The organism is Peribacillus sp. NPDC097198 (genome assembly GCF_044762055.1).
In the GTDB taxonomy this organism is placed as follows: domain Bacteria; phylum Bacillota; class Bacilli; order Bacillales; family DSM-1321; genus Peribacillus.
In genome coordinates, this window is the sequence record NZ_JBIWDO010000003.1 from 115,343 (window position 1) to 230,685 (window position 115,343).

Annotated in this window: 113 protein-coding genes and 1 other annotated feature (2 of these 114 running past the window's edge); of the genes, 98 read left to right on the forward strand and 15 right to left on the reverse strand. The window is 41.8% G+C overall.

Translation table 11 applies throughout. The annotated features are described in order from the left end of the window. Positions 1-322: the 3' portion of an inositol monophosphatase family protein gene (locus ACIQXQ_RS06035; RefSeq protein ID WP_402956497.1), read on the forward strand. The gene continues 482 nt to the left of window position 1, outside the view; 322 of the gene's 804 nt are visible here — the last part of the coding sequence; its start codon lies beyond the left edge, outside the window; the stop codon is at positions 320-322. Positions 323-418: 96 nt separating this feature from the next. On the opposite strand, the gene ACIQXQ_RS06040 is transcribed toward ACIQXQ_RS06035, so the two are convergent. Next, positions 419-601 (reverse strand): YlaF family protein, encoded by a 183-nt coding sequence (locus ACIQXQ_RS06040; RefSeq protein WP_402868097.1) that lies wholly within the window; start codon positions 599-601, stop codon positions 419-421. Between the two features lie 125 nt (positions 602-726). Here ACIQXQ_RS06040 and typA point away from each other — a divergent pair, with 125 nt between their 5' ends. The 3 genes from typA to ACIQXQ_RS06055 are packed head-to-tail and all read left to right on the forward strand — an operon-like array spanning position 727 to position 3,197. Further along, positions 727-2,574 (forward strand): translational GTPase TypA, encoded by a 1,848-nt coding sequence (typA, locus tag ACIQXQ_RS06045; protein WP_402868099.1) that lies wholly within the window; start codon positions 727-729, stop codon positions 2,572-2,574. A gap of 22 nt (positions 2,575-2,596) precedes the next feature. After that, entirely contained in the window at positions 2,597-2,905 is a 309-nt protein-coding gene (locus tag ACIQXQ_RS06050) for a YlaH-like family protein (RefSeq protein ID WP_402868100.1), read from the forward strand. Between the two features lie 7 nt (positions 2,906-2,912). Next, positions 2,913-3,197, forward strand: coding sequence for a hypothetical protein (locus ACIQXQ_RS06055; protein WP_402868101.1), 285 nt, complete (start codon positions 2,913-2,915; stop codon positions 3,195-3,197). Between the two features lie 31 nt (positions 3,198-3,228). Here ACIQXQ_RS06055 and ACIQXQ_RS06060 read toward each other — a convergent pair whose 3' ends face one another. From ACIQXQ_RS06060 to ACIQXQ_RS06070, 3 genes are all read right to left on the reverse strand, one after another. Continuing rightward, the gene (locus ACIQXQ_RS06060) at positions 3,229-3,651 is read right to left on the reverse strand and encodes a hypothetical protein (RefSeq protein WP_402956163.1); all 423 of its coding nucleotides are present in this window, start codon (positions 3,649-3,651) and stop codon (positions 3,229-3,231) included. Next, complete coding sequence (locus ACIQXQ_RS06065; RefSeq protein WP_402868104.1) at positions 3,641-3,841, reverse strand: YlaI family protein; 201 nt, start codon at positions 3,839-3,841, stop codon at positions 3,641-3,643. The genes ACIQXQ_RS06060 and ACIQXQ_RS06065 overlap by 11 nt, the downstream gene beginning before the upstream one ends. A gap of 147 nt (positions 3,842-3,988) precedes the next feature. Beyond that, the gene (locus ACIQXQ_RS06070) at positions 3,989-4,588 is read right to left on the reverse strand and encodes a YhcN/YlaJ family sporulation lipoprotein (protein ID WP_402868105.1); all 600 of its coding nucleotides are present in this window, start codon (positions 4,586-4,588) and stop codon (positions 3,989-3,991) included. Positions 4,589-4,799: 211 nt separating this feature from the next. On the opposite strand from ACIQXQ_RS06070, the gene ACIQXQ_RS06075 reads away from it, so the two are divergent. Next, positions 4,800-6,128 carry a PhoH family protein gene (locus tag ACIQXQ_RS06075; protein WP_402868106.1) on the forward strand — a complete coding sequence of 443 codons (1,329 nt, stop codon included), beginning with the start codon at positions 4,800-4,802 and terminating at the stop codon, positions 6,126-6,128. 60 nt (positions 6,129-6,188) lie between these two features. Here the strand turns inward: ACIQXQ_RS06075 and ACIQXQ_RS06080 are convergent, their stop codons facing one another. Then, the gene (locus ACIQXQ_RS06080) at positions 6,189-6,692 is read right to left on the reverse strand and encodes a molybdopterin-binding protein (protein WP_402956166.1); all 504 of its coding nucleotides are present in this window, start codon (positions 6,690-6,692) and stop codon (positions 6,189-6,191) included. Between the two features lie 199 nt (positions 6,693-6,891). Here ACIQXQ_RS06080 and ACIQXQ_RS06085 point away from each other — a divergent pair, with 199 nt between their 5' ends. Together ACIQXQ_RS06085 and pyc are read left to right on the forward strand one after the other, a co-directional pair. Beyond that, on the forward strand, positions 6,892-7,173 hold the full coding sequence (locus ACIQXQ_RS06085; protein ID WP_402868108.1) for an Fpa/YlaN family protein: 282 nt from the start codon (positions 6,892-6,894) through the stop codon (positions 7,171-7,173). Positions 7,174-7,706: 533 nt separating this feature from the next. Next, positions 7,707-11,144: a pyruvate carboxylase gene (pyc, locus tag ACIQXQ_RS06090; RefSeq protein ID WP_402956168.1), complete on the forward strand. Its 3,438-nt coding sequence runs from the start codon at positions 7,707-7,709 to the stop codon at positions 11,142-11,144. A gap of 157 nt (positions 11,145-11,301) precedes the next feature. Here the strand turns inward: pyc and ACIQXQ_RS06095 are convergent, their stop codons facing one another. Then, on the reverse strand, positions 11,302-12,285 hold the full coding sequence (locus ACIQXQ_RS06095) for a COX15/CtaA family protein (RefSeq protein ID WP_402868112.1): 984 nt from the start codon (positions 12,283-12,285) through the stop codon (positions 11,302-11,304). A 636-nt stretch (positions 12,286-12,921) separates the two neighbouring features. On the opposite strand from ACIQXQ_RS06095, the gene cyoE reads away from it, so the two are divergent. The 7 genes from cyoE (at position 12,922) to ACIQXQ_RS06130 (ending at position 19,819) form a co-directional block, all read left to right on the forward strand. Next, positions 12,922-13,860 (forward strand): heme o synthase, encoded by a 939-nt coding sequence (gene cyoE, locus ACIQXQ_RS06100; protein ID WP_402956170.1) that lies wholly within the window; start codon positions 12,922-12,924, stop codon positions 13,858-13,860. A 259-nt stretch (positions 13,861-14,119) separates the two neighbouring features. Beyond that, positions 14,120-15,202 carry a cytochrome c oxidase subunit II gene (gene coxB / locus ACIQXQ_RS06105; RefSeq protein ID WP_402868114.1) on the forward strand — a complete coding sequence of 361 codons (1,083 nt, stop codon included), beginning with the start codon at positions 14,120-14,122 and terminating at the stop codon, positions 15,200-15,202. Between the two features lie 24 nt (positions 15,203-15,226). Continuing rightward, positions 15,227-17,098, forward strand: coding sequence for a cytochrome c oxidase subunit I (gene ctaD, locus ACIQXQ_RS06110; protein ID WP_402956172.1), 1,872 nt, complete (start codon positions 15,227-15,229; stop codon positions 17,096-17,098). After that, positions 17,098-17,727 (forward strand): cytochrome (ubi)quinol oxidase subunit III, encoded by a 630-nt coding sequence (locus ACIQXQ_RS06115; protein WP_402868118.1) that lies wholly within the window; start codon positions 17,098-17,100, stop codon positions 17,725-17,727. Before ctaD ends, ACIQXQ_RS06115 begins: the two co-directional genes overlap by 1 nt. 3 nt (positions 17,728-17,730) lie before the next feature. Continuing rightward, positions 17,731-18,066: a cytochrome c oxidase subunit IVB gene (gene ctaF / locus ACIQXQ_RS06120; protein ID WP_402868119.1), complete on the forward strand. Its 336-nt coding sequence runs from the start codon at positions 17,731-17,733 to the stop codon at positions 18,064-18,066. Between the two features lie 149 nt (positions 18,067-18,215). Further along, on the forward strand, positions 18,216-19,118 hold the full coding sequence (gene ctaG, locus ACIQXQ_RS06125) for a cytochrome c oxidase assembly factor CtaG (protein WP_402956174.1): 903 nt from the start codon (positions 18,216-18,218) through the stop codon (positions 19,116-19,118). A 239-nt stretch (positions 19,119-19,357) separates the two neighbouring features. Next, complete coding sequence (locus tag ACIQXQ_RS06130; protein ID WP_402868122.1) at positions 19,358-19,819, forward strand: DUF420 domain-containing protein; 462 nt, start codon at positions 19,358-19,360, stop codon at positions 19,817-19,819. Between the two features lie 104 nt (positions 19,820-19,923). Here the strand turns inward: ACIQXQ_RS06130 and ACIQXQ_RS06135 are convergent, their stop codons facing one another. After that, positions 19,924-20,286: a YugN family protein gene (locus ACIQXQ_RS06135; RefSeq protein WP_402868123.1), complete on the reverse strand. Its 363-nt coding sequence runs from the start codon at positions 20,284-20,286 to the stop codon at positions 19,924-19,926. 329 nt (positions 20,287-20,615) lie between these two features. Between ACIQXQ_RS06135 and ACIQXQ_RS06140 the strand changes: the two genes are divergently transcribed. Next, positions 20,616-21,656 (forward strand): CAP domain-containing protein, encoded by a 1,041-nt coding sequence (locus ACIQXQ_RS06140; RefSeq protein ID WP_402956176.1) that lies wholly within the window; start codon positions 20,616-20,618, stop codon positions 21,654-21,656. Positions 21,657-21,679: 23 nt separating this feature from the next. On the opposite strand, the gene ACIQXQ_RS06145 is transcribed toward ACIQXQ_RS06140, so the two are convergent. Continuing rightward, a complete protein-coding gene (locus tag ACIQXQ_RS06145) occupies positions 21,680-22,180 on the reverse strand; it encodes a PaaI family thioesterase (protein ID WP_402956178.1) in 501 nt (166 codons plus the stop codon). A 126-nt stretch (positions 22,181-22,306) separates the two neighbouring features. Between ACIQXQ_RS06145 and ACIQXQ_RS06150 the strand changes: the two genes are divergently transcribed. The 5 genes from ACIQXQ_RS06150 to ACIQXQ_RS06170 all read left to right on the forward strand — a co-directional run bounded on the left by ACIQXQ_RS06150 (position 22,307) and on the right by ACIQXQ_RS06170 (position 24,523). Further along, positions 22,307-22,741 (forward strand): YlbD family protein, encoded by a 435-nt coding sequence (locus ACIQXQ_RS06150; protein ID WP_402956180.1) that lies wholly within the window; start codon positions 22,307-22,309, stop codon positions 22,739-22,741. Between the two features lie 24 nt (positions 22,742-22,765). Further along, positions 22,766-23,008 carry a YlbE-like family protein gene (locus ACIQXQ_RS06155; protein ID WP_402868130.1) on the forward strand — a complete coding sequence of 81 codons (243 nt, stop codon included), beginning with the start codon at positions 22,766-22,768 and terminating at the stop codon, positions 23,006-23,008. Positions 23,009-23,068: 60 nt separating this feature from the next. Then, on the forward strand, positions 23,069-23,488 hold the full coding sequence (locus ACIQXQ_RS06160; protein WP_402868132.1) for a hypothetical protein: 420 nt from the start codon (positions 23,069-23,071) through the stop codon (positions 23,486-23,488). A gap of 60 nt (positions 23,489-23,548) precedes the next feature. Next, positions 23,549-23,998 (forward strand): YlbF/YmcA family competence regulator, encoded by a 450-nt coding sequence (locus ACIQXQ_RS06165; RefSeq protein ID WP_402868134.1) that lies wholly within the window; start codon positions 23,549-23,551, stop codon positions 23,996-23,998. A gap of 249 nt (positions 23,999-24,247) precedes the next feature. After that, a complete protein-coding gene (locus tag ACIQXQ_RS06170; RefSeq protein WP_402868136.1) occupies positions 24,248-24,523 on the forward strand; it encodes a YlbG family protein in 276 nt (91 codons plus the stop codon). Between the two features lie 40 nt (positions 24,524-24,563). Here ACIQXQ_RS06170 and ACIQXQ_RS06175 read toward each other — a convergent pair whose 3' ends face one another. Next, entirely contained in the window at positions 24,564-24,953 is a 390-nt protein-coding gene (locus tag ACIQXQ_RS06175; protein WP_402868138.1) for a DUF7147 family protein, read from the reverse strand. Between the two features lie 467 nt (positions 24,954-25,420). Here ACIQXQ_RS06175 and rsmD point away from each other — a divergent pair, with 467 nt between their 5' ends. Both rsmD and coaD read left to right on the forward strand, forming a co-directional pair. Continuing rightward, positions 25,421-25,984 (forward strand): 16S rRNA (guanine(966)-N(2))-methyltransferase RsmD, encoded by a 564-nt coding sequence (gene rsmD / locus ACIQXQ_RS06180; RefSeq protein WP_402868565.1) that lies wholly within the window; start codon positions 25,421-25,423, stop codon positions 25,982-25,984. A 12-nt stretch (positions 25,985-25,996) separates the two neighbouring features. Continuing rightward, a complete protein-coding gene (gene coaD / locus ACIQXQ_RS06185; RefSeq protein ID WP_402868140.1) occupies positions 25,997-26,488 on the forward strand; it encodes a pantetheine-phosphate adenylyltransferase in 492 nt (163 codons plus the stop codon). A 39-nt stretch (positions 26,489-26,527) separates the two neighbouring features. Here the strand turns inward: coaD and ylbJ are convergent, their stop codons facing one another. Next, positions 26,528-27,757, reverse strand: a complete 1,230-nt coding sequence (ylbJ, locus tag ACIQXQ_RS06190; protein ID WP_402956182.1) for a sporulation integral membrane protein YlbJ — start codon at positions 27,755-27,757, stop codon at positions 26,528-26,530. A 243-nt stretch (positions 27,758-28,000) separates the two neighbouring features. On the opposite strand from ylbJ, the gene ACIQXQ_RS06195 reads away from it, so the two are divergent. Together ACIQXQ_RS06195 and ACIQXQ_RS06200 are read left to right on the forward strand one after the other, a co-directional pair. Then, entirely contained in the window at positions 28,001-28,798 is a 798-nt protein-coding gene (locus ACIQXQ_RS06195) for a patatin-like phospholipase family protein (protein ID WP_402956184.1), read from the forward strand. After that, a complete protein-coding gene (locus ACIQXQ_RS06200) occupies positions 28,788-29,813 on the forward strand; it encodes a SepM family pheromone-processing serine protease (protein ID WP_402868146.1) in 1,026 nt (341 codons plus the stop codon). Before ACIQXQ_RS06195 ends, ACIQXQ_RS06200 begins: the two co-directional genes overlap by 11 nt. 63 nt (positions 29,814-29,876) lie before the next feature. Here the strand turns inward: ACIQXQ_RS06200 and ACIQXQ_RS06205 are convergent, their stop codons facing one another. Then, positions 29,877-31,100, reverse strand: a complete 1,224-nt coding sequence (locus ACIQXQ_RS06205; RefSeq protein ID WP_402956186.1) for a nucleotidyltransferase — start codon at positions 31,098-31,100, stop codon at positions 29,877-29,879. A 217-nt stretch (positions 31,101-31,317) separates the two neighbouring features. Here ACIQXQ_RS06205 and ACIQXQ_RS06210 point away from each other — a divergent pair, with 217 nt between their 5' ends. From ACIQXQ_RS06210 to ACIQXQ_RS06225, 4 genes are all read left to right on the forward strand, one after another. Next, on the forward strand, positions 31,318-31,839 hold the full coding sequence (locus tag ACIQXQ_RS06210; RefSeq protein ID WP_402868149.1) for a YceD family protein: 522 nt from the start codon (positions 31,318-31,320) through the stop codon (positions 31,837-31,839). A gap of 65 nt (positions 31,840-31,904) precedes the next feature. Then, positions 31,905-32,078, forward strand: coding sequence for a 50S ribosomal protein L32 (rpmF, locus tag ACIQXQ_RS06215; protein ID WP_402868151.1), 174 nt, complete (start codon positions 31,905-31,907; stop codon positions 32,076-32,078). A gap of 140 nt (positions 32,079-32,218) precedes the next feature. Continuing rightward, positions 32,219-32,977: an enoyl-CoA hydratase/isomerase family protein gene (locus tag ACIQXQ_RS06220; RefSeq protein ID WP_402956188.1), complete on the forward strand. Its 759-nt coding sequence runs from the start codon at positions 32,219-32,221 to the stop codon at positions 32,975-32,977. A gap of 79 nt (positions 32,978-33,056) precedes the next feature. Continuing rightward, entirely contained in the window at positions 33,057-33,689 is a 633-nt protein-coding gene (locus ACIQXQ_RS06225) for an RsfA family transcriptional regulator (protein WP_402868155.1), read from the forward strand. Positions 33,690-33,726: 37 nt separating this feature from the next. Here ACIQXQ_RS06225 and ACIQXQ_RS06230 read toward each other — a convergent pair whose 3' ends face one another. Further along, entirely contained in the window at positions 33,727-34,212 is a 486-nt protein-coding gene (locus tag ACIQXQ_RS06230) for an N-acetyltransferase (RefSeq protein WP_402868156.1), read from the reverse strand. A gap of 453 nt (positions 34,213-34,665) precedes the next feature. On the opposite strand from ACIQXQ_RS06230, the gene ACIQXQ_RS06235 reads away from it, so the two are divergent. The 40 genes from ACIQXQ_RS06235 to pyrE all read left to right on the forward strand — a co-directional run bounded on the left by ACIQXQ_RS06235 (position 34,666) and on the right by pyrE (position 78,900). Next, on the forward strand, positions 34,666-35,547 hold the full coding sequence (locus ACIQXQ_RS06235) for a 2-dehydropantoate 2-reductase (RefSeq protein ID WP_402956190.1): 882 nt from the start codon (positions 34,666-34,668) through the stop codon (positions 35,545-35,547). A gap of 4 nt (positions 35,548-35,551) precedes the next feature. Further along, on the forward strand, positions 35,552-35,944 hold the full coding sequence (locus tag ACIQXQ_RS06240; RefSeq protein ID WP_402868159.1) for a DUF3397 domain-containing protein: 393 nt from the start codon (positions 35,552-35,554) through the stop codon (positions 35,942-35,944). Between the two features lie 109 nt (positions 35,945-36,053). Then, a complete protein-coding gene (gene bshC / locus ACIQXQ_RS06245) occupies positions 36,054-37,682 on the forward strand; it encodes a bacillithiol biosynthesis cysteine-adding enzyme BshC (RefSeq protein ID WP_402956192.1) in 1,629 nt (542 codons plus the stop codon). A 277-nt stretch (positions 37,683-37,959) separates the two neighbouring features. Beyond that, the gene (mraZ, locus tag ACIQXQ_RS06250; RefSeq protein WP_402868162.1) at positions 37,960-38,391 is read left to right on the forward strand and encodes a division/cell wall cluster transcriptional repressor MraZ; all 432 of its coding nucleotides are present in this window, start codon (positions 37,960-37,962) and stop codon (positions 38,389-38,391) included. A 50-nt stretch (positions 38,392-38,441) separates the two neighbouring features. Continuing rightward, the gene (gene rsmH, locus ACIQXQ_RS06255) at positions 38,442-39,374 is read left to right on the forward strand and encodes a 16S rRNA (cytosine(1402)-N(4))-methyltransferase RsmH (RefSeq protein ID WP_402956194.1); all 933 of its coding nucleotides are present in this window, start codon (positions 38,442-38,444) and stop codon (positions 39,372-39,374) included. Between the two features lie 32 nt (positions 39,375-39,406). Further along, the gene (ftsL, locus tag ACIQXQ_RS06260) at positions 39,407-39,763 is read left to right on the forward strand and encodes a cell division protein FtsL (RefSeq protein ID WP_402868166.1); all 357 of its coding nucleotides are present in this window, start codon (positions 39,407-39,409) and stop codon (positions 39,761-39,763) included. Then, entirely contained in the window at positions 39,763-41,922 is a 2,160-nt protein-coding gene (locus ACIQXQ_RS06265; RefSeq protein ID WP_402956196.1) for a penicillin-binding protein, read from the forward strand. Before ftsL ends, ACIQXQ_RS06265 begins: the two co-directional genes overlap by 1 nt. 120 nt (positions 41,923-42,042) lie before the next feature. Continuing rightward, the gene (locus ACIQXQ_RS06270) at positions 42,043-43,965 is read left to right on the forward strand and encodes a stage V sporulation protein D (protein ID WP_402868170.1); all 1,923 of its coding nucleotides are present in this window, start codon (positions 42,043-42,045) and stop codon (positions 43,963-43,965) included. Positions 43,966-44,118: 153 nt separating this feature from the next. Continuing rightward, the gene (locus ACIQXQ_RS06275) at positions 44,119-45,591 is read left to right on the forward strand and encodes a UDP-N-acetylmuramoyl-L-alanyl-D-glutamate--2,6-diaminopimelate ligase (RefSeq protein ID WP_402956198.1); all 1,473 of its coding nucleotides are present in this window, start codon (positions 44,119-44,121) and stop codon (positions 45,589-45,591) included. A gap of 75 nt (positions 45,592-45,666) precedes the next feature. Further along, a complete protein-coding gene (gene mraY, locus ACIQXQ_RS06280; protein WP_402868174.1) occupies positions 45,667-46,644 on the forward strand; it encodes a phospho-N-acetylmuramoyl-pentapeptide-transferase in 978 nt (325 codons plus the stop codon). A gap of 1 nt (position 46,645) precedes the next feature. Next, a complete protein-coding gene (gene murD / locus ACIQXQ_RS06285; RefSeq protein ID WP_402956200.1) occupies positions 46,646-47,998 on the forward strand; it encodes a UDP-N-acetylmuramoyl-L-alanine--D-glutamate ligase in 1,353 nt (450 codons plus the stop codon). Positions 47,999-48,161: 163 nt separating this feature from the next. Next, positions 48,162-49,268, forward strand: a complete 1,107-nt coding sequence (gene spoVE / locus ACIQXQ_RS06290; protein WP_402956202.1) for a stage V sporulation protein E — start codon at positions 48,162-48,164, stop codon at positions 49,266-49,268. Between the two features lie 363 nt (positions 49,269-49,631). Further along, entirely contained in the window at positions 49,632-50,543 is a 912-nt protein-coding gene (gene murB / locus ACIQXQ_RS06295) for a UDP-N-acetylmuramate dehydrogenase (protein WP_402956204.1), read from the forward strand. A 113-nt stretch (positions 50,544-50,656) separates the two neighbouring features. Next, positions 50,657-51,433 (forward strand): cell division protein FtsQ/DivIB, encoded by a 777-nt coding sequence (locus ACIQXQ_RS06300; protein WP_402956206.1) that lies wholly within the window; start codon positions 50,657-50,659, stop codon positions 51,431-51,433. 376 nt (positions 51,434-51,809) lie between these two features. Then, positions 51,810-52,043 carry a DUF1290 domain-containing protein gene (locus tag ACIQXQ_RS06305; RefSeq protein ID WP_402868183.1) on the forward strand — a complete coding sequence of 78 codons (234 nt, stop codon included), beginning with the start codon at positions 51,810-51,812 and terminating at the stop codon, positions 52,041-52,043. Between the two features lie 225 nt (positions 52,044-52,268). After that, complete coding sequence (ftsA, locus tag ACIQXQ_RS06310; protein ID WP_402868185.1) at positions 52,269-53,567, forward strand: cell division protein FtsA; 1,299 nt, start codon at positions 52,269-52,271, stop codon at positions 53,565-53,567. Positions 53,568-53,608: 41 nt separating this feature from the next. Then, on the forward strand, positions 53,609-54,772 hold the full coding sequence (gene ftsZ / locus ACIQXQ_RS06315) for a cell division protein FtsZ (RefSeq protein WP_402868187.1): 1,164 nt from the start codon (positions 53,609-53,611) through the stop codon (positions 54,770-54,772). A 491-nt stretch (positions 54,773-55,263) separates the two neighbouring features. Further along, on the forward strand, positions 55,264-56,190 hold the full coding sequence (spoIIGA, locus tag ACIQXQ_RS06320; protein WP_402956208.1) for a sigma-E processing peptidase SpoIIGA: 927 nt from the start codon (positions 55,264-55,266) through the stop codon (positions 56,188-56,190). Between the two features lie 58 nt (positions 56,191-56,248). Beyond that, positions 56,249-56,968, forward strand: coding sequence for an RNA polymerase sporulation sigma factor SigE (sigE, locus tag ACIQXQ_RS06325; RefSeq protein ID WP_230158218.1), 720 nt, complete (start codon positions 56,249-56,251; stop codon positions 56,966-56,968). A gap of 109 nt (positions 56,969-57,077) precedes the next feature. After that, positions 57,078-57,899 carry an RNA polymerase sporulation sigma factor SigG gene (sigG, locus tag ACIQXQ_RS06330; RefSeq protein ID WP_402868568.1) on the forward strand — a complete coding sequence of 274 codons (822 nt, stop codon included), beginning with the start codon at positions 57,078-57,080 and terminating at the stop codon, positions 57,897-57,899. A gap of 216 nt (positions 57,900-58,115) precedes the next feature. After that, positions 58,116-58,385 carry a YlmC/YmxH family sporulation protein gene (locus tag ACIQXQ_RS06335; RefSeq protein WP_402868193.1) on the forward strand — a complete coding sequence of 90 codons (270 nt, stop codon included), beginning with the start codon at positions 58,116-58,118 and terminating at the stop codon, positions 58,383-58,385. Between the two features lie 69 nt (positions 58,386-58,454). Beyond that, on the forward strand, positions 58,455-59,288 hold the full coding sequence (gene pgeF / locus ACIQXQ_RS06340; RefSeq protein WP_402956210.1) for a peptidoglycan editing factor PgeF: 834 nt from the start codon (positions 58,455-58,457) through the stop codon (positions 59,286-59,288). Further along, entirely contained in the window at positions 59,285-59,962 is a 678-nt protein-coding gene (locus ACIQXQ_RS06345) for a YggS family pyridoxal phosphate-dependent enzyme (protein WP_402868195.1), read from the forward strand. Before pgeF ends, ACIQXQ_RS06345 begins: the two co-directional genes overlap by 4 nt. A 15-nt stretch (positions 59,963-59,977) precedes the next feature. Next, positions 59,978-60,445, forward strand: a complete 468-nt coding sequence (locus tag ACIQXQ_RS06350) for a cell division protein SepF (RefSeq protein WP_402956212.1) — start codon at positions 59,978-59,980, stop codon at positions 60,443-60,445. Between the two features lie 6 nt (positions 60,446-60,451). Next, positions 60,452-60,718, forward strand: coding sequence for a YggT family protein (locus ACIQXQ_RS06355; RefSeq protein WP_402868199.1), 267 nt, complete (start codon positions 60,452-60,454; stop codon positions 60,716-60,718). Between the two features lie 152 nt (positions 60,719-60,870). Then, the gene (locus tag ACIQXQ_RS06360; protein WP_402956214.1) at positions 60,871-61,644 is read left to right on the forward strand and encodes a YlmH family RNA-binding protein; all 774 of its coding nucleotides are present in this window, start codon (positions 60,871-60,873) and stop codon (positions 61,642-61,644) included. 85 nt (positions 61,645-61,729) lie between these two features. Next, positions 61,730-62,245: a DivIVA domain-containing protein gene (locus ACIQXQ_RS06365; RefSeq protein ID WP_402868201.1), complete on the forward strand. Its 516-nt coding sequence runs from the start codon at positions 61,730-61,732 to the stop codon at positions 62,243-62,245. 63 nt (positions 62,246-62,308) lie between these two features. Then, positions 62,309-62,556, forward strand: a binding site (T-box leader). Between the two features lie 89 nt (positions 62,557-62,645). Beyond that, positions 62,646-65,411 (forward strand): isoleucine--tRNA ligase, encoded by a 2,766-nt coding sequence (ileS, locus tag ACIQXQ_RS06370; protein WP_402868203.1) that lies wholly within the window; start codon positions 62,646-62,648, stop codon positions 65,409-65,411. Positions 65,412-65,619: 208 nt separating this feature from the next. Continuing rightward, the gene (lspA, locus tag ACIQXQ_RS06375) at positions 65,620-66,090 is read left to right on the forward strand and encodes a signal peptidase II (protein WP_402868205.1); all 471 of its coding nucleotides are present in this window, start codon (positions 65,620-65,622) and stop codon (positions 66,088-66,090) included. Next, positions 66,083-67,000, forward strand: coding sequence for an RluA family pseudouridine synthase (locus tag ACIQXQ_RS06380; RefSeq protein ID WP_402868207.1), 918 nt, complete (start codon positions 66,083-66,085; stop codon positions 66,998-67,000). Before lspA ends, ACIQXQ_RS06380 begins: the two co-directional genes overlap by 8 nt. Before the next feature lie 195 nt (positions 67,001-67,195). Then, on the forward strand, positions 67,196-67,738 hold the full coding sequence (pyrR, locus tag ACIQXQ_RS06385; RefSeq protein ID WP_402868570.1) for a bifunctional pyr operon transcriptional regulator/uracil phosphoribosyltransferase PyrR: 543 nt from the start codon (positions 67,196-67,198) through the stop codon (positions 67,736-67,738). A gap of 176 nt (positions 67,739-67,914) precedes the next feature. Then, a complete protein-coding gene (locus ACIQXQ_RS06390) occupies positions 67,915-69,204 on the forward strand; it encodes a solute carrier family 23 protein (RefSeq protein ID WP_402956217.1) in 1,290 nt (429 codons plus the stop codon). Between the two features lie 192 nt (positions 69,205-69,396). Next, positions 69,397-70,332 (forward strand): aspartate carbamoyltransferase catalytic subunit, encoded by a 936-nt coding sequence (locus ACIQXQ_RS06395; RefSeq protein ID WP_402956219.1) that lies wholly within the window; start codon positions 69,397-69,399, stop codon positions 70,330-70,332. Continuing rightward, positions 70,295-71,581 (forward strand): dihydroorotase, encoded by a 1,287-nt coding sequence (locus ACIQXQ_RS06400; protein ID WP_402956221.1) that lies wholly within the window; start codon positions 70,295-70,297, stop codon positions 71,579-71,581. Before ACIQXQ_RS06395 ends, ACIQXQ_RS06400 begins: the two co-directional genes overlap by 38 nt. Next, a complete protein-coding gene (locus tag ACIQXQ_RS06405; RefSeq protein ID WP_402956223.1) occupies positions 71,578-72,684 on the forward strand; it encodes a carbamoyl phosphate synthase small subunit in 1,107 nt (368 codons plus the stop codon). Before ACIQXQ_RS06400 ends, ACIQXQ_RS06405 begins: the two co-directional genes overlap by 4 nt. Continuing rightward, positions 72,663-75,869 (forward strand): carbamoyl-phosphate synthase large subunit, encoded by a 3,207-nt coding sequence (gene carB / locus ACIQXQ_RS06410; RefSeq protein ID WP_402956225.1) that lies wholly within the window; start codon positions 72,663-72,665, stop codon positions 75,867-75,869. The genes ACIQXQ_RS06405 and carB overlap by 22 nt, the downstream gene beginning before the upstream one ends. After that, positions 75,866-76,645, forward strand: coding sequence for a dihydroorotate dehydrogenase electron transfer subunit (locus tag ACIQXQ_RS06415; RefSeq protein WP_402956228.1), 780 nt, complete (start codon positions 75,866-75,868; stop codon positions 76,643-76,645). Before carB ends, ACIQXQ_RS06415 begins: the two co-directional genes overlap by 4 nt. Next, positions 76,642-77,583 (forward strand): dihydroorotate dehydrogenase, encoded by a 942-nt coding sequence (locus ACIQXQ_RS06420; protein ID WP_402956231.1) that lies wholly within the window; start codon positions 76,642-76,644, stop codon positions 77,581-77,583. The genes ACIQXQ_RS06415 and ACIQXQ_RS06420 overlap by 4 nt, the downstream gene beginning before the upstream one ends. Beyond that, the gene (gene pyrF / locus ACIQXQ_RS06425) at positions 77,555-78,271 is read left to right on the forward strand and encodes an orotidine-5'-phosphate decarboxylase (RefSeq protein ID WP_402868220.1); all 717 of its coding nucleotides are present in this window, start codon (positions 77,555-77,557) and stop codon (positions 78,269-78,271) included. Before ACIQXQ_RS06420 ends, pyrF begins: the two co-directional genes overlap by 29 nt. Next, positions 78,265-78,900, forward strand: coding sequence for an orotate phosphoribosyltransferase (gene pyrE / locus ACIQXQ_RS06430; protein WP_402868221.1), 636 nt, complete (start codon positions 78,265-78,267; stop codon positions 78,898-78,900). Before pyrF ends, pyrE begins: the two co-directional genes overlap by 7 nt. Before the next feature lie 265 nt (positions 78,901-79,165). On the opposite strand, the gene ACIQXQ_RS06435 is transcribed toward pyrE, so the two are convergent. Beyond that, complete coding sequence (locus ACIQXQ_RS06435) at positions 79,166-79,915, reverse strand: FxLYD domain-containing protein (RefSeq protein ID WP_402956233.1); 750 nt, start codon at positions 79,913-79,915, stop codon at positions 79,166-79,168. Between the two features lie 385 nt (positions 79,916-80,300). Beyond that, complete coding sequence (locus ACIQXQ_RS06440) at positions 80,301-82,028, reverse strand: Rqc2 family fibronectin-binding protein (protein ID WP_402956235.1); 1,728 nt, start codon at positions 82,026-82,028, stop codon at positions 80,301-80,303. Positions 82,029-82,351: 323 nt separating this feature from the next. Between ACIQXQ_RS06440 and ACIQXQ_RS06445 the strand changes: the two genes are divergently transcribed. From ACIQXQ_RS06445 to spoVM, 17 genes are all read left to right on the forward strand, one after another. Beyond that, entirely contained in the window at positions 82,352-85,030 is a 2,679-nt protein-coding gene (locus tag ACIQXQ_RS06445; protein ID WP_402956237.1) for a calcium-translocating P-type ATPase, SERCA-type, read from the forward strand. A gap of 152 nt (positions 85,031-85,182) precedes the next feature. Then, complete coding sequence (locus tag ACIQXQ_RS06450) at positions 85,183-86,058, forward strand: YicC/YloC family endoribonuclease (protein WP_402956239.1); 876 nt, start codon at positions 85,183-85,185, stop codon at positions 86,056-86,058. A 54-nt stretch (positions 86,059-86,112) separates the two neighbouring features. Continuing rightward, a complete protein-coding gene (gene remA, locus ACIQXQ_RS06455) occupies positions 86,113-86,376 on the forward strand; it encodes an extracellular matrix/biofilm regulator RemA (protein WP_034313813.1) in 264 nt (87 codons plus the stop codon). Positions 86,377-86,386: 10 nt separating this feature from the next. Next, positions 86,387-87,001, forward strand: a complete 615-nt coding sequence (gmk, locus tag ACIQXQ_RS06460) for a guanylate kinase (protein ID WP_402868230.1) — start codon at positions 86,387-86,389, stop codon at positions 86,999-87,001. A 3-nt stretch (positions 87,002-87,004) separates the two neighbouring features. Continuing rightward, positions 87,005-87,211, forward strand: coding sequence for a DNA-directed RNA polymerase subunit omega (rpoZ, locus tag ACIQXQ_RS06465; protein ID WP_402868232.1), 207 nt, complete (start codon positions 87,005-87,007; stop codon positions 87,209-87,211). A 264-nt stretch (positions 87,212-87,475) separates the two neighbouring features. Next, positions 87,476-88,678: a bifunctional phosphopantothenoylcysteine decarboxylase/phosphopantothenate--cysteine ligase CoaBC gene (gene coaBC / locus ACIQXQ_RS06470; RefSeq protein ID WP_402868234.1), complete on the forward strand. Its 1,203-nt coding sequence runs from the start codon at positions 87,476-87,478 to the stop codon at positions 88,676-88,678. A 6-nt stretch (positions 88,679-88,684) separates the two neighbouring features. Beyond that, the gene (gene priA / locus ACIQXQ_RS06475; RefSeq protein WP_402956241.1) at positions 88,685-91,096 is read left to right on the forward strand and encodes a primosomal protein N'; all 2,412 of its coding nucleotides are present in this window, start codon (positions 88,685-88,687) and stop codon (positions 91,094-91,096) included. Positions 91,097-91,178: 82 nt separating this feature from the next. Beyond that, positions 91,179-91,664: a peptide deformylase gene (gene def, locus ACIQXQ_RS06480; RefSeq protein ID WP_402868238.1), complete on the forward strand. Its 486-nt coding sequence runs from the start codon at positions 91,179-91,181 to the stop codon at positions 91,662-91,664. Next, positions 91,661-92,620, forward strand: a complete 960-nt coding sequence (fmt, locus tag ACIQXQ_RS06485) for a methionyl-tRNA formyltransferase (protein ID WP_402956243.1) — start codon at positions 91,661-91,663, stop codon at positions 92,618-92,620. The genes def and fmt overlap by 4 nt, the downstream gene beginning before the upstream one ends. Further along, entirely contained in the window at positions 92,607-93,959 is a 1,353-nt protein-coding gene (gene rsmB / locus ACIQXQ_RS06490) for a 16S rRNA (cytosine(967)-C(5))-methyltransferase RsmB (protein ID WP_402868242.1), read from the forward strand. The genes fmt and rsmB overlap by 14 nt, the downstream gene beginning before the upstream one ends. Then, entirely contained in the window at positions 93,959-95,053 is a 1,095-nt protein-coding gene (gene rlmN / locus ACIQXQ_RS06495; protein WP_402868244.1) for a dual-specificity RNA methyltransferase RlmN, read from the forward strand. Before rsmB ends, rlmN begins: the two co-directional genes overlap by 1 nt. A gap of 4 nt (positions 95,054-95,057) precedes the next feature. Beyond that, positions 95,058-95,807, forward strand: coding sequence for a Stp1/IreP family PP2C-type Ser/Thr phosphatase (locus tag ACIQXQ_RS06500; protein WP_402956245.1), 750 nt, complete (start codon positions 95,058-95,060; stop codon positions 95,805-95,807). Positions 95,808-95,812: 5 nt separating this feature from the next. Beyond that, on the forward strand, positions 95,813-97,831 hold the full coding sequence (gene pknB / locus ACIQXQ_RS06505) for a Stk1 family PASTA domain-containing Ser/Thr kinase (protein WP_402956247.1): 2,019 nt from the start codon (positions 95,813-95,815) through the stop codon (positions 97,829-97,831). 25 nt (positions 97,832-97,856) lie between these two features. Further along, on the forward strand, positions 97,857-98,738 hold the full coding sequence (gene rsgA, locus ACIQXQ_RS06510) for a ribosome small subunit-dependent GTPase A (protein ID WP_402956249.1): 882 nt from the start codon (positions 97,857-97,859) through the stop codon (positions 98,736-98,738). A gap of 1 nt (position 98,739) precedes the next feature. Further along, a complete protein-coding gene (gene rpe, locus ACIQXQ_RS06515; protein WP_402956252.1) occupies positions 98,740-99,387 on the forward strand; it encodes a ribulose-phosphate 3-epimerase in 648 nt (215 codons plus the stop codon). A 101-nt stretch (positions 99,388-99,488) separates the two neighbouring features. After that, positions 99,489-100,142, forward strand: a complete 654-nt coding sequence (locus ACIQXQ_RS06520; protein ID WP_402956255.1) for a thiamine diphosphokinase — start codon at positions 99,489-99,491, stop codon at positions 100,140-100,142. A 120-nt stretch (positions 100,143-100,262) separates the two neighbouring features. Further along, positions 100,263-100,343, forward strand: coding sequence for a stage V sporulation protein SpoVM (gene spoVM, locus ACIQXQ_RS06525; RefSeq protein WP_034313769.1), 81 nt, complete (start codon positions 100,263-100,265; stop codon positions 100,341-100,343). 201 nt (positions 100,344-100,544) lie between these two features. Here the strand turns inward: spoVM and rpmB are convergent, their stop codons facing one another. Further along, entirely contained in the window at positions 100,545-100,733 is a 189-nt protein-coding gene (rpmB, locus tag ACIQXQ_RS06530) for a 50S ribosomal protein L28 (protein ID WP_402868250.1), read from the reverse strand. 251 nt (positions 100,734-100,984) lie between these two features. On the opposite strand from rpmB, the gene ACIQXQ_RS06535 reads away from it, so the two are divergent. The 13 genes from ACIQXQ_RS06535 to ftsY form a co-directional block, all read left to right on the forward strand. After that, positions 100,985-101,347 (forward strand): Asp23/Gls24 family envelope stress response protein, encoded by a 363-nt coding sequence (locus tag ACIQXQ_RS06535; RefSeq protein WP_402868253.1) that lies wholly within the window; start codon positions 100,985-100,987, stop codon positions 101,345-101,347. 18 nt (positions 101,348-101,365) lie between these two features. After that, positions 101,366-103,036: a DAK2 domain-containing protein gene (locus ACIQXQ_RS06540; RefSeq protein ID WP_402868254.1), complete on the forward strand. Its 1,671-nt coding sequence runs from the start codon at positions 101,366-101,368 to the stop codon at positions 103,034-103,036. Positions 103,037-103,274: 238 nt separating this feature from the next. Next, the gene (gene sdaAB / locus ACIQXQ_RS06545; RefSeq protein ID WP_402868255.1) at positions 103,275-103,937 is read left to right on the forward strand and encodes an L-serine ammonia-lyase, iron-sulfur-dependent subunit beta; all 663 of its coding nucleotides are present in this window, start codon (positions 103,275-103,277) and stop codon (positions 103,935-103,937) included. A 42-nt stretch (positions 103,938-103,979) separates the two neighbouring features. After that, positions 103,980-104,864 (forward strand): L-serine ammonia-lyase, iron-sulfur-dependent, subunit alpha, encoded by an 885-nt coding sequence (gene sdaAA, locus ACIQXQ_RS06550; RefSeq protein ID WP_402956257.1) that lies wholly within the window; start codon positions 103,980-103,982, stop codon positions 104,862-104,864. Next, a complete protein-coding gene (recG, locus tag ACIQXQ_RS06555; RefSeq protein WP_402956259.1) occupies positions 104,861-106,912 on the forward strand; it encodes an ATP-dependent DNA helicase RecG in 2,052 nt (683 codons plus the stop codon). Before sdaAA ends, recG begins: the two co-directional genes overlap by 4 nt. A 125-nt stretch (positions 106,913-107,037) precedes the next feature. Next, positions 107,038-107,595 (forward strand): transcription factor FapR, encoded by a 558-nt coding sequence (gene fapR, locus ACIQXQ_RS06560; RefSeq protein ID WP_402868260.1) that lies wholly within the window; start codon positions 107,038-107,040, stop codon positions 107,593-107,595. 25 nt (positions 107,596-107,620) lie between these two features. Next, positions 107,621-108,610, forward strand: coding sequence for a phosphate acyltransferase PlsX (plsX, locus tag ACIQXQ_RS06565; RefSeq protein WP_402956261.1), 990 nt, complete (start codon positions 107,621-107,623; stop codon positions 108,608-108,610). 23 nt (positions 108,611-108,633) lie between these two features. Continuing rightward, positions 108,634-109,581, forward strand: a complete 948-nt coding sequence (gene fabD / locus ACIQXQ_RS06570; RefSeq protein ID WP_402956263.1) for an ACP S-malonyltransferase — start codon at positions 108,634-108,636, stop codon at positions 109,579-109,581. Continuing rightward, positions 109,578-110,321 carry a 3-oxoacyl-[acyl-carrier-protein] reductase gene (gene fabG / locus ACIQXQ_RS06575; RefSeq protein ID WP_402868264.1) on the forward strand — a complete coding sequence of 248 codons (744 nt, stop codon included), beginning with the start codon at positions 109,578-109,580 and terminating at the stop codon, positions 110,319-110,321. Before fabD ends, fabG begins: the two co-directional genes overlap by 4 nt. A 58-nt stretch (positions 110,322-110,379) precedes the next feature. Continuing rightward, positions 110,380-110,613, forward strand: coding sequence for an acyl carrier protein (locus tag ACIQXQ_RS06580; protein WP_053345291.1), 234 nt, complete (start codon positions 110,380-110,382; stop codon positions 110,611-110,613). Positions 110,614-110,875: 262 nt separating this feature from the next. Then, a complete protein-coding gene (rnc, locus tag ACIQXQ_RS06585) occupies positions 110,876-111,619 on the forward strand; it encodes a ribonuclease III (protein ID WP_402868266.1) in 744 nt (247 codons plus the stop codon). A gap of 20 nt (positions 111,620-111,639) precedes the next feature. Beyond that, positions 111,640-115,203 (forward strand): chromosome segregation protein SMC, encoded by a 3,564-nt coding sequence (gene smc / locus ACIQXQ_RS06590; RefSeq protein WP_402956265.1) that lies wholly within the window; start codon positions 111,640-111,642, stop codon positions 115,201-115,203. Positions 115,204-115,229: 26 nt separating this feature from the next. Beyond that, a protein-coding gene (ftsY, locus tag ACIQXQ_RS06595) for a signal recognition particle-docking protein FtsY (RefSeq protein WP_402868269.1) crosses the window boundary here: on the forward strand, positions 115,230-115,343 show its 5' end (the start). Its footprint extends 939 nt past the window's final position; the window shows 114 of its 1,053 coding nt (coding positions 1-114); the start codon lies at positions 115,230-115,232; its stop codon lies beyond the right edge, outside the window.

Here is a 115,343-nt window from a genome sequence, read left to right on the forward strand (position 1 = left end):
TTGGGTAACGGAAAACCGCCGAATCGATCCAAACATCCTTTCCCCGCTTGTCCGTGATGTCAGGGGAACACGATCATACGGATCAGCTGCACTGGAACTTGCTTTCGTAGCTGCTGGACGCCTGGATGCTTATATAACGATGCGCCTTATGCCATGGGACTTTGCTGGAGGGGCGTTACTTATTGAAGAGGTTGGTGGGGAAGTGACCAACATTAAAGGGGAGGAATTGAACTTCCTATCAGGAGATTCTCTTTTTGTTTCTAAACCTGGTCTACATAAGGAAGTGTTCGAACGATACTTGTCGGATAATTCAAGAAAGTAGTGAACGATATGCAGGAAAAACCTTTAATGGAAAATAAATTTTCGGAGTATAAAGTAATAAATAAAAAAACTCGCTATCAGCAGCGAGTTTTTTTATTTATAACTTTCCTGCTTCACGCAGTTTTTTCTTTTGAGAGAAGCCATACCCCATTATTCCGCATAGCACAACGATTGCAGCTACTATTCCGAGTATGCTCTTTATCGCGATAAAGATGCCAATGGAGCCAATACTTGCTGTAGCCAGTATCGCTAAAATTAAGAAATTCCATTTAATATTCATTAAAATCACCCCTAATAATTCTATTGTACATAATTTCGTTATTTGTTTCTACCATGTTTGTGATATAATATGTAAGTTAATACTAGTGATACGTTAAACACCAAATTTTTTTAGGAGTGAATTTTTTGAAATTAAGAGAAAATATTCGTAATATAGCCATCATTGCCCACGTCGATCATGGTAAAACAACTTTAGTGGATCAGTTGCTTAAGCAATCTGGTACTTTCCGTGAAAACGAACACGTTGAAGAACGTGCGATGGATTCTAATGCTATTGAAAAAGAACGCGGAATTACGATTCTTGCGAAAAATACAGCAGTTCAATATCAAGACACAAGAATTAATATCTTGGATACACCTGGTCATGCTGACTTTGGTGGTGAAGTAGAACGGATCATGAAAATGGTCGATGGCGTTTTACTTGTTGTCGATGCTTATGAAGGTTGTATGCCTCAAACACGTTTCGTGTTGAAAAAAGCTTTGGAACAAAAAATCACGCCTATCGTTGTCGTGAATAAAATTGATAAAGACTCTGCTCGTCCAGATGAAGTTGTCGACGAAGTTATCGACTTGTTCATCGAACTTGGCGCTGAAGAAGAACAATTAGACTTCCCAGTAGTCTTCACTTCAGGTATTGCTGGAACAGCAAGCTTGGATTCAGATCCTACTAAACAAGAAAAAGACATGACTCCATTATTCGAAACAATTATCGAAACGATTCCTGCTCCAGTCGATAACTCAGAAGAACCACTGCAATTCCAAGTGGCTTTACTTGATTACAACGACTATGTAGGACGTATCGGTGTTGGTCGTGTATTCCGCGGAAAAATGCACGTAGGACAACAAGTTTCATTGATGAAGCTTGATGGATCAGTTAAGCAATTCCGTGTAACGAAAATCTTTGGTTATATCGGCTTGAAAAAAGTTGAAATCCAGGAAGCTGTTGCTGGTGACCTAATCGCCGTTTCCGGTATGGAAGATATCAACGTCGGTGAAACGGTTTGCCCAGTAGAGCATCCTGATGCGCTTCCAATCCTACGTATCGATGAGCCAACATTACAAATGACTTTCCTTGTAAACAACAGCCCATTCGCAGGACGTGAAGGTAAATTCGTAACGGCTCGTAAAATCGAAGAGCGTTTGAAAAGCCAATTGCAAACAGATGTAAGCTTAAGAGTAGAAAATACTGATTCTCCGGACGTATGGATTGTTTCTGGTCGTGGAGAGCTTCACCTTTCTATCCTGATTGAAAACATGAGACGTGAAGGCTATGAGCTTCAAGTTTCGAAACCGGAAGTTATCGTTCGTCTTATTGATGGCGTACGTTGCGAGCCAGTTGAACGTGTTCAAATCGATGTTCCAGAAGAGCATACTGGTGCTATCATGGAATCCATGGGTGCACGTAAAGGCGAATTGTTAGACATGGTCAATAGCGGAAGCGGTCAAGTTCGTTTACTATTCACGATTCCAGCCCGTGGACTTATCGGTTATTCTACTGAGTTCTTAACAATCACTCGTGGTTACGGTATCATGAACCATTCATTTGACAGCTACCAACCAATGGCACAAGGCCAAGTTGGCGGAAGACGTCAAGGTGTATTAGTATCTATGGAATCAGGAAAAACAACACAATACGGTACTATGCAAGTAGAAGACCGTGGTGTCATTTTTGTTGAACCAGGTACTGACATTTATGAAGGTATGATTGTCGGCGAACATAATCGTGATGCAGATTTAACGGTTAATATCGTTAAAGCAAAACAAATGACAAACATGCGTTCAGCAAATAAGGATCAAACTTCTTCAATGAAGAAACCAAGAATCATGTCTCTTGAAGAAGCACTTGAATATTTGAACGATGATGAGTATTGTGAGGTAACTCCTGAATCAATCCGTCTTCGTAAGAAAATTCTTGATAAAAACGAACGTGAAAGAGCAGCTAAAAGAAAAAAAGTGGCTGTTGAAGAAAAATAATTAGCTAGAGGAGGAGTAAAGATTGGATATCCAAGAGCGATTATCATTTTTTGCAGCGTTGTACAGAGTGGATGAGAACCCTGAAGCGGGAATGTGGTATTTGTATTTAACAATCTTTGGATTATGCATCCTTGTCTATCAGCTAGGTTTCGCCAAAAAGCTACCTTTGCTCAAAAATGTGATTATCTATGCGGTAATGGCACTTGGATGTACCCTTCTTTCTTTCTTCGCTGTGTTTCTCCCAATGGGGGAAGCGTTAGTCATAGCATCTCTTGTCCTTGGAATTTATAAGATTCGTCTTCATAATTCGAAAAAAGAAGAACAGGCTTGAGTGAGCTATGAAATCATTACAAGATGCTTTATACAATTGGCTGACGATAAGAGTTGTTTGTGATGAAAGGCCCGATGATACAGCCGCACGAGAAACAGAAATGTTTTTTATGCAGATGCTTCAGAACGACCACCAGGTGAGGATTGATTCCGTTACAAAAACAGAACCTTTTTATTTTGTTGAATATAAAGTAGGAGACGAAATGAAAAAGCAACGTTTCCCGATTGAATTAATTGATATCATGTTGGATCAGATACAACTTGAGCCAGATAAGTATAAAAATATCGAGTAATACAAAAATGACCGTGCGGTTTTCCGCACGGTTATTTTTGTATGGACAATGGAAGGAACAGAGAATAAATAAAATGTGCAAGTGCCCACAATAAGAATGTGAACAAGTCAAAAGAAGGAATAACCATGGCTTTAGAAAGGAAAGCCAATGGAAAATAAAGCAGGATGGCAGGAATGATGAATAAATTAGCAAAGGCAAATCGCTTCACAATCTTTCTTTTTTGAATCATATAGGCATAGCCATAAGTAAGGAAGATTGATATAAATAAATGAAAAGAAAATAGCCATGCTTCATTCCAAGGGATTTCCCCAAAAATAGGAATGAAATCCACGTTCAATAAAAGCTGATACACTTTTATTCCTGAGGACACTTCAATCCATTTCGTTATAAAGCCAAGTAATAATCCATTGAACAGACCAATCAGGAGTATCCGATTGAACGATTTACCATTCATCTTCTTTTTTTATCGTGCGGTAGAGATGGAAATTGCCTGTGGCAATCCGTTCATTCGTACGTTCTTCAATGCGTTGTTTACATATATCGCACATGTAGGTATGTATAGGACGGTTACGTAGCTTCTTAGCTTCTGGACTATCATCTGGTATGTCTTCGATTTGATCGCATATTACGCATTTTACCTTCATAATTATTGAACCTCACTTCGATTTCAGTATGTGTTTAAGTATACCAATAATTTCATGCCAAAACGAGGATAAAGTACAAGTCTCCCGTGTGGGATTTGCAATTGTACATAAGAAAAAACCCGAAGAAGATTCGACGGGGTGAAAAGGTTAATCTTTATGATGATTGGACTGTTCGTTTTGTTCTTTTTCTAATTGTTTTCTGTCATCTTGATTATGGGGCGAGTTCCCTTGATCATCCGTAACCTTTGCAGGGGTAGGTGTCAAGGTGTCACCAGGTACCTCAGGTATGACTCTGCTTGTGATATCTGCCAACTCATTTAATATCCCCCTTACTGGTTCGCCATTTTTAATGTCTGCTGCAACTTCTTTGATTCGTGCATTTAAATCTGGATCGGCTACGACAATCGCATAGGCACCATGAGGATCATTCTTTAATGTCTCTCCAACCGAGTATTTAACGGTTCCGACTTGTGAGCGTTCGATGTCCGCGTCGATATCAATCCCCACCAGGGCGTATTTCCCAATTACAACTGCGGTGGCATCATTCACTTCAGGTACTGATTGAGCCAGATTCGTTAGCCTTTTGGATGTTTCTTGTCCGGTCCTGCGATCGCTTTCCTGAATGGTCGAGTTATGAACTTGGGTTAAGCCGTTTTTAGCCTGGTCTTTTGAATCGTCACTTGCATGATCCGTCGAACAACCTGACATCAGTAAGAGTGCAGCCAATGAAAAAATTTGTTTGCGCAAGAGTTCCGTCTCCTTTTTTCTCGTAGAATTCATTGATCATATTGTGTATTTGGCATCTTTATATCAAGGAAGATTTCTTTATAGTCTGTAATTGTTCTTCTATCTTTATACAAAGGGACATATATTTTATCAACAGTCTCGTCCGCTACATAACTGCTAAGAGCAGTCATTGTTAGGTATATCCGATAAAGAGCAGGCAGGAGGCGTCATATTGGACAAAATCTATGTTTTAGATACGAATGTCCTGTTGCAGGATCCGTATTCCATTTATTCATTCGGGGTTAATGAAATCGTCATTCCAGCAGTTGTATTAGAAGAATTGGATTCTAAGAAAAGGTATATGGATGAAATCGGAAGGAATGCAAGGCAGGTTTCGAAATTAATTGATCATTTTCGGGAAAAAGGGAAACTACACCAGAGTATCCCGCTTCATAATGGAGGAAGTTTACGAATAGAACTTAATCATCGTTCTTTTCATGAACTACAGGAAATTTTTGTCGAGAAAACAAATGATAATCGAATATTGGCGGTTGCTAAAAATTTGTCATTGGAAGAAGAGACGAAGGAAGAGGGAAAGACGGTCATCCTCGTTAGCAAAGATACACTAGTGCGTGTAAAGGCAGATGCTATCGGACTTGAGGCAGAAGACTTTTTAAATGACCGTGTCGTTGAATTGGACCATGTCTATGGTGGATATAAAGAGATATTTGTTTCAATTGACAACCTAAATAAATTTTATGAAAAAAGTTATCTAGAACTTGAAGAGTTGTCAGAAGATCAATACTATCCCAATCAATTTCTCCTCATGAAGGATACATTAGGAAGCTCAGCCTCGGCGATTGGGATCATCAATGAAAACTGTAAGACTGTTAAGAAGTTGATGTATGAAGGGGAACATATTTGGGGAATTAAGCCTAGGAATGTTCAACAAACGATGGCTTTGGATTTGTTGCTTCGTTCAGATGTACAGCTTGTGACACTAATTGGTAAGGCGGGCACTGGGAAAACGTTGCTTGCTTTGGCAACAGGCTTGTTGCAAACAGAGGATTTAGCCCATTATAAGAAGCTTCTTGTCGCAAGGCCAATTGTACCGGTCGGTAAAGATATTGGTTATCTGCCTGGAGAAAAGGAAGAAAAATTGAAGCCGTGGATGCAGCCTATATTCGATAATCTGCAATACTTGTTCAATACCAAGAAACCAGGAGAATTGGATGCCATTCTAGCAGGGATGAGTTCGATTGAAGTAGAAGCCCTGACGTATATCAGGGGAAGGAGCATACCGGATCAATTCATCATCATTGATGAAGCACAGAATCTGACGAAACATGAGGTAAAGACTATCTTAACAAGGGTAGGGGAACGAAGCAAAATCGTGTTGATGGGAGATCCAGAACAAATTGATCATCCATATTTAGATGAATATAATAATGGCTTGACGTATGTAGTCGAAAAATTCAAGACGGAGCGGATTGCTGGGCATGTCAAGCTGATAAAAGGGGAAAGATCTACATTGGCACAGCTTGCTGCAACGCTTTTATAAATAAAAAAATGGCACGGGGAAAATCCCCTGCCATTTTCTGGAGTATCGCTATTGGCGAGCTTATTTGACTGTAAAAGACGTGACATACTTGATTGGATTGTCGATATTACTTCCATCACCAAAATAAATTTCCATGGGACCACCTTCAGACACTTTAAGTGGTTGTCCATCCTTTGAAAACCCGATGAAAAATTTCATGGCATCTTCTAGCGGAAACGCCAATTCTTTGCCTTCTGAAGTAACGATAACTTCGGTTGCATCATCAGCGGGTTCGGCATTTTTTAAAAAAGGTTCAAACAGAATGCCAAAAGAACCTTCAAGCAATCGTTGTTTCTCGAATTTCCGTTCTGTTTTTATTGTAGGGGGTAGAACCGCTCCCTCTTGAATTTCTTTTTGCCAATGTCTAGAAGCTTTCTTAGTATAATCTTCTAGTTCATTGATCTGTACTCTTTCTTCACTGAAATATGTATCAATCTCAATTTTACGGTCATCGAAGATCCATACTCCAGGGTCTATTGTAAGAGGATATTTCACATTTCCGTTAATAAACACGATGGATTCCAAATATCTCATTCCTTCCTTTGCTCACATACATGTACAATTATAATCAATTACAGGAGAATTGTCACATTATCGAGCATGCATCGGCACAATTCTTCCAGGTTTCGTTATTCATTTAGTTTGTCAATATCCTTGCTTTTTAAGACAACTAAAGGTAGAATTTAAAGATAAGATTTAATCGCTCTGAGCGGGGGGATTTAACATGGCATCTGAAATGCTTGTCAATCATCGAGAAAAAGCTTTTGCTTTATTAAAGGCAGATGCTGACAAGATTCTAAAATTGATAAAAGTTCAAATGGAGAATCTCACTATGCCTCAATGTCCTTTATATGAAGAGGTACTGGATACTCAAATGTTTGGTCTATCACGGGAAATTGATTTTGCTGTACGATTAGACCTAATAGAGGAATTGGAAGGCAAATCTCTTTTAGAGACACTCGAAAGAGAATTGTCAGTATTACATGAAGCATCATTAAAAAAATAATATATAGCACATACTAACTCAAACAAATCTCGATGATTGTTTGAGTTTTTTATTTGTATACATAATCAAATGAATAGGTTATACTTATTTTGAAAGTGTTATACTAATAGGACGGAACATTCTTTGTTTATTCCTTTTTATGTTTTTATATTAGTAATGATGTATCAAATTCATTCACAACATTTAATATTATACAAAACTTGAATACGGTTGCTGATCCAATGGCACTAAGACAAAAAGTGGATTGAAAAACACTTTTAAATATAAACGAAAGAATTTTTTATTTTTTTATTGTATTCAGTTTATTTTAGTATTATGGTTATATTAATTACTTATTAAAGTGAAAAGTACGAAAAGTTGGTATATCATAATAATAGTAATTATTTAAAAATTTCGCTTTATTCTTTTTCATTATTCACTTAATGAAATGGACGTTTAAGTTATCTCTATTAATGGAGAATGAAAAGTTGTGATATCTCTCACACTTTTTTTCTATATATTTATAAAAATACATATTGATTAGGGTGGTAGCAATGGTTAAACGTATAGAAAAGGTACTTGCGGCAAATCGCGGGGAAATTGCGATTCGAATTTTTCGGGCATGTACGGAATTAGACATTTGTACAGTTGCAATCTATTCCAAGGAAGATTACGGATCCTATCACCGCTATAAGGCTGATGAAGCATATCTGGTTGGTGAAGGTAAAAAGCCAATCGATGCATATTTGGATATTGAAGGGATTATTGCGATTGCCAAAATGAGTGGAGTTGACGCTATTCATCCTGGTTATGGCTTCCTTTCAGAAAATATAGATTTTGCTAAACGTTGCGAAGAAGAGGGAATTATCTTCATCGGACCTGAATCAAGGCATTTAGATATGTTTGGGGACAAGGTAAAAGCTAGAACACAAGCTGAACTGGCTGGTATTCCGGTCATTCCAGGCAGTGATGGACCAGTAACAAGCGTGGAAGAAGTAAAAGAATTCGGTAAGAAGTATGGCTTCCCCATTATTATAAAAGCCTCACTTGGTGGAGGCGGACGCGGCATGCGTATTGTCGAAAAACTTGAAGAAACCGAAGAAGCATACAATCGCTGTAAATCTGAAGCGAAAGCAGCCTTTGGGAATGATGAAGTATACGTAGAGAGATACATTAAAAATCCAAAGCATATCGAAGTTCAAATCTTGGCAGATTCTCATGGTAATACCGTTCATTTATATGAACGTGACTGCTCGGTGCAAAGACGTCATCAAAAAGTCGTTGAAGTTGCTCCTTCAGTTTCGCTTCCGGAGAGCCTTAGAGAAGAGATTTGCGAGGCTGCAGTCAAATTGGCCAAAAATATTGACTATGTCAATGCTGGGACAGTGGAGTTCCTTGTGGCAAATGGTGAATTTTATTTCATTGAAGTCAATCCAAGGGTTCAGGTAGAGCATACAATTACCGAAATGATTACAGGAATCGATATTGTTCAATCGCAAATCATGATTGCCGAAGGCCATGAACTACATGGTAAAAAGATCGCCATTCCAGAACAAGCGGGCATTAAAACAAATGGGTATGCAATCCAATCAAGGGTGACAACCGAAGATCCGTTGAATAATTTTATGCCTGACACTGGAAAAATGATGGTTTACCGTTCGGGTGGAGGATTTGGCGTACGTTTGGATGCAGGTAATGGATTCCAAGGTGCAGTGATTACCCCATATTATGATTCCTTGCTAGTCAAGCTTTCAACACATGCACTATCATTTGAGCAGGCTGCTTCCAAAATGGTGCGTAACCTGAAGGAATTTAGGATTCGAGGAATTAAAACAAACATCCCATTCCTTGAGAATGTTGTCAAACATAAGAATTTCATTACGGGCGAGTACGATACTTCATTTATCGATTCAACGCCTGAATTGTTTAACTTCCCAGTCAGAAAAGACCGTGGAACAAAAATGCTTTCATATATCGGCAATGTAACGGTGAATGGTTTTCCAGGTGTGGAAACGAAGAAAAAACCGGTCTTTGACCCAGCACCGATTCCAGATGTCAAGAATCTGCCGCTTACTCCAGGTACGAAGAATATTCTAGACGAACGAGGAGCAGAAGGCCTGGTTAACTGGATTAAGGAACAGAAAGAAGTATTAATTACGGATACGACTTTCCGTGATGCACATCAATCATTATTGGCTACAAGAATTAGATCAAAGGATATACTGGACATTGCAGAGCCTACGGCAAAATTACTTCCAAACCTATTTTCCATGGAAATGTGGGGCGGGGCAACGTTTGATGTAGCCTATCGCTTCTTGAAAGAAGATCCATGGGAGCGTTTGTTAAGTTTCAGGAAAAAAGCGCCTAATGTCCTGTTACAAATGCTTTTAAGAGCTTCCAATGCAGTGGGTTATAAAAACTATCCCGACAATGTCATACAGGAATTCGTTGAGAAATCAGCGGCGGCGGGTATTGATGTCTTCCGGATCTTCGACAGCTTAAACTGGGTAAAAGGGATGGAAGTGGCTATTGATGCTGTCCGCCAATCTGGTAAAATTGCCGAAGCGGCCATTTGTTACACAGGTGATTTGAATGATTCATCGCGCAGCAAATATAATATAGAATACTATAAAAACATGGCGAAGGAATTGGAGCATGCAGGTGCTCATATTCTAGCTATCAAAGATATGGCAGGTCTTTTGAAACCGGATGCGGCTTACCGTCTTGTATCGGAATTGAAGGAAACGACTTCTCTACCTATTCATTTGCATTCGCATGATACGAGCGGAAATGGTATCTTTACGTACTCAAAAGCCATTGAAGCAGGAGTGGATATTGTGGATACGGCGATTGGCTCGCTTGCAGGCTTAACTTCGCAGCCAAGTATTCAAACCCTTCATTATGCACTGGAGGGATCGGGTAGACAGCCTAAACTTGAAGTGGATTCACTTGAACGTCTAGGAGAGTATTGGGGAGAGGTACGGAAGTTCTATAAAGACTTCGAAAGTGGCATGAATGCACCCCACACGGAAGTTTATAAGCATGAAATGCCAGGTGGACAGTATAGTAATCTACAACAGCAGGCTAAAGCAGTAGGTCTTGGAGATCGTTGGCATGAAGTGAAGGAAATGTATCGACGCGTCAATGTCATGTTCGGAGATATCGTTAAAGTGACACCATCTTCAAAAGTTGTAGGCGACATGGCCTTATTCATGGTACAAAATAGCCTTTCGGAAGAGGATGTCCTTACAAAGGGTCAAGCCATTGATTTTCCTGATTCCGTTATTGAATTATTCGAGGGGTACTTGGGACAACCAACGGGAGGTTTTCCAAAGGAACTTCAGGAAGTTATCCTGAAAGGGAAAAAACCGATTACAGTTAGACCAGGTGAACTACTGGAAGCTGTAGATTTTGATGCATTAAGAGAAGAGTTGTTCCGAGAAGTGGGACGTCCTGTCACAGACTTCGATGTGCTTGCATATGCCCTATATCCTAAAGTATTCTTGGATTATAATAAAACGAAAGAGTTATTCGGCGATGTATCCAACCTAGACACAGCCACTTTCTTATATGGCATGAGATTAGGAGAAGAAATCGAAGTCGAAATAGAAAAGGGGAAAACCCTTATCGTTAAATTAGTGTCAATTGGACAGCCATTGCCTGATGGCACACGGGTTGTGTATTTTGAATTGAATGGTCAATCTCGTGAAGTCATCATCAAGGATGAGAATATTAAATCGTCCGTGCAAACCAAAATCAAGGCTGACACCAAAAATAAAGAACATATTGGGGCTACGATGCCTGGTACGGTCATCCGCGTTGTCGTCGAAAAAGGCGATCAAGTCAAGCAGGGTGATCACCTGATCATTACAGAAGCCATGAAAATGGAAACAACTGTACAAGCACCTTTCTCTGGTACAATTAAAGACATTTATGTTAAAGACGGAGAAGCCATCAGTACAGGTGATCTATTGATTGAAATAACTAAGTAACTCTAAGAGAGTCAGAGACTAGCTTTGAAAGAGGGCGCACGGATGGGATAACATCTGGAGTGCCCTCTTTCAGGCTATCCTTTTAACAGGTATACAAAAAGCCATCATTTTGAATGATGGCTTTTTGTATACCTGTTATTGTTTGAAAAGTCAGACGTCATCTGGCAGGAATGGTCGGTGATACAATTCCCTCATCTCGTTCATTAATAGAAGAAACTTGATTCTCCTTTTCAATAAGTAATGCGTTTTTCTTGCTTCTTGTAGTGAGAAGAAGCAAATAGCTCATCACCCCGAAAAAACAGGCTATAAATAAAGCATGTGCCAATGCAATGTATAGATTTTGTTTAGAAAAGATAATGAAAGCTCCGGCGGTTACTTGTAAAAAGACTAAAATGAATGCTGCATTCCAACCACCATATATGACCCGTTGATGTTTATAGTGTTTATGTGCCAAAAAGGTAGCGTAGGAAACCCATAAGAAAATCATCCCTGCTATCGCCCTATGACCCATTTGTATCCATTCATAGGTGTTAGTAGGTAGGAAGGTTCCATTCCCACATAGAGGCCAATCTTTACATATAAGACTAGATTCAGTATGTCTTACGAGAGCACCGGTATATACGACCAGTAAACAAAAAATCAAAATGCCGGTAATGTGAAATCCCATTCTTTTGTCAACAATCAGTTTATCAGCCTCAAACTTCTTGTCCACTTCGAAAATCAATAGGGTTAATAAAAATACGGAAGCAAAGGATATAAGGGAAATACCAAAGTGGAGAGCCAAAACAAAATCAGATTGAGACCAAAGAACTGCAGCAGCTCCTATTAATCCTTGAAGAACTAGGAAGCCGAATGAAAGAATCGATAGAAAGCGGGCTTCGCGAATATGACCTATTTTTCGCCAAGACATAACTGATAAAAGCAGGACCATGAATCCGCCTACACCTGAGACAACCCGATGGGAGAGTTCAATAACCAATGCGAACGTAATTTTTTCGGGGATTAATTGACCATTACATAATGGCCATGATCTACCACAGCCCATGCCGGAATCGGTCTTTGTGACTAAGGCTCCCCCTATTAAGATAAAGAGCATTACAATCGTAGTTAAAACAGCAAACCATTTAAGTGACGATTTCACCAGTAGTCCCACCTTTTTCTTGGAGTCATATTAGTTAGTTTTATTAAATCCATACCATATTATCATATCATAATGTAATTGATAAATATTTGTAGAACCTCCTCGATATTACACAAAATAGTATGATTTTACAAGTTCGAAAAAAAGTGCATCCCTAAATGCTACCATCAATATGGATTGAAACTCAGAAGGGAATTTGATAAAAATTGAAGAAGTGGGGATGGTAAAAAAGAGTGAAATGGGGGAATATGTAGGATATTTCCATAATGATCGCCACATGGCGATTTAAGTGAAATTCATGATGTTTACAGTATTTTCATCGAAAAATAACTCGACACAATTTGGTCAAAAATTATTCGAAAAAATTTCACAAAAGCTTCCAAAAATGTGTTTTAATATATTGAAGAAATGATTTTACTAATTTTTACTGTTATGGATGAACACTATATAGTATAGTTGCTTTGAATGGTTTCTTAAATTTTCAATGATATAGGCAAAAAGTAAATTATTTACTTTTTGTTTGCGCTTCCTTGGTTACAAATATAGAAAAGTATGAAATAATGATTTATAGTTATGTACTAAGTGTGCTACCTTTTACTTTTGCATGTTTTTGAGTGATTCAAAGGAGGAAAACAAATGTCAGAAACAAGGGGTATGTCAGAAGCTGTCTTGAAGGACAGTAAAGACACCCTTCAATCGGATATACCAAAAACTACAGCCTGGAAAGACTTTCTGGCACTTATTAAAGTGGGGATTGTCAATTCAAATATAATCACGGCTTTTACTGGGGTGTGGTTAGCGATTCACTTTGCAGGACTTAGCTTTTTTAGTAATCTTGATGTGGTGTTCTATACTCTTGCAGGCTCGGCTCTTATCATGGCTGGATCTTGCAGTTTTAATAATTACTATGATCGGGATATCGATCATTTGATGGAACGAACCAAAAACCGTCCTACTGTAACTGGAAAAGCACAACCTTCCAGGGTGTTGTTCCTAAGTTTTGGACTGATTATTACAGGACTTATTTTACTTGCCTTGACTAATATGACGACGCTATTGATTGGGGCGTTTGGCGTATTCGCCTATGTGGTTCTTTATACGATGATTTTCAAAAGAAGATTTGTTTCGAATACCATAATAGGCAGTATCTCGGGAGCGGTCCCACCCCTGATTGGATGGGCAGCGATCGATCCAAACCTTGATGTGATTGCGTGGGTTTTATTCGCTATCATGTTCCTTTGGCAGCCCCCACATTTTTACGCCCTTGCAATGAGGCGGGTTGAGGAATATCGGGCAGCTGGGGTTCCAATGCTTCCTGTTGTAAAAGGCTTTAAAAGGGCAAAAAAATCAATTATAGTATGGATCATTGCTTTAATGTTCATTCCATTCTTTTTAACTCCCTTAGGCACTCCATTAGTTGTCTTGGCCGCACTATTAAGTACCGGCTGGCTTATTTTGGGATTGAAGGGGTATAAAAAGAAAGATGATATTAAGTGGGCAACTTCCATGTTTGTATATTCGCTTAATTATATGACTATATTATTTGTAGCGATGGTTATCGTTACACTTATTTAAACTTAGTATACATCATAGGGTTGTAGCCCGTTTGTTAATGGGCTGCACCTTACTTGATAATAAATTGGACACTGACCGCTATACATATTATTCAGAAAAACATCATGAGATTCCATCCTTAGAGCGGTTTGATTCACTAGAGTAATCCTTAGTTTAGGGATTCTTTCTTTTAAAGAAATTGACATAGAGAGAATATTCGCAATAGCGCCCATTTTGAATTTTGTGAGAAAATTTTGATGAAAGAGGGGTTTCTGAAGCTATGAAAAAAAGGCTGCACAAATGGCGCCTAATTGCTTTGCTGGGTATAGTAGGACTTGTCCTTTCGGGCTGCGGTGAACCATTCCTATCCACGCTGAAGCCAGCTGGCGATGTTGCGCAAACACAGTTTGATTTACTGGTATTGAGCACATTAATCATGGTACTGGTGATTATTGTAGTAATCATTTTATTCGTTGTAGTTTTATTCCGCTTCCGCCGAAAGAAAGGCGACGAGACAATACCGAAACAAATTGAAGGAAGTCACAAACTCGAAATTATTTGGACTGTTATTCCTATCCTTCTTTTGATTGTTCTGGCTGTTCCGACTGTCGTTACCACTTTTGACTTAGCTGACACTAGTGCAATGGATAAGAAAGATAAAGATGGAAAAACGAAGGATGCTTTGGTGGTCAACGTTAGGGCAAACCTTTATTGGTGGGAATTTGAATATCCAGACCTAGGTGTAATTACCAGTCAGGATTTGGTCGTTCCGACTGATCAGAAAGTTTATTTCAATTTGACAGCTTCAGATGTTAAACATTCATTTTGGATTCCGGCTGCCGGAGGGAAAATGGATACGAACACTGATGGAGTCAATTCATTTTTCTTAGAATTCGATAGCGAAAAGGCAGAAAATTCTAACGATTTATTCTATGGGAAATGTGCTGAGCTTTGCGGGCCATCCCATGCATTGATGGATTTTAAGGTCGTTACGAAATCAAAAGCTGACTTCGAAGCTTGGACTAAAGATATGAAGACTGCAAAAGCACCTGTGGCAAAAGGGGATGTTGCTAAGCAAGGGGAAGAGGTCTTCAATAAAAGCTGTATCGGATGTCATGCGGTTACCCCAAATGACAGTAGACCTGAAGCAGCCCGTCAAGCTCCAAACCTGGCTACATTCGGCGAACGTGAACGAGTGGCGGGAGTATTGGATCACACGGAAGAAAACGTGAAAAAATGGATCAAAAATCCTGAAAAGTATAAACCGGGTAACACAATGACCGGTACTTACGGCGAGCTTTCTGATTCAGAAATTAATGCACTGACAGCTTACCTTTTAGAGCTCAAGGTGGAAGAAAAATAGAACATTGATTAAGGAGGTTAAATCGTGAGTACGCACGCTAATAAAAAAGGTTTTGGCGCTACGATTTGGGATTACCTAACTACGGTAGACCATAAGAAAATCGCCATTTTATATCTAATTGCAGGCGGATTATTCTTTGTGATCGGCGGTTTGGAAGCAATGTTCATCCGTATCCAGCTGGCAATCCCGAATAATGATTTTGTAAGTGCCGGGTTTTATAACGAAATATTGACCATGCACGGCACGACGATGATTTTCCTGGCGGCCATGCCGTTGGTATTTGCGGTAATGAACGCGGTTGTGCCGCTACAAATTGGGGCACGTGATGTTGCGTTCCCATTTTTAAACTCATTAGGTTTCTGGTTGTTTTTCTTCGGGGGTATCTTTTTAAATCTTTCATGGTTTTTAGGTGGAGCCCCTGATGCAGGCTGGACATCTTATGCATCTTTATCCCTTCACTCTGAAGGGCATGGTATTGATTTTTATGTACTGGGACTACAGATTTCCGGTTTGGGAACCTTAATTGCAGGGATTAACTTCCTTGTGACCATAATCAATATGCGTACGCCAGGAATGACCTATATGCGTATGCCACTATTTACATGGTCAACATTTGTTGTTTCTGCATTAATATTATTTGCCTTCCCACCACTTACTGTTGGGCTAGTATTAATGATGTTTGACAGGATGTTCGGAGCCAACTTCTTCGATGTGGCAGCCGGGGGTAATACGATTATTTGGGAGCATTTATTCTGGATATTCGGTCACCCGGAAGTGTATATCTTGATCTTGCCTGCTTTTGGTATATTCTCTGAAATCTTTGCAACTTTTTCGAGAAAAAGATTATTCGGTTATTCATCCATGGTGTTTGCAACCGTCTTAATTGGTTTCTTAGGTTTCATGGTATGGGCACATCATATGTTCACCACTGGTTTAGGACCTATTGCAAATGCAATCTTTGCCGTTGCCACTATGGCAATTGCGGTACCTACCGGTATTAAGATTTTCAACTGGATCTTCACGATGTGGGGCGGAAGTGTGAAATTCACGGTTCCAATGCTTTATGCCGTCGCCTTTATCCCTTCCTTCACAATGGGTGGCGTGACAGGTATCATGAATGCAGCTGCACCAGCTGATTACCAGTTTCATGATAGCTATTTCGTCGTTGCCCATTTCCACTATGTAATCGTCGGTGGGGTTGTATTGGGTTTATTGGCGGGGATTACGTTCTATTGGCCGAAAATGTTTGGAACGATGTTAAATGAAGGCTTAGGGAAAATCACTTTTTGGACTTTCTTGATTGGTTTCCATTTAACATTCTTTATTCAACATTTCCTTGGTCTAATGGGGATGCCACGTCGTGTATTCACATTCTTGGATAACCAAGGACTTAATACAGGAAATATGATTAGTACAGTAGGGGCTTTCCTAATGGCATTTGCTGTCATCGTTTTAGTCATAAATGTTATCATTACGTCTGTTAAAAACGTCAAGGTCGGCAATGATCCTTGGGGAGATGGCCGTACTCTTGAATGGGCCATCCCATCACCGCCGCCATTCTACAATTTCAAGCAACTTCCGCTTGTCCGCGGGTTAGATCCATATTGGGTCGAGAAAATGGAAGGTAAAAAGGAAATGACGCCAGCAGAGCCACTTGGTGATATTCATATGCCTAATAATTCTATCCTTCCTGTAGTAATGTCATTCGGTTTATTTGTAGCCGCATTTGGTGCTTTATATAATATGGATGATAAAAATTGGACCTTGCCTGTAATCATAATCGGGCTTTTGATTACATTTGGTTCCATGTTCATACGTTCTGTCAAAGACGACCATGGATATCATATTCATAAAGAAGACCTTATGGATGATGATGATAAGGAGGTTAAGGCATAATGCAAGCAGATGAAAAATTCACGGATGCTACTTGGCCTGCTTCTCCTGAGAAAGCGACTTTAGAAGGTAAAAATAAATATTTAGGATTCTGGTTGTTTCTTGGTGGAGAGACGGTATTATTCGCTTCACTTTTTGCTACGTATCTTGCATTAAAGGATAAAGTTCCTAATGAAAATGCAGCACTGGCAAAAGATCTATTCGAATTACCTCTTACGTTTGTTGCGACCATGCTTTTGCTGACTAGTTCATTAACAAGCGTGTACGCAATGTATCACATGAAAAATAATCATTTTAAACAAATGCAAGCTTGGATCGTTATCACTGTGGCATTAGGTTTTGGTTTCCTCGGTCTTGAGATTTATGAATTTAACCACTATGTTCATGAATTTAAGCATACTTTTACTAGTAGTGCATTCGGTTCGGCGTTCTATACGTTAGTCGGATTTCATGGAGGACACGTTGCCTTCGGTTTAATGTGGTTCATATCCCTGATGCTCCGAAATGCGAAAAGGGGTTTGAATTTATATAATGCCCCTAAATTTTATGTGGCAAGTCTTTACTGGCATTTCATTGACGTTGTTTGGGTATTTATCTTTACAGTCGTATATTTAATGGGAATGGTGGGATAACTGATGGCGAATGAACAGTCAAATTCAGCAAACCCGAATGTCGATTTAAAATATCGTCGTAAGAAAAATGCTGAAGAGATGAAGCATCAAGTAATTACTTTTAGTCTTATGATTTTCTTAACTTTAGTGGCATTTGCCGCTGTAGGAATAGAAGGTTTTTCACATTGGTTCATTAAGCCAGTCATTTTATTGCTGGCAGTTATACAAGTCATTTTCCAGCTTTATTATTTTATGCATATGAAGCATAAAGGTCATGGCACTATTACATTGTTTCTCTTTTCCGGCCTTGCAGTCGGGTTGATTACAGTGCTAGCTTTTATCACGATTGTCTGGATATGATAGATAGGGACCGGCTATTTTTAAAATAGCCGGTTTTCTTATAATTATCGCCCAGTAAAATCCAGGTTTATCTATATTTGTTACTGCGGTTTATTTTAGGTATAATAGAAGGATAGTAATGGAAAAAAGTTTACGAACGAGGTGATTTTATGTCTATTGATATTTTTGGCTTTCGTGCTTTATGGAGTCCATTTTACTTTGCCGTCCTCGTACTTATTACCATTGGCTATTTTTTGATGGTGACAAAGTACAGGAATAGATTTGAGGATAGTTCACCGGTTCCCTTGAAACAGGTAGTCTATTTCTTAATGGCCATGATTCTTCTTTATGTGGTCAAGGGGTCGCCTATCGATTTGCTCAGTCATATCATGTTCAGTGCACATATGTTTCAAATGGCACTGCTTTACTTGGTGATACCTCCCTTATTTATCATTGCGATACCCACATGGGTGTGGAGATCTTTAATAGATATAAGGGGAATGAAGTCGCTGTTTCGCTTCTTCACGAAGCCTCTCTTTGCACTTATGCTATTTAATGTTCTTTTTTCGCTGTATCATATCCCATTGGTATTCGATTTCATCAAAACTGGCATGTTGGTCCATGCAGGCTATACGGTGATTTTATTTGTGACAGCTGTTTTGATGTGGTTTCCTTTGGTTAATCAGCTTCCTGAATATGAAAGCCTTTCGGGGGTTAAAAAAGTAGCATATATTTTTGGTAGTGGCATTTTAATGACCCCTGCGTGTGCATTGATCATTTTTGCCGATTATCCAATGTATGATACGTTCACTAATGCTGAATCTTGGGCTAGTGCCATGGAACTGTGCGTGCCTGCATCGGCATTGTCAGGCCTGACGCTCAGTGGTCCAGAAATGTTTAATGGGCTGCCTTTGCTTGAAGACCAACAGCTAGGTGGAGTATTGATGAAGGTCATTCAAGAAATCGTTTTAGGATATGTTTTAGGTGTCATTTTCTTTGCTTGGTTCAAGAAGGAGAATGGCGGTGAAAGCGAAATTGACCCTATTCCTACAGATTTCCAGACTGTAGAATGATCATTTCGTGAAAGACTTGTCTACTGAGTGGACAAGTCTTTCATTTGCCTTGTTAGGGGTTTCCGGTATTCTTACTTCAAAATATAGGCTAAACATGAAACCGAAGGAAAGGCTAGTTATTTGACTTGGTTTTTTGATAAAAGTGAGCATTGTGTTAAGTTTGCTTGCTTTTATTGAATTTTATGAATACCTCTTATAGAATAATAGATGATTAATAAATATAGAGAGGACTACATCTTATGTCTTTACCGATTCTTCCAACAATTAGCACAGCTTTCATTGTATTAAGTTCAATCACGGTTGCAATAGGCTGGTACCAAATTAAACAGCGCAGAACAGAGACACATAAAAAGACCATGATAGTGGCCGCGATTTTTGCGATAATTTTCTTCACTATCTACCTTTCTCGTACGATTTTCGTTGGTAATACATCTTTCGGAGGACCGGATGATATTAAAATTTATTACACGATCTTTTTGATTTTCCATATCACACTTGCGACTACCGGGGCAGTACTTGGAATCATTATGCTGACAACAGGTTTAAAAGGTAAGTATGCGATTCATAGAAAAATCGGTCCTACGACTAGCATTATTTGGTTTTTCACTGGAATCACTGGTTTGGCCGTTTATCTTTTACTATATGTCATTTATCACGGTGGAGAGACAACATCACTGATTAAAGCGATTCTTGGATCATAAAACTAAAAAAGGCCTGATGTGTAAAAACATCAGGCCTTTTTGATACAAGAAAAGAGGGGTGTTCAGAGATTCCTCTCTTCTGTTTGTTCAGTTTCCAGTCACTTTTACAGTCCATTAAATTGTGTAAGTTCCTCTTTAACCTGAGCCAGGATTTTTTCACACTGTTTCACTAATGAAGGGGGGAAGAACTCTCCTTCTCCATATTCAATGCCATGTGGATAATAGTGTTTTCCTAAAAGTGGAACCATTAGTTTCATTGTGGCCCTATGAGCCCCCACATCACCTTCGACGGCATAGCCTAGTATACGCAGATAAAAAGTGCCTTCTCTCAATTCGAATTTACGGTCATAACTTACTCTCTCATAGTCCCATTGTTCGGCACGTATTAAACCGTATTCCGGCATTAGGTCATCTAATCGGTTTAAGTCGGCTGTGATGTTCTCAATTCCAAAGCTTTCAAATTTCACGAGTAGTACCTCCTATTTTTGCATTTGGGAATTAAAATGACATACAAGGAAAATATTATGTAGTGAAAGTAACGAAAATTCCCCAAGCATATTTATAATATACCATTTTATCCTATATTTTATAATAGTATGAAATGATGGAAGTTGCAATGAACTCGACATTGTATTTTTATGATTCACAAAAGTTCCATTTTTGCAAAATTAAAAAATGATGTAATCTATCGTTAAATAGAAAATTATGATGGAACAATGTTATAATCAGGAAAGAAAGCTAGTATTAGATACATAAGCATAGAGAGAGGGTGTGTCCTCTGCGCAGGTTCGGAAAGGTGTTGCTGTTAAGTATTGTTTTTTTCATAATCGGCATTTATACGAATATCGGTCTGGAGGAAAAGCTGAATCCTCTCATAGATGGAAACAAAGATGTTAATCCTAACGATACGATAAATGAAAAGAATCCGCATATGGAGAAAGATGAAGTAATGGCTAAAGAAGGATTAGCGATTACAATTGGGAAGAATATAAAAGAGGTCAAAAAGGAATTCGGTGAACCGGATCGAATTGATATGTCCGCATATGGATATGATTGGTGGATATATAATAAAGATTATAATGACTATTTTCAATTGGCCATGGAAAATGGGAAAGTCGTTTCTGCATACGGAATCGGGGACAATGTGAATATTTCCCCTTTTAAAATCGGCCAATCCATTGATGCTATCTATTCTAGCTTATATATAGAACCAACGGTTGATATAGAGGCTGGCGATAGCGTCTACCGTTTCGAATTGTCTGAAGAGGATATGAATATGAGACCATTGATAGAACTTGGGGATATTCATGTTCAGTTGTATTTAGATAAGTTTTCTGGAACCGTTTCGAGTGTCCGGTTTTTGGATGATTCCACTCTTTTAAAACAGCAGCCATATGAGCTGACCTATCATGGTTCGCTAGTGCCTGTTAAGGATCTTTCCGAAGAGGAATGGACTAATGTGAGAGTAGGGAATGAACGGCAAATATTTGATATTGCGAATATCATGCGTAGTAGGTTTGATTTGAAGCCATTAAATTGGAATGATTCAATTGCAAAGATTGCTTACCTTAATAGCCAAGAGATGAAAGGCACTCAGGAAGAAACACAAGTCTCTGAAACCAAAGGGGATTTAGCTGACCGATTAAAAGCGGGGAATATCCAGTATAGTGCGGCAGGCGAAAATATTGCAGCAAATTATGTGGACGCAGCGGCTGTTATGGAAGGCTGGCTGAATAGCGAGGGTCATCGGGAAACGATGTTGAGTGAAGAGTTTACCGATTTAGGTGTAGGGGTTTATAAAAAGTATTACACACAGAACTTTATTGCGAAGAAATAAAACGGATCCTTCTGGGATCCGTTTTATTGTCCTTTCATATTCACGATGAAAAAACTACCAGTGGAAACGGCACAAAGTAATCCGTCATCTCGATAAACCTTTCCTTCAAGAATGATGGTTTTATTGCCTGTATGCATAATGTTACACGTACAAGTCAACTGTTCACCGATAGCAGGTTTTACATATCGTACCTGAATGTCCGTTGTCAAAGTAGCATAACCCTTTGGGACTGTCGAGCCGGCAAGAGTGCCCATTGCTGAGTCAATTAGTGTGGCGATGATTCCTCCGTGAGTGATGTTCAATTCATTATGGGATAAAGGGGTGATAGGCATCACCATCGAAAGAGATGTGCCGTCGTGGCTAACCTGTTTTTTAAGCTTAAGGAGATTGGAGATATAGGAGTATTTTTCATTTTTTCTTTTCTCCTTCAGGCTGGAGATGATTCCTGATAATACGCGTAGATCTGCTTCATCGGCCGTGATTGCCAAGTTCTTGAAATCCTCGACAAGTGCTTCTATACTCATAAAAAACATCCCTTTTTTCCAATATTATACTATATGTAGCCGGATGAATGAATAAGATCCATGCACTTTTTCATACATAGAGGCATATCGTAAAATAGGCGATGTCTTAGTGTGAGGTGAAGAGTAATGGCAAAAAAAAAACGCCCCTCCATTGATGGATTTAGGGAGTTTGTCAAGGTGCATCCATATTTAGTGAATGAAGTGAGAAATAAGCAAGCAACATGGCAGGAGCTTTTTGAAGAATGGTACCTACTCGGTGAAGATCATCCACGCTGGCAGGCTGAGGACAGTGTGCAAGCTTCTGTAGGGAAGAATGAACCGGTGGTAACCGCCACAGAAAAGGGAGAGCAGAGCTCTGAGTTACTGGGTACGGTCATGAGTGCCGTTAAAAACATGGATATCGGACAAATACAACAATATATTTCAAGTGCCAACCAAGCAATTGGAGCCATTCAAGGTGTGCTATCGGCTTTCCAGGGAAATAAATCGGGCGGGGACTCCACTCCTCCGCCAAAAGCACCTGAGCAGAGAAGTAATCCATTTTTATTTAACAAGGATTAAGTAGCGGGAGGGAGGAAGGATTCCATGCGTCAAAATGTGTATGACTTCATCCAGACTAATGAGGATATGAAAAAGTATTTAAGGATTCAGCCTGCTTGGTATAAAAGGTTAATGCGTAATCCCCATGAGTTGGATAAATTTGAAACAGAAGCAAAGTACTTTTTTGAAAAATCAATTCCCCATCGAATCTCTAAATTCTCCGATAGTGTTCAGGTTGCTTCGATGATGCTCCATATGTTTCAAGCGATGAATGTACCAAGCGAATGAAGAAAAAAAGAGTAAATTACTCCTTTTGGCAAATAATATTGACAAAAGGGGGACGATGTCATGAAGAGAATGATTATAGTTCTAACAGTGCTGATGGCAGCAACAGGTTGTGGAAAGAAAATCCCTGAACCCAAAAATGTCTCGGCTGCTAGTGTTTCTGACCTTAAGGCTGCCACCACTGTACAAAGCGCCCAAACGATGGATGAGGATTTTAAAGTGAAGACTTTTGTCAAAGGAAACTCTGTATATGTGGAATGTTACCTGAACGACTATAGTTTTTCAGGAGATACTTCAAAACAGTTGGCCACTGTTTCTGTCCTTTTAGATGATAAAAAGAGAATCAATAAGCATACGGCAGCCTTTATCCTAAAAGATATTCCACATGGCGCGCATAAGATCAGGCTGGAGATATTGAATGACTCGGGTCAAAAAACGGGTCTGAATAAAGAGATCGAAGTACATATCACGTCCACTATGTAATCATAGCAATGGCATATGAAAAGAATAAATGGTAAAATGATGGTGGAGGTGAGCTTATTTATGCTTGCTACTATGGAAATTGTTGATATTTTACAACATGCAGACGGATTAGCAGAAACGATCCTTCATTCTGATATAGGGGAAAATTATCTTCTTAGTTTATATAAATTACAAAGCGATAAAGAGGCGCAAACAAAAATCTCCAAGTTTACTTCTCTAAAGGATCTTTTTGAAGATGTACAAAGGTTCGGTAAGTATCATCCGGACTATAAGCGCATCAATATGGAGACCCGAGAGGCAAAACGGGATATGGATATGCACCCTACCATTGCTGAGTTCAAGATGGCAGAAACGGAATTGCAGAGTATCCTAGATGAAATTAGTGGCTTAATCGGCCATGCTGTTTCGGAACAAGTGAAAACACCTGCAGGAAATCCATTTTTCGTATCTTCAGGCGGCTGCTCGTCAGGAAGTTGCGGAACAGGTGGAAGCTGTGGTTGTTCTGCATAAGATGATGAAAGCCTGGACATTTCACCAGGCTTTTTTTTTCGGCAAATGTTCATTTCACTCACGAGCAAGATACAGTCTGGACAATCATTACTTCTTAGTCACTCAATGGTTTTTATCCCCTTTTACTCATGACCCCGAAATGATTCATAATAGTAAGAGAATTTTGTTTATAATCATTTTTCTTGGTTGAAAGAAAGGATTCTGCTATGCTAAAATTAGTTAAAGCCTTTATAAAAGGGAGTTATTGATATGCTTGGAGCAAGACAAGGAATTATCGTCTATTTACATACATTAAAACAAGCCAAAATGCTTAGGAAGTTTGGAAATATCCATTACGTTTCAAAGAAGCTGAAATATGTCGTCCTTTATACGAACATGGATGAAGTTGAACCATTGGTTGAAAAGCTGAATAATTACTCCTTTGTCAAAAAGGTTGATCTTTCTTATAAACCTTTCCTTAAAATGGAATTCGAAAATTCTAAACCGGATAAGGCTAAGGAATACGATTATAAAATGGGTATCTAAAAAGTGCTGACTCGAGGAGTCAGCACTTTTTTTCATCTCTTCAGCCCAATGGCGGTAGGTATCTATTCATACGCAAAATACCTATCAAGTGCTGATAGTACAATTCTATTTCGGCGAAAAGTTTTGAAGACTTCACATCTATTTCTATAATTGGTCTGTCTAGTTCTTTAGCCAGATCTTCAAATAGTTGATATCGTTTATTGGCGGTAAAATGAGGGTTTGGGATCCCCTCACGGCAAATATATAGAGGTTGGAATTTTCCCGGATCTGTTGGTTGCATGACGATAACCAATGAAGTTACCTTTTTATCATCAAGCGTAGTATGCATGGCCAGCATCCTAGCTACACGGTGTTGCTGATTGCGCCCTACCTCGATCAGTTCATATATATCTGAATAACCTTGTCCAAGTTCTATAAAACGTTGAATCAATTAAACCTCTCCTCACTAACTTATCTTTCATTACTTTATCATTTTATCCCGTAAAAGAGAAGAGCCAACTTAAAGCTGAATCGGTTCTAAAAGCCCATGATAACGGCAGTTTCATAAAAAAAACCCTGCACTTTCATGCAGGGTCCTTCTATGTCTAATTAAGGACCAGAAGGCAAAGGGAGAGGAGAAACCGGAGGAAGACTTATGGGGAAACGTAAGCCTTCTCCGCGGTTGGCAACAACACTTAATAAGTCATGTTGTTATTTTCATTATGACCAAAATCAGCTTATCTATTCAAACTATTAGAGATTTTAATGAGGAGGATATGCCCTTTTTATTTAAAGGGGGAATGTATTTAAATTGTTCTCGCTTAAACGGGTGTATTTGGCTTTTGTTATTGGCTAGTAATTTCTAATATGTTAGGATAGGAAAGTAACAGAAATTTGTCATAAAATGTGGTGAGAATGATGAGGGTCGTTTCCGGAAGTTGCAAAGGAAGACCACTTAAGGCTGTACCGGGTACAGGAACCCGGCCGACTACGGATAAAGTCAAGGAATCCATTTTTAACATGATTGGTCCTTATTTTGAGGGCGGGATTGTTTTAGACTTGTTTGCCGGCAGTGGTGGATTGGGAATCGAGTCCTTGAGCAGGGGGATGGATCGAGCTATCTTTGTAGACCGCGATTTTAAAGCTAACCAAACTGTCAAGGCGAACTTGGAATTATGTAAATTCACGGACTGTGCTGAGGTTTATAAAAATGATTCAGAACGTGCTTTAAAGGCGTTGGTGAAAAGAGAAATGATCTTTGATTTGATTTTTCTTGATCCACCTTATAAAAAGCAAAAGCTCGTGGATTTATTGGAAGAGATACATAAAAACCGCTTGCTCAGCGATATGGGGTATATTGTTTGTGAGCATGGCGATGATGTTTCGTTGCCAGAACAAATTGGCGACTTTACAATCAAGAGAAAAGAAGTATATGGGAGTATTGCGGTAACGATTTATCAGTGGGGGAACGTACACGAATAGGGGGAACGATGAATGTCGAAAATAGCGATTTGTCCGGGAAGTTTTGATCCGATTACTTTTGGCCATCTTGATATCATTCAAAGGGGAGCTAACGTATTTGATGAGGTCTATGTAGTTGTTGTGAACAATTCAGCAAAACATTCACTGTTTACTGTAGAAGAGAGATTGAAGTTAATCACTGAAGCAACGGCTCATATGCCGAATGTTAAGGTGGATTCCTACCAGGGATTGACGGTCGATTATGCTGAAAGCGTTTCCGCCAATGCAATTATCAGGGGCTTGAGGGCGACTTCAGATTTTGAATATGAGATGCAAGGAACCTCGATGAATAGATTTTTGAACAACAATATTGAGTCATTTTTCATCATGACGAAAAATCAATATTCATTCTTAAGTTCCAGTATCGTAAAAGAGGTCGCGAAATATGGTGGGGATATAACAGAATTAGTACCGCCTGTTGTTCAGAAAGCTTTGACACAAAAGTACGAAGAACAAAAAGCATAGGAAAGAGAGCATGGCCCGCTTTGTGGACTGTGCTCTTTTTTATTTATGAAAGTCGCTGATGAGACGTTTAGCGAATAAGATGATGTAAATCATGAGAAAAGCGAGTGTGAGAAGCGGACCAAAATCCAACATGTATTGGTAAAGAGAATGTGCACGTTCTCCTGTAAATCCATTGACCGGGAAATCATTAATTACATTTCCATTGTAATCAGTGCCTCTATAGAAGGGTTCCCAGAGTATAACGGTAAAAATGGCGGCAAAGAAGCCATGTGCAATTCTGGCCAGGAAAAATGGCATAAAACGAATATCGGTCGTTGCGATGATACTGGCCACTTGGGCTTGAATGCTAAATCCATTGAAAGCAAGGATGAAACTAGTCATGATTGTCTGTTGCAGGAGGCTCGCATTTTCTATCTTGCTGGTTAATTTAGATCCAAGAGTCATTTCAAACATGCCTGAGATGAATGGAAGGCTTAAAGAATCGGGAAATTTCATGAGATGCAATATCCCTCCGATTCCTGTCGCAAGCAGGCTGGTTATATTCATATGAAATAAAAGTCGATTGACAACAGAAAATAGGATGATGAATCCACCTATCATAAGGAGCGTTTGAATGGAGGATAGAACGGCATCACCAAGCAACGTTCCAAACGGCCGGGTTTCTTTTAAGCGTGTGCGGTGCATTTGACTAAAGGCTTGTCTGATGGAAGGCAGTTTAGCTGTGCTTTTGGGCTGGAATTTCCCCTTTTCCTCTTTTCTCCGATAAAAGCGCATCAAAATCCCTACACACAGATTGCCTAAATAATGGGCAAGTGCCAGGATGATGCCCAAGTGGGGATTGTGGAAAAATCCTACGGCAACTGCAACGAATAGGAACAGAGGGTTGGATGAATTAGTGAAGCAAACGAGTCTTTCCGCTTCAATTTGGCTGACTTGTTTCTCTTGACGGAGCCTTACCGTGAATTTGGCTCCTGCCGGAAAACCTGATGCAAGCCCCATAGCCCATACAAACCCTCCAACACCGGGTACGCGGAATAAGGGTCGCATGAAAGGTTCGAGTATCACACCGATGAACTTGACTACGCCAAAGCTAATTAATAACTCCGAAAAAATCAAGAAAGGAAGGAGGGAGGGAAAAACAATTTTCCACCACATATTTAATCCACCTTTAGAAGCGTCAAAGGATTCCTGGGGGAAGATGACTAAGCCAACTGCCATCATGGTAACCGTGATGGCTAATACTATTGTTTTAGATTTTGATTTAAGCAAGTTCTGAGCCTCCTCCTAAAAGGGTTACGAATAGCGTAGGGTCTACTGGTAAAACATGATAAAATGTAGATAATAGATACAGTGAAAGGCTATATGCTTCGGTAAGTTATCTGAATCTTCTGTTGTTTGGCTTGTTTTACTGTCAATATAAACAATATGCTTCTATAAAACTGTTTAAGACCATAACTTTGTATGAGTACGATTTTGAAAAGAATTGAACTTTTATAGTGAGGGGAGATTTTTATGCCGCATCCAAAGATCGGGTTAGCACTCGGGTCGGGGGGAGCGAGAGGTTTTGCACATATTGGGGTAATTAAGGTGTTGCAAAAAGAAGGCATTCCAATAGATATGATCGCCGGAAGCAGCATGGGAGCGATGGTGGCTACCTTTTATGGCGCGGGTTCAGATATTGAGAGGCTTTATACACTTTCGCGAGCATTTAAACGTAAATATTACTTGGATTTTACGATACCAAAAATGGGCTTTATTTCAGGTAAACGAACGAAGGATTTAATCCGGGTTTTCACATACGGCAAGAATCTTGAAGATTTGGATATACCGGTGGCTGTTGTTGCCACGGATATCAGGACGGGGGAAAAGGTCGTATTTCGTGAAGGACCGCTAGCCCCTGCGGTAAGAGCCAGTATCTCGGTCCCGGGAATTTTCGTTCCTGAGAAAATTGGAGATCGACTCCTTGTCGATGGAGGGGTAATTGATAGGGTCCCGGTTTCGGTCGTAAAGGAAATGGGAGCGGATATTATCATTGCTGTGGATGTTGCACATGTGAAACAGGACGTAGAAATAAATTCGATATATGACGTTATCATGCAGAGTCTCGACATCTTGCAAATGGAATTGGTCGAAAGTAGAGTAGTTGCCTCGGATGTCATGATCCGACCAAGAGTGGAAAAATACAGTTCAAAGGCATTTACAAATATACAGGAAATAATTAGTATTGGAGAAGATGCTGCTAGGGATAAGGTAGATCAGATTAAGCAAAGTATCAGTGCTTGGAAGGAGTCTTATGTAGATGAATCGTAAAATGTTTGTACGCACTATCCTGGTGGCCGCTATACTCCTTATAGCCTCGGCGCTATATTCTCTCCCATATTATGTGACGAAACCAGGAATGGCTAAAGAATTGGAGCCGATTATTCAAGTATCGGGTGCGGACGAAGAGCAAGGGAGCTTCATGTTGACTACCGTAAGGATGGGGAAGGCGAATATTTACTCCTATTTATTAGCTAAGTGGAGTAAGTACCAGGAAATTTATCCGGAGACCTCGATTCGTAGTCAAGATGAAACAGACGAAGAATATAATGTCAGGCAGTTGCATTTAATGGACGGGTCTAAAAATAACGCAATTAAGATTGCTTATGATAAAGCGGGCAAAGAGGTAGATTATCAATACTTAGGTGTATATGTTCTGGATGTACTCGAAGAAATGCCGGCAGCGAAGGAATTGAAGGCGGGAGATCAGATTATACAAGTCGATCGTGTGAGATTCAAGTCAGCCCAAGAGTTCATGGACTATATCAATGGTAAGAAAGCTGGAGACGAGATTGATTTGGTGTTTAAAAGGGAAGGTGAAGAGAAAAAGGTCACGATTCCTTTAAAAACATTTAAGGATGATTCCAGTAGGGTAGGAATAGGCATCTCCCTTGATGATTATCGTAAGGTTATCACGAAGCCGACCGTTACGATCGATACGGATCAAATTGGTGGGCCCTCAGCTGGATTGATGTTCTCCCTTGAAATTTACAACCAATTAACAGAGGGGGATATTACAAAAGGCTACGATATAGCGGGGACAGGAACCATAACGGATGATGGGACGGTTGGTCCAATCGGCGGAATCCAGCAGAAGATTGTCGCAGCTGATAATTCCGGAGCCGAAATCTTTTTTGCCCCTAATGAAAATGGCGCGTCAGGGTCGAACTATGAAGAGGCGATGATAGCAGCGAAGGACATTAAAACGAAAATGAAAATCATCCCCGTGGATAGTTTTGATGACGCATTAGAGTATTTATCCAAGATCAAGGAAACGAAAAAATGAAAAAAAGCGCAAGCAGTCTAACTGTTTTGCGCTTTTTTGTGTGATAGGGAGAGGATCTGCCTTTCATGTGTCCAACGAATTGGTTTTTATGATTGGAGCTTCAAACTCCCTCTTCATTAGCGCCGTTTGATAAGGTTCGCGTAGCCCCATTGCATATACCTGTGCAGCTCGCATGTCCGTATCGATATGATGATCTTGATAGGCTGAAAGCCTGGATATGAGCGGGACCGGCAACTCTTTTTTTACTTTTCGAAGGTGAGCTTGCCCCCTACGATTCATCCCAAGCAACCTGATATAAGAAGGTTGCTCGGCATGAATCATATCTTCTTTTAACGTATGGGTCAAAATATGGACACACATCCGTTGAATTCGGGTCCAGGTATAGCGTTTTGTTTTCATGGCGGTTATGAAGTCATGAAAGTTCATAGCTTCCTTTGCCATTTCCTTCATCCGATACTCGATTCCTTCCTCTATTTCATAGATGTCGGCCAACTCTGTCAGGGAGGATGCGAGAATCCGATACTTCAATAAAGGCCAATACATATTCCATTCATGTAAAGCATGATAGGTGGCTAGGTAATGTTGAAGCCCATGCAAGGTTGAAGGGGGGATATAAGTCCCCACTGCCTCTAATTCCTGTTTTTGTTCTAGTAGCGCCTTGCGGATCCCTGTTGCGCTCGCGATGGGGCTTGAAGATAGCTGGACATCATGGTAGCCAGCGGCCACCCGTTGTATCGTATAGGGTTCAATCGAGAATCCATTGGATAGGGCCGTACTAACATACTCTTTACCAAGGATATTATTTGGCTTTGTTAAATCCAACATCTCCGTGTTCTTGCTTATCGCTTGGAATGCCTTTGATGCACTTGCAGGGTAACTGTTTCCCTTTTCCATCAAAGATTTAAGAGTTTCGTTATATGTTTCGGCATTTTCAGATAGAATGCCATGGGCCTCGATGAAGGGTTCGATTCGGCCATCTTCACTGCCGAAACAGAAGGAGTCACAGCCCAAATATTCGAGAAGGGATATGGAACCTTTCGCGAATAGTTCCGCTTTTTGGACAGCAAAGGAATAGGGAAGTTCAATGACAAGGTCAATGCCACCCAGTAGGGCCATTTCCGTTCGTGACCACTTACTGACAAGCGCCGGTTCACCTCGCTGTAAAAACGGTCCGCTCATCACAGCAACTACTATATCCGACTCTGTCTTTTGTCTGCTTTCTCTGGCATGGAGTGCATGGCCATTATGAAATGGATTATATTCGACTACTAAACCGCAAGATTTCATTCAATCACCTCAGAGAAAAACTTTGTATTTTTCCAACTTAGTGCTAAAATAGTATTTCAAGTAAGAGAACTAGAATGTTTCGTCCTGATTTTTTGTTTGAAATGATTTTAAACTTGGCAAATCAGTTAGGATGACTACATTATAGTGTAAAGAAAAAATATTGACAAACTTATAATTGAAAGCTATAATTATTTTTGTTGCCTTGAGGTGATTTCATATGAAATGGACAATTAGTCAACTTCAAAAAATTCGGGACAAAAATTTGCAGTTAGATGAATTGGTGGATGTCTTAGACATTAAGGAAAGAGACAAGCAAATACGCGACGTTTCTCCAATTAGAGTAACAGGAAGAGCTGATATCAACTCGACCGAGATTACTTTTCACTTACATCTTACAGGTGAATTAACATTACCTTGTTCCCGTACACTGGTAGACGTGAAATATCCGATTGATATTGATACAAAGGAAACCTTTCTTTTAAAAGCAGATGGCGATCATTTCTACGGAGAAGACGTTACTGTGGTGGAAGGCGATGTTGTAGATCTTATACCGGTAATTAAAGAAAATTTATTGCTAGAAATTCCGATGCAGGTTTTTTGTGAGGATGTCGATCCTAATGAAGCTGCTCCTCAATCCGGGAAAGACTGGGCTGTTATTTCTGAAGAAGAAACTAAACATAAGGTTGATCCTAGATTTGCAAAGCTTGCCGACTTTTTTGACAACAATAAAGAATCTTAATTGGAACGAAAAATCGCTAATCCGATTTTTCCAGCTTTTTTATATTTTTTAAGGAGGTGGGAATAATGGCTGTACCTTTTAGAAGAACGTCGAAAACTGCAAAAAGAAAACGTCGTACGCACTTCAAGCTTCAAGTACCTGGTATGGTAGAATGCCCGAGCTGTGGTGGAATGACTCTTTCACATCACGTGTGTAAAGAATGTGGAACATATAAAGGAAAAGAAGTTGTCGCAAAATAATTTCTTGACCTACTCGAAAGCATTGCTTTCTTGATTATGCAACACGCTAATCAAAGCGCAGAGATAAATCTCTGCGCTTTTTTTACAAATTAATTTAATTGAATATTTAGAATAAATAGAGACATGGAGAAGGTGTTCACGTGTATAACACATTAATCGTTGAAAAGAATGCAAAAGGATACTTGAAGATTTCATTTAATAGACCTGAGAAAAGAAATGCGGTTAATTTTCAGTTGATGGATGAACTAGGAATAGCTTTATCACAAGCGGCTAGTGATAAGGATGTCAAAGTATTACTCTTGACGGGAGAGGGCTCACAGGCTTTCTGCTCGGGGGGCGATTTAAGTGAATTTCAAAATCTTTATACAGAGGAAGAGGCTTTTGCCATGCTATCGAGGATGGGGAAAGTACTGTATGAACTGGCGATCTTTCCGAAACCTACAATTGCCCTACTCAACGGAAGCGCTGTCGGAGGCGGGTGTGAAATTGCCACGGCTTGTGATTTCAGATTGGCGAAAAAGGGGATAAAGTTAGGGTTTGTTCAGGGAACGCTAGGGATAACAACAGGCTGGGGGGCAGCGTCACTCTTGTTTGAAAAACTTCCGGAACAAAAAGCGATGAAGTTACTGCTTGATGCTAAAGTACATAGCTCCGAGGATGCAAAGGAATTTGGTTTCATAGACGAGATAATTGATATGGAAGACTGGGAAAGATTTCCCCAACATTTCCTACGCCATGAACCCGGGGTTTTAATGGCTTATAAAAGAATACTGGTTAAGAAATGGGAAGATGGAGGCCTGAAAGAAAGAATGGATGCGGAAATCCGTGAATGTTCCAAACTATGGGCAACGGAAGCCCATCATGACGCGGTCAGCCGTTTTTTTAATAAAAAAAAATAAATCTTTATCGCTTCTATATTCCGTCTATCTTTCCTATCAAGTGCATATCATGAAGTAAAACTTGCTTGGAGGTAGAGAGATGACGATTGCGAGACAAGATGCATGGACACAGGACGAGGATTTATTGTTGGCTGAAGTGGTGCTAAGGCATATTAGGGAAGGCAGTACGCAACTGAAGGCATTTGAAGAGGTGGGGAAACAGTTAACAAGAACGTCTGCAGCCTGCGGTTTTCGTTGGAATTCTTTTGTCAGAAAGCAATATAAGTCAGGAATTGAGTTGGCTAAAAAGCAGAGAAAAGAACAGGCCATGCGGGATAATGGTTTCGAAGGGGAAGCTGTTGAGAATGAAGAAGTCCCGAACGAACAAGAGGTAGCAGCTGAGTGGAAAAGGGAATTGCCATCATCGCCATCTACTCCTCTCCAAGACGTTATTTCATATTTAACGAAGGTGGATGAAACCTTTAAAATTGATAGGGAAGAAATGGAAAGGAATGCCCGGCATTCTTATAATCTTGAACAGGAAAATGAAAGGCTGCGGGAAGAGAATGAGTTATTACGGGATAATTTAAGAGTAGTGGAAGAAGATTATCGGGCTCTCATGCAAATTATGGAGCGGGCTAGAAAACTCAGTGTCCTAGAAGATGAAAAGTTAAATCCAAAGGTGAGTTTTCAAATGGATAAGAACGGTAACTTGGAAAGGGTAAATAAATGAAAAATGCGGGTGGAAAAAATCCGCCCGCATTTTTCATTTATTCTTGTGTATCTATGATTTCATCTTGTTTTTCAATGGGGGTCCAAATCAAAGGATTTTCTCCGTAGTCACGATCCATTTCATAGGATGCGGGAGAGAAGCCCATCTTTTCCCAGAACGCTTGGGAGTGTACCCTGGAATTCGTTTTGATTGGCATATTAAAGCTTTTGGCGAAGTCGACTAAAGCTTTGCCGTACCCTTTGTTTTGGTAGTTGGGAAGAACTTCGAGCTTCCAGAGGACAAGAAAGTCTTTTGTTTTATCAAAATATCGGTCGAATTTAGCATCTTTTTTGTATAGGCTCATTCTAGCAACCAACATGTCACCATAAAAGATGCCGTAGAAAGGCGATTGACTGTCGTTCTCAATGATATTCCCCTCTAAATCATCGAGCATGGATAATTCTTGCATCCCATATTCCTTGAACTTCTTGAACTCCTCAAGCGTCTTAAAATTCACAAGTAACCGTTCCACCTTGTATTCCATATAAAACTCCCCCTCATTCTGATAAACTACTCCCGTCATGCTTTTAAATCAACAAGTAACCCTAACTACAGTCACCATTAAAACCTTTCCTCACTAAATCGAGTCTAACAAGCCGTTTGATCATTATCCCTTTCCTTTTCTTTATATCGATCATCAAAGAATAAAGATAGGGTATCATTCGTTTGTGTTTAAAAACTTTAAGGAATCCACGACTTTTCATATATAATATACCATTAATTTAGCTCGTGAAGAAGGAGTTATACCCATGGCTGGCGTATTTATACTTCTCTATGTTTTTGTGTTTTTGTGCAATTAGCTGTTGAAAGACGGAAATGGTGATAACGATTTGTTTGTAGCATTTTGTTGGTCCCCCTTGATATGGAAAAAGCAAGGTAGTGAAAAAAGAAAATGTGTTAAAATAGTCAGTATATGAGAAAAGTTAGGAAGGGTAATATGAAAATCGGCGTAATTGGAGGCGGCTCCGTTGGATTGTTATTCGCCTCTTATTTAAGTGAGAGGCACAGTGTAACGATTTATACACGTACAGAGGAACAGGCATCATGTATTAATAGTGAGGGTCTCCGTTGCATCGTGAATGGAGTGACCAGGAAAAGAAATATAACATCCAACGCAATCGAAAGTGGAATAAGGGGAGAAGAGATAATCCTAGTCGCGGTTAAACAGTATCATATACCGCAAGTCCTGCCAGTGATCGAGGGGATGGATGTACCTTTGTTGTTTTTGCAGAACGGCTATGGGCACATTTCTTATTTAAAGGAGTTGAAGTCAGCGACCGTTTGTGTTGGTGTGGTGGAACATGGGGCGTTGAAGCTCGACCCGAATACAGTGGAACATACCGGGTTTGGTATAACCAGAGTTGCGTCTTTCAGGGGGGACTTGAATGTACTTCCATTTCTGGATGCGAACAACGACTACTTTCCATTCCGTAAGTGTGAGGACTACCATGCCATGCTAATGGACAAGTTAATCGTTAACGCTGTAATCAACCCTCTGACCGCGTTATTGGAAGTGGAAAATGGGCGTTTGATCAGTAATCCGTATTATTACCGATTATTCCAGGAACTATTTGCTGAAATATCGTCTGTACTGGAATTACCAGATGCAGAGGAATCTTTTAACCACGTAAAATCCGTGTGTTCGAAGACCTCAGAAAATAGATCTTCCATGCTGAAAGATATTGAACTTGGAAGAAAAACGGAAATCGACGCAATCTTAGGTTATATCATTTCGGAGGCAATACGAAAAGAGAAAAAGGCATGTTTAACGTCTTCTCTTTATGCAATGATCAAAGGAAAAGAGTTCCAAGGGGGATGAGGGTATGCCAAACTTTGTTTCAAGTCTTGCCGCGATTTTCATTACACTTCCATTTATAGGTTATGTCATATTTTTTATTAGTGCCAAGCAATTTACAAGGAACCATAAGCGTTCCGTTCAATTTGCCATGGATATGAGTACTTTGTTTTTTGTATTATCGGTCCATTATTTAATCGTGACAATTTGGGACATACATATTTTTTGGGTGATCATGCTCATCATGATAGCCAATGCATTCGTTGTTGTTCTTGTCCATTATCAAGTTAAAGGAGAAATCATTTTTCAAAAAGTATTGAAAGGATTTTGGAGAGTGAACTTCGCATTCTTTTTTTGCGCGTACCTTCTTTTATTTTCTATAGGATTTATTACGAGAATTACTAGAATCTTTACTGCATAATGAATGGCAAAGCATCAATTTTCTGCTCCTGGGCAACATTTTTTGTTTTCTTAAAACAGAATGTTATACTCTAAAAAGAATTGTAGTTGCAGAGAAAGGGAGAACATACATGGAGATGAAAGATCTCGCGTTACCATCATTAAACCGTTTCGCATCGGACTATTTACAGGGCGAGCTTGAAACGGAAGATTATTTTCACTATGACTTGTCCAACCCGGACATCTATCGCAATAGATATCAAGAGCTGATGAACAGGACTTTTTCACGAGAAGCATTATCGAATTACATACAGACATATATGTCTCGTTTTTCAAGCAGTGAGGCTGTTAATAAAAACATTGAAGAATTACGACGTGATGATTCGGTCGTTGTCGTTGGAGGACAGCAGGCGGGCTTGTTGTCTGGTCCCCTTTATACGATACATAAAGTGATTTCAATCATCAAGCTTGCACTAGAACAAAGGAAGTCACTGGGAAAACCGGTCATTCCTGTGTTTTGGATAGCTGGTGAAGATCATGACCTAGCTGAGGTCAACCATGTGTATGTCATGAAAAATGGTAAACCGGATAAAAAATCTTATCCTTCTTATCAGCCTTTCAAGACCATGATCACAGATATAGAAATCGATGAAAAAAAGATGGAGCAATGGTTCGAAGAAATCATTGAAACATATGGCGAAACCGCCTTTACGAATAAACTCCTTATGGATATGAAGGAAACCGTTAAGCAATCGAATACATTCGTCGACTTTTTTGCTCGTTTGATTCACGAATGGTTCCAAGAATATGGCCTCTTGCTTGTTGACGCAGGAGATCCAGCCCTTAGAAATTTAGAAACAGGCTTTTTTGAGTCGTTGATAGGAAAAAGCGAAAAGATTGCAGAAGAGGTTGGAAAGCAACAAACCTTCATGCAAGAACAAGGTTATTCCAAAATGATTGAAATGGGAGAACAGCCAGCCAATCTGTTTTATTACGATACTGCCAAAAAAGATCGCTGCTTACTTAAACGGTCGGAGGGCAAGTTCACTGCCAGAAATGGTGAGCTCTCTTTCTCGGAGCAGGAACTCTTGCAAATGGCGAAAACCCATCCAGAGCAATTAAGTAATAATGTTGTTACGCGCCCACTCATGCAGGAAATGCTCTTTCCCGTTCTAGCCTTCATTTCTGGACCGGGTGAAATTGCCTATTGGGCAGAATTGAAACGAGCATTTGAACTATTTGCTATGAAGATGCCACCCATCATCCCAAGATTGAATATAACTATCGTTGAGCGGGGTATCCAGACGGACTTGGATGAAACGGAAATAACGTTGAAGACAGTGCTAACCGAAGGGACGGGAAGAACCGTACAGCGTTATCTCGATTCTGTGAAAGATGAAACGGTCGATCACTTATTCCAGACGATGAAATCCCAACTTGAAGAGAACCATCAAAAGTTATCGATGCATGCTGTTTCATTGGATAAGGGGCTTGAACCGATTCTAAATAAAAATATTGAATTCATCCAGAAACAACTAGCATTCATGAACGGTAAGATTGGGGAACGGACGAAAGAACGTCACTCGTTCGTCTTGAAAAAATACGAACGTATCGCCAATTCGCTGTATCCTTTGGAATCTCCCCAAGAGAGAACCTGGAATGTTTTTTATTACTTGAATCAATATGGACCCGATTTTATAAAGGAAATCATGAAACTGGACTATCAGTTTAATAACCAGCATAAACTGATTTACTTGTAAGGTCTCCGCGGTGGAGAAAAGTGGAGGATATAAAGAAGATTAAAGACAGGTGATTCGCCTGTCTTCTTTTTGTTTTCCGAAAACTTTCGACAGGAAAAGAGGAACACTCTCTTAGTTTGTGCCCATTCGAGAAGAAGAGAGGTTTTCGATAAGAATATTGGCTAAATAAACTTCTATGTAAAAGAAGGGGATTTTTACAATAAAGGCGAAAGTAAAAACAAGTGGAGAAAGGTGGGGGAATGTGGTACATTGAGATTAGAATGTGGGGGTAGTGGGTATGTTCATGGGAGAGTACCATCATAACATCGATATAAAAGGCCGTCTGATTGTCCCGGTGAAATTCAGGGACAACCTAGGGGAACAATTTGTGCTTACCCGCGGACTCGATCAATGCCTATTTGGTTATCCTATGAATGAGTGGAAGCTATTGGAAGAGAAGCTGAAAGCCCTGCCCATAACCAAAAAAGACGCTCGTGCCTTTACCCGTTTTTTCTTTTCCGCTGCAACAGAATGCGAAATTGATAAGCAAGGGCGAATTAATATTCCCACGCCGCTTACTTCATATGGCCAATTGGAAAAAGAATGTGTAATTCTTGGTGTTACCAATCGAATTGAGATTTGGAGCAAATCCCTTTGGGAAAACTATTTTTCAGCTTCAGAGGATTCTTTCGCTGAGATAGCAGAAAATATGATTGGCTTTGAAATTTAAGGCTGCCCTCGAATAGAGTGACTCAATTACCGATTGGAAGGATGTCTAACATGTTTCAACATACAACAGTGTTATTAAAAGAGACGGTTGATGGCTTGAACATCAAACCTGATGGAATTTATGTAGATTGTACTTTAGGAGGAGCAGGTCACAGCGAATACTTGCTGTCACAGCTCTCTGACAAAGGCAGATTGTATGCTTTTGATCAGGATGAAACGGCGATTCAGAATGCTAAAGCTAAATTAGAAAGCTATGGGGACCGTGTCGTACTTGTTCCTAATAATTTTAAATATCTTCAAGAAGAGTTGAATGCTCGTGGAGTCAATAAGGTAGATGGGATCCTTTATGATTTAGGTGTGTCCTCTCCACAACTAGATACACCTGAACGTGGATTCAGCTACAATCACGATGCTCCACTGGATATGAGGATGGATCAAAGTGCGGCGACTTCAGCTTATGATGTGGTGAATTCATGGTCTTACCATGACTTGCTCAGGATTTTCTTCCAGTATGGGGAAGAGAAATTCTCCAAGCAAATTGCCCGGAAAATAGAAGCGGCCCGTGAAATAAAACCGATTGAAACGACATTTGAGTTAGTGGAATTAATTAAAGAAGGAATTCCTGCCCCGGCCCGACGTAAAGGTGGACACCCTGCGAAACGAGTATTCCAGGCAATCAGAATCGCTGTAAATGATGAATTGGGCGTATTTGAGGATTCCCTTGAACAAGCGATATCCATGTTGAATCCCGAGGGAAGAATATCTGTCATCACTTTCCATTCATTGGAAGATCGGATATGTAAGACGGTATTTAAAAAAGCCAGCGCCCTACCAGATCTTCCGCATGGCCTACCGATCATCCCTGATGAATTCAAACCGACTCTGAAATTAATTACAAGAAAACCGATTTTACCTTCGGAAGAAGAGCTGGAAGGTAATAACCGATCACGCTCGGCGAAATTAAGGATTGCCGAAAAACAGTAAACTACAGAAAAAAACAGTAAGGGGGAGCATGAATGAGTGCCATAGCAAAAAAAATACAAGAAAAGCAATATGAAGATCAACAGCAACAATCCCAGCAAACTGTTGTCATCCGTAAAGCGAAAATATCGATTGGTGAAGTGTTATTACTATGCGCCATTGCTATCATGATTACCTTTGCGTGTGTGAAGATAGTTTCCAATCAAGCTGCCATTTATGAAACGAATAAAGAAATCCAACAGGTTGAAGCGACCATTGAAGAACAAGGTAAATTGAATGATGATTTAATGGTGCAGGTCGACGAACTTAGTAGATATGAGCGCATTTGGGCAATCGCTGCCAAATTAGGCCTTGGATTGGATGATAATAACGTGAAGGTTGTGCAGAACTGATGCAGAAACAAAAAAATATGAAGCTTGGAGCAGCTGGATTATTCTTCGTATTCAGCCTGCTCTTCTTTGTATTAATCTGCCGCTTTTTATATATTGGTGTGACGGGTACAGCCGGGGGAGAGGTACTTGCTTCAAAAATCGATAAGAAATATGAGAAAGAGCAGGTTATTGAAGCGAAACGTGGCAGTATTCTAGATACTAAGGGAGACGTCATCGCTGTGGATACTTCCTCCTATATCTTACGTGCCATCTTGAGCGAAAAAGAAAGCGAACGGGTGAAAGACCCAGAAATGACCGCGAGTAAGCTTGCTAAATATATAGATATGGATGAACAGGCCATTTATGAACGCCTATCAAAAAAAGGGGCGTATCAAGTGGAGTTTGGGAGTGCTGGAAAAGACTTGACGCAGGACACCAAACAGAAAATCGAAAAATTAGAGTTGCCAGGAATCACGTTTGGAAGAACGAACAAACGCTTCTATCCAAATGGGGTCTTTGCTTCTCATTTGATTGGATATGTAGAAAAGGATGAAGAAACAGAAGAGATGACAGGGAAATTCGGTATCGAAAAGTACCTTAATAAAGAATTGCAGGAAACGGATGGAAAGCTGACCTATGAAAGTGACTTTTGGGGATTGATCTTGCCAGGGGCGGAGGAAAAGGTATCAGCTCCCCATAATGGGAATAATGTTTCGCTCACAATCGATAAGAAAATACAAACATTCCTGGAAGATTCCATGAATAAAGTCCAGGGGAAATATAAACCGGAACAAATCATCGCCATCGTTTCCAATCCTAAAACAGGCGAAATATTGGCGATGGGCCAAAGGCCGACATTCCATCCGACGACGAAGGAAGGGCTTACGGATACTTGGCGCAACCTGGCCATTGAAGAAACCTATGAACCCGGATCCACCTTTAAAACATTTACTCTAGCAGCGGCTGTAGAAGAAGGGGTCTTTAATCCCAACGATAGTTTTACAACAGGTAGATACAAGGCTGCAACAGGTTCCATAGGCGACCATAGCGGGATCGAGCCAGGCAAGACCATGTCCTTTCTTGAAGGGGTTCAACGGTCTTCCAATGTCGCTTTTGCAACCTTAGCCATGGATAAAATAGGTGCGGATACATTCCGCGACTATTTGACGAAGTTTGGCTTTGATAAAAAGACGGGAATAGATCTGCCGAATGAGATTACAGGCAAGATTCAATATAAGTATAAAATGGAAAAAGTCACTACCGCGTTTGGGCAAGGGACAACGGTCACACCAATCCAACAGATACAAGCGGCTTCAGCGGTAGCTAATGACGGAAAGATGATGCAACCCTATGTCATTAAAAGTATTTCCAATCAAGATACCGGAAAAGTGTTGAAAACGACCAAACCGAAAGTGGCGGGGGAACCGATTTCGGCAGAGACGGCAAAACAAGTTCGTGAATATTTAGAAACGGTCGTCTCGGCAAAAAAAGGAACGGGCAAGAAGTACGCGATCGATGGGTATGACGTAGCCGGAAAAACGGGGACTGCGCAGATTCCTGGGCCGACTGGTCGATATCTTGAAGGTAAGGACAACTATTTCTTTTCCTTCTTGGGAATGGCTCCAGCCGATGACCCGCAACTTGTCGTATATGTGGCTGTCAAACAACCGAAATTAGGTGTTTCCTATGTAGGAGCTGATCCTCTTTCTGAAATATTTAACCCGGTCATGCAAAACAGCCTCATGTATTTAAACATAAAGCCATCCGATTTGAAAAAGCAGGAAACTAACAAGATTGAAGACTATACGGATCAACCTATTAATTCGTCCGTTAAAGAACTCGAGGAGTTAGGATATGAAGTGGAAGTAATCGGAACGGGACGGAAAGTTCTCGACCAATCCCCTAAATCGGGTAGTTCCCTTCTTCAAGGGGAAAAAATTATTCTCCGTTCTGAAGGGGCAATGAAGGTTCCGGACATGGCTGGTTGGTCACTGCGTGATGTTATGAAGGTAGCTAGCATTGCCAAGCTTAATCTGAATACGTCAGGCACAGGATATGTGGGTAAACAGAGTCCTAAAGGTGGCACAAAGGTTAAAGAAGGAGACTCTTTCAAAGTCGAATTAAGGCAGCCGGAAAAGCCACCGAAGGATTCGCCAACAAAAGAGACGACTGTAGAGTAAAATAAGCATGCAAGAAAAAGAGTGGCTCATATGGGTCACTCTTTTTCTTGCATGTTTTTATTCTACCACCAAGTAGACAAGCATATATATTGAGCATGTATGAAATGGAGGTGCCTGTTTTTGCGTGTTTCAAATGTTACCGTCCGAAAACGGCTCGCAATCGCATTGGCAATAGGATTAGTCGTCTTTTTTATCATTGACATTCGCCTAGGGATCGTTCAGTTTTATCTAGGAAATGATTTGACAAGCTTAGCTAAGGATTCGTGGAGTAGGAATATCCCCTTTGAAGCCAAACGTGGTGAAATATTGGATCGAAATGGAGTCGAGTTGGCAACGAACATCTCAGCACCGACAGTATATGTCATCCCACGACAAATAGAGAATCCAAGTGAAACCTCTGAACAGCTAGCTTCCATATTGAATATCACGAAGGAGAAAGCCTTTGAATGGTTAACCAAACCGGCGATGAGCGCCAGGATTCCCGAGGGAAGGAAAATTTCTCATGAAAAGGCAAAGGAAATCAAGGCCCTCGGCATAAAAGGTATATATATCGCGGAAGACTCCAAGCGGCATTACCCATTCGGTGAGTACTTATCACATGTACTGGGGTTCACAGGCTCGGATAACCAGGGATTGATGGGAATCGAACTATCGTATGATAAGGAACTTAATGGAGAAAGAGGGTTTGTGAAATTTTATTCGGATGCAAAAGGGAAAAGACTTGAGAATATGGCGGATGATTTCAAGGCTCCAGTAGACGGAGATAATTTGAAACTGACGATTGATAGCCGAATTCAGACCATTGTGGAACGGGAACTGGATAATGCGGAGGCCACTTATGATCCAGATGGACTCATAGCCATTGCAATGGATCCGAAGACGGGCGAAATACTGGCCATGTCAAGCAGGCCCACCTTCGATCCAGCGAAATTCCAAGATGTACCTGCAGAAGTATATAACCGTAACTTGCCGGTATGGAGCATTTATGAGCCAGGTTCAACTTTTAAAATCATCACCCTTGCCGCTGCTCTAGAGGAAGGAAAGGTGAATCTACAAAACGACCATTTTTATGATCCCGGCCATGTGGAGGTTGCAGGTTCTACATTGCATTGCTGGAAAAGCGGAGGTCATGGTGACCAAACTTTTCTGGAAGTCGTAGAAAACTCATGCAACCCGGGTTTCGTTGAGCTAGGGAACCGGCTTGGTAAAGATAAATTGTTCCAATATATAAATGATTTTGGTTTCGGTCAAAAAACGGGCATTGATTTATCTGGGGAAGGTAGGGGGATCATGTTCAATATGGATCGTGTTGGTCCCGTTGAACAGGCAACCACGGCTTTTGGACAAGGTGTTGCCGTCACGCCCATCCAGCAGGTCACGGCTGTATCGGCAGCTGTGAATGGAGGGACACTATATACCCCTTATATTGCAAAAGAATTGGTCGACCCGAAAACGGGGGAAGTGGTCATGCGGAAAACCCCACAGGCAAAAAAAAAGGTGATTTCCGAAGAAACCTCGAAGAAAGTTCGGGAAGCACTTGAATCCGTTGTGGCAAAAGGAAGCGGTAAGGGAGCTTTCGTGGAATCGTATCGGGTCGGGGGGAAAACAGGAACAGCCCAAAAAGCCGAGAACGGGAGATATTTAGACAATAATTATATACTCTCATTTATTGGTGTCGCCCCAGCGGATGATCCCCAAATCGTCGTGTATATCGCTGTGGATAATCCGAAAGGGACCGTTCAATTTGGTGGTGTGGTCGCTGCCCCGATTGTTGGGAACATCATGGAGGATTCACTAAGGGCGATGGGTGTCAAACCGAGGAAAAACCAGATTGAAAAAGAAAAAGTCTGGACCGATCCGGTGATGATCGAGGTACCAAATGTTGTTGGAATGAGCAAAAAAGAGTTACAAACCCAACTTCTGGACCTTAAGATAGACATGGCCGGTAAGGGGGATAAAGTCATAAAACAAGCTCCTGATGCAGGAGTGAAATTAAAAGAAGGTTCAACAATTAGAATTTATCTTGGCGAACAAACAGAATAAGTATAAAATAAGAATAGTGAAAAGCGGCTGAAAAAAATCAGCCGCTTTGTTTACGGAGTCGATTAAACCCCGTATAATAAAAGCTGGTTTCTCGACAAGCCAAAACTAATCACATATAATTAATCCTCAAATTAAGTTGAGAGGGATGGAAAAATGAAGCTTCACGCATTACTAACTTATTTACACTCCTTGGATGCGCATGAAGGAGAAAATCCGGAGATTACCTCCATTGAAAATGATAACCGTAAAGTTAAAGACGGAAGTTTATTCGTTTGCATAAAAGGTTATACAGTGGATGGTCATGATTTTGCCCAATCAGCCGTAGAAAATGGCGCTGCAGCTGTCATTGCTGAACGACAGCTTAACTTAAATGTACCTGTGATTGTTGTCCGTGACTCAAGTAGGGCCATGGCCGTTCTCGCTGATGCATTTTACGGTCACCCAACCCAAAGGATGAACCTGATAGGAATCACCGGTACGAACGGAAAAACGACCACAAGCCATTTGCTTGAAAAGATTTACGAAGATCAAAAGAAAAAAACGGGCTTGATCGGTACGATGTATACAAAAATCGTCGATAAAGTATTTGAAACGAAGAATACGACGCCAGACAGTGTCACGCTTCAGAAGGCTTTTCATGATATGGCTGAAGCTGGTGTCTCAACGGCCATCATGGAGGTCTCTTCGCATGCTCTTGAACTTGGCCGTGTTCATGGATGTGACTATGATATAGCAGTATTCACTAACTTAACGCAAGATCATTTAGATTTCCATAAAACGATGGAGCGATATAAACATGCGAAATCATTGTTATTTTCCCAGCTGGGCAATGCGCAATTGGAAAATCGCCCTAAATATGCAGTCCTAAATGCGGATGATGAAGCAACAGCCGATTTTATTAAGGCGACTGCCGCTACAGTTGTTACATACGGAATTGATAAAGATGCTGACATTAGGGCGAGTGATATACGGATTGGCGCTCAAGGCACGACATTCACTTTAACAGCTGGCAGGGATATACGTAACGTTAAGTTGCAGTTAATTGGGAAATTCAGCGTTTATAACGTCCTTGCTGCCATTGGCGCGGCTTTGTGTGGGGGAATTAATCTAGATGAGACCATAGCATCAATTGAATCAATAAAGGGTGTTACTGGTCGTTTTGAGCTTATTATGGCGAATCAGGATTTCCCCGTCATAGTTGATTATGCGCATACACCAGATAGTCTTGAAAATGTCTTGAAGACCGTAGGGGAGTTTGCAAAAAGTAAAATTTTCGTGATTATAGGTTGTGGTGGGGATCGGGATAAGACAAAACGGCCCATCATGGCAGCGATTGCCTGCAGATTGGCAACTGACCCTATTTTCACTTCCGACAATCCGCGCAGCGAGGATGCATTGCAAATCCTTCGTGATATGGAAGCGGGAGTTGAAGGAGAAGAATATACGGTGATAGTGGACCGAAGAGAAGCGATTGAGTATGCCGTTTCAAAAGCCGAAGCGGGAGACGTCATTTTAATTGCAGGAAAAGGGCATGAAACTTACCAATTGGTCGGAGATGCCATCCTTCACTTTGATGATCGTGAAGAAGCAGAAAAAGCAATTCAAACAAAATTGGGTGCAAATTAATTCACGCCCGCCAAACAAAGAAATAGCAACAAGGATAATGTATATTTGAATTGTGTTAGGAATGAGGGAGTAGGAATGTTGGAACAAGTAATTTTTTATACAATTTTGATGGCATTTTTAGTAACGGTTCTTCTATCACCAATCTTCATACCGTTTTTAAGAAGGCTGAAATTTGGGCAAAGTATCAGGGAGGAAGGCCCACAATCCCATCTAAAGAAGACAGGAACGCCTACTATGGGCGGATTGGTGATTCTATTATCAGTCACCATCGCCACATTAGTTATGACATTTAAATTTTCAGAACCATCCACTGAAACGTACTTATTATTATTCGTTACCTTAGGATTTGGTTTACTAGGGTTCTTGGATGATTTTATCAAAGTCGTCATGAAACGGAACCTAGGCTTGACTTCAAAGCAAAAACTTCTAGGCCAAATCGTGATATCCGTCATTTTTTACTTCGTTTTCAAACAGACTGACGGCTTCAACCCTGAATTGACGATTCCAGGTACTGATTTTTCCATTAATTTTGGTTGGGCGTACCTAATTATCGTGATTTTCTGGTTGGTAGGTTTTTCTAATGCCGTCAATTTGACTGATGGATTGGATGGTCTCGTTTCAGGAACGTCCGCGATTGCTTTCGGTGCTTTTGCCATACTTGCTTGGAGCCAGTCACAATACGACGTGGCGATATTCTCAGTGGCAATCGTCGGCGCAGTCTTAGGCTTTCTAGTCTTTAATGCCCACCCAGCAAAGGTGTTTATGGGGGATACAGGATCGCTAGCCTTAGGGGGAGCGATTGCTACGATTGCTCTATTAACCAAACTTGAATTGCTGTTGGTCATTATTGGTGGAGTCTTCGTCATTGAAACTCTATCCGTCATTTTACAAGTAGGATCGTTTAAGCTTAGAGGTAAGCGTATTTTTAAAATGAGCCCGCTTCATCATCATTATGAGCTTTCTGGCTGGTCTGAATGGCGCGTGGTCGTGACGTTTTGGACAGTTGGATTATTGTGTGCGGTACTCGGAATCTATTTAGAGGTGTGGATATAAATTGAAAGAGACAGAAAAATACTCAGAGAAAAAAGTTTTGGTATTAGGTTTGGCAAAAAGCGGAGTCACGGCAGCTTCGCTTCTACATAAATTAGGTGCGTTCGTAACAGTCAATGATATGAAGCCACTATCGGAAAATCCGGAAGCACAAGGGCTTCTTGAACAAGGGATAAAAGTCATTTGTGGCAGCCACCCGATTGAGCTATTGGATGAGGGATTCGAATTCATTGTGAAGAACCCAGGCATTCCTTATAGCAACCCGCTTGTTAAGGGTGCATTGGAGAAAGGCATTCCGGTCATCACAGAGGTAGAACTCGCTTACCAAATCAGTGAAGCACCATTTTTGGGAATCACGGGTACAAATGGGAAAACGACCACTACTACGTTAATATTCGAAATGATGCAAGCTGGTAAGAAGTCACCACTTATTGCTGGAAATATTGGAACGGTAGCATCCGGTGTTGCTGAAAAGGCAACAGCTGCAGATACGATCGTCATTGAATTGTCATCCTTCCAATTGATGGGAATTGAAGAATTCCGGCCAGAAATCTCAATCGTGACGAATTTGTATGATGCCCATTTGGATTATCATAGTTCCAAACAAGAATATGCTGAGGCAAAAGCGGCGATTGCAAGAAATCAAACGGCTTCTGATTTCATGATTTTCAATGCAGATCAAGTGGATGTTAAAAACATGACCAAGAAGACGAAGGCAGAACTTGTACCATTTTCTACAGAAGTGAAGCATGAGAATGGGGCCTATGTAGAAGACGGAGCGGTGTATTTTCGCGGTGAAAAAGTGATTGCCGTTTCGGATATTGCCCTCCCGGGAATACACAACTTGGAAAATGTGCTGGCTGCTATTTCTGCAGTGAAATTGAAAGGTGTGTCTAATGAGGCCATTCATACCGTTTTGACGACTTTCGGCGGTGTGGAGCACCGTCTGCAATATGTTGCAACGATTGAAAAACGTAAATTCTATAATGATTCCAAAGCGACGAATATCCTTGCAGCATCCAAGGCGCTTACTTCATTCACTGAACCGGTTATTTTGTTGGCTGGCGGATTGGACCGAGGTAATGAATTCGACGAGTTGAAACCGGCTATGAAACACGTCAAAGCGGTCATCACATTTGGTGAAACGGCAGAGAAAATTGAACGGATAGCTAAAGAATTAGGAATAACCCATATAAAACGTGTCGATAATGTAGTAAAGGCCGTACCTGTTGCTTTTGATTTATCGAATGAAGGCGACTGCATCCTCCTCTCTCCTGCTTGTGCAAGCTGGGATCAATATAAAACTTTTGAACAAAGAGGAGACATGTTTATGGAGGCTGTGCATAAACTTAAGTAAGAGCTTTCGCAGAAGGAAGTGAACCTGCTTCTACGTTGACACCTTGAAAAAAAAGCGATAATGAGCCGTTATCGCTTTTTTTTTGACTTAAGTGCCGCTAAAAAAGTGGCATATCAGGTAGTGTTTTATATTCGTACAGGCTCGAAAAACTTCCTAGAGGTGGATGTCCGTGCCATTAAAAAAATCCAATCCTGATCTTATTCTCATTATCGTCACCTTAAGCCTTTTGACAATTGGTTTAGTTATGGTTTACAGCGCCAGTGCAATTTGGGCAGACTATAAATTCGATGACTCCTTTTATTTTGCTAAAAGACAGTTGCTGTTTGCCTGTGTAGGTGTCGTAGCCATGTTTTTTATCATGAATGTCGATTACTGGACATGGCGCACTTGGGCCAAATTGCTAATTATTATCTGCTTCATCTTACTGGTGGCCGTTTTGGTACCAGGTATCGGGATGGCAAGAAACGGGTCCCGGAGTTGGATTGGTGTGGGAGCTTTCTCCGTACAGCCGTCCGAATTCATGAAGTTAGCGATGATTGCTTTTTTAGCTAAGTTCTTATCGGAAAGACAAAAACTGATCACTTCCTTTAAAAAAGGGATGATGCCATCGTTGGGCATTGTATTTTTAGCATTTGGGCTTATCATGTTACAGCCTGATCTCGGTACAGGAACAGTGATGGTGGGAACATGTATCGTGATGATTTTTATTTCAGGTGCGAGAATCAGCCATTTTGTTGGCCTAGCCCTACTCGGAGTAGCTGGTTTTGTCGGCCTTATTTTATCGGCCCCATATAGGATAAAGCGGATTACCTCCTTCCTCGATCCTTGGGAAGACCCGCTCGGAAGTGGATTTCAAATGATCCAATCATTTTATGCAATCGGCCCCGGTGGGTTGTTCGGCCTCGGATTAGGACAAAGTCGTCAAAAGTTTTTCTATTTACCAGAACCGCAAACCGACTTTATATTCGCGATACTATCTGAAGAATTAGGGTTCATTGGAGGTTCACTTGTGATTTTATTATTCGCTCTCATGCTATGGCGTGGGATACGAATCGCCCTTGGTGCGCCAGACTTATATGGTAGCCTGGTAGCGGTCGGGATCATTGCAATGGTAGCTATTCAAGTCATGATCAATATTGGCGTGGTCACTGGTTTAATGCCGGTTACCGGTATCACCTTGCCCCTATTAAGTTATGGTGGCTCCTCCCTGACACTCATGTTGATGGCCATTGGCGTACTGCTGAATATCAGTCGGTATTCAAGGTTTTAAAGCAAGATGATATACATTTCTTAAAGAGGAAGCCCGTCATAAAATCGGGCTTCTTTTTTGGTGGAATGGATGGATTGGAATGGTGGCCGGTGATTTGCAAGGCCCCGTATGAGAAGATTTTGAAAAAAATGAAATGGTGCTTAAATATTACCAAAGAGGAATGTGGGGATATCTACAATAAATATTGGCAATACGGCCTTGTTTAGACTATAGTATAAGAGGGTTCGACCGAAGAGGCGCTTACTCTTGCTCATTTTCAAGTTAAACAAAATAGTGTTTTTGATATTGCATAATTAGAGGCCTCATTACGGTGGGGAAATGAAACTTATAATGTTAAAATCTAGGTGCACAAGGAGGTTAATCATGGATAAAGCGATACAACAATTAACCGACATGCAAATCGGCAAGATATTGGAACATGAGCCACTTGCTAATCATACGACAATGAAAATTGGTGGACCCGCGGATCTATTCATCGAGCCATCCTCCATTGAAAATATTGAAAAAGCGATGAAGGTCATCAAAGATAATAATTTGCCATGGAGAGCAATAGGAAGAGGTTCAAACCTCCTTGTCAGCGATGATGGAATCGAAGGTGTGGTACTGAAGTTAGGTAAAGGTCTGGATCATCTTGAAATCAATGGGACGGAAGTGAAGGCTGGAGCTGGTGTTTCCCTTGTAAGTTTATCAGTGAAGATTAGTAAAAAGGGATATGCCGGGCTGGAGTTTGCCAGTGGAATTCCAGGTTCCGTTGGTGGTGCTGTGTATATGAATGCAGGTGCACACGATTCGGATATGAGTGCCATCCTTAAGCAAGTGCATGTCCTATTTGAAGATGGAACCTTGGCTTGGCTTTCTAAGGAGGAAATGGAGTTTTCGTATCGAACATCTCTCCTTCAAAAGAAAAAACCTGGTATCGTGCTGGAGGCCATCTTTCAATTAGAAGAGGGTAACCGAAGTGAAATCGTCGAGAGAATGCAGAATAACAAAAACTATCGTAAAGATACCCAACCATATAACTTGCCATGTGCTGGAAGTATTTTCAGGAATCCGCTGCCAAGACATGCAGGAAGGTTAGTGGAGGATGCTGGCCTTAAGGGGCATTCGATAGGCGGGGCCCAAATTTCCCCTATGCATGGAAACTTCATCGTCAACACTGGTAATGGAAGTGCGGCAGACGTGGAAGCTCTGATTCAACACGCGAAGGATACGGTATATAGCAAGTATGAAATTGAATTGGAAACAGAAGTAGAAATCATCGGGAGAAAACAATAGGATATTCATTCTTTATATCCAAATATTGTGGTATAATGTGTTACTTGAAAAATTCTATTTCTTATTTTTTGGTGAGTGTCACCAATCATCCATTTTAGGAAGAGGTGAAATAGGTGGAAAAGGGGAAAATCGTTTCCATTGAGGACCGCATTCCTAAGCTAAAGCAAATTAGAAAGAGCAAAGCAAATAGACGACTTGTTCTTTTGCTTTCCCTTTTTTTCATTTTGGTTGCTTGTGTATTATATTTTTTATCCCCGCTAAGCTATGTGAAGTCCATAAAGGTAGAGGGAAACCAGTATATTACTTCTAAGCAAATTATTAAATTAAGTAACATCAAGAAAGACCGAAGCATCTGGAAAGTTGACACGGGAGAGACTGCCGCCAACATAAAAAAAAATCCGGATATAAAAAGTGCCAGTGTTGTACCTGTTTTTCCTAATTCCGTTAAAATAACGGTTTCTGAGCATACTAGAATTGCCTATTTATCCATGAATGGTAAATTCGCTCCGATATTGGAAAATGGTTACATCCTAAAAGAGTTAGAGAGTGGTGAAAATCCAGTATTTGCCCCTGTTTTAATTGGTTTCAAAGAGGGTAAAGCATTAAAGTTACTTTTGGAGGAACTGGACAAGCTTCCTGTGGCCATACAAAATGCTATTTCCGAAATTCACCATGACCCGACTAAAACGGATAAATACCATATTGTTATGTACATGAATGATGGATTTGAAGTTAGTGCGACAAGTCGTACTCTATCTGAGAAAATGATACACTATCCATCCATTATCAGCCAATTGGATCCCGAGGTAAAGGGAGTCATCGATCTAGAGGTCGGTTCCTACTTTAAAGCCTTTGATGAGTCTGAACAAAAGGAAGACGAGTCGGAGTGAATCCGTTGCTTTAACAACAATGATTGAACTAAAGTTAGCGTACATTTTCGGAAAAGAATAAGTGTTTGACCAACATAGAAAAGGCAAGTACAGGATGACCGAATGTAATCCGTTTTTAACTAAAAATGGAAGTGGATAATGTGGGTCTGCAGTGATTTTGCTGATAGTGCCAGTAAAAATGAGACTCCAAGAACTATACATATATGGGGCCTTCTCCGCCTTTAATGGGATAGGGGACCATGCCCCAACTGGTTGATTCTCTTGAGTGCTAAAATCCATGGATTTTAGTTGGACCTGATATTCATTTTGTAGTCTTTGTTGCATGCGGAATTTTTAATGTGGGGAGTTGCGGGGACGTTTCAAACTTCCCGTGAAGATGTGGTATTGGCCGTTGTATTCTTATTTAATAATAGTTTTATCTGCAAGTTTGACTTTTCTAGGTGTACATCTTGGTGTAGACTTGTATTTAGCTGGAATCTTTGTATTTACGTGTGAAACTTTCAAAATACGGGTGAAATTCAAAGGGCACAGTTGGATAAGAGATTTTTTTCTGAAAAAAATGGAAAAAATCTATATTATTAGAGGGAATTGCGGTATAAATGCCGAATAGATTAAGTCAGTATTAAGTTTAGGTAAGACATTTAGATACCAAGAGACGAACGATAACTATTATAAAGATTGTAAACCTACGAGTTTTCTCTTAATAATACGAGATGACACTTTATTATAATATTAGCGAGTTGTAATTAGGTCTGTTATTCTAAAATGAATAGGTCTTTTGATAGGATAATGCTATTCTACTAATATATGTATAAACTGAAGGAGGTGCCATGGAATGAACAGCAATGAAATCTACGTAAGTCTTGACATCGGTACATCCAGTGTAAAAGTAATCATTGGGGAAATGGTCAATGACACATTAAATATCATAGGCGTAGGAAATGTAAAATCAGAAGGGCTAAAGAAAGGCTCCATCGTCGATATAGATGAAACAGTCCAATCCATTCAAAAGGCCGTAGAGCAAGCTGAACGAATGATAGGAATGGAAATCAAAAAAGTGATCGTCGGTATCAGTGGGAACCACGTAACGCTTCAGCCTTGCCATGGGGTAGTAGCCGTATCTAGTGAAAATAAAGAGATTAATGAACACGATGTATTCCGTGTTAGAGAAGCCGCTGAGTTAATTACCATACCATCGGACCGGGAAATTATCGATGTGGTGCCGATTCATTATAAAGTTGATGAGTTGGATGAAATTAGCGATCCAAGGGGCATGATTGGCGTCCGTCTGGAAATGAGAGGCATATTAATAACAGGTCTGCGGACAATTTTACATAATTCCTTGCGGTGTGTGGAACGAGCAGGGTTAGAAATAACGGATATTGCCCTTCAACCATTGGCAGCAGGTGGGCTGGTTTTATCGAAGGATGAAAAGGAACTTGGAGTAGCGCTTGTCGATATTGGGGGAGGTTCTACCACTCTAGCGATTTTCGAGCAAGGCTATCTACAATATACTTCCGTGATTCCAATAGGCGGGGAGACGCTTACAAAGGATCTCTCCATTGTACTAAGGACTACCATGGAGGAAGCTGAAAAAATTAAAATTAAGCATGGCCATGCCTTTTATGATGATGCGTCAGAAGACGAAGTATTCCAGATACCAATCATCGGCAGCGACCAGCAACAACCATGTAACCAGCTGATGCTCTCAGATATAATTGAGGCGAGGTTGACCGAAATTTTCGAGTTAATACAAGATGATTTGAGAAGACTTGGTTTTCAGGAAGTACCGGGAGGGTTCGTATTGACCGGTGGGGCCGTTAAGATGCCAGGAGTACTGGAACTTGCTCAGTATGTATTCCAAAATCGTGTCAGGACAGCCGAACCAAATTATATTGGTGTCAGAGAACCGCAATATACGACAGCTGTCGGTCTAATTAAACATGCGTGCAAGAAAGAGAGAATGCAAAAGAACACCACAAATAAAACTCCTGTACCAGCTGGTCAGGCACAAGAGAATAATGACCAGCGGAGCCAGAAGTCCTCTCAGAAACATAAAGAGAACACGGCTAAAAAACAAGGTGAAAAAGGTGAATCGAAATTCAAAAAAATCTTGGGTTACTTTTTTGAATAAAAACAAAAAATCGGGAATTTCGTCAAAATAGGAGGATTGTCATGTTGGAGTTTGATTCTAATTTAGAACAATTAGCAACGATAAAGGTTATAGGTGTTGGCGGCGGCGGTAACAATGCGGTAAACAGAATGATCGAACATGGTGTACAAGGTGTCGAATTTATTTCTGTCAATACTGATGCGCAGGCACTTAATTTATCAAAAGCAGAAGTTAAAATGCAAATCGGCGGTAAGCTTACTAGAGGATTGGGTGCTGGTGCGAATCCTGAGGTAGGTAAAAAAGCGGCAGAAGAAAGTAAAGAACAAATCGAAGAAGCGCTAAAAGGCGCTGATATGGTTTTCGTAACGGCTGGAATGGGCGGCGGAACTGGTACGGGTGCTGCCCCAGTTATCGCGGGTATTGCTAAAGATCTTGGTGCACTGACAGTTGGTGTCGTTACACGTCCTTTCACGTTTGAAGGACGCAAACGTGCAACCCAGGCGCAAGGTGGCATTGCCTCCATGAAAGAATCGGTCGATACGCTTATCGTCATTCCGAATGACCGACTTCTTGAAATTGTTGATAAAAGCACACCTATGCTTGAAGCATTCCGTGAAGCGGATAATGTCCTTCGTCAAGGGGTACAGGGGATTTCAGATTTGATCGCTGTTCCTGGTCTTATTAATTTGGATTTTGCCGATGTTAAGACCATCATGTCAAATCGTGGATCGGCCCTGATGGGTATCGGGATCTCCTCTGGAGAAAACCGCGCCGCTGAAGCAGCTAAAAAAGCGATCTCCAGTCCGTTGCTTGAAACGTCCATCGATGGGGCTCAAGGGGTTCTATTGAATATTACTGGTGGAACGAACCTAAGTTTATTCGAGGTCCAAGAGGCAGCCGATATTGTGGCCACCGCTTCTGATCAAGAGGTAAATATGATTTTCGGTTCTGTCATCAATGAAAACTTAAAGGACGAAATTGTTGTTACAGTTATTGCGACGGGATTTACCGAAGCTGAAACGTCTATGCGAGCTCCGGGTCGTTCTACACTTGGACAGCAACAACAGCAAACGAGACCTCAAACACAAGCGCCTACACCTAGTGTAAATCGTGAAGTGAAGAGAGAAGAAGTGAACGAACAGCCTACAAGGAATAATAATCAAGGACAAGGTGAGGAAGCTTTGGATATTCCAACCTTCCTACGCAATCGTAATAGAAGGCGTTAATCTGAAAGAGAAAAGGTCGTTCCCTATGGGAGCGGCCCTTTTTTTGCTTTTTTCGGAAAGATGTTTCGATTGATTATTACTGGTTAATCGCCATATGGACTTTTAAGGCCCTAAGAGCTGCTCTCCACCTGTTTGAACCGTTGGGCTATGCCCTGATCCATAAAATTCATGAAAGGACGTAAAGGCGGCTGGAATGGATAATGGATTTCCAACTTGAATTTGGAGATGGTCCTTTATAACAATGGAACTCTGAGAAGAGAAGCTGAAAGAAATTCTATCTTCTACAACCCATAAATCGACAGCTTTAAATGAGGGAGCGTAACTGGTATGAAGCAGTCTTGAAAAAATCAATAGCTGTTTTTCTACAAAAAGGCTAAAAAAGACTGAAAAACTCTTAAGTTTCCTGTACAAAAAGTGACACACTTTCTATTATCAGGTGCGTTATACTTTTTGCTAGTAGAAGGTTAGATTCTAAAAGGAGGGGTGAGTGTTTGACCTTATATTTAGATGTGATTTGGTTATTGAATTGGTTATTTGACTGCCTCCTCTTATATTGGACTGCAATCATTCTCAAACGGCGGGTCGCCCTTTGGCGGGTTTGTGCCGGCGGGCTGATAGGTTCTCTAATCATCGTATTGGCATTTACCCCTTTTTACGCAATGGCTGACCAATTTTATATGAAAATCGCATTTTCTCTTTTTATGGTCCTGGCCACCTTTGGGTTCATCAGATTCAACCTTTTCCTGAAGTCATTAGCCACTTTATACTTTGTCACGTTTTTATCAGGTGGGATCCTCCTTGGCCTTCACTATCTATTCGAATATCAAATCGTTTCCAAAAACCCTGGTCAATATGCCGGAATCAATCGTTTTGGTGACCCCGTCAGCTGGATTTTTGTGATGGTGGGCTTCCCGCTTGCCTGGCAATTTTCCAAGCGTACTCTAGAAGGAATGGAGATGGCAAAACTAACGCATGAGCAACTGGTGTCAGTCACGGTGAAAGTATCAGAGTTTGAAGGGACTTTTCAGGGGCTTGTTGACAGTGGGAATCAATTATATGATCCAATAACCCGTTCGCCTGTTATGATCATTTCACTTTCTGGAGATGAAGCTGGAATCCCTTCGGATATGGTTGAATTGTTCAAGAATCCGGACATCCTGGTCCGACAGGAAGAACAGCCTGAATATACATGGACGGGCCGTATGCGCGTAATTCCATATAAAGTGGTGGGGCATGAACATCAATTGCTAACGGCCATCAAGCCGGACTTCATTAAAATATCCCAAGGGGAAAACGAGTATCAAGTCAAGCAGGGCCTTGTGTCGTTTACTTTTCAACAACTTTCTGCGGACAATAGCTATCAATCTATCGTCCATCCAAAAATGTTAACCGGGATTCCGGTGAAAAATGCCTCATAACATTTTGCTCTTTCAAATTTGGCTCCACAATTCGTCTATTTTAGAAGGGAGAATTATTTTGAAGAAATTTATTCTTCGGCTCACCTATTTTTGGTACAAACTCTTGTTCAAGCTCGGATTGAAGACGGACGAAATATTTTATATAGGAGGAAGTGAGGCGCTCCCGCCCCCACTTTCAAAAGAAGAAGAGGCAATATTGATCAATAAGTTACCAAAAGGCGATGAAGCTGCCCGCTCTATCTTAATCGAGAGGAATCTAAGGCTTGTCGTCTATATTGCAAGGAAATTTGAGAATACGGGAATCAATATCGAAGATTTAATTAGCATTGGGACCATTGGCTTGATTAAGGCAGTCAATACATTCAATCCCGAGAAAAAAATCAAACTTGCTACATATGCTTCGAGATGCATCGAGAATGAAATATTAATGTATTTAAGGAGAAATAATAAAATCCGTTCGGAAGTTTCTTTTGATGAGCCCTTGAATATCGATTGGGATGGAAATGAACTCCTGCTCTCAGATGTTCTGGGGACTGATGACGACATCATCACTAAGGATCTAGAGGCGAATGTGGATCGGAAGCTACTGACGAAAGCCCTGACGCAGCTCTCTGATCGTGAAAAACAAATAATGGAACTTCGATTTGGACTTGCTGGCGGAGAAGAAAAGACGCAAAAGGATGTTGCGGATATGCTCGGGATTTCCCAATCCTATATTTCAAGGTTGGAGAAAAGAATTATTAAACGGCTAAGAAAAGAATTTAATAAAATGGTGTAAAAAAATATTTCGAGTATAAAGCTTTTGAGACCGTACTTTCTTGTGCTTGGATGAAGAGATGTTTTGATTTTTCAAAAATACCCTATGCATATTTTTCCCTCCCGCGGAAATACTGTTTTTTGTACAGCACTCCTGTGAGGAGGGAAGAATTTTGTCTCGTAATAAGGTTGAAATCTGCGGTGTGGATACATCGAAATTACCGGTTTTGAAAAATGATGAAATGAGAAAACTCTTTAAAGAATTGCAAGGTGGCGAGCTTTCAGCAAGAGAGAAACTGGTAAACGGGAATCTTCGACTCGTTTTGAGCGTCATTCAACGCTTTAACAATCGAGGAGAATATGTAGATGATCTATTTCAGGTAGGCTGTATAGGGTTGATGAAATCGATAGATAATTTTGACTTGGGTCAGAACGTAAAGTTTTCAACGTATGCTGTACCAATGATTATTGGAGAAATCAGAAGGTATCTTCGTGATAATAATCCAATACGTGTTTCCCGGTCTTTAAGGGACATTGCTTATAAAGCATTGCAGGTTAAGGAAAAACTTATCAGCCAGACTCTACGTGAGCCCACAGCTGAAGAAATCGCCAAAGTGTTAGGATTACCGCACGAAGAAATTGTTTTCGCGTTAGATGCAATCCAAGATCCAGTATCCCTTTTCGAACCGATTTATAATGATGGCGGGGATCCGATTTATGTACTCGACCAATTAAGTGATGAAAAAAATAAGGATAGTACCTGGATTGATGAGATAGCCATAAACGAAGGGATGAGACGGTTGAATGACCGTGAAAAAATGATCCTTCGTAAACGATTTTTCCAAGGGAAGACCCAAATGGAGGTAGCCGAGGAAATCGGCATTTCACAAGCTCAAGTCTCCCGCTTGGAAAAAGCGGCAATCAAGCAAATGAATAAAAACATTCAACAGTAAAAGCTGAGCACGAGTAACAGTTGACTGAAGCGGGTAAGGGATGATTCTCTTGCCCGCCAATCAGCAACCTAGCCGTAGCGGCTTTTTTTTAGTTTGCTCAAGCCACTGCATAAAGACCTTTATTTCCCGATTCCTTCATTCTTGAACAAAACCAGTCATATACATAAAAAAAGGTTTTTTATCTGGAGAAACACATTTCAGGAGGAGCTGAATGGCGTGACTAGAATTTCTGAATTTCAAATTAAGGATATCGTCAATATAGCAGATGGAAAGAAATTGGGGAATATGACAGACTTAGAAATCAATACGGGGACGGGAATGATTGAAGCAATCATTGTTTCGAATAGTACCAGGCTAATGGGTTTTTTTGGGAGGGAGCAAGATATCGTGATTCCTTGGCGAAAAATAAAAAAAATTGGGGCGGATGTCATCCTTGTCGAACATCAGACGATATTTCAAACAGAGCTGAAAGATGAACGGTTATAGGGGTACCTTTAGAGGGTATTAGAAGGATATTTATGATACACTAAACTAAAAATAAAGAGGAATGAAAGCATGAAAGAACCTTTTGTTTTAGTCGAAGATCAATATTTGCTTGTTGATAGCTGGAGACAACAAAATCTCCAGCTTGTGGCGGGCTTTACAACGAAAAACGGAGGAGTCAGTTCTGGCTGCTTTACATCATTGAATACCGGCTTTCATGTTGGGGACAAGATAGGGGATGTACAGGCAAACCGCCGAATTCTTGCTGAAAAACTATCTTTTCCGCTTAATCATTGGGTAGGGGCCGAGCAGACTCATGAAACTCATATCCAGCAAGTAACGACTCGGGATTGTGGGAAAGGCGCCACTGACTATCTTTCTGGTTTTAGGGCGACAGACGGTTTTTATACGAGAGATAAAAATGTCCTACTGACCCTTTGTTATGCGGATTGTGTGCCTTTATATTTTTATGCTCCTACACATGGAATGGTTGGGGTGGCACATGCCGGCTGGAAGGGAACCGTTAATGGCATTGCGCACAATATGGTAGAGGCGTGGATACATGAAGGTATAAAACCATCAGAAATATTTGCCGTAGTTGGGCCCTCTATTTGTTCGAAATGTTATGTTGTAGATGATAAAGTCATAGATTTAGTGCGGAATTTGCTGGAAGAAAATGACGAGAAGCCCTATAATTTAATTAGTGAAGGACAATATCAACTAGATCTTAAAGAACTGAACGCCATGATCATGGAGAAATCTGGAATCCCGAGGGAGCAGATTGCTGTGACTTCATATTGTACAAGCTGTGATGAGGATTTATTTTTTTCCCATCGCCGGGATAATGGGAAAAGTGGTAGGTTGATGAGCTTTATTGGTTGGAAGGAGGATCTTGAAAAGCGATGAAAGTTGCAGAAAATCTAAAAAACATCGAAGAAAAAATAAATGAAGCGTGTAAAAATAGTGGCAGGCATCGGGAAGATGTCAAATTAATCGGGGTTACAAAATATGTTTCCATCGAGAGGGCAAAAGAGGCATTGGAAGCCGGTGTCACTGATTTAGGTGAAAATCGCGATCAAGGTTTATTGAATAAATATGAAGTGTTGAAGGATACACCGAACTGGCATTATATCGGTTCCATGCAGACACGTAAGGTTAAGAATGTCATTGATAAAGTTGCTTATATTCATTCTTTGGATCGTATATCGTTGGCAGAAGAAATACAAAAACGTTCAAAAGAGCCGATAAACTGTTTAGTGCAGGTCAATGTTTCTGGTGAAGAGTCTAAACACGGTCTGAATCCAGAGTCGACGCTTGAATTTATTAAAGAACTAGGGGCTTTTGACAAGGTGAAGGTCGTTGGGTTGATGACAATGGCACCTTTTACAGAGGACGAACAGGTACTCCGAGGTTGCTTCCGTACATTAAAAAACCTCCAACTGGAAATTCAAAAAGCGGAATTGACTCATGCTCCATGCTCGGAATTATCCATGGGCATGTCCAATGATTTTATGATTGCCATCGAGGAAGGTTCTACCATGATTCGGATTGGTACTGCACTGGTAGGCGAAGAATTATAAGGAGGTACGTAAAAGATGTCATTCGTATCAAAGTTTAAATCCTATTTCGCGCTGGATGATGAGTATGAATATAAGGACGAAGTGGTGGAGGAAGAGGAGATGGAGCGTAAAGCGGTAAAGCCTGCAAAACAGCAGACCCCACCTGCTTCTACAGGAAATAATCCAAATCAAAATATAGTAAGTTTGCAAAGCGTGCAAAAATCTTCTAAAGTAGTATTATTGGAGCCTCGTGCTTATGCAGAAGCTCAGGATGTCGCTGACCATTTGAAAAACCGTCGTGCAGTCGTTGTGAATCTTCAGCGAATCCCGCATGACCAAGGAAAGCGGATTATCGACTTTTTAAGCGGCACTGTATATGCAATCAGTGGGGATATCCAAAAAATCGGTACAGACATATTCTTGTGTACTCCGGATAACGTTGATGTTTCCGGTAATATTACCGGTTTTGAAGTGGATAAGGAGTACGAAGAAGCGAGGTGGTAATGGTTAATGGCTCTAGTGCTTCAAGGTTTATATTATTTAGTTGAAATTTATTCAATGGCATTAATTGTTTACATATTAATGTCTTGGTTCCCTAATGCCCGGGAAACATCGATTGGCCAATTCCTGGTAAAGATTTGCGAACCATATTTAGAACCGTTCAGAAAATTCATCCCACCACTCGGCATGATCGACATATCACCACTTGTAGCCTTGTTGGTTTTAAATTTTGCGAAGAATTATGGGATTTTTTATCTACAAAGCTTATTCGGATGATTTGTAGTTCATACTAAAGACGTGAAATAATAGAATGGCCAGTAACTACACAGCTAGGTGAATTCTTGGCTGTGTAGTAGTAACGAAGGTGTATGTTACGATTCATTCTTGTGTACAACCATTTATCCATATGTAAGGAGCATGCATTCTACATGAGTATATATCAACATTTCAGGCCGGAGGAAAAGGAATTTATCGACCAGGCAATGAATTGGATTGACCAGGTTAGAGATTCTTATGCTCCTAAACTTTCTGACTTTCTGGATCCGCGTCAGCAGGAAATCCTCACATCCCTATTAGGAAACAAACAGGATGTGCTACTGCAATTTCACGGCGGGAGTGATTTCGTTGAACGGAAACGTGCCCTCATTTATCCTGATTACTACTCTCCTGAATCATCTGATTTCAATATCTCCTTATATGATATCTCCTATCCAAAAAAATTTGTTACACTTGAACACAGGCAAATACTTGGAACCTTGATGTCACTGGGGGTAAAACGTGAAAAATTCGGTGATATTATAGTGACAGAGGAGCAAGTCCAATTTATTGCAACAGGGGAAATGGATTCATACCTTACGGGAAACCTGGATAAGATAGGCAATGCTTCCGTAACCATTAAAAGGATTCCGATTGAGGATATCCTTGTGGTGAAGGACAACTGGGAAGAGCAGGTCAGTACCGTTAGCTCATTAAGGCTTGATAGCGTACTTTCTGCTGTTTTGAATATTTCCCGGCAAAAAGCCCAGACGTTGATATCGTCGGGGAAAACCAAGGTTAATTTCAAGCAAACGGAGAGCGTTTCTGAAGAATGCCGTGAGGGGGATACTCTATCCATCAGGGGTTTCGGTCGATGTAAAATCACTTCAATCGATGGGAAAACGAAAAAGGATAAGTGGAGAATCTCATTAGGTAGGAAAAAATAATTTAGTTGTTAGCAGGATTCACATATTTTTTGTCGAATATAGAGTTTTAATGTAATAGAGTAGAAATTGTTCTGGAGGTGCAACAATGCCCTTAACCCCGATAGATATACATAACAAGGAATTTAGTAAAGTATTTCGAGGGTATGATGAAGATGAGGTTAACGAATTTCTAGACCAAGTCATTAAAGATTATGAATTGATTCTAAGAGAAAAGAAAGAAATGGAAGAAAAATTGAACGAGACGTTCGATCGTTTAGGTCATTTCACGACTATCGAGGGCACGCTTAATAAGTCTATCATTGTCGCGCAGGAAGCTGCAGAAGAATTAAAGCGCAATGCCCAAAAAGAAGCCAAACTGATCATCAAGGAAGCAGAAAAGAATGCTGATCGGATTGTCAATGAGTCGCTTGTGAAAGCAAGAAAAATAGCGATGGATATAGAAGACTTGAAAAAACAATCGAAGGTTTTCCGTACTCGCTTTAAAATGCTTGTCGGAGCACAGCTCGATTTGTTGGATAATGACGACTGGGATCATCTGCTTGAATACGAAGTGGATGCATCTGAAATAGAATTAAATGATGGAGTAGATGAGGAAAATTAAACGTTTCCTTGACTTCAAGCACTTTTTTCGCATATAATTTTTTAACAATACTATTCATGATGACATTAGACGATGACAGGGACAGTAAATTCCTCATATCCTTATATGTAGCGACCCGGGGACGGTGTAAGCCCGGGATAAGAGAAGGAATTGAACATCACCCTTGAGTTCTGAATTGAACCTGCTTATGCAGCAAGTAAACGATGCGTATCATTCACGTTACGAATGCTCGAGAGGAAAGGATTCAGCCGTTTTGTGAATCTTTCTAACCAGGGTGGTACCGCGGGAAGCAAAGCTTTCTCGTCCCTTTTTCAGGGATGAGAAGGCTTTTTATTTTGTCTGCGAATCGGGTCAATCAACTCAAATGAAGTTATGGATAGATGGATGGAGGAATTTTATAATGGAATATAAAGATACTTTATTAATGCCTAAAACTGAATTTCCAATGAGGGGCAACCTTCCGAAGCGCGAGCCTGAAATTCAGGAAAAGTGGAAAGAGATGGATATCTATAAAAAAGTGCAAGAGCACACTGAAGGGCGACCGTTATTCATTTTACATGATGGACCTCCATATGCAAACGGTGATATCCATATGGGTCATGCCTTGAATAAAGTTTTAAAAGATTTCATCGTCCGTTTTAAGTCCATGAGCGGTTACCATGCACCGTATGTTCCAGGCTGGGATACGCACGGTCTCCCAATTGAAACGGCTTTGACTAAAAAAGGCGTGAACCGTAAAGAAATGAGCGTCGCTGAATTCAGAAAGCTATGTGAAGAATATGCATACGTACAGATTAACAATCAACGTGAGCAATTCAAGCGGATTGGTGTTCGCGGGGATTGGGATAATCCTTATATTACGTTAAAGCCTGAATATGAAGCACAACAGATCAAGGTTTTTGGTGAAATGGCGAAAAAAGGCTATATCTATAAAGGGAAGAAACCTGTTTACTGGTCCCCTTCGAGTGAATCGGCTCTTGCTGAAGCGGAGATTGAATACCAAGATAAACGTTCGGCTTCAATCTATGTAGCATTTGAAGTGACTGATGGTAAAGGTGTCATTGATGAAGGTGTAAAAATCATCATTTGGACGACAACACCATGGACGATTCCGGCCAACCTTGGAATTTCCCTACATCCACAATTGAATTATGTGGTTGTTGCAGTGGAAAATGAAAAATACTTAGTGGCAGAAGCCTTATTGGAATCTGTTAAAGAAACGCTTGGATGGGAAAACCCAACTATCGTGAAAACGGTAAAAGGCAGTGAGTTGGATCGTGCTGTAGCGAAGCATCCTCTATATGATCGTGAATCACTAGTGATGTTAGGTGAGCATGTAACGACTGAAGCTGGAACAGGTTGTGTTCATACAGCTCCAGGACACGGGGAAGATGACTTTATCATCGGTCAGAAATATGGCTTGGATGTTCTTTGCCCAGTCGATGAAAAAGGTGTCATGACTGAAGAAGCAGGGGAGTTTGCTGGATTATTCTATGATAAAGCAAATAAAGCGATTTCCGAAAAATTAACTGAAGTGGGAGCCCTGTTGAATCTTACATTCATCACACATTCATTCCCACATGACTGGCGGACGAAGAAGCCGACGATCTTCCGTGCAACTGCACAGTGGTTCGCTTCAATCAAGGACTTCCGTGATGATTTGCTGAAGGCAGTCGAAGAAACGAAATGGGTACCGGCATGGGGTGAAACACGCCTATTCAATATGGTCCGTGACCGAGGAGATTGGTGTATCTCTCGACAACGTGCATGGGGTGTGCCAATTCCAGTATTTTACGCAGAAAATGGCGAACCAATCATCACGGACGAAACAATCAATCATATTTCAGAATTATTCCGTGAGCACGGTTCAAATATCTGGTTTGAAAAAGAAGCAAAAGATCTTCTACCACAAGGCTTTACACATGAAGGAAGTCCAAACGGTATCTTCACTAAAGAAACGGATATCATGGATGTATGGTTCGACTCCGGTTCTTCCCATCAAGCGGTTCTTGAAGAAAGAGAAGAACTTCAACGTCCGGCTGACCTTTATCTTGAAGGGTCCGATCAATATCGCGGTTGGTTCAACTCATCACTTTCAACAGGTGTTGCCGTGACAGGAAAAGCACCATATAAAGGTGTACTTAGCCATGGGTTCGCATTAGACGGCGAAGGACGTAAAATGAGTAAATCTATTGGTAACGTGGTCCTTCCATCTAAAGTTATGAACCAGCTTGGTGCTGATATTTTACGTCTTTGGGTTGCTTCTGTTGATTATCAATCTGACGTTCGGGTTTCAGATCCTATCTTAAAACAAGTTTCCGAAGTGTATCGTAAAATCCGTAATACATTCCGCTTCCTACTAGGAAATCTGGATGGCTTTAATCCGGAAACGGATAAAGTGGCGGTAGAAGATTTGCGTGAAGTGGATCAATATATGCTAGTAAGATTGAATAAGCTGATCACTCAATCAAAACAAGGCTATGAAAATTATGAATTTGCTACCATTTATAATATGGTCAACAATTTCTGTACGCAGGATTTAAGTTCGTTCTATCTTGATTATGCTAAAGACATTCTTTATTGTGAAGCGCCAAACGGGAAAGACCGTTTAGCAATCCAAACTGTCCTTTATGAGTCCTTAATCAGCTTAACGAAATTAGTGTCTCCAATCCTGTCTCATACTGCGGATGAAGTATGGACGTTCATTCCGGGTGTAACGGAAGAGAGTGTACAGTTGACATTGATGCCTGAGGAAATCTCTGTGGATAATGCCGAAGCGATTGAGGAAAAATGGACGGCATTCATGCATGTTCGTGATAATGTCCTGAAAGCATTGGAAGAAGCACGTAACCAAAAAGTAATCGGGAAATCACTGAACGCAAAAGTGACCGTTTATGTAAACGAAGAGACAAGGAATCTTCTTGATAGTATCGAGGAGAGCTTTGAACAGTTATTCATCGTATCCGAATTTGATATCGCGGGCGATGTGGCCAGTGCCCCATCCGAAGCTGTCAAACTTGAGGATATGGCCATCCTGGTAACTAAAGCAGAAGGAGAAACTTGTGAACGTTGCTGGAATGTTTCTCAAGATGTAGGTCAAGTGGAAGAACATCCAACACTTTGCCCACGCTGTGCAACAGTCGTGAAAGAGCATTATACGAATTAATCATTTTAGAACGACCGGTTCCCAGTTAATATGGGAGCCGGTTTTTTATTTGAAATGAGAGCGCATTTGAATAAAGACCGGAATAAAGTTCCTTTCTATTCTAATATTCTTCACCAACTGCTAGATGTAATGCTTTTGGTATTAGTCATTATTTCTAGTTTATGCTACAATTCAAAAGTGAAGATTTGATTAGTTTGGGGGAAGAAATGTGTTTTATTACTTAATTGCCCTTTTGGTCATAGCTTTCGATCAGCTGACAAAATGGATGATTGTGAAAAAAATGGAGTACGGAGAAAGCATTGAAATTATTGAAAACCTTCTATATATTACCTCGCATCGTAACCGTGGGGCAGCATGGGGAATTCTACAAGGTCAAATGTGGTTTTTCTACATCATCACCATCGCTGTCATTATTGGAGTCGTCTATTATATTCAGAAAATGGCGAAGAACAGCCGTCTGCTTGGAGTTTCCCTAGGTCTTATGCTAGGTGGGGCAATAGGAAACTTCATTGACCGTGTTGCTCGCCAGGAAGTAGTCGACTTTGTCCATACTTATATTTTCAGCTATAGTTTCCCGGTATTTAATATTGCCGATGCCGCCCTTTCGATTGGTGTCGTGCTGCTCGTGATTCACATGTTCTTGGAAGAAAAAAACGCTAAGGAGAAAGATAATGGATAAAAAGCTATACAGCATCGACGAAACACTAAAAGGTACAAGGATTGACAAGGCTCTATCTACTTTAAATGAGGAATGGTCACGCACTCAAGTTGCACAATGGATCAAAGATGATCATGTGTTAGTGAACGGGGCTGCCATTAAGTCCAATTATAAATGTAGCATAGGTGACGAAATTGAAGTGCTGATTCCGGAACTTGTGGAGTTGGATGCAGTCGCTGAAGAAATGGATTTGGATATCTATTACGAAGATGAAGACGTACTGGTTGTCAATAAACCGAGTGGTATGGTTGTCCACCCTGCACCGGGGCATGTAACAGGTACTCTTGTTAATGGGTTGATGGCCCATTGTAAGGATCTTTCTGGAATCAATGGCGTTATGCGTCCAGGTATTGTCCACCGTATTGATAAGGATACATCAGGTTTATTGATGGTTGCGAAAAATGACATGGCACACGAGAAACTTGTTCAGCAACTTGTTGATAAAACAGTAACCCGTAAGTATCAAGCTGTGGTCCATGGAGTGATTCCCCATGATTTCGGAACGGTTGATGCCCCGATAGGCCGTGATAAAAAAGACCGTCAGAGCATGACGGTTACGGATTCAAACTCTAAAAATGCGGTAACTCATTTCCGTGTGGTTGAACGTTTCACCGCGTTTACATTAGTAGAGTGTCAGCTTGAAACAGGACGGACCCATCAAATCCGTGTTCATATGAAATATATTGGATTCCCTCTTGCGGGAGATCCTAAATATGGTCCTAAAAAGACGTTGAAATTGGACGGACAAGCGTTACACGCAGGTCTTCTTGGTTTTGTTCATCCACGGACGAATGAATATATGGAGTTTGAAGCGCCAGCTCCTAAAGAATTTACGGAGCTAATCGAACAACTACGTAGAAGTAGTATTTGACAAGACTATTTTTATGAGATAGTATTATATTAACTTAATGAGAACCTTTAACACAGTCCAGAGAGACTGAGAAGGAAACGGATAGCAAAAGGGGAACATATACCCTTTTGTAGAAAAATCCTCACACCTTCTTGGTGTGAGGATTTTTTGTTGAAGGAGAGCTCTCACAGTTCAAAAGAAATTGAGGTGGTCCATTTGAATGAGAAAGCAATCGTGCTCGATGAAAAGGCCATCAGCAGAGCCTTGACGAGAATTGCACATGAGATTATTGAAAAGAATAAAGGGATTGAGGATTGTGTCTTAATCGGGATTAGGACCCGGGGGATCTTCCTTGCTGATCGACTTGCCAAGCGCATCGGTGAAATAGAAAATAAAGTAATTCAATTAGGTGAATTAGACATAACGCTTTATCGTGATGATTTATCGAAAAAGACGAACGATGGTGAACCGGTTGTAAAAGGCTCGGACATTCCGGTCCCAATAACTGATAAGAAAATCATCTTAGTGGACGATGTACTATTTACGGGAAGAACCGTAAGAGCTGCTATGGATGCTTTGGTGGATATGGGAAGACCTTCGCAAATCCAACTTGCTGTATTAGTTGATAGAGGCCATAGGGAACTTCCAATCCGTGCCGATTATGTCGGTAAAAATATTCCAACTTCACAATCCGAGAAGATTACGGTCACTTTAACGGAAGTTGACGAGCTCGATCAAGTCACCATACTAGCGAAATGATAAATTAAATATTGCCCTTTTAAAAACGGTCCAGAGAGGCCGGCAAAGGGAGTGAAATGGAAAGGGACCTTAGCCTGACAGGTATAGGGCAGGCCCATCCGTGAAACCCTCTTTGTATATGCTGCAAAGAGGGTTTTTTTTGTGGCTTAGATGCAATGTTCATAGGGGGAAAAGAAATGGAAGACGAAATAAAAGACATCATCCTCGACGTGGAAGACGTACCAAGGTTTGGTCAATGGGTGACATTAAGCATCCAGCACCTGTTTGCGATGTTTGGTTCAACGGTGCTAGTGCCATTCCTGGTCGGTCTGAGCCCTGCAGTAGCATTGGTTTCCAGTGGGGTAGGGACATTATCATACTTATTGATTACGAGAGGCCAAATCCCTGCTTATCTTGGTTCATCATTTGCTTTCATAGCACCCATAATCGCGGCCAAGTCACTTGGTGGACCGGAAGCGGCCATGATCGGCTGTTTTGTAGCAGGACTCATATATGGAATAGTGGCGTTGGTCATTCATAAAGTCGGTTTACGCTGGTTGATGGTTCTATTGCCACCGGTGGTCGTCGGTCCCGTCATTATAGTAATCGGGCTGAGCCTCGCTGGGACAGCAGTTGACATGGCCATGTATGATCCGCAAGACAAGTACAGCGTTACTTACATCATCATAGCACTCATCACCTTGGCAGCTACGATTATCTGTAACGTGTTATTTAAAGGCTTCCTTAACCTGATTCCAATATTGATGGGGATCATAGTCGGATATGGCTGCTCGGCAATTGCAGGCATTATCGATTATGGACCGATTGAAACGGCAAAATGGTGGGAAATGCCGGAATTCATGATTCCTGGAATAACCTATACACCCACCTTTTCATGGGAAGTCATCGCCATCATGGTCCCGGTCGCCATCGTCACCTTATCTGAACATATCGGACACCAAATGGTATTAAGTAAAGTGGTAGGTAGAAACTTTTTGGAAAAGCCGGGTTTACATCGATCCATCCTTGGTGACGGCGCAGGCATCATGATCGGTTCCATTATCGGGGGACCGCCACTTACATCGTATGGAGAAAATATCGGGGTCCTGACGATGACAAAGGCATTTAGCGTCTACATCATCGGTGGTGCGGCTTTGACTGCTATGATCTTCGGTTTCAACGGGAAGATTTCAGCGGTGATCGGATCAATACCAACGGCCGTCATGGGGGGGATTTCCATTCTTCTCTTTGGTATCATCGCTTCAAGCGGTTTAAGGATGTTGATTGATAATAAAGTGGATTTTGATAAAAAACGTAATTTGATGATTGCTTCGGTCATCTTAGTAATTGGGATTGGTGGAGCATTCGTACAATTATCCGCAAATGTTTCTTTATCCGGAATGGCGCTATCAGCAATAGTGGGGATTGTACTTAACTTGGTATTGCCGGACAGAGAAAAAGTGACCGGAAACATCTTTGAAAAATAAACATTAAATAAATCACCTTTTAAAAGAAGTCCAGAGAGACTTAGAAGGGTGTTGCAGTAAAGACGGAAGAGGAAAGGAAATGGGGAATTTCCCGAGTACTCCAAGTCTTTATGACCTTCACCCTGTCCTTAAATGACGGGGCTTTTTTTATGCCCCGCATCACAAAAAAAGATTGTGAAAGGAGCAGGAATGATGAAAAAATTATTGACGATGAATGAGCTATCTTTAACTGAAATCGAAACGATCTTATACGAGGCAGAGGGGTTTGCCAATGGAACGAACTGGATGCCTATGCAGCAGACGATGGTCGCCAATCTGTTCTTTGAGCCAAGCACGCGAACCAAATCAAGTTTTGAAATGGCTGAAAGGAAATTAGGACTTGAGGTCATTCCTTTTGATGCGGGAACATCATCCGTGTTAAAAGGAGAAACCTTATACGACACAGCGAAAACATTTGAATCCATTGGAGTCAAAGCCCTCATCATCCGTCATGAGCAGGACAACTACTTTGATGAGTTGAGAGGCAAATTACATATCCCCATCATCAATGCGGGTGATGGTTGCGGAAATCATCCGACACAGTCTCTGCTCGATTTATTGACGATAAAGCAAGAGTTTACTAGTTTTAAAGGTCTGAAAATTTCGATTATTGGGGATGTGAGGCATAGCCGTGTGGCTAAATCCAATGCAGACGCACTCACTCGCCTAGGTGCAGAAGTTGTATTCTCAGGTCCTCCCGAATGGTTTGACGTAAACAATGGATTGGCGAAATACGAAGATATCGATCAAGCTGTAGCGACAGCGGATGTGGTCATGTTGCTCCGAATTCAACATGAAAGGCATAGTGATAAATATGACGTGGAAAATGGAGAGTATTTGAAAAGGTTTGGCTTGAATAAGATTCGTGAAAAAACGATGAAACCATGTGCCATCATCATGCATCCAGCCCCCATTAACCGCGGAGTTGAGATTGACAGTGATTTGGTCGAATGCAGCCGCTCAAGAATCTTTAAACAAATGCAAAATGGCGTTTTTATCAGAATGGCTGTGTTAAAAAATGTGCTTGAAAAAAATAAGGGAGGAAACACTCATGAAAACTGTCATCAAAAATGGAGTATTGCTAGATAATCAAAATCAATTCAAGAAAGCAGATATAGAAATAGAGGGAAGGTTCATCACGAAAATAGGGGAGGACCTGGCTACGGAAGATAGTAAAGTAGTAGATGCTGATGGGCTGCTTGTTACAGCAGGATTCATAGATCTTCATGTACATTTACGTGAGCCGGGGGGAGAACATAAAGAAACCATTGAAACGGGAACCTTGGCGGCGGCCAGAGGTGGCTTTACGACAGTAGCAGCCATGCCCAATACAAGACCTGTACCTGATACTGTGGAGCACCTTGGGGCGTTGAATAAAAAAATTGAAGAAACGGCACATGTTCGCGTGTTGCCCTATGCTTCGATCACGATTAGAGAAGCTGGCAAGGAGCTGACTGATTTTTCAGCACTGAAGAAGACAGGGGCATTCGCCTTTACGGATGATGGTGTTGGCATTCAGGAGGCAGGAATGATGCTTGAAGCGATGAAGCGGGCAGCTGCCATTGATATGGCTGTGGTCGCCCATTGTGAAGATAATAGCTTAATCAATAAAGGCTCCGTTCATGAGGGGAGATTCTCCAAAGAAAATGGAATCAATGGAATTCCTTCTGTATGCGAAGCTGTACATATTGCCCGTGACATATTGCTTGCGGAAGCGGCAGGCTGCCATTACCACGTCTGCCATATATCAACGAAAGAATCGGTAAGAACCGTAAGAGACGCTAAACGTGCCGGTATCAAAGTCACTGCGGAAGTGACCCCACATCATCTATTACTTTCAGAAGATGATATACCAGGGCTTGATACGAATTATAAAATGAACCCTCCTTTAAGGGGACGCGAAGATCGTGATGCTTTAATTGAAGGCTTGCTTGATGGAACCATCGATTTCATCGCAACAGACCATGCCCCTCATAGCGTCGAGGAAAAAGAGCAAAGCATGCAGCTTGCTCCATTCGGAATTGTAGGTCTAGAAACGGCCTTCCCGCTGCTTTATACGGAATTGGTCAAAAAAGAAATCATCACTCTGAAACAGTTGGTAGACTTCCTGACCATCAAACCAGCTGATTGCTTCTCGCTTCCATTCGGCCAACTAAAAGAAGGAGCTGTGGCGGATATCACGTTAATCGATTTGAATGCAAAACAGGTGATCAATAAAGAAGAATTCGCTTCAAAGGGAAAAAATACACCTTTCCATGACAAGAAATGTCAGGGGTGGCCGGTCATGACGATTTCAGAAGGAAAGTTAGCTTGGGAAAAAGGACGTGTTCAGGGATGAAAAGACAGCTTATTTTAGAAGATGGTACGGTTTTCATTGGCAAAGCATTCGGTGGAGACGTGGAGAAAATCGGGGAAGTCGTATTTAACACAGGGATGACAGGCTATCAAGAAATTTTATCTGATCCATCTTATTGTGGTCAAATTGTTACTTTGACATATCCGCTAATTGGGAACTATGGAATCAACCGAGACGATTTTGAATCGATCAATCCAGCCATAGCGGGATTCGTCGTGAAGGAAACTGCAGAATTTCCTTCTAACTGGCGCAACCAATTATCACTTGATGACTATTTGAAAATGAAGAATATCCCTGGAATCTCCGGGATTGACACGAGAAAGCTGACAAGGATCATCAGAAAGACAGGTGCTCTTAAAGGGGCGCTCTGTAATATGAATAAGAAGGCCGATGAGGTTATTGCCCAGCTTAAAGCAACGGTACTCCCGACCACTCAAGTGAAACAGGTATCTACTAAAACGGCCTACTCAAGTCCAGGTAGGGGACCGCGAGTGGTTCTAGTCGACTACGGAATGAAGCATGGTATTTTACGAGAGTTGACGAAACGTGGGTGTGACGTCGTGGTCGTTCCTTATAACATCACGGCACAGGAGATCATGAACTATCATCCGGATGGAGTGATGCTGTCCAATGGACCTGGAGACCCAAAAAGCGTTCGGGAAACGTTAGAAATGATTCGGACAATCCAGAAAGAAGTCCCACTATTCGGAATTTGCCTGGGCCATCAGCTGTTCGCGCTTGCAAACGGGGCAGATACAGACAAACTAAAATTCGGTCATCGCGGATCCAACCATCCAGTAAAGGATCTTCGTACGGGAAAAGTGTCCATTACTTCGCAAAATCACGGTTACACAGTCGAAACGGATTCAATCGAACATACCGACCTTACCGTTACACATACTGCCTTGAATGATGATACCATCGAAGGTTTACGCCATAAACATTACCCGGCCTTTACGGTTCAGTACCATCCGGAGGCGTCACCAGGACCGGAAGACGCCAATTATCTTTTCGATGAATTTTTACGGAACATTGAAGTTGCCACTACAAAGGGGGAAGAAACATGCCAAAACGCACAGATATAAAAAGCATCTTAGTTATTGGTTCTGGTCCAATCGTAATCGGCCAGGCCGCTGAGTTCGATTATGCAGGAACTCAAGCATGCATCGCATTAAAAGAAGAGGGCTACCGGGTAATTCTGATCAACTCAAACCCCGCGACGATCATGACCGACAGTGAAATGGCTGATGCGGTTTATATCGAACCGATCACCCTGGAATTTGTTAGTAAAATCATCCGCAAAGAGCGTCCGGATGCCTTGCTTCCGACTTTGGGCGGACAGACGGGATTGAATATGGCCGTAGAATTGGCCAATGCGGGGATATTGGAAGAATGCAATGTCCAGATTCTGGGCACGAAACTTTCTGCCATTCAACAAGCGGAAGATAGGGATTTGTTCCGCACGTTAATGAATGAACTCGATGAGCCGGTTCCGGATAGCGACATTATACATAATTTAGATGAGGCCTATGCGTTCGTGGAACGAGTCGGCTATCCAGTCATCGTTCGCCCCGCGTTCACATTGGGGGGAACAGGAGGCGGGATCTGTGAAGACGAAGAGCAATTGATTGAGATTGTTGAAGGCGGCTTGAAAAGCAGCCCTGTCCATCAATGCCTTCTTGAGAAGAGCATTGCCGGTTTTAAAGAAGTGGAATATGAAGTGATGCGAGACTCCAATGATAATGCGATAGTCGTATGTAATATGGAGAACTTCGATCCAGTCGGTGTACATACAGGTGATTCGATTGTTGCGGCACCAAGTCAAACGCTAAGTGACCGAGAGTACCAAATGCTTAGGAACACTTCATTGAAAATCATTCGTGCCTTGAAAATCGAGGGTGGTTGTAATGTTCAGCTGGCCCTTGACCCAGATAGCTACCAATACTATGTGATTGAAGTCAATCCACGGGTAAGCCGTTCATCGGCACTCGCATCGAAAGCGACAGGATACCCGATAGCCAAACTTGCGGCTAAGATTGCAGTCGGTTTGACGCTAGATGAAATGATGAACCCTGTTACGGGCAAAACGTATGCCAGCTTCGAACCGGCGCTAGATTATGTCGTCACGAAAATCCCTCGGTGGCCGTTCGATAAATTTGAAAGTGCCAACCGTAGACTCGGCACGCAAATGAAAGCAACTGGAGAAGTCATGGCGATTGGCCGAACATTCGAGGAATCGATACTTAAAGCTGTTCGTTCCCTTGAAGCCGGGGTATTTCACCTCGAGTTGAGTGAGAATTTCAATGATGAATTAATTGAAAAAAGAATCCGGAAAGCGGGAGATGAACGGTTATTCTATATCGGTGAGGCATTAAGAAGAGGAAAAACGATTGAAACCATTCACGAATGGAGTCAAATCGATTTATTCTTCCTTCATAAACTGAAGAAAATCATCGACTTTGAACAAGAGTTACGTACTCATATTTATGACACGGAAGTCCTGCAGAAGGCTAAAGAGCTTGGCTTTTCCGACAAAACCATTTCGGAAATCTGGGAAGTCGCTGAAATCAATGTATATGAATATCGAAAACAGCATGGAATCATACCAGTCTATAAAATGGTTGATACTTGTGCCGCAGAATTCGAATCAGAAACGCCGTATTTTTACGGAACGTATGAAGAGGAAAACGAATCGGTGGTAACGGATAAAAAAAGCGTCATCGTACTGGGGTCTGGTCCGATCCGAATTGGTCAAGGTGTAGAGTTCGACTATGCGACCGTACATTCCGTGTGGGCCATTAAGGAAGCGGGCTATGAAGCAATCATCATCAATAATAATCCTGAAACGGTATCAACAGATTTCAGTATTTCCGATAAGCTTTACTTCGAGCCGTTGACACTTGAAGATGTGATGCATGTCATCGACTTGGAGAAACCAGAAGGGGTCATCGTCCAATTTGGCGGGCAGACCGCCATCAATCTTGCAGAGGGATTAGTTCATCGGGGTGTAAAAATACTCGGTACCTCTTTAGAAGACCTGGACCGTGCGGAGAATCGAAACAAATTTGAGACAGCGCTCCAAGAAATGGGCATTCCACAGCCTAAAGGGAAAACGGCCACGTCCGTCGAAGAAGCGATCATCATTGCTGAAGATATCGGATACCCGGTTTTAGTAAGGCCTTCCTATGTACTCGGAGGAAGGGCGATGGAAATTGTCTACAAACAAGAAGAGTTGCTGCATTACATGAAAAATGCGGTGAAAATCAATCCGGAACACCCGGTACTGATCGATCGGTATCTAACGGGTAAAGAAGTGGAGGTCGACGGCATTTCGGATGGCAAGACCGTGGTCATCCCTGGAATCATGGAACATATCGAACGGGCAGGGGTTCATTCGGGCGATTCGATTGCCGTCTATCCGCCCCAAAGCCTGACGGATAAGCAAAAAGAAGTGATCATCGATTACACCACCAGATTGGCAAAAGGATTGAAAATCATTGGTTTGCTGAACATCCAATATGTCATCAGTAATGACGAAGTGTATGTCATTGAAGTGAATCCACGTTCAAGTCGTACGGTACCATTCTTAAGTAAAATCACAAATGTACCCATGGCGAACCTCGCAACAAAGGTGATTCTGGGACAAAGCCTTGAAAGTCACGGGTATCAGTCAGGAATGGTTCCCGAACAAACCGGGGTCTATGTAAAAGTGCCTGTCTTCTCTTTTGCTAAATTGAGAGGAGTGGACATATCACTCGGGCCTGAAATGAAATCGACTGGGGAAGTCATGGGGAAAGATAGTACACTTGAAAAGGCCCTATACAAAGGACTTGTCGCTTCCGGCTTTACCATACAAAGCCATGGAACGGTCTTGTTAACCATATCGGATAAAGATAAGCAGGAAGCACTTCAATTAGCCAGACGCTTCCATAACATCGGCTTCAAGCTAATTGCCACAAGTGGAACGGCGAATATGCTGGAAGAGTCGGGCATCCCAACTGCTGTCGTAGGAAAAATCGGAGAAGAAGGCAGGAATCTGTTGGATGTCATCCGTCATGGCGAAGCCCAGTTCGTCATCAATACATTGACAAAAGGGAAGCAACCGGAGCGGGATGGGTTCAGGATTCGACGTGAATCGGTTGAAAATGGAGTTACCTGCTTGACATCATTGGATACAGCAGAAGCCATTTTAAGAGTGATCGAATCCATGACATTCTCGACGGAAGCCATGGGAAAGACGAAAAAAAGTCGTGAGGTGAGCTATACATGATCAAGAAGGAAACAATGAAGGTGTTGACACATAAAGAGCTGGCTCCATCTATCTTTGAGCTAACCCTACAAGGTGAGTTAGTTTCTGAAATGAAGCAGCCGGGGCAATTTGTCCAAATTAAACCGACGGAAGGTACCGAGCCGCTGCTAAGACGCCCGATTTCGATTTCTTCTTACAATAAAAGTAAAAAGGAATTCACGATGATTTACCGGGCTGAAGGGAAGGGAACAACATTATTGTCCCAGCGGAAGCAGATGGAAGGGGTAGATATTCTCGGCCCACTTGGCAACGGCTTTCCGGTTGATGAAGCGAAAGCTGGGGAGATTGCATTGTTGGTCGGTGGGGGGATAGGCGTCCCTCCCCTGTTCCAGCTCTCAAAAATGCTGGTTGCCAGAGGCGTTCGGGTTATTCATGTGCTTGGTTTCCAAACGATGGCTGCCGTTTTTTATGAAGAAGAGTTTAGTGAATTAGGAGAGACATATATTGCAACGGTAGATGGATCATATGGGACAAAAGGATTCGTTACGACGGTAATCGAGAAGCTGGGTGCGGAATTTGAAACGGTCTTTTCCTGCGGGCCAACGCCGATGTTGAAGGCGTTGGAAGCGGGGTATAGCGACAAGAAACTTTATCTATCGCTAGAGGAAAGGATGGGGTGTGGCATCGGTGCTTGTTTTGCCTGCGTATGTCACACTGCAGACGATCCGGAAGGCTTTAGTTATAAGAAGGTATGCAGTGACGGACCCGTATTTCGTTCAGGAGAGGTGGTACTATGAGCAGATTATCGGTAGAACTACCCGGTTTACACTTAAAAAATCCGGTCATGCCAGCTTCGGGCTGTTTTGGATTCGGGCGTGAATACAGCCAGTTCTTTGATTTGGATATATTGGGAGCCATCATGATTAAAGCGACCACACCAGAGCCTCGTTTTGGCAATCCGACACCGCGTGTCGCTGAAACCTCCTCAGGGATGCTGAATGCAATCGGATTGCAAAACCCGGGTCTGGATAAAGTCATCAGTGAAGAATTGGCGTGGCTCGATAAATATGATGTGCCGATCATCGCAAACATTGCCGGATCCCATATAGCCGATTATGTGAAAGTTGCCCGGGACATAAGCAAGGCAGAGAATGTCGTGGCACTTGAATTGAATATCTCCTGCCCGAATGTGAAAGAAGGCGGCATCGCTTTTGGGACGATTCCCGAAGTTGCAAAGGAAGTAACTAAGGCAGTAAAGGAAGTTTCCTCGGTCCCTGTTTATGTGAAGCTTTCTCCCAATGTCAGCGATATTGTAGCCATGGCCACAGCGGTTGAAGAGGGAGGGGCCGACGGTCTGACAATGATCAATACGCTAGTCGGCATGCGGTTGGATTTAAAAACGGGTCAGCCGATCCTTTCAAACAAGACTGGTGGATTGTCTGGTCCTGCCATTAAACCAGTCGCACTTAGGATGATTTATGAAGTGAGTCAGCAAGTTTCGATTCCAATCATTGGTATGGGCGGCATCTCTTCTGCGGAGGATGTCATTGAATTTTTCTATGCAGGTGCAAGCGCAGTTGCGGTGGGAACAGCAAACTTTGTGGATCCCTTTGTGTGCCCGACGATTATTGAAGAATTGCCCAAATTATTGGATGAGTTAGGATTTGAGCATATTTCGCAATGTACCGGAAGGAGTTGGAAGCAGAATGAAGCAATCGTTAATAATCGCGCTTGATTTTCCTAGCCTGATTCAAACGAAGCAATTTTTACAACATTTTCAATCGGAGAAACTAGCAGTTAAAGTCGGGATGGAGTTGTTTTATCAGAACGGACCGGGAATCATTTCATTTGTAAAAGAACAAGGGCATGATATTTTTCTAGATTTGAAGCTTCATGATATCCCTAATACGGTCAAAATGGCAATGAGGGGGCTTGCTACATTGAATGTGGATATGGTGAATGTCCATGCGGCCGGCGGAAGCAGAATGATGGAAGCGGCACTTGAAGGCCTTGATAGTGGAACGGCTACCGGAAAAAAACGCCCATTATGCATAGGGGTGACCCAATTGACAAGTACGTCACAGGAACAAATGAATCTCGAACAAAACATCAACGGAACACTTGAAGATGCAGTACTGCACTATGCAAAGCTCTCAGGCCAGGCCGGCCTTGATGGTGTTGTCTGCTCGACGCATGAAGTAAGAAGAATCCATGAACATATCAGCGACCAATTTATGACGGTCACGCCAGGTATCCGTAATGCAGGTGGACCAACACATGATCAACACAGAATAGCAACTCCTGAGCAGGCAAGGATCATAGGGTCCGATGCAATCGTGGTAGGTAGAGCAATCACATCTGCAAAAGATCCATTACAAACATATTTAGACATGAAGGCATCTTGGGAGGGAATTCGATGTTAAACCAATTAATTGCAGAACGACTTTTAGAAATCAAAGCGGTATTCCTACAGCCAAATGAACCATTCACGTGGGCATCTGGAATCAAGTCACCCATTTATTGCGATAATCGTTTAACCCTTTCCTATCCAGCGGTTCGGAATGAAATCGCCGAGGGATTGAAAGGATTGATTGAACAGAACTTCCCGGATACTGAGCTAATCGCTGGCACCGCCACGGCTGGAATACCGCATGCCGCTTGGGTGAGTGATAAAATGGATTTGTCGATGTGTTATGTCCGCTCGAAAGCGAAGGAACACGGAAAGGGCAATCAAATTGAGGGGCGTGCTTTGTCAGGTCAAAAAGTGGTTGTCGTTGAAGATTTAATATCTACAGGCGGTAGCGTCATCACGGCAGTAGACGCTCTTAGAAAAGCAGGATGCGAGGTCCTTGGGGTCGTTTCCATCTTTACATACGAATTAGAAAAGGGAAAAGAAAAGTTTACTGCTGAAAACATTACGAACTACTCCTTAAGTGATTATTCCTCATTGATTAAAGTGGCTAATGAAAAAGGCTATATTACTGCAGGGGAACTGGAAAAGCTAAAAAAATGGCGTGAAAATCCCGAAGACTCCGCCTGGATTTCTGCATAAATAGAGCTAATGGGTTGATGTTTGATAGGTACGCTTAAACAGCACCACGTATTCTCTACTGAATATGGGGTGCTGTTTATACTTTTTTGGTACCGTACCCCCATGACACATATACTATGCCATTGCAGTTTTGGCTATGGTGGAAGTAAAAGGAGGGTTATCAGGGTTCGTATTAACATAAAAAAGCACACCACTAATATAAGCGGTGTACCAAAGTTTGTTTCATGTGGAAACATTCTAGTTATCACTTTTTTATACTATTAAATTACCACTTCCAACTGTAAGCAACAGTTTTTACTTCTTTCGCTTTTCCTTTGACGGTAGCTGGAAGTTCTGGATAGTTCAGTTCGAATGCCGTTTTTCCACCTGCATTCAACCCAATATCTAATGAACCATTCAATACGCCTACCAATTTCCCTTCTCCATCATATAAACCAGATGCCAAACGAATGTCATCCGCTTTTTCATCCCCGTCATTTATCACATTCCCTGTGACAGAATAAGGATTATCTGAAAAATCACCGCTCAAAGCGTTCAACTTAACATTTTCCGTTTTTAAATAGGCTGGTTCCTCATCTGTTGTATCGAAATCTATATTAGAATACGCTTTATTGACCAATTTAGGGTCTTTCACAGAATCTAAAATAGTGGATTCACCAATATACGCCGTTTCACCTGGCATGATGACATCAGGTGTAGCCGTTATCATACTGGCCGTACCAAGGACGCTTCCGTCTTCCCCTTCAAAATTAATTTGGATATCACTTAACGAAGCAGGGGCATTTCCGGTATTTTTCACTTCGGCAGAATAGTTCACCCAAACAGAATCAATAGAATCTTTCCAAGCACCGAATGTTTCTTGCATTATTTCTACTTTCGCTTCTTTTTTATCTTTTTGTTCAGCTTTTGTATTGGTAGAAGAACCTTTCTCAGTTGAAACAGTTTGTTCCTCACCTGAACAGGCAGTCAATAGTAAAACCACCAACAAAAGACTCATACTCCATATTTTTTTCATTGAAATAATTCCTCCCTTTTACAACAGGAACTATATTACCATAGTTTTTACGGATTTGGTTGAAAAAATCAAACCTTCAGTGCTTTACAAATGATGGACTAGAGAAGCATAGATCTTTGAATAGGTATTTATTCCATCTTGATTTCTAAAATATGTATTTATTTTTTGTTTTTACTATTTAACAAGACTTTCGACCTGGTGACATTCAAGGCATCGTTTTTTCATGAGATCAAAAGGGCCCTTCTCTTTACGATTTCTATTAGTATATTCTTCACTTTTACCATCTCTAAGATGATGCTTCAACCAAAATAAAAACTGCACCCCGCTTGTTAGGTCATGTCTAACAAGCGGGGTGCAGTTCACAGGGTATTGTTTTTATTAATACTTATCCTTTTACGTGTGTCGCTTCTTTTAAAGAAATGACCGTATCGGCATCAGGGGTAACATAAACGGTTTGCTGTTGTTCATAGATGACAAACCCAGGTTTCGATCCATTTGGTTTCTTCACATGGCGAACATGGGTGAAATCGACAGGCACCGAACTTGATTGCTTGGCTTTGCTGAAGAATGCAGCTAAAGCGGCAGCTTCCTTTATCGTATTTTCACTTGGTGATTCATTCCGAATCACGACATGTGAGCCGGGAATATCCTTCGTATGAAGCCAGATTTCATCACGACGGGCAAATTTATTCGTCAAGTAATCATTTTGCTTATTATTTTTCCCGACAAATATGAGGTCTCCATCACTACTGTAATAAGTCTCAAGCTGCGGTTTGGCATTGGCAGGTTTTTTCATGCCCTTTTTCTTTTTCTGGCGGATGTAGCCTTCTTCTTGTAGTTCTTCGCGTATTTCCTCGATATCTTTTGGTGAGGCAGACTGCAATTGCTGATGCAAGGCTTCAAAGTAAGCCAATTCCAGTTGGGCTTTTTCGATTTGCTCTTGGACGACAACGACCGCATTTTTGGACTTTTGATACTTTGAAAAGTACTTCTGTGCATTATCAGATGGGTTTTTTAATGGATTAAGCGGGATAACGACAGTCTCTTGATCTTCATTGTAATAATTGATGACCTCGATTTCCTTCATGCCTTTTTTCATTTGATATAAGTTGGCTGTCAGCAATTCACCGAACAGTTGGTATTGTTCCCCGCGTTCCGTTTCCTTTAGCGTACGTTCCAATTTGCCGATTTTTTTTGAGTTTTTTTCTATTTCATTCGTAATGAAGCGTTCTATATCCTGGCCCTTTTGCTTGACGCGGTCCCGTTCGGCTTTCCCGAAGTAATAGCGGTCAAGCATCTCGCTTAAGGATGGAAATGACCTTTCTTTACCCGTCAGGTGATTCAGGGAAAGCATATAGAAAACTTCTTTACTGCCATCTTGTTTGATGGTCGGGACATACTCTCGATCTGCAATCTCTTTTATGAGGCTAGAGAAAGCAGGTGGAAGTGTCGAACTGTTCGCCAAACCAGCACGGTAAACGGCCTCTTTAGCCACTAGGGGTGAAACTCCTGAGAAATGGGCTACTAGCTGACGGTCAAGCTTTCCAGCATTAAAGTCCAGCGATTTCCTTATATCATCGTCAGTGGAGTCAAATGGATTTTGCTTCTCCTGTTCTGGGGGGAGAATGTATTCCTGGCCAGGTAATATCGCCCGGTGGCTGTTCACAGCGTGTGATACATGTTTGATGCTGTCTAAAATCATATTCCGCTCTTTATCAACTAAGATGATATTGCTGTGACGACCCATAATTTCGATGATTAGCTGTTTCTGGGAAACATCGCCCAGTTCATTTCTACCTTTCACTTCGAGGATGATCATCCGATCTAGCTCATGTTGATAGATGTCCTCGATTGTATATCCTTCCAGATGCTTCCTGAGCAGCATGCAGAACATTGGTGCCTCTTTCGGATTTTCATAGCTTTCTTCTGTCAGCTGTACCCTTGAATAGCTCGGGTGTGCAGATAATAGTAGCTTTTGATTTTTACCTCCAGCCCGAACCACCAGTATGATTTCGTTTTTATAGGGCTGATGCACTTTATTGATGCGCCCGCCTTTTAATAAAGAAGCGATTTCTTCCGTTATCGCTTTCGTGAATAATCCATCGAATGACATTCATTTTACTTCCTTTACATAAGATTTTCTATAAGGCTCTTTCAATAGCCGTTTTAAAATGGTTGCCTATATTACTGGAATAAACATGGGAATGAGTCTATTCCTGACATTCATTAATCCATCGGTAGGTCGGATAATCCGTTTGTGCAATTTCAGATTAATTATAGCATTTTTTTGGACGAGTCTGAATAATCATGGAAGAAGAGCAGTTGTTTTATGTAGTTTAGTATGCAGGCGGATGAGGGTGAGCAACGCTAAGTGCCTGTTTTGAGCATGTATACTGGGGCCTATTTCATTCTATTCAAAGGGATGTGTGATACTCGATGGAGTTCAAGGAAATGAATAAGCAAGAAATGGAGAAGGCGCTTCAAACGGACGTGAAAGCTGGTTTGAATGAGAAAGAAGTAAAGGACAGGCTGAACAAGCAAGGATTCAATGAACTGAAAGAAGGGGAAAAGCAATCTGCCATTTTACTGTTCTTCGCTCAATTTAAAGATTTTATGGTCATTGTCTTGCTTGCGGCAACCTTGGTCTCTGGCATCTTGGGTGAATATATCGACGCGATTGCCATCATTGCCATTGTTTTTTTAAATGGGGTACTTGGGTTTTTTCAAGAACGTAAGGCTGAAAAATCATTGGATGCCTTAAAGGAAATGACAGCCCCACAGGTTCAGGCATTAAGGAACGGGCAATGGCTGAAGATCCCTTCAAGGGAAGTGGTAGTAGGGGATATCTTGAAATTTGCAAGCGGGGACCGAATAGGGGCAGATTTACGGATCGTCGACCATTCCAGCCTTGAAATTGAAGAATCAGCTCTAACTGGCGAGTCCATTCCAGCCGTGAAATGCTCCGATCCATTAATGGGCGAGGCGGAAAGCATCGGGGATCAGGAAAATATGGCGTTCATGGGAACGATGGTCACTAGAGGAAATGGTATTGGAATTGTTGTCGCGACAGGAATGGACACAGCAATGGGGAAGATAGCGGACCTTCTTCAAACAGCAGAAACCAAGGAAACGCCACTACAACGACGATTGGAACAATTGGGAAAAATCTTAATCATTACCGCGTTGATCTTAACTGGAGTCGTCGTATTAACGGGTGTCCTTCAAGGGCATGATCTTTATACCATGTTTTTAGCCGGTGTTTCCTTGGCTGTTGCGGCCATCCCGGAAGGCTTGCCTGCCATTGTGACAGTAGCCTTGTCTCTTGGCGTTCAACGGATGATTAAACAAAAGGCCATTGTTAGGAAGTTGCCTGCGGTTGAAACGCTTGGATGTGCCACGGTGATATGTTCCGACAAAACTGGAACATTGACCCAGAATAAAATGACGGTTACGAAAATTTGGAGTGGCGGGAAGACATGGGATGTAAGTGGGACAGGATATCATCCGACTGGGGAGTTTTCTTCAGGAGGAGTTTCGGTCGCTCCAAAAAATGAAAAGGCTCTCCTCCAAATGGTGACATTTGGGATTCTTTGCAACAAAGCCGAGGTAAATGAGAGAGGTAAAGGATATATTCTTGACGGAGATCCGACAGAAGGCGCGATGGTAGTAGCGGCGATGAAGGCGGGTTTGACGAGGGAGCATTTGTCAAACCAGTTCACGATCGTGAGGGAGTTTCCATTCGATTCTGAAAGGAAGATGATGAGTGTTGTAGTCAAGGATGATAAAGAAAACCATTTTGTCGTAGTAAAAGGGGCACCAGATGTTTTGCTAGCCCAGAGTGATACGATTTTAGTGGACGGTAGAACGGACCCGCTAAATCGGGAAAACAAGGAACGGGTTCAACTGAAAATGAATGAGCTTGCATCAAGTGCACTTCGGATGATTGCAGTGGGTTACAAACCACTTTCAAAGGGAACCATTCTACTCCATGAGACAGAGGCCGAACGGAATTTGACCTTCATGGGGCTGCAGGGCATGATAGACCCACCTCGTCCTGAAGTGAAACAAGCAGTGAAGGAATGCCGGGATGCGGGAATTAAAACGGTCATGATAACGGGCGACCATGTTATAACAGCCAGGGCTATTGCTAAAGATCTTGGTATTTTAAGAGGGAAAGACCGTGTACTCGAAGGTCATCAATTATCGGCGATGGAAGTTGACGAGCTCGAAGAAATCGTTGAAGGAGTGTCTGTGTTCGCCCGTGTTTCCCCGGAACATAAGTTGAAAATCGTGAAGGCTTTACAGAATAAAGGACATGTTGTTGCGATGACGGGGGATGGCGTCAATGACGCTCCGGCAATAAAGTCGGCCGATATCGGTATATCAATGGGCATCACGGGTACAGACGTCGCAAAGGAGGCTTCTTCCTTGATTTTGGTCGATGATAATTTCGCCACGATTAAATCGGCTATTAAAGAAGGAAGGAACATCTATGAAAACATTCGGAAGTTTATCCGGTATTTGTTGGCATCGAATGTTGGTGAAATTCTTGTCATGTTTTTCGCCATGCTTTGTGCCTTACCTTTACCATTGATTCCCATTCAAATCCTATTCGTCAACTTGGTGACGGACGGACTTCCGGCGATGGCTTTGGGTCTCGATGATCCTGAAGAAGATGTGATGAAAAGGAATCCGAGAAATGCTAATGAAGGGGTTTTTGGGAGGGGACTAGGCTGGAAAATCCTCTCACGTGGTTTTTTAATTGGGATCTCGACGTTAATTGCCTTTTATGTGGTATATCGTGCGAATCCTGATAATCTTGCATATGCACAGACCATCGCATTTGCGACCCTTGTATTTGCCCAGTTGATCCATGTTTTTGACTGTCGGAGTGAAAAGTCCATTTTCTCAAGAAATCCGTTTGGCAATCTGTATTTAGTGGGAGCAGTGCTCTCTTCCCTGTTGTTGATGCTTGCTGTCATGTATGTACAGCCGCTACAGGCAATCTTTCACACCGTTCCGATTTCGGGCAGGGATTGGCTATTAGTGGTAGGAATGTCATCAATCCCAACTTTTTTACTGGCGGGAACCTTTTTAGCAAGAAAAGCACAATAAAATATGATATAATCTTTTAGGTGATAGAGTCTTTCTCTATTACCTTTTTATTTTTAGAACCTTTTATTTATACTGATCATGACGTGAAAAAGCTGATATAGATTGAATGAACATACCAAGTTACTACATTATGTTTGATTGGAAGTGGAGACATGGTTACCAGTATGACGGGCTATGGAAGAGGAGAATCACAAAACGAACAGGTCAAGGTCTTTGCAGAAATCAAGACCGTCAACCATCGTTTCTGCGAATATACGATTCGAATGCCGCGCCAGCTGTTGGTTCTGGAAGAAAAAGTGAAAAAAATGGCGAGTGAATACATAAGAAGGGGACGGGTGGAACTCTTCATAACGGTCGAAGGGAAAAGCCTGGTTTCTAAAAATGTTGATATCGATTGGAATCTTGCAGATCAATATGTAAGCCTGATGGATGCAGTGAAGGGGAAATATAACCTTGGCGGTTCCATTTCGCTTCAAGATATACTGCAACTCGAATCGATTTTCTTGATGGAAGAAGTAGCGACCATTCCTAGTGATTTGGAAAAGTTGCTTATGGAATCAGTAAAGGGTGCCCTAGAAAACCTGACACAAATGCGTGTTCAGGAAGGACAGGGGCTTGCCAGTGATTTGCAAAGTCAGTTAAAGAAGTTTGCTGAGATTGTAGCGGGGGTTAAAACCTATGCGCCTTCTGTTGTAAAGCAATATAAGGATCGACTGACAATAAAGCTTTCCGAGTTGACTGATGGCATGATTGAAGATAGTCGCATTGTCACAGAGGCGGCCATATTTGCGGATAAATGTGATATAAATGAAGAATTGACTAGGCTCGATAGCCATGTGCAACAGTTTTCGGATACCCTTAAGCAAGGCCAACCGATTGGGAGGAAATTGGATTTTCTCGTTCAAGAGATGAACAGGGAAGTCAATACGATCGGTTCAAAGGCAAATGACTCAGTCATTACAAAAGAAGTGGTTGAAATGAAAAGCCTGCTTGAAAAATTGAAGGAACAGGTTCAAAATATCGAATAATCGGTTTATGATAACCCTGTCAAGGCGACAATAGAATATGAATGGGGGACAAAAATGTCAATTAAGCTCATTAATATTGGTTTTGGTAATATCGTTTCCGCAAATCGGATCGTATCCATTGTAAGTCCTGAATCTGCTCCAATAAAAAGGATTATCCAGGATGCCCGTGATCGCGGATCATTAATAGATGCTACATACGGCAGAAGAACAAGGGCCGTTATTATTACAGACAGCGACCATGTCATCTTATCCGCCGTTCAACCGGAAACGGTTGCAGCAAGGCTTCAAGATCGAGATGATAGCGTAGAAGAGGGGTAACTGAAAGATTATGAGAGAAAAAGGTTTATTAATTGTTTTGTCCGGCCCATCAGGTGTGGGTAAGGGTACCGTAAGAAAGGCAATCTTTTCTCAGCCGGGTACGGCATTCGAGTATTCAATTTCTATGACGACACGACTTCCACGGCAAGGTGAGGTGGATGGGGTAGATTATTTCTTTAAAAAGCGTGAGGATTTCGAAGCGTTGATTGAAGAAGGAAAGCTCCTGGAATATGCGGAGTTCGTCGGCAATTATTATGGAACACCTGTTGATTATGTCCGAGAAACGATTGATTCCGGAAAAGATGTTTTTCTTGAAATCGAAGTACAAGGAGCTAGGCAGGTTCGGGAAAAGTTTCCTGAAGGCCTATTCATTTTCCTTGCCCCGCCAAGCTTGAGTGAACTTGAAAGTCGGATCGTAACCCGTGGTACCGAGACGGAGGAAGCGATCAAAGGGCGCATGAAGGTGGCTAAAGAGGAAATAGAGCTTATGGATCTGTATGATTACGTCGTTGAAAATGACCATGTAGATGCTGCTTGTGCTAGAATTAATGCAATTGTAATTGCCGAACATTGCCGTCGGGAAAGAGTTGCTGTTCTTTATAAAAAAATGTTGGAGGCGGAATAAACTATGTTATATCCATCTATTGATTCATTATTACTGAAAATCGATTCAAAATACTCACTTGTATCTGTTGCAGCCAAGCGTGCTAGAGAAATGCAAATTAAAGATAACTGCATGATTGCTAAACCAGTTTCTCACAAATCAGTCGGTCGTGCCCTTGAAGAAATCTATTCTGGTAAATTATCATATGATAATTCATCTGAAGTAAAATAATTGAACACTTAAGCTTGACCTATCGGGCCTGACACCCTAACAGCAAACAGGATGCGTTACTTTTGGAACTTGCTTCCTTCCTGCGGCAAAGGTGTGTCAGGCCTGTTTGTTTTGATTTTGGATAGGAGCAAACAAACAGCAATCCAAAAAGCGGTTATGGACTTTATTGACACTTACCAAGGTTCTTGCGCATATATAATGAAATTTTACCTGTAAACCTTCATAATTAGTTAATAATAGAATGTATAGTTAGGGGAAATTTGCATGCTTATCGATAAAAAGGTTCTACTTTGTGTCACTGGCGGAATTGCTGTATATAAGGCTGCAGCCCTGACCAGTAAACTGACGCAGGCAGGGGCTCACGTTAAGGTGATCATGAGTGCCTCGGCGCGCCAATTCGTGACGCCTCTTACCTTTCAGGCACTTTCAAGACATGATGTTTATACCGATACATTTGATGAAAAAGATTCCTCGGTCATTGCCCATATCGACCTTGCTGATTGGGCGGATATTGTCCTGGTGGCGCCTGCCACAGCGAATGTTATTGGCAAGATAGCCAATGGCATCGCGGATGATATGATCACAACCACGTTGCTTGCAACGGAGGCCCCTGTTTGGGTAGCTCCGGCTATGAATGTCCATATGTACGCTCATCCGGCTGTGCAGAAGAATATGGAGACGCTTCGTACGTTTGGTTATCAATTCATAGAGCCCGGTGAAGGGTATTTGGCTTGCGGCTATGTAGGAAAGGGAAGACTGGAAGAACCGGAAACGATTGTACAACATCTACAAGAATACTTTGGGGAAGTTGGCTTGAAACCACTTAAGGGTAAGAAATTCTTAATCACAGCGGGGCCTACCCGTGAAGCAATCGATCCTGTACGCTTCGTGACGAACCATTCTAGTGGCAAGATGGGCTATGCCATTGCCGAGCAGGCAGCCAATCAGGGAGCCGATGTGACCTTGGTCACCGGGCCCGTGAGTTTGGCTCCGCCTTCGAAGGTGAAGGTCATTCCCGTCGAATCAGCCGCAGATATGTATGAAGCGGTGTTTGAGCAATTTGACTCGAGTGATGTGGTAATTATGACGGCTGCGGTTGCCGACTATAAACCCAAATTCTATCATGAACAGAAAATGAAAAAACAGCCTGGTGAAAATGTGATTGAATTTGAACGGACAAAGGACATTCTTATGGAATTGGGCAAGAATAAGACTCATCAGCTCTTAGTCGGTTTTGCAGCCGAAACGAATAATGTGGAAGAGTATGCAAAAGGGAAATTGGTGAAGAAGAATGCCGATATGATCGTAGCCAATAATGTTACGGTATCGGGTGCAGGCTTCGGCACGGATACAAATATTGTTACGATCTTTAATAAGGATGGGCGTTCCATCGAACTTCCAAAAATGAGTAAAGCGGATATCGCCAAAAGTATTTTGGCAGAAGTATCCTGCATGCAAAAGGATTGATGTCTAATGGATATTGCATCCGTCATAGTGGATGTACCTGCAAAACAAACGGATAGGGAATTCGATTATCGAATTCCTAAGAAATGGATCCAGGTCATTAAACCTGGCATGCGAGTCATTGTTCCGTTTGGTCCCAGAATGGTGCAGGGATTCGTAACGGGGCTAAAAGATAAAAGTGAATTTGCTAAGCTCCGCCATATTAAAGAACTGATGGATTTGGAGCCTGTTTTAAATGATGAATTGCTGCAACTTGGTGACTGGTTGACGAAAGAGGCCATGTGTTTCAAAATTTCGGCGCTGCAAGCGATGCTACCGGCAGCAATGAAAGCAAAATATGAAAAAGTCATCAATATCGTAGACGGTAAAAAGGCCCAGCTGTCCACGATGATACAAGCTCTTTTTGGCAAGCATGATTCGCTATCATGGAAAGATGCGATAGAAGGGGAACATGCTTCCCTTCTTCAAAAAGAGTTGCAAAAAGGCAATTTAGAGTTAGTGTATTTTGTGAAAAACCGTCTCAATAAAAAGACGGTACGGGTTATAAAACCGTTAGTATCTCCAATGGAATTGAAAGAAATGGGTTCGTCGCTATCTGGAAATGCAAGAAAACAGCAGGAGCTCATCCAATATTTCATTGAACACCCAGACCCGATACCGCTTAAGGAGCTTCTTGAATTGGTTAATGCTTCTAGTGGGACGGTGAAGTCCCTTGTGGCAAAAGGGGCATTGGTCGAACTGGAACAAGAAGTATACCGCGACCCTTATGAAAACCGTGTATTTAATAAATCCAATCCCTTCACATTAACAGATGAGCAGGCTGCCGCGCTTGGGCCCATTCAGGAGAAGATTAAACAGGACGAACATGACGTTTTCCTTTTATATGGTGTAACGGGAAGTGGGAAGACAGAAGTGTATTTACAGGCCATCGCTTCGGTTATGGAGAAAGGGAAGGAAGCCATCATGTTGGTTCCGGAAATTTCTTTGACTCCCCAAACGGTGAAACGGTTTAAAGAACGCTTTGGCGAGCAGGTTGCGGTCATGCATAGTGGTTTATCCGTTGGAGAAAAATATGATGAGTGGAGGAAAATTCATCGTAAAGAAGTAAAAGTAGTGGTAGGGGCACGGTCGGCCGTTTTTGCTCCATTTGAGAATCTTGGGATCGTCATCATTGATGAAGAGCATGAGGCGAGTTACAAGCAAGAAGAAAATCCGCGTTATCATGCAAGGGATGTTGCGATTGAACGAGCGAAATCCTATCAATGCCCTGTCATCCTCGGAAGTGCCACCCCTACCCTAGAATCCTTTGCCCGTGCCAAGAAAAATGTCTATCAGTTATTGACCCTCAGTAAGCGGATGAATAAAAATGCTATGCCTGCAGTCGATATCGTGGATATGAGGGAAGAACTAAGATCGGGAAACCGCTCAATGTTTTCCGAACTGCTATTTACGAAGTTGCAAGATCGGCTCGAAAAGGGACAGCAGACGGTACTGATGTTAAATAAGCGTGGGCATTCCTCCTTTGTCATGTGCCGTAGTTGTGGATTGGTGATCAACTGTCCAAATTGTGATATTTCCCTCACTTACCATCGCTTTAATGATATAATGAAATGCCATTATTGCGGGTTTGAGGAAGGGATGCCTTCTGTGTGTCCCGAGTGTGAGAGTGACCATATCCGATTCTTTGGAACGGGTACACAGAAGGTGGAGGAAGAACTTGCCAAGATCCTCCCTGATGCAAGAGTAATTCGGATGGATGTCGATACGACGAGTAGGAAGGGATCACATGAGCGGCTGCTGAATGCATTCGGTGAAGGAAAAGCGGATATACTGCTTGGAACCCAAATGATTGCCAAGGGCCTTGATTTCCCGAATATTACGTTGGTTGGCGTGCTTTCAGCCGATACGATGCTGCATTTGCCTGATTTCCGTTCTTCGGAAAAGACATTCCAGCTATTGACGCAAGTCAGCGGAAGGGCAGGGCGACATACACTTCCTGGTGAAGTGGTGATCCAAACCTATACGCCTGAGCATTACAGTATAGAGCTTTCCGCTATGCAGGATTACGATGCATTTTATGAAAGGGAGATGTACATCCGGAGGCAAGCCCATTATCCTCCTTATTATTATGTAATCCTCGTAACGGTTTCTCATGAGGACTTGATGAAAACCGTGAGTGTGACGGATAAGATTACTAATTTCCTGAGTTCGCGACTGCATAAGGATTCTATCGTCCTCGGGCCGGTCGCCTCCCCAATTAGTCGAATCAACAATAGATATCGATACCAATGTCTGATAAAATACAAACGAGAGCCGGAGCTTTATCACCATTTACGAACGCTTTTGGAGCATTATCAAAAGGAAACGGCCCAAAATCACCTGCAGATTTCCATTGATTTAAATCCGCAGATTATGATGTAGTTGTTATGATATCGCGAGCTGTTCAGGCTTGCGTTTTTATATAGTAAGTTTTGTTTTTTATATTAGGAGGGTACTTTTCGCTTTGACTATTTTACCGATTGTCATGTTTCCTGAAAAAATTTTACAACAAAAATGCGCTAAAATAACAAGTTTTGATAAAAAATTGGCAAAGCTGTTAAATAATATGTACGAAACGATGGTTGAAGCGGATGGAGTAGGTCTTGCAGCCCCACAAGTGGGCGTGAAAAAACAAGTCGCCGTCGTAGAGATAGAGGAAGGATCAGGTGTCATTGAATTGATCAATCCGGAAGTGCTGGAAGTCGAGGGAGAACAGACAGGCGTTGAAGGCTGTCTAAGTTTTCCAGACCTATATGGGGAAGTGTCCCGTCCATACCGTGTCAAAGTGCGTGCACAGGACAGGAAGGGGAATTTTTTCGAAATAGAAGCTGAAGGTTTCCTGGCTAGGGCCATCCAGCATGAAATGGATCATTTGCAAGGGGTGCTATTTACAAGTAAAGTGTCCCGATATATTACAGAGGAAGAGTTAGAAAGGTTTGAAGAAAAATGACAAAAATTATTTTTATGGGGACGCCGGACTTTTCAGTACCGGTGCTTAAGCGAATCATTGACGAGGGGTATGAAGTGATTGCTGTCGTCACTCAGCCGGATCGTCCGGTTGGCAGGAAAAGAGTCTTGACTCCACCACCGGTTAAAGTTGAAGCAATCAAACAAGGGATACCCGTTTACCAGCCAGAGAAAATCCGTGAAAAAGAAGAATTGGAAAAGATCATCCGTTTAAAACCGGACTTAGTGGTGACGGCGGCATTCGGACAAATTCTTCCTAATGAGTTATTGGAAGCTCCTAAATTTGGCTGTATTAATGTACATGCCTCTTTACTACCTGAACTACGTGGCGGAGCGCCTATTCACTACTCCATCATACAAGGTAAAGAAAAGACGGGAATCACCATCATGTATATGGCTGAGAAATTAGATGCCGGAGATATTTTAACTCAGGCAGAAGTGGTCATTGAAGAACTAGATAATGTCGGTACGATGCATGATAAGTTGAGTAAGGTCGGTGCGGATTTACTTGCGGACACATTGCCGAAGTTATTGAATGGTGAGCTATCCCCAATTAAGCAAGACGAGGAAAAGGCAACTTTTGCTCCCAACATTAAACGAACAGAGGAAAAAATCGACTGGTCGAAAACGGGAGAGATCATCTATAATCATGTCCGCGGCTTGAATCCTTGGCCTGTTGCCTATACACTCGTAAACGGGTCTGTCCTGAAAATCTGGCAGACAAAGAAAGTTAAAGGGAACGCTCAAACAAGCCCCGGAACGATCATTGAGGTGCTTGATGAAGGAATGGTCGTGGCGACTGGAAATGAAACGGCGATTCTCATCACCGAACTACAACCATCAGGTAAGAAAAAAATGCCAGCGAAGAATTACTTGATTGGTGCGGGTTCATTCATTAAAGCAGGTATAAAGTTAGGAGAAACTAATGACACAAACTAAAAAGGGAGTACGCGATATTGCTCTCGACATCTTGGAATCTGTAGAGAAAAATCAATCTTATAGCAACCTGTTACTTAATAATTTGATTAAAAAGCATCAATTGTCTGCAGTGGATAGTGGATTGTTAACAGAAATCAGCTACGGAACGATCCAGCGGAAGATGACATTGGATTACTATCTACAGCCATATATAAAAAATCCTAAAAAAACGCAAAGCTGGGTCATTAACCTTCTTAGGCTTTCCGTATACCAAATGGTTTATTTAGATAAAGTGCCAGATCATGCGATTATTTTCGAAGCTGTCGAGATATCGAAAAAACGCGGGCATAAAGGAACGCAGTCAATGGTCAATGGGGTGCTCCGCAATATCCAAAGAAATGGTGTTGCATCTTTTGATGATATCAAGGACGACCGTGAACGCCTATCAATTGAAGTGAGTCATCCATTATGGTTGATAAACCGTTGGGTTGAGCAATATGGGTATGAGAAAACAAAGGAAATGTGTGAAATTAACTTAATGGCTCCGTTACAGACGGGACGAGTTAACTTGAAACAGATTTCCCGCAGTGAATTAATCAGTATTTTGACTGAAGAGGGATATGATGTGGAAGCCAGTGAATTCGTGCCGGAATCCATTATCAGTTACAAAGGGAACCTGGCACATTCCGAAAGCTATAAATTAGGTCTTCTTTCCATTCAGGACGAAAGTTCGATGCTGGTCGCCCATGCGCTTGGTGCACATGATAACGATGCAGTTTTGGACTGTTGCGCAGCGCCAGGAGGCAAGTCAATGCATATTGCCGAAGGTCTGACGACGGGGCAGGTATATGCTCTTGACCTTCATGAACATAAAGTTAAGCTCATCAAGGAACAGGCAGAGCGACTAAAGTTAAGGAACAACATTAAGACGCAGGTCTTAGATAGCAGACACGTTCAGGAACACTTCAATAAAGAAGGGTTTGACAGAATCCTGATAGATGCTCCTTGCTCCGGATTAGGCGTCATGCGTCGTAAGCCTGATGTGAAGTATACAAAAACAAATAATGATATAATGAAACTTTCAAACATACAGAAACAATTATTGGAAGCAGCTGCTCCGCTCCTGAAACAAGGTGGACAGTTAGTATATAGTACATGCACAGTGGACAAAGAAGAAAATGACAGAGTAGCAGCGACGTTCTTGGAACAACATCCGGAGTTCGAAAGCGATACAACATTGTCTGAAAGAATGCCCGAAAGTGTTCAACCATTTGTTGAAGGTCATACCTTGCAAGTGTTCCCGCAATATTTTAGCAGTGACGGTTTCTTTATTGCGAGTTTTAGAAAGAAGGTGCTGTAATGGCAGAGATTACGAAATCATCAAGAGTGAGAAAAGACACAACACCAGAAAAACCATCGATTTATTCGTTGGAGCTTCATCAAATTAAAGAATGGTTGGTTGAAAACGGTGAGAAAGCTTTCCGTGCGGACCAAGTTTATGACTGGCTTTATAAAAAACGCGTTTCAAGTTTTGAGGATATGTCTAACCTATCTAAGACATTGCGTGATAAATTGGAAGATCAATTCACTTTCACGACGTTAAAGACATTGATCCAACAAACATCCAATGATGGAACGATGAAGTTCTTATTTGAATTGCATGATGGGTACTCAATTGAAACCGTATTAATGCGCCATGAATATGGGAATTCCATCTGTGTAACGACACAGGTAGGCTGTAGAATCGGTTGCACATTCTGTGCATCGACGCTTGGTGGTTTAAAACGTAATCTTGAATCAGGGGAAATCGTTGCCCAGGTCGTCAAGGTCCAACAAGCACTTGATGAAGTTGAAGAACGCGTTAGCTCGGTCGTTATCATGGGAATCGGCGAACCATTCGATAACTATGATAATATGATGTCTTTCCTTAAAAATATCAACCATGAAAAAGGGTTGAACATCGGTGCTCGCCATATCACCGTTTCGACTAGTGGGATCATTCCTAAAATCTATAAATTTGCCGAAGAAAGCATGCAAATCAATTTTGCTGTATCACTTCACGCGCCGAACACTGAGTTGAGAAGTAAATTGATGCCGATAAATAAGGCTTATAAGCTTCCTGACTTGATTGAAGCCATCAAATACTACACGGAAAAAACAGGACGCCGTGTCAGCTTTGAATATGGTCTATTCGGTGGAGAAAATGACTCAGTAGAGCACGCTGAAGAACTGGCCGATTTAATAGAAGACATCAAGTGCCATGTCAATTTAATTCCGGTTAACTATGTACCGGAACGCAACTATGTACGTACACCTCGGGATAAGATTTTTGAGTTTGAAAAAACATTGAAAAAACGTGGCATTAATGTAACAATTCGAAGAGAACAAGGCAGTGACATTGACGCAGCCTGTGGCCAGCTTCGGGCTAAGGAGCGTAAAGAAGAGACGAGGTGACCCTATGAGGGCAATATTCAAGACTGACCGTGGGAAAGTCCGCCAACATAATGAAGATAATGGGGGAGTTTTTAGTAATCCGGAAGGCGTACGCCTTGCCATCGTTGCAGATGGCATGGGCGGCCACCGTGCCGGGGATGTAGCGAGTGGGATGACGATTGACCTTTTGAAGGAAAGATGGGAAGAGTCAAGTGGTATTGAGACGGCAAATGATGCTGAAAATTGGTTGGAAACACAGATCCTCCTTGTCAATCAATTGCTTTTTGAACATGCCGAAGCGAACCTGGAATGTAAGGGCATGGGTACAACCATTGTTGCGGCAATATGCACAGATAAATTTGCAACCATCGCAAACATCGGGGACAGCCGGTGTTATTTGTATAACGAAAGCGGATTCAAGCAGGTCACGGAAGACCATTCGCTTGTTAATGAGCTGGTTCGTTCTGGTCAGATCACGAAGGAAGACGCTGAGCATCATCCAAGGAAAAATGTGTTGTTGCGTGCATTGGGCACTGAACTGCAAGTGGAAATGGACATTACGACAGTCATTTTCGAAGAGCAGGATATGCTTTTGCTTTGCTCTGATGGCTTAACGAATAAAGTAAGTGAAGTGGAACTCGAAGAAATGGTTAACAATGGACATTCACTTGAAGAAAAGGCACAGTCGTTAATAGAAATGGCCAATAACTATGGTGGAGAAGATAATATCACCCTTGTGCTTGTTCAATTTATTGATGAAAGCGAAAGCAGGTGAACTCAATGTTGATTGGTAGAAGGATCAACGGCCGTTATAAACTGATCGAGATGGTCGGTGGTGGCGGTATGGCGAATGTTTACCTTGCAAGAGATATGATTTTGGACCGTGATGTTGCCTTGAAGATCCTGAGGATGGATTTTAATAATGACGATGAATTCATTAAACGCTTTAATCGGGAAGCGCAATCAGCAACGAGTCTTGCCCATCCGAATATTGTCAGTATCTATGATGTCGGAGAAGAAAATGATATCTACTATATCGTCATGGAATATGTGGACGGGTTTACTTTAAAGCAATACATACAAAAATACTATCCAATTCCGGTTGAAAAAGCCTTAGATATCATGAAGCAAATTACGGCTGCCATCTCCCATGCCCACCATAACGGAATCATCCATAGGGACATCAAGCCTCAGAATATCCTGATTGATAAAGAAGGAACCGTTAAAATCACTGATTTTGGAATTGCCCTTGCTCTAAGTGCCACGAATATAACCCAGACAAATGCAGTTTTAGGTTCTGTTCATTACTTGTCTCCAGAACAGGCAAGAGGCGGTATGGCCAATAAGAAATCGGATATCTATTCTCTGGGTATCGTGATGTTTGAGATTTTAACTGGCAGGCTCCCTTTTTCAGGTGAATCTGCAGTTTCCATTGCGTTAAAGCATCTCCAGTCGGAAACCCCATCGCCAAAGCGTTGGAATCCTGATATACCGCAAAGTGTGGAAAATATTATTCTAAAAGCAACGGCAAAAGATTCATATTATCGTTATGAAAGCGTCGATTCAATGGAAGATGACATTCGAACTTCGCTTGATCCAGAGCGCTTAAATGAATTGCCTTTTGTCATTCCGGAAGATCATGATGCAACAAAAGCCATCCCCATCATCACGAATGACCAGCTGTCAAGTATAGATGAGACAATCATAAGAGGACCGGAAAAAAATGCGAGCGTAGTTGAACAAGATGAACAAAGTGATGAGCCAGCTACAACGACTAAGCTTAAAAAGAAACAGAAAAAACAAAAAACGAAATCGAAGCAAAAAAGTAATCGGCGCATAAAATGGCCCGCGATTTTAGTTACCATCTTTTTGGTTTTAGCGGTGGTTGCCATTTTATCCATTACCGTTTTTCCATCCATGCTTGGCACTAAAGAAGTGACCGTCCCTGACTTAAAAGGGGAAGAGCTGGATGATGCCATTTCTACCTTGGTGGAATTAGGACTTGTCACGGGGGACACGATTGAGATTAATGATGAAGAGGTCGAAAAAGGTCTCGTCATCAAGACCAACCCTAAAGAAGGTAAGCTGGTCAAAGAAGGCGCTAAAATAGATATCTATCAAAGCATTGGTAAAGAAACGATTACATTGTCTAGCTATGAAGGAAGAAAGTATGATGATATCGAGAGTATGCTCAATAAGATGGGCTTCAAGGACGTTGCAGTGACAGAGGTATTTGATGAAAGCGAGCCGGGGACGATCATTGATCAAGATCCTTCAGGAGGCTTTGAAGTCATTGCTTCGGAAACGGAGCTCGAACTCATGGTCAGTAAGGGTGCCGATCGATTAACATTAAAGAACCTAACGGGTTTCAATGAGACGGCTTTGAATGATTACTCCAATGAAAGTGGAATAAAAATTGCCGTCGAAAAAAAGGTGTATACGGACTCAGTGGCCGAGGGACTTGTTATTTCGCAGGAACCTGCACCATCTACTAAAGTGGACAAGGGAAGTACGGTAAGCGTGGTCCTTTCAAAAGGGAAAGAAGAGATTCCACCAAAGACGGTGACAGAGGAAATCACGATCGAATATGACCCTGTAGAGCCCGGTAAACCACAGCAAGTTCAAATCTTCATTGAAGACATCAATAATAGCATGACAGAGCCCTATGATACTTTTTCGCTCTTGGAAACTGAAGAAAAAGAGATCAAATTCTTGGTGTCCAAAGATAAGAAAGCCGGATATAAAGTCATGCGTGACGGACAGGTGATAAAGGAAAAAACCATCACTTATCCGGAATGAATTTAATCAAATTAGGAGTGTGGCTATGCCCGAAGGAAAAATCATTAAAGCCTTAAGCGGCTTTTATTATGTTTTAGATGGAGAAGAAGTATTCCAATGCCGGGGTCGAGGCGTTTTTCGTAAAAATAAGGTAACGCCCCTTGTTGGTGATTACGTTGTATATCAGGCTGATAATAAGACGGACGGAACGGTAACGGAGGTCAAGCCACGAAAGAATGAATTGGTTCGTCCACCGATAGCGAATGTCGATCAGGCCATTCTTGTTTTTTCAGCAGTCGAACCCGAGTTCAGTCCAGCTCTGCTTGATCGATTCCTGGTCCTCATTGAACATAATGAGATCGAGCCCATTATTGTCGTGACCAAAATGGACTTGGTAACGGAAGATAAAAAAGAGAAATTGTCTCAGCATATCAAGGACTATCAGAAGTTAGGCTATACAGTGCTGGAAACTTCTTCGATAACCACAGGAGGCGTCAATCAGCTTATTCCTTTAATAGAAGGGAAAACCAGTGTGTTTGCCGGTCAATCCGGAGTGGGGAAATCCTCGTTGTTGAATGCGATAAACCCGAGCTTGGCCCTAAAGACAGACGACATTTCATCTCATTTGGGACGCGGAAAGCATACCACACGTCATGTGGAACTGATTCACATGGGCACTGGCCTCGTCGCGGATACGCCTGGATTCAGTTCACTTGAATTCACGGAAATGGAAGCAGAACGTCTATCGTATTGTTTTCCTGAGATGCATAAGCTTGGTGAGGACTGCAAGTTCAGGGCCTGCCTCCATGACAAGGAACCGAAGTGCGCTGTGAAAGAAGCGGTAGAAACCGGGGTAATCCCACAATATAGGTACGAACATTATATGCAATTTTTAGAGGAAATAAGAGATAGAAAGCCGAGGTATTAGTATGGTTAAAATTGCACCATCCATATTATCAGCTGATTTCGCAAAGCTGGGAGAAGAAATCTTGGATGTTGAGAGGGGAGGGGCCGACTATATCCATGTAGACGTTATGGATGGCCATTTCGTGCCTAACATCACAATTGGTTCATTGATTGTCGATGCTATCAGACCGGTGACGAAACTCCCTCTAGACGTCCATTTGATGATTGAACGTCCAGATGCCTATATCGAGGCGTTTGCCAAAGCAGGGGCCGACTATATCACTGTCCATGTAGAAGCGTGTACGCACCTACACCGCACGATTCAATTGATAAAGTCCTTTGGTGTTAAAGCGGGGGTAGTCCTCAATCCGGCCACTCCAGCATCCGTGATTCAACCGATTATCGAAGATATAGATATGGTTTTATTGATGACCGTCAATCCAGGATTTGGGGGGCAAAAGTTCATCGCTTCTGTACTGCCAAAAATTTCCGAAGTGAAGGCGATGGCTGATTTGTACAATCCCAATCTTGAAATTGAAGTAGATGGCGGGGTAAATGAAGAAACGGCCAAAGTTTGTATTGAACGGGGAGCAACGGTACTTGTCGCCGGGTCAGCCATATATAACCAGGAAGATCGCCAGGCAGCGATTCAGAGAATTCGTGGAAATTAAAAAGAGAGAAAGCCGACATTATCGTATCTATACTACGATGATGATCGGCTTTTTTAAAACAATCAGACATGTAAAGAATCTTAAGAATAGGGTGGCGGAATATGAAAATAAGCATTATGGCTGGAGGCCCAAAGGATTTGTGGCCTGATTTAACGACTTATAAAGAGAGTACTGACTTGTGGGTTGGGGTCGATCGAGGTGTTTGGTCCTTACTTGAAAATGACATTGTTCCTCAGTGTGGGTTTGGCGATTTCGATTCCGTATCCGAAGAGGAATGGTCTAAGATTCAAAAAAGGATGGAGAATATTCATCTTTACCCTCCTGAGAAGGATGAAACCGATTTGGAAATTGCATTTAAATGGGCAATGGAGCAGCAGCCAAATGAAATACATATTCTAGGTGCAACAGGAGGGCGGCTGGACCATTTTCTCGGCAATATCCAATTATTGCAGAAAGATAGCATCCTGCCTTATCACAAGGATATTGATATGTATATAGTCGATTGTCAGAATAGCTTAACCGTGAAGACGCCAGGATCCTACCCCTTGACCTTGGATGAAGAGAGGAAGTATATTTCCCTGCTTCCGGTAACCGAAGAAATCACCGGCATTACACTCTTGGGGTTTAAGTATCCACTTGTTGATGCAAAGCTTGAATTGGGCTCCACACTCTGTGTCAGCAATGAACTAATTTCTGATTGTGGGAATGTTTCATTTGAGGAAGGCATATTAATGGTGATAAGAAGCAGAGATTAAAATTCATGCTTAGAGCAGATTCGGATATACTTTTCATCCTATATCCGCTTAAAAGCTTATGTTGTAATAGAAAAGTTCCACTTCATCTTAAATTTGTGGGATGTAAAGAGGAGGGGCATTATGAAATTTTATACAATTAAATTGCCAAAAGTTCTGGGCAGTTTGGTAAGGGCCATGCTCGGAGCGTTTAAAAAAGGCTAATAAAACATATTTACGTGACACCTTCTATAAAGGGGGTGTTATTTTTTGGTTTGGCTGGGGACAATAAAAAGAAACGATAGGTTGGACAGGCTTTTAATGAGTGATGATCTTTCTGAAAGAATCAGATTGTCCAATCATCACCCATTATAAAAGCGGCAGCCATTTTCAAATAAAAAGGCATCCTTAGAGGATGCCGTAACATTATACGCGTTCTACTTTGCCCGATTTAAGAGCTCTTGCAGAAACGTATACACGTTTAGGTTTACCGTCAACTAAAATACGTACTTTTTGAAGGTTAGCGCCGAATGTACGCTTGCTAGCGTTCATTGCGTGAGAGCGGCTGTTACCAGAACGGGTTTTTCTTCCAGTGATTACACATTTACGTGCCATGTCAAATTCCCTCCTAACTACAACAAGCTTAAGTTTACGAAGTTGTCTTAAGTCTTTGTGAAATACTTTAATAATTTATCACACCTACCGTGAGAATGCAATACTTCAGTTAATTACTTTCAAGAAAAAAACCTTGACATACCCCCTTTAAAATTGAATTATATTAAGTACCGTATGACATTTACTTTTAAAACAATAGACATTATAGTAAAATGTCTTTAGTTGAGTTAGTTTTGGGAGGGAAAAAGAAAATGTCTATCGAATTACAAACGAAATATGGACAAATTGATATCTCTAATGATGTAATCGCTACTGTAGCCGGTGGTGCTGCTATTGATTGCTACGGAATAATAGGAATGGCTTCCAAAAAACAATTTAAAGACGGCATTGCCGAAATACTAAGAAAAGAAAACTTTACTAAGGGTGTAATAGTCCGACAAGATGAGGAAGAAGTTCATATCGATATGTATATTATCGTTAGTTATGGAACGAAAATCTCGGAAGTTGCACATAATGTGCAATCAAAGGTAAAATACACTCTGGACAAAACTGTTGGATTAGCTGTAGATTCTGTAAACATTTTTGTACAGGGAGTTCGTGTTACGAACCCTTAAGTATAGGAGGAAAGTTTTGTGTCAATTACAAGTTTAAATGGAAAGCGCTTTGCTGAAATGATCATCCAGGGAGCTAATCATTTAGCAGCCAACGCCCAAATGGTCGATGCATTGAACGTTTTCCCGGTTCCAGATGGAGATACAGGAACAAATATGAATTTATCTATGACTTCCGGCGCTAAGGAAGTACAAAATAATGTACAAGAACATATCGGAAAAGTGGGTACTTCTCTTTCAAGAGGTCTATTGATGGGGGCTCGAGGTAATTCTGGAGTAATCCTTTCACAGCTTTTCCGTGGTTTTGCAAAATCTATCGAAAATAAAGCGGTCATCAATAGTGAAGAATTCGCCCATGCTTTTGAGGCGGGTGTACAAACCGCTTATAAAGCCGTTATGAAGCCTGTTGAAGGCACCATTTTAACAGTCGCGAAGGATGCAGCCAAGCAAGCGGTTTCATCTGCTGCCAAGCATCAGGACCTTATCCAGGTAATGGAGGATATTGTCACTGAGGCAAATGCATCTTTAAAAAGGACACCTGATTTACTTCCTGTATTGAAAGAAGTCGGTGTGGTCGATAGCGGTGGACAAGGGTTGGTTTTCGTTTATGAAGGATTCCTAGCAGAATTGAAGGGTGAAGCTTTACCCGTTCGTTCAGCCAATGGCCCAAGCATGGATGATATGGTGAGTGCTGAACATCACATTAACGTACAAGGACACATTAATACGGAAGATATCGTGTTTGGTTATTGTACGGAATTCATGGTCCGGTTGGAAAAGGATAAGCCAGCTGCCCAATCGTTCAATGAAGAGAAGTTCCGGAATGATTTAAGTGAATTTGGAGATTCATTATTAGTCATCTCTGATGATGAAATAGTTAAAGTACATATTCACTCTGAACAACCTGGTAATTGCCTTAATTATGGTCAGACATACGGTAGTCTTATTAAGTTGAAAGTTGATAATATGCGTGAACAGCATACAGCTATAGTCGGCGAAACTAAAACGCCACTTCAAACAAAACCGAAAGCCAAGGATAAATATGGTGTCGTTTCTGTGGCGATGGGTGCCGGTATCAGCGAGCTTTTCAAAAGCATCGGTGCAAAATCAGTCATTGAAGGCGGACAAACGATGAATCCTAGTACTGAAGACATTGTGAAAGCAGTTGAAGAAGCCCATGCAGAAAAAGTAATCATTCTGCCTAATAATAAAAATATTATTATGGCTGCCAATCAAGCTGCTGATGTCCTTGGGGATAACGTGATGGTCGTTCCTGCCAAAACTGTACCGCAGGGAATGGCAGCATTGCTTGCTTTCAACCCTTCATTGGATATTACAGAGAACCAAAAGGTGATGACCGATGCTCTTTCTCATGTTAAAACAGGTCAAATCACATATGCTGTAAGGAATACAAGCATTGATGGTCTTTCAATCGAGAAGGGCGACTTCATGGGTATTGATGAAGGCACCATCAAAGTGAAAAATAAAGACAAGGCTCAGGCTGCAAAGGATCTTTTATCCAAAATGATTGACGAAGATTCCGAGATCTTGACCATTCTTTATGGTGAAGATGCAACTTCAGAAGAAGTGGATGAGCTTGTCGCGTTTTGTGAAGAAACATTTGAAGATGTTGAAGTTGAAGTCCATAACGGTAAACAGCCGTTATATGCTTTCATTTTCTCAATTGAATAAACTAAACCATCTACTTGGGTAAGATCACCTGATCGTCTTTTTCCCTTTAATAGATGTGATATAGAAGTCTCGATAAAAAGTAATAAACTGCATAGGTCATTAGGCTATGCAGTTTATTTTTGCGGACTAAAGGTTATAAAACAGCATGCATGCAGGAACTGTGACCAATCAGAAGATAACCTCTAGCGTTTTTCTTTAGGTTCTTAAAGTCCAGCGCGTAATGAAGGAGGAATAGAACGTGAAATATAGGAGTGTATTTGATATTATCGGTCCCGTTATGATTGGACCTTCGAGCTCACATACAGCCGGAGCTGCGAGAATAGGCAGGGTGGCAAGGAATCTATTCAACAAAGAACCGAAATGGGCCCGTATTTCTTTTTATGGGTCTTTTGCAAAGACCCATAAAGGTCATGGGACGGATGTGGCCATTGTAGGGGGACTACTTGATTTTGATACTTTTGATGAGAGAATCAAAGAATCTCTTGATATAGCCCGTCAAAAGAACATGGACATTGCCTTCCAAGAAGAAGAGGCCGTTCCGGAACACCCGAATACTGTGAAGATAACGGTTGGTGATGATGCGGATGAACTGGAGCTCGTTGGGATATCGATTGGAGGTGGCAAAATCGAAATAATCGAATTGAATGAATTCAAATTAAGGCTTTCGGGTCACAACCCAGCCATACTTGTCGTTCATGATGACCGTTTCGGAGCTATTGCCAATGTCTCTAACGTTTTGGCCAAGCATCAAATTAATATAGGACAGATGGAAGTATCACGAAAAGAAAAGGGAAAGATGGCACTTATGACCATCGAAGTGGATGTGAATATAGAAGAGCAAGTCATCGATGAAATTTCGAAATTGCCTCATATCACCAAGGTCGCAAGGATTGTCGACTGAGTTACTTGAGGCAACCGTTTTCATTAAGGAGGGAAAGAGGACATGTTTCGAAATGTAGCAGAACTAGTAGAATTGGCAGAAGCAAAGCAAGTGAAAATTTCGACGCTCATGATCGAACAGGAAATGGAGGTGTCGGGTAAAACCCGGGACCAAATCATCCACCGGATGGGTGTAAACCTTGACGTCATGGAACAGGCCGTTGAAAAAGGGCTCCAAGGAGTCCGTTCCGTTTCGGGTTTGACAGGTGGGGACGCCGTGCTTCTTCAGAATTATATTAAAACGGGAAACTCATTATCGGGTGAACTTTTGTTGGATGCGGTCAGTAAAGCTGTGGCAACAAATGAAGTGAATGCAGCGATGGGGACGATATGTGCGACGCCAACTGCTGGATCGGCAGGCGTTGTCCCAGGAACTTTGTTCGCTTTGCAGAATAAATTAAAGCCAAATCGGGAACAAAAAATTGAATTCCTCTTCACTGCAGGGGCATTTGGTTTCGTTGTTGCTAATAATGCTTCGATTTCTGGGGCCGCAGGAGGTTGCCAGGCGGAAGTGGGTTCAGCATCAGGGATGGCCGCGGCCGCCATCGTTGAAATGGCTGGTGGAACGCCATCTCAAAGTGCCCACGCCATGGCGATTACATTAAAGAACATGCTTGGTCTGGTTTGTGACCCTGTTGCTGGGCTCGTAGAAGTGCCTTGTGTGAAGCGGAATGCGATGGGGGCAGCTAACGCCATGGTGGCAGCTGATATGGCGTTAGCAGGTATTACAAGCCGAATTCCGTGCGACGAAGTAATCGATGCCATGTACAAAATCGGACAGGCGATGCCATCGGCCTTAAGGGAAACTGCACAAGGAGGATTAGCGGCCACACCGACTGGACGGAAGTTGGAAGCGAAGATCTTTGGCTTGCCGTTAAGTAACAAGTGAGCAACAGCTTACAGGAACCAATTACGGCAGTTAAGGGCATTGGGGGAGAGACAGCTGCTGCGATGCAGGAAATGGAGATCCATACCGTCAATGATCTTCTAGAGCATCTTCCCTATCGCTATGAAGACTACCGGTTAAGGGACTTAGAAACGGTTGAACATGAGGAACGCGTCACTGTAGAAGGGAAAATTCATACAGTGCCGACCTTGGGCTATTTTGGGAAGAAGAAGTCCAGGCTAACGATTAAGTTGTTGACTGGAAGATATTTAATTACGGTTATATTTTTCAATCAGCCTTATTTGAAATCAAAACTTACAATTGGGGAAACCGTGACAGTGACAGGTAAATGGGATCGTCATCGCCAAACCATCACTGGTTCGGAATGCCATGTTGGAGATCATAGCCGGGAAAAGGAATTCGAACCCGTGTATTCCGTCAAGGGGAGCATTACGGTAAAAGGTATGCGTCGCCATATCACGAATGGTTTTTCCCAATATGGAAATATGATTGAGGAAAACCTCCCACCACAGCTGCTGACAACCTATAAGTTGATGCCACGTAAAGATGCGCTTCGCATGATGCACTTTCCTATATCGGCAGTTGATGTTAAGCAAGCCCGCCGTCGTTTTGTATATGAGGAGTTTTTGCTGTTTCAGCTGAAAATGCAGGCACTTCGTAAAATACAGCGCGAACAGTCAAGAGGGACTGGACAAGAATTTGATAGGCAGCAGGTGAAGGGATTCATTGATACCCTCCCGTTTCCATTAACGACTGCCCAGAACAGGGTTGTCGAGGAAATCCTGACTGACATGGAATCGCCTTACCGTATGAACCGGCTTTTACAAGGAGATGTAGGCTCAGGAAAAACGGTAGTGGCCGCGATTTGCCTATATGCGACCATATCGGCCGGTTTCCAAGGAGCGCTAATGGTCCCGACTGAAATTCTGGCTGAGCAGCATACTCAATCATTGACCGCCATGTTAGAACCAGTCGGAGTAAAGGTGGCTTTATTGACCTCCTCGGTAAAAGGGAAGAAGCGTAGAGAATTATTGGAGAAACTTGAATTAGGGGAACTTGATCTTTTGATTGGAACCCACGCACTGATTCAGGACGAGGTGAACTTCAAGGACCTCGGTTTGGTTATAACGGATGAACAACATCGGTTTGGTGTGGAACAACGACGCGTCCTGCGTGAAAAGGGAGGAAATCCCGATGTCCTTTTCATGACGGCGACACCGATTCCCCGTACACTCGCCATTACAGTGTTCGGCGAGATGGACGTTTCCACAATCGACGAAATGCCGGCTGGACGGAAAGCCATCGAAACGTATTGGGCGAAACACCAAATGCTCGATAGAATCCTCTCCTTTGTAGAAAAGGAACTTCAAAAAGGCAGACAAGCATATGTCATCTGCCCATTGATCGAGGAATCGGAAAAACTTGACTCCTTGCAAAATGTTCTCGATGTCCATGCCATGCTTACGCAATACTTCGTGAATCGTTATAAGGTGGGGCTCATGCATGGGCGTTTGCCTGCGGATGAAAAAGATGAAGTGATGCAGGAATTCAGTTCCAACGAAGCGCAAATCCTTGTTTCCACCACAGTTGTCGAAGTTGGGGTGAATGTACCCAATGCCACGGTGATGGTCATTTATGATGCTGAACGATTTGGTCTTTCCCAGCTGCATCAGTTACGTGGCCGAGTGGGGAGGGGGAGCAACCAGTCTTTTTGCATCCTGCTTGCCGATCCGAAAACGGAAGTCGGGAAAGAGCGGATGAAGATCATGACAGAGACGAATGATGGATTTGTCCTTTCCGAGAAGGATTTGGAGCTTCGAGGTCCAGGGGACTTTTTCGGTAAAAAACAAAGCGGGCTTCCCGAGTTCAAAGTGGCGGACATGGTCCATGATTACCGGACGCTGGAAGTTGCAAGGGAAGATGCTGCGAAATTGATAGCCTCAAATAGTTTTTGGCATGCACCAGAATACGCATCGCTCCGGTCACATTTGGAAGGTACAGGCGTATTGACAGGAGAAAAGCTTGACTGATCTTCTTGATTGAATGAAACAGTAAAACAGATTGTGAGAATTTCCACAAAATCTTGCAATCTGTTTTTAAAATATATATACTACTATTAGTACCTAGTCATAATACTATGGATGGTGACCTTCAAATGCGAAGAAATAAGAAGGAACGCCAGCAATTATTAATCGAAACGATTAAACAGAATCCTTTTGTAACGGATGAGGAGCTGGCTGAAAAGTACTCGGTGAGCGTCCAGACAATTAGGCTCGATCGTCTTGAATTATCAATACCGGAGCTTCGTGAACGTATAAAAAACGTAGCCGAGAAGAAATTCAGTGACGAAATAAGGGCATTGCCATTGGATGAAATCATTGGGGAAGTAATAGATTTGAATTTAGATGAAAATGCAATTTCTATTTTAGATATAAAAAAAGAGCATGTTTTTAAGCGCAATGGAATCGCAAGGGGTCATCACCTTTTTGCTCAAGCTAATTCATTGGCGGTGGCGGTCATCAATGATGAACTGGCCTTAACGGCAAAAGCATCCATTCTATTTACTCGTTCCGTCAAGGAAAATGAAAGAGTGGTAGCTAAAGCGAAAGTTAAAAAGGTGGAGTATCAAGCAGATCGTTCCGTAGTGGAAGTCAGAAGCTACGTAGGAAATGAAATGGTATTCAAAGGTGAGTTCGAAATGTATCGCTCTTAACTTGCTTAGAAAAGGATGAACGTTCATGAAAATAACGCTAGATGCAATGGGTGGAGACAATGCTCCAAAGGCACAGGTATTAGGAGCCATGAAAGCAGTCGAGGCCTTTCCCGATGTGGAAATAACCTTAGTAGGGAACGAAGGCGAAATCAACCAGTTCTTAACGAAAAATGAACGGATCAAGATCATACATACGGAAGAAAAGATACTAAGTACCGATGAACCTGTTCGTGCGGTCCGTCGCAAGAAGAATGCATCGATGGTATTAGCAGCCCGCCAAGTGGCCGATGGAGAAGCGGATGCATGCATATCTTCAGGAAATACAGGTGCTTTGATGGCAGCCGGCTTGTTCGTTGTCGGGAGAATCGAAGGAATCGAACGTCCAGCATTGTCCCCAACCTTGCCGACAATAGATGGTAAAGGTTTTGTTTTTCTTGATGTGGGAGCGAATGCAGAAGCGAAACCGGAGCACCTGCTTCAATTTGCCATAATGGGTTCCGTATATGCCCAAAAGGTGCGTGGAATTGAAAAACCGCGTGTGGGCCTTTTAAATATTGGGACTGAAGAGAAAAAAGGGAACGAGCTGACGAAGCAGGCTTTCACGCTCCTTCAGCAATCATCGGACATCTCCTTTATAGGGAATGTAGAGGCCAGGGATCTTCTGAACGGTCCGGCAGATGTAGTTGTGACGGATGGCTTTACAGGAAATATGGTGCTGAAAACGCTTGAGGGAACAGCCATGAGTGTCTTTCATATGTTAAAATCCGCGTTGATGAGCAATATGAAGAGTAAGATTGCCGCAGCACTAGTGAAACCGGAACTAAAAGGCATTAAAAATCAAATGGATTACTCGGAATATGGTGGGGCTGGATTATTCGGTTTGAAGGCACCTGTCATCAAGGCACACGGTTCTTCCGACGCAAATGCGATTTATAACGCGATCCGTCAGACCCGGGATATGGTGAGTCATGATGTGATTCCGACCATTGCGAAGACGATAGAAAAAGTCCAATAAATATAGAGATAGGGGAGTTTGGGATGGGTAAGATTGCTTTTGTCTTTCCAGGACAAGGTTCACAGTCAATAGGGATGGGTTTAGACTTATTTGAGGTAAATGAGCAAGCACGGAAAATTTTTCAAACGGCGGATGAAAAACTGGATTTTGCGCTATCCGAGCTTATATTCAATGGCACTCAGCAGGAATTAACGGTAACCTATAATGCTCAACCTGCGCTATTGACTACAAGTTATGCCTTGTTCAATGCCTTGGCGGAAGCGGGCATCCAGCCTGATTACACTGCAGGACATAGTTTAGGGGAATATACGGCATTGGTAGCCTCAGGTGCAATTTCTTTTGAGGATGCTGTCTATACTGTTAGAAAACGTGGTCAATTCATGGAGGCCGCTGTTCCGAATGGCCAAGGCTCGATGGCCGCAATTCTGGGAATGGACCGTACAGCACTCGCTCTTGTAACGGCTGATATTACTGATGCAGGTGAATCCGTTCAGCTGGCTAACATTAACTGTCCGGGGCAAATCGTCATTTCCGGAACGGCAGAAGGCGTCAAGCTTGCGAGCGCAAAAGCGAAGGAAAGCGGAGCAAAACGTGCTCTCCCTCTTGATGTAAGCGGGCCGTTTCATTCTGAATTAATGAAACCTGCGGCTGAACAACTTCAAAAGGTACTTGATGAAGTGAGTTTCCGACAGGCACCCATTCCGGTGATTTCAAACGTAACGGGCGAGCCTATCACAGAACCATCTGAGATTAAAGATAAATTAATTGAACAATTGTATTCACCAGTTCTTTGGGAAGATAGTGTCAAAAAGCTGCTTGAATTAGGCGTGGACACGTTCATTGAAGTGGGACCAGGCAAGGTGCTGGGAGGATTGATTAAAAAAATCGACCGATCCGTCAATATTCACTCAGTATCGAATACAGAAACCCTACATAAAACGGTCGAAGCATTGAAAGGGGAACTAGCATGATTCTTGAAGGTAAGAAGGCACTAGTAACTGGTGCTTCCCGCGGTATCGGCAGGGAAGTGGCATTGGAACTCGCACGGCAGGGAGCGGACGTAGCTGTCAATTATGCTGGAAGCGAAACAAAAGCTAATGAAGTGGTCGATGAAATCAAGGCACTTGGGCGAAAAGCATTTGCCGTTCAATGCGATGTATCAGATAGTGAATCAGTAACAGGCATGATTAAAGAGGTCATTGAACAATTTGGCCGGGTCGACATTTTAGTCAATAATGCTGGAATTACCCGTGATAATTTATTGATGCGGATGAAGGAAGAAGAATGGGATTCGGTAATCGATACGAATTTAAAAGGTGTCTTCCTTTGCACAAAGGCAGTCACAAGACAAATGATGAAGCAACGTAGCGGCAAAATCATCAATATGGCTTCCATCGTCGGTGTGATGGGGAATGCGGGGCAGGCAAACTATGTTGCAGCCAAGGCAGGCGTGATTGGCTTGACAAAGTCCACTGCCAAGGAGCTTGCATCAAGAGGGATCACGGTCAATGCGATCGCTCCAGGTTTCATCTCCACGGATATGACTGGTGAACTGACGGAAGACGTGCAAAAAGCGATGCTGTCACAAATACCTTTAGCCCGCTTCGGTGACCCAAAGGATATTGCATCAGTTGCCACGTTTCTCGCTTCAGAGGCAAGCAGCTATATGACGGGTCAAACCCTTCATATTGATGGCGGTATGGTGATGTAAGTTTAGGTTTGATTTTTTTGAAATATAATTTATAATGTCTTGAGGGGAGGTGAACATATTGGCAGATGTATTAGAAAGAGTAACGAAAATCGTTGTAGATCGCTTGAACGTTGAAGAATCAGAAGTAAAGCTTGAAGCTTCATTCAAAGAAGATCTTGGTGCCGATTCCCTAGATGTAGTCGAACTAGTCATGGAGTTTGAAGACGAATTTGATATGGAAATTTCGGACGATGACGCTGAAAAAATCGCCACAGTGGGTGATGCTGTGAATTACATAAAAAGCACTATGTAATGTTAATGTCTTTTGATTAAAAGCTCCGTTTTTTAACGGGGCTTTCTCTTGTAATGTAAGGGTCTGGAAAATAACAGGCTTGAACGAATACGTGCAGTTCCGATTAAGTTCCATGTGTCAAGCATCAACGCTGCTGGCTATTTTTCTTTAAGCGGATTATACTGTATGATGGTACATAGGAAAGCTTGACAGGAATTCCTGCCAGGTTTCTTTTTATATGTAGGAAAAATTTGTTTTTGAACCGTAGTGGAGGGTTTTTGTGATGCGTAGGAACGTAAATAATCGTAAACCATTAAGTAAGGATAATAAATTTAAAGAGTTACAGGACAATCTGGGTTTTCATTTTGAAGATGAAAATTTGTTGAAAAAAGCTTTTACACATTCATCTTATGTGAATGAGCATCGCCGCAAGCCTTACGAAGATAATGAAAGGCTAGAATTTCTAGGAGACGCAGTACTTGAACTGACAATCTCGAAATATCTGTATCAGAAATACCCGATGATGAGTGAAGGAGAGCTTACGAAATTAAGGGCAGCCATTGTCTGTGAGCCGTCACTAGTCGACTTTGCCAACAGCCTCTCTTATGGGGAATATGTATTGCTTGGTAAAGGGGAAGAAATGACAGGCGGTAGAGAACGCCCTGCCATGCTTGCAGATGTATTTGAAGCCTATATCGGCGCTTTATATCTTGACCAAGGATTAGAGCCGGTTGTGCAGTTCTTGAAAAATGTCGTGTTTCCGAAGATAGACGAGGGTGCTTTTTCTCATGTGATGGATTATAAGAGCCAGCTCCAAGAGCTTATCCAACGGGATGCAATTGGGGTTCTGCAATACAAAATACTGCAGGAAAAAGGACCGGCCCATAATAGAGAGTTCGTTTCGACGGTTTCTTTGAATGGGGAAGATCTAGGAACTGGTGTGGGAAAATCGAAAAAAGAGGCAGAGCAACATGCCGCCGAACACGCATTGGCCGTTTTAAAGAAAAAAACTCAACAAGATAGTTGAACAGTAGAGGGGGAAAGGTCATGTTCCTCAAACGCTTGGACGTTGTAGGATTCAAATCTTTCGCAGATAAAATTTCGATTGAATTTGTACCTGGTGTCACGGCAGTGGTTGGACCGAACGGTAGTGGTAAAAGCAATGTGACTGATGCAGTCCGTTGGGTTCTTGGAGAGCAATCCGCAAAATCACTGCGTGGAGCAAAAATGGAAGATATCATCTTCTCAGGAAGTGACACAAGAAAGGCCTTGAATTTTGCAGAGGTTTCCTTGACTTTGGATAATGAGACCAACACCCTTCCAATTGACTTTCATGAAGTTAGTGTGACAAGAAGGGTATATCGATCGGGTGAAAGCGAATTCTTCATTAATAATCAAGGATGCCGCCTGAAAGATATCATTGAATTATTTATGGATTCAGGACTTGGACGCGAAGCATTTTCCATTATCAGCCAAGGGAAAGTGGAAGAAATCCTTAGCAGCAAAGCAGAAGAAAGACGAGTTATTTTTGAAGAGGCCGCTGGTGTCTTGAAGTATAAAACAAGAAAAAGAAAAGCGGAATCAAAACTGACGGAAACACAAGATAATCTCAACAGGATTCATGACATCCTTCATGAACTAGAAGGTCAAGTGGAACCCTTGAAAATTCAATCTTCCCTGGCCAAAGAATATTTGGATAAGAAAGAGGAACTTGAAAAAATCGAAGTGGCTTTGACCGTTTTTGAAATTGAAGAACTTAATGAAAAATGGGAAAGTCTTACCCAGGAACTTGGGAAACACAATGAGATGGAGCGACAATTGGCTGGAAGGCTTCATGAACGTGAAGAGCATCTTAAAGAGGTTCGAGGAAGCATTGCCGGACTCGAAACATCGATTAACGAGCTTCAAGAAGTGCTATTGAACGCCAGCGAAGAGCTTGAGAAGCTTGAGGGTCGTAAAGAAGTATTGAAAGAACGGAAAAAGAATGCGGCACAAAATAAATCACAGCTTGAAAAAGCGATTATAGAGGGCAAGGCAGCCGTTGAACGTCTTTCTTTACAAAAGGAAAGAGAAACGGAAGTTCTGCATGCATTGAGTTCTGAAGTAAAACAGCTTCAAGAGCTTTTACATGAAAAACAAAAAAGCTTAGGTCTATTCAATACCGACATTGAAGCCCTGATAGAAGTGAAGAAAAGTGACTATATCGAGTGGCTGAACAAGCAGGCTGCCGCCAAAAATGAAAAGCATTACCTTCTGCAGCAACTCACGCAGCAGGAACATAAAAATTCCAAACTGGATCACGAAAATGAAAAATTCCTTACCGAGAGAACGGAAATCACTGCTAAAAAGTCGGAATACTCCAAGCGTATGGAAAAACTGAGCAAGCAGCTTGAAGACCATGTCACTTCTTTCCGAAATCAACAGAATAAGCTACAAACGGCAAAAGATACGTATCAAAAACAGGAAACGACCCTATATAAGGCCTATCAATTCCTTCAACAGGCAAAATCCCGAAAGGAACTGCTTGAAGAGATGGAAGAGGACTATGCAGGCTTCTTTCAAGGTGTTAAGGAAGTCCTAAAAGCAAAAGGTACTCTAAAAGGCATTGAAGGTGCAGTGGCGGAACTGATCAAGGTCCCAAAGGAATATGAAACCGCCATCGAAACAGCACTAGGTGGGGCGATGCAACATGTGGTTGTGGAGAGAGAAGAACATGCCCGTGAAGCCATTTCCTTCTTGAAGAAAAACAGGTTTGGACGGGCGACTTTCCTGCCCTTATCTGTCATCAAAGGAAGAGAGATTTCATCGAACCAGCTATCGATGCTGAAGAATCACCCTGCTTTTGTCGGGACAGGTTCCTCGTTGATCCAATATGATGAAAGACATGCTTCCATCGCGGCAAACCTGCTAGGAACCGTCATTATCACAAAGGACTTAAAAGGAGCCAACGAACTGGCAAAAATGGTGCAGCACCGTTTTCGCTTTGTTACGCTTGAAGGGGATGTCGTCAACCCTGGTGGTTCGATGACGGGTGGAACGATTAAACAAAAATCGACTTCACTACTATCCCGGAAAACCGAGCTTGAAGAATTACATGAGAAGCTAGCCGGGATGGAATTAAAAACGAACCAGCTTGAAAAACAGGTAAAACAGCTGAAGGTGGATGTCGGTGTTCAAGAGCAAACGCTTGAACAAACGAGAAAAACTGGTGAAATGCTACGATTACAGGAGCAATCCCTGAAAGGTGAACTTCGTGAAGTCGAGCTACAAGAAAGAAATGTGAATGATCGCCTACACCTTTATGATTTGGATAAAAACTCCTATTTAGAAGAGCAACAGCAAAAGAAAGCAAGGCTCGAAGAATTGGAAGAACTGTTGAAATCCTGTAAAGTGGAAATCGATGGGCTTGACCGCCTTATAGCGGAAATGACAGAACAAAAACAATCACAGCAATCATCAAAGGAAAGTCTTGCCGAAGAAACGAGCGAGTTAAGGGTAACATTGGCCTCAAAACGCGGTCAGCTTCAAAATCAAAGAGAAAAAATGGAACGGCTTGAGGCGGACTTGGCAAAAGAGACCAGCACCTTAACTGAAAACAAGGATGACTTGGGGCTTTTAACAAATGAAATGACGGACAGTTCGAGTGGGGAAGAAACGCTTGAAGACATGGCCCAACAAAGATTGCTTGATAAGAATGCGGCCATTGAAAATATTTCCGCCAAAAAACAGGAAAAGACCGAAATGCAAACTCATCTCGAAACCCTCGAAATAGCTTTGAAAGAGGAAAGTCGTCTCTATAAAGGTATCGTTGAAGTGGTCAAGGATGAAGAGGTCAAATTAACCCGACTTGATGTGGCGCTGGAAAACCGCCTGGATCATTTACGCGAGGAATATACATTATCCTATGAAGGGGCTAAAGAAAAGTATCCATTAATGATACCTATCGAAGAAGCTCAGAAAAAGGTAAAGCTCATTAAGCTGGCCATTGAAGAATTGGGGACGGTCAACTTAGGAGCAATAGACGAGTATGCCCGTGTAGCCGAAAGGTACGAGTTCCTTCTCGGTCAAAAAGAAGATCTGCAGCAGGCTAAGGATACCTTATTCCAGGTTATCGACGAGATGGATGAGGAAATGAAACGACGCTTTTCAGAAACATTCTATGCGATTCGTGAACAGTTCGAACAGGTATTTAAATCACTGTTCGGTGGTGGCAGGGCTGAATTAAAACTGACAGATCCCAATGATTTATTGAATACGGGAGTAGATATCATCGCACAGCCTCCGGGGAAAAAACTACAGAACTTGAGTCTCTTGTCCGGTGGAGAACGAGCATTGACTGCAATTGCTCTTTTATTCTCGATTTTAAAGGTCCGGCCCGTTCCTTTCTGTATCCTCGATGAAGTCGAGGCGGCACTTGATGAAGCGAATGTAGTTCGTTTCAGCCAATTTTTAAGGAAATTCAGTCAAGAGACTCAGTTTATAGTAATCACCCATCGCAAAGGGACGATGGAGGAAGCGGATGTCCTCTATGGCATTACGATGCAAGAGTCAGGTGTTTCCAAATTAGTTTCCGTTCGTATGGAGGAATCAGAGAACTTTGTTGAAATATAAATCCATGAATTAGAGGAAGTGGGACAATGAGTTTCTTCAAGAAGCTAAAAGAAAAATTCACGGCACAAGAAGAAAAAGAAACAGCTGTAGAAACAAAAGTAGAAGTAGAAGTTGAAAAAAAAGCAACATCCGAAATATCA

Bases quoted from the DNA above. Each gene is read 5' to 3' on its own strand.
- ACIQXQ_RS06040 (WP_402868097.1), bottom strand. From the start codon at position 601: ATGAATATTAAATGGAATTTCTTAATTTTAGCGATACTGGCTACAGCA.
- ACIQXQ_RS06055 (WP_402868101.1), top strand. From the start codon at position 2,913: ATGAAATCATTACAAGATGCTTTATACAATTGGCTGACGATAAGAGTT.
- ACIQXQ_RS06060 (WP_402956163.1), bottom strand. From the start codon at position 3,651: ATGAATGGTAAATCGTTCAATCGGATACTCCTGATTGGTCTGTTCAAT.
- ACIQXQ_RS06065 (WP_402868104.1), bottom strand. From the start codon at position 3,841: ATGAAGGTAAAATGCGTAATATGCGATCAAATCGAAGACATACCAGAT.
- ACIQXQ_RS06085 (WP_402868108.1), top strand. From the start codon at position 6,892: ATGGCATCTGAAATGCTTGTCAATCATCGAGAAAAAGCTTTTGCTTTA.
- pyc (WP_402956168.1), top strand. From the start codon at position 7,707: ATGGTTAAACGTATAGAAAAGGTACTTGCGGCAAATCGCGGGGAAATT.
- cyoE (WP_402956170.1), top strand. From the start codon at position 12,922: ATGTCAGAAACAAGGGGTATGTCAGAAGCTGTCTTGAAGGACAGTAAA.
- coxB (WP_402868114.1), top strand. From the start codon at position 14,120: ATGAAAAAAAGGCTGCACAAATGGCGCCTAATTGCTTTGCTGGGTATA.
- ACIQXQ_RS06115 (WP_402868118.1), top strand. From the start codon at position 17,098: ATGCAAGCAGATGAAAAATTCACGGATGCTACTTGGCCTGCTTCTCCT.
- ctaF (WP_402868119.1), top strand. From the start codon at position 17,731: ATGGCGAATGAACAGTCAAATTCAGCAAACCCGAATGTCGATTTAAAA.
- ctaG (WP_402956174.1), top strand. From the start codon at position 18,216: ATGTCTATTGATATTTTTGGCTTTCGTGCTTTATGGAGTCCATTTTAC.
- ACIQXQ_RS06130 (WP_402868122.1), top strand. From the start codon at position 19,358: ATGTCTTTACCGATTCTTCCAACAATTAGCACAGCTTTCATTGTATTA.
- ACIQXQ_RS06145 (WP_402956178.1), bottom strand. From the start codon at position 22,180: ATGAGTATAGAAGCACTTGTCGAGGATTTCAAGAACTTGGCAATCACG.
- ACIQXQ_RS06150 (WP_402956180.1), top strand. From the start codon at position 22,307: ATGGCAAAAAAAAAACGCCCCTCCATTGATGGATTTAGGGAGTTTGTC.
- ACIQXQ_RS06155 (WP_402868130.1), top strand. From the start codon at position 22,766: ATGCGTCAAAATGTGTATGACTTCATCCAGACTAATGAGGATATGAAA.
- ACIQXQ_RS06160 (WP_402868132.1), top strand. From the start codon at position 23,069: ATGAAGAGAATGATTATAGTTCTAACAGTGCTGATGGCAGCAACAGGT.
- ACIQXQ_RS06165 (WP_402868134.1), top strand. From the start codon at position 23,549: ATGCTTGCTACTATGGAAATTGTTGATATTTTACAACATGCAGACGGA.
- ACIQXQ_RS06170 (WP_402868136.1), top strand. From the start codon at position 24,248: ATGCTTGGAGCAAGACAAGGAATTATCGTCTATTTACATACATTAAAA.
- rsmD (WP_402868565.1), top strand. From the start codon at position 25,421: ATGAGGGTCGTTTCCGGAAGTTGCAAAGGAAGACCACTTAAGGCTGTA.
- coaD (WP_402868140.1), top strand. From the start codon at position 25,997: ATGTCGAAAATAGCGATTTGTCCGGGAAGTTTTGATCCGATTACTTTT.
- ACIQXQ_RS06195 (WP_402956184.1), top strand. From the start codon at position 28,001: ATGCCGCATCCAAAGATCGGGTTAGCACTCGGGTCGGGGGGAGCGAGA.
- ACIQXQ_RS06200 (WP_402868146.1), top strand. From the start codon at position 28,788: ATGAATCGTAAAATGTTTGTACGCACTATCCTGGTGGCCGCTATACTC.
- ACIQXQ_RS06205 (WP_402956186.1), bottom strand. From the start codon at position 31,100: ATGAAATCTTGCGGTTTAGTAGTCGAATATAATCCATTTCATAATGGC.
- ACIQXQ_RS06210 (WP_402868149.1), top strand. From the start codon at position 31,318: ATGAAATGGACAATTAGTCAACTTCAAAAAATTCGGGACAAAAATTTG.
- rpmF (WP_402868151.1), top strand. From the start codon at position 31,905: ATGGCTGTACCTTTTAGAAGAACGTCGAAAACTGCAAAAAGAAAACGT.
- ACIQXQ_RS06225 (WP_402868155.1), top strand. From the start codon at position 33,057: ATGACGATTGCGAGACAAGATGCATGGACACAGGACGAGGATTTATTG.
- ACIQXQ_RS06230 (WP_402868156.1), bottom strand. From the start codon at position 34,212: ATGGAATACAAGGTGGAACGGTTACTTGTGAATTTTAAGACGCTTGAG.
- ACIQXQ_RS06235 (WP_402956190.1), top strand. From the start codon at position 34,666: ATGAAAATCGGCGTAATTGGAGGCGGCTCCGTTGGATTGTTATTCGCC.
- ACIQXQ_RS06240 (WP_402868159.1), top strand. From the start codon at position 35,552: ATGCCAAACTTTGTTTCAAGTCTTGCCGCGATTTTCATTACACTTCCA.
- bshC (WP_402956192.1), top strand. From the start codon at position 36,054: ATGGAGATGAAAGATCTCGCGTTACCATCATTAAACCGTTTCGCATCG.
- mraZ (WP_402868162.1), top strand. From the start codon at position 37,960: ATGTTCATGGGAGAGTACCATCATAACATCGATATAAAAGGCCGTCTG.
- rsmH (WP_402956194.1), top strand. From the start codon at position 38,442: ATGTTTCAACATACAACAGTGTTATTAAAAGAGACGGTTGATGGCTTG.
- ftsL (WP_402868166.1), top strand. From the start codon at position 39,407: ATGAGTGCCATAGCAAAAAAAATACAAGAAAAGCAATATGAAGATCAA.
- ACIQXQ_RS06265 (WP_402956196.1), top strand. From the start codon at position 39,763: ATGCAGAAACAAAAAAATATGAAGCTTGGAGCAGCTGGATTATTCTTC.
- ACIQXQ_RS06275 (WP_402956198.1), top strand. From the start codon at position 44,119: ATGAAGCTTCACGCATTACTAACTTATTTACACTCCTTGGATGCGCAT.
- mraY (WP_402868174.1), top strand. From the start codon at position 45,667: ATGTTGGAACAAGTAATTTTTTATACAATTTTGATGGCATTTTTAGTA.
- spoVE (WP_402956202.1), top strand. From the start codon at position 48,162: ATGTCCGTGCCATTAAAAAAATCCAATCCTGATCTTATTCTCATTATC.
- murB (WP_402956204.1), top strand. From the start codon at position 49,632: ATGGATAAAGCGATACAACAATTAACCGACATGCAAATCGGCAAGATA.
- ACIQXQ_RS06305 (WP_402868183.1), top strand. From the start codon at position 51,810: ATGTGGTATTGGCCGTTGTATTCTTATTTAATAATAGTTTTATCTGCA.
- ftsA (WP_402868185.1), top strand. From the start codon at position 52,269: ATGAACAGCAATGAAATCTACGTAAGTCTTGACATCGGTACATCCAGT.
- ftsZ (WP_402868187.1), top strand. From the start codon at position 53,609: ATGTTGGAGTTTGATTCTAATTTAGAACAATTAGCAACGATAAAGGTT.
- pgeF (WP_402956210.1), top strand. From the start codon at position 58,455: ATGAAAGAACCTTTTGTTTTAGTCGAAGATCAATATTTGCTTGTTGAT.
- ACIQXQ_RS06345 (WP_402868195.1), top strand. From the start codon at position 59,285: ATGAAAGTTGCAGAAAATCTAAAAAACATCGAAGAAAAAATAAATGAA.
- ACIQXQ_RS06350 (WP_402956212.1), top strand. From the start codon at position 59,978: ATGTCATTCGTATCAAAGTTTAAATCCTATTTCGCGCTGGATGATGAG.
- ACIQXQ_RS06355 (WP_402868199.1), top strand. From the start codon at position 60,452: ATGGCTCTAGTGCTTCAAGGTTTATATTATTTAGTTGAAATTTATTCA.
- ACIQXQ_RS06360 (WP_402956214.1), top strand. From the start codon at position 60,871: ATGAGTATATATCAACATTTCAGGCCGGAGGAAAAGGAATTTATCGAC.
- ACIQXQ_RS06365 (WP_402868201.1), top strand. From the start codon at position 61,730: ATGCCCTTAACCCCGATAGATATACATAACAAGGAATTTAGTAAAGTA.
- ileS (WP_402868203.1), top strand. From the start codon at position 62,646: ATGGAATATAAAGATACTTTATTAATGCCTAAAACTGAATTTCCAATG.
- ACIQXQ_RS06380 (WP_402868207.1), top strand. From the start codon at position 66,083: ATGGATAAAAAGCTATACAGCATCGACGAAACACTAAAAGGTACAAGG.
- ACIQXQ_RS06390 (WP_402956217.1), top strand. From the start codon at position 67,915: ATGGAAGACGAAATAAAAGACATCATCCTCGACGTGGAAGACGTACCA.
- ACIQXQ_RS06395 (WP_402956219.1), top strand. From the start codon at position 69,397: ATGAAAAAATTATTGACGATGAATGAGCTATCTTTAACTGAAATCGAA.
- ACIQXQ_RS06400 (WP_402956221.1), top strand. From the start codon at position 70,295: ATGAAAACTGTCATCAAAAATGGAGTATTGCTAGATAATCAAAATCAA.
- ACIQXQ_RS06405 (WP_402956223.1), top strand. From the start codon at position 71,578: ATGAAAAGACAGCTTATTTTAGAAGATGGTACGGTTTTCATTGGCAAA.
- carB (WP_402956225.1), top strand. From the start codon at position 72,663: ATGCCAAAACGCACAGATATAAAAAGCATCTTAGTTATTGGTTCTGGT.
- ACIQXQ_RS06415 (WP_402956228.1), top strand. From the start codon at position 75,866: ATGATCAAGAAGGAAACAATGAAGGTGTTGACACATAAAGAGCTGGCT.
- ACIQXQ_RS06420 (WP_402956231.1), top strand. From the start codon at position 76,642: ATGAGCAGATTATCGGTAGAACTACCCGGTTTACACTTAAAAAATCCG.
- pyrF (WP_402868220.1), top strand. From the start codon at position 77,555: ATGAAGCAATCGTTAATAATCGCGCTTGATTTTCCTAGCCTGATTCAA.
- pyrE (WP_402868221.1), top strand. From the start codon at position 78,265: ATGTTAAACCAATTAATTGCAGAACGACTTTTAGAAATCAAAGCGGTA.
- ACIQXQ_RS06435 (WP_402956233.1), bottom strand. From the start codon at position 79,915: ATGAAAAAAATATGGAGTATGAGTCTTTTGTTGGTGGTTTTACTATTG.
- ACIQXQ_RS06440 (WP_402956235.1), bottom strand. From the start codon at position 82,028: ATGTCATTCGATGGATTATTCACGAAAGCGATAACGGAAGAAATCGCT.
- ACIQXQ_RS06445 (WP_402956237.1), top strand. From the start codon at position 82,352: ATGGAGTTCAAGGAAATGAATAAGCAAGAAATGGAGAAGGCGCTTCAA.
- ACIQXQ_RS06450 (WP_402956239.1), top strand. From the start codon at position 85,183: ATGGTTACCAGTATGACGGGCTATGGAAGAGGAGAATCACAAAACGAA.
- remA (WP_034313813.1), top strand. From the start codon at position 86,113: ATGTCAATTAAGCTCATTAATATTGGTTTTGGTAATATCGTTTCCGCA.
- gmk (WP_402868230.1), top strand. From the start codon at position 86,387: ATGAGAGAAAAAGGTTTATTAATTGTTTTGTCCGGCCCATCAGGTGTG.
- rpoZ (WP_402868232.1), top strand. From the start codon at position 87,005: ATGTTATATCCATCTATTGATTCATTATTACTGAAAATCGATTCAAAA.
- coaBC (WP_402868234.1), top strand. From the start codon at position 87,476: ATGCTTATCGATAAAAAGGTTCTACTTTGTGTCACTGGCGGAATTGCT.
- priA (WP_402956241.1), top strand. From the start codon at position 88,685: ATGGATATTGCATCCGTCATAGTGGATGTACCTGCAAAACAAACGGAT.
- fmt (WP_402956243.1), top strand. From the start codon at position 91,661: ATGACAAAAATTATTTTTATGGGGACGCCGGACTTTTCAGTACCGGTG.
- rsmB (WP_402868242.1), top strand. From the start codon at position 92,607: ATGACACAAACTAAAAAGGGAGTACGCGATATTGCTCTCGACATCTTG.
- rlmN (WP_402868244.1), top strand. From the start codon at position 93,959: ATGGCAGAGATTACGAAATCATCAAGAGTGAGAAAAGACACAACACCA.
- ACIQXQ_RS06500 (WP_402956245.1), top strand. From the start codon at position 95,058: ATGAGGGCAATATTCAAGACTGACCGTGGGAAAGTCCGCCAACATAAT.
- pknB (WP_402956247.1), top strand. From the start codon at position 95,813: ATGTTGATTGGTAGAAGGATCAACGGCCGTTATAAACTGATCGAGATG.
- rsgA (WP_402956249.1), top strand. From the start codon at position 97,857: ATGCCCGAAGGAAAAATCATTAAAGCCTTAAGCGGCTTTTATTATGTT.
- rpe (WP_402956252.1), top strand. From the start codon at position 98,740: ATGGTTAAAATTGCACCATCCATATTATCAGCTGATTTCGCAAAGCTG.
- ACIQXQ_RS06520 (WP_402956255.1), top strand. From the start codon at position 99,489: ATGAAAATAAGCATTATGGCTGGAGGCCCAAAGGATTTGTGGCCTGAT.
- spoVM (WP_034313769.1), top strand. From the start codon at position 100,263: ATGAAATTTTATACAATTAAATTGCCAAAAGTTCTGGGCAGTTTGGTA.
- rpmB (WP_402868250.1), bottom strand. From the start codon at position 100,733: ATGGCACGTAAATGTGTAATCACTGGAAGAAAAACCCGTTCTGGTAAC.
- ACIQXQ_RS06535 (WP_402868253.1), top strand. From the start codon at position 100,985: ATGTCTATCGAATTACAAACGAAATATGGACAAATTGATATCTCTAAT.
- sdaAA (WP_402956257.1), top strand. From the start codon at position 103,980: ATGTTTCGAAATGTAGCAGAACTAGTAGAATTGGCAGAAGCAAAGCAA.
- fapR (WP_402868260.1), top strand. From the start codon at position 107,038: ATGCGAAGAAATAAGAAGGAACGCCAGCAATTATTAATCGAAACGATT.
- plsX (WP_402956261.1), top strand. From the start codon at position 107,621: ATGAAAATAACGCTAGATGCAATGGGTGGAGACAATGCTCCAAAGGCA.
- fabD (WP_402956263.1), top strand. From the start codon at position 108,634: ATGGGTAAGATTGCTTTTGTCTTTCCAGGACAAGGTTCACAGTCAATA.
- fabG (WP_402868264.1), top strand. From the start codon at position 109,578: ATGATTCTTGAAGGTAAGAAGGCACTAGTAACTGGTGCTTCCCGCGGT.
- rnc (WP_402868266.1), top strand. From the start codon at position 110,876: ATGCGTAGGAACGTAAATAATCGTAAACCATTAAGTAAGGATAATAAA.
- smc (WP_402956265.1), top strand. From the start codon at position 111,640: ATGTTCCTCAAACGCTTGGACGTTGTAGGATTCAAATCTTTCGCAGAT.